Annotated in this window: 91 protein-coding genes and 6 tRNA genes (1 of these 97 running past the window's edge); 32 read left to right on the top strand and 65 right to left on the bottom strand. The window is 71.9% G+C overall.

Annotation, left to right across the window (positions count from 1 at the left end; translation table 11 throughout):
* Nucleotides 1-25 precede the first annotated feature (25 nt).
* Both U8525_RS22545 and U8525_RS22540 read left to right on the top strand, forming a co-directional pair.
* Nucleotides 26-5,092, top strand: coding sequence for a hypothetical protein (locus U8525_RS22545; RefSeq protein WP_374268345.1), 5,067 nt, complete (start codon nt 26-28; stop codon nt 5,090-5,092).
* Nucleotides 5,093-5,157: 65 nt separating this feature from the next.
* Nucleotides 5,158-6,255: an ADYC domain-containing protein gene (locus U8525_RS22540; protein ID WP_374268344.1), complete on the top strand. Its 1,098-nt coding sequence runs from the start codon at nt 5,158-5,160 to the stop codon at nt 6,253-6,255.
* A 1-nt stretch (nt 6,256) separates the two neighbouring features.
* On the opposite strand, the gene U8525_RS22535 is transcribed toward U8525_RS22540, so the two are convergent.
* Nucleotides 6,257-7,201 carry an RNA polymerase subunit sigma-70 gene (locus tag U8525_RS22535; RefSeq protein ID WP_374268343.1) on the bottom strand — a complete coding sequence of 315 codons (945 nt, stop codon included), beginning with the start codon at nt 7,199-7,201 and terminating at the stop codon, nt 6,257-6,259.
* Between the two features lie 120 nt (nt 7,202-7,321).
* Here U8525_RS22535 and U8525_RS22530 point away from each other — a divergent pair, with 120 nt between their 5' ends.
* On the top strand, nt 7,322-11,251 hold the full coding sequence (locus tag U8525_RS22530) for a protein kinase (protein ID WP_374268342.1): 3,930 nt from the start codon (nt 7,322-7,324) through the stop codon (nt 11,249-11,251).
* Nucleotides 11,252-11,257: 6 nt separating this feature from the next.
* On the opposite strand, the gene U8525_RS22525 is transcribed toward U8525_RS22530, so the two are convergent.
* Nucleotides 11,258-11,776, bottom strand: a complete 519-nt coding sequence (locus U8525_RS22525) for a GNAT family N-acetyltransferase (protein ID WP_374268341.1) — start codon at nt 11,774-11,776, stop codon at nt 11,258-11,260.
* A 227-nt stretch (nt 11,777-12,003) separates the two neighbouring features.
* Here U8525_RS22525 and U8525_RS22520 point away from each other — a divergent pair, with 227 nt between their 5' ends.
* Nucleotides 12,004-12,300 carry a hypothetical protein gene (locus U8525_RS22520; RefSeq protein WP_374268340.1) on the top strand — a complete coding sequence of 99 codons (297 nt, stop codon included), beginning with the start codon at nt 12,004-12,006 and terminating at the stop codon, nt 12,298-12,300.
* Nucleotides 12,301-12,499: 199 nt separating this feature from the next.
* Here the strand turns inward: U8525_RS22520 and U8525_RS22515 are convergent, their stop codons facing one another.
* Nucleotides 12,500-13,429 (bottom strand): RluA family pseudouridine synthase, encoded by a 930-nt coding sequence (locus U8525_RS22515; RefSeq protein ID WP_374268339.1) that lies wholly within the window; start codon nt 13,427-13,429, stop codon nt 12,500-12,502.
* A gap of 100 nt (nt 13,430-13,529) precedes the next feature.
* On the opposite strand from U8525_RS22515, the gene U8525_RS22510 reads away from it, so the two are divergent.
* Nucleotides 13,530-14,765, top strand: coding sequence for an MFS transporter (locus U8525_RS22510; RefSeq protein ID WP_374268338.1), 1,236 nt, complete (start codon nt 13,530-13,532; stop codon nt 14,763-14,765).
* 3 nt (nt 14,766-14,768) lie between these two features.
* On the opposite strand, the gene U8525_RS22505 is transcribed toward U8525_RS22510, so the two are convergent.
* The 10 genes from U8525_RS22505 to U8525_RS22460 form a co-directional block, all read right to left on the bottom strand.
* Nucleotides 14,769-15,851 carry a M20/M25/M40 family metallo-hydrolase gene (locus U8525_RS22505; protein ID WP_374268337.1) on the bottom strand — a complete coding sequence of 361 codons (1,083 nt, stop codon included), beginning with the start codon at nt 15,849-15,851 and terminating at the stop codon, nt 14,769-14,771.
* On the bottom strand, nt 15,838-16,707 hold the full coding sequence (locus U8525_RS22500; RefSeq protein WP_374268336.1) for a [LysW]-aminoadipate kinase: 870 nt from the start codon (nt 16,705-16,707) through the stop codon (nt 15,838-15,840). The genes U8525_RS22505 and U8525_RS22500 overlap by 14 nt, the downstream gene beginning before the upstream one ends.
* Nucleotides 16,704-17,480 carry an SDR family NAD(P)-dependent oxidoreductase gene (locus U8525_RS22495; protein WP_374268335.1) on the bottom strand — a complete coding sequence of 259 codons (777 nt, stop codon included), beginning with the start codon at nt 17,478-17,480 and terminating at the stop codon, nt 16,704-16,706. The genes U8525_RS22500 and U8525_RS22495 overlap by 4 nt, the downstream gene beginning before the upstream one ends.
* 546 nt (nt 17,481-18,026) lie before the next feature.
* A complete protein-coding gene (locus U8525_RS22490; protein WP_374268334.1) occupies nt 18,027-19,022 on the bottom strand; it encodes a sulfotransferase in 996 nt (331 codons plus the stop codon).
* Nucleotides 19,022-19,891 carry a family 3 encapsulin nanocompartment shell protein gene (locus tag U8525_RS22485; RefSeq protein ID WP_374268333.1) on the bottom strand — a complete coding sequence of 290 codons (870 nt, stop codon included), beginning with the start codon at nt 19,889-19,891 and terminating at the stop codon, nt 19,022-19,024. Before U8525_RS22485 ends, U8525_RS22490 begins: the two co-directional genes overlap by 1 nt.
* Nucleotides 19,892-19,937: 46 nt before the next feature.
* Nucleotides 19,938-20,981, bottom strand: a complete 1,044-nt coding sequence (argC, locus tag U8525_RS22480) for an N-acetyl-gamma-glutamyl-phosphate reductase (protein WP_374268332.1) — start codon at nt 20,979-20,981, stop codon at nt 19,938-19,940.
* Entirely contained in the window at nt 20,978-21,841 is an 864-nt protein-coding gene (locus tag U8525_RS22475; RefSeq protein ID WP_374268331.1) for a RimK family alpha-L-glutamate ligase, read from the bottom strand. The genes argC and U8525_RS22475 overlap by 4 nt, the downstream gene beginning before the upstream one ends.
* 9 nt (nt 21,842-21,850) lie before the next feature.
* Entirely contained in the window at nt 21,851-22,054 is a 204-nt protein-coding gene (gene lysW, locus U8525_RS22470) for a lysine biosynthesis protein LysW (RefSeq protein WP_374268330.1), read from the bottom strand.
* Between the two features lies 1 nt (nt 22,055).
* Nucleotides 22,056-23,093 (bottom strand): transketolase family protein, encoded by a 1,038-nt coding sequence (locus U8525_RS22465; protein ID WP_374268329.1) that lies wholly within the window; start codon nt 23,091-23,093, stop codon nt 22,056-22,058.
* The gene (locus tag U8525_RS22460; RefSeq protein ID WP_374268328.1) at nt 23,090-23,941 is read right to left on the bottom strand and encodes a thiamine pyrophosphate-dependent enzyme; all 852 of its coding nucleotides are present in this window, start codon (nt 23,939-23,941) and stop codon (nt 23,090-23,092) included. The genes U8525_RS22465 and U8525_RS22460 overlap by 4 nt, the downstream gene beginning before the upstream one ends.
* 363 nt (nt 23,942-24,304) lie before the next feature.
* On the opposite strand from U8525_RS22460, the gene U8525_RS22455 reads away from it, so the two are divergent.
* The 4 genes from U8525_RS22455 (at nt 24,305) to U8525_RS22440 (ending at nt 27,881) form a co-directional block, all read left to right on the top strand.
* Entirely contained in the window at nt 24,305-25,891 is a 1,587-nt protein-coding gene (locus U8525_RS22455) for an AMP-binding protein (RefSeq protein WP_374268327.1), read from the top strand.
* Between the two features lie 201 nt (nt 25,892-26,092).
* Nucleotides 26,093-26,353 carry a phosphopantetheine-binding protein gene (locus U8525_RS22450; RefSeq protein ID WP_374268326.1) on the top strand — a complete coding sequence of 87 codons (261 nt, stop codon included), beginning with the start codon at nt 26,093-26,095 and terminating at the stop codon, nt 26,351-26,353.
* 94 nt (nt 26,354-26,447) lie between these two features.
* Nucleotides 26,448-27,056: a 2,3-diphosphoglycerate-dependent phosphoglycerate mutase gene (locus U8525_RS22445; protein WP_374268325.1), complete on the top strand. Its 609-nt coding sequence runs from the start codon at nt 26,448-26,450 to the stop codon at nt 27,054-27,056.
* Nucleotides 27,057-27,176: 120 nt separating this feature from the next.
* Entirely contained in the window at nt 27,177-27,881 is a 705-nt protein-coding gene (locus U8525_RS22440; RefSeq protein ID WP_374268324.1) for a DUF4476 domain-containing protein, read from the top strand.
* Nucleotides 27,882-27,891: 10 nt separating this feature from the next.
* On the opposite strand, the gene U8525_RS22435 is transcribed toward U8525_RS22440, so the two are convergent.
* Entirely contained in the window at nt 27,892-28,434 is a 543-nt protein-coding gene (locus U8525_RS22435) for a hypothetical protein (RefSeq protein ID WP_374268323.1), read from the bottom strand.
* A 129-nt stretch (nt 28,435-28,563) separates the two neighbouring features.
* Here U8525_RS22435 and U8525_RS22430 point away from each other — a divergent pair, with 129 nt between their 5' ends.
* The gene (locus U8525_RS22430; protein ID WP_374268322.1) at nt 28,564-30,003 is read left to right on the top strand and encodes a chondroitinase-B domain-containing protein; all 1,440 of its coding nucleotides are present in this window, start codon (nt 28,564-28,566) and stop codon (nt 30,001-30,003) included.
* Nucleotides 30,004-30,057: 54 nt separating this feature from the next.
* Here the strand turns inward: U8525_RS22430 and U8525_RS22425 are convergent, their stop codons facing one another.
* From U8525_RS22425 to U8525_RS22415, 3 genes are all read right to left on the bottom strand, one after another.
* Nucleotides 30,058-30,453 (bottom strand): hypothetical protein, encoded by a 396-nt coding sequence (locus tag U8525_RS22425; RefSeq protein WP_374268321.1) that lies wholly within the window; start codon nt 30,451-30,453, stop codon nt 30,058-30,060.
* A 49-nt stretch (nt 30,454-30,502) separates the two neighbouring features.
* On the bottom strand, nt 30,503-31,624 hold the full coding sequence (locus U8525_RS22420; RefSeq protein WP_374268320.1) for a cytochrome-c peroxidase: 1,122 nt from the start codon (nt 31,622-31,624) through the stop codon (nt 30,503-30,505).
* Between the two features lie 192 nt (nt 31,625-31,816).
* Nucleotides 31,817-32,581, bottom strand: coding sequence for a hypothetical protein (locus U8525_RS22415; RefSeq protein ID WP_374268319.1), 765 nt, complete (start codon nt 32,579-32,581; stop codon nt 31,817-31,819).
* Between the two features lie 88 nt (nt 32,582-32,669).
* Between U8525_RS22415 and U8525_RS22410 the strand changes: the two genes are divergently transcribed.
* Complete coding sequence (locus U8525_RS22410) at nt 32,670-33,812, top strand: acyltransferase family protein (RefSeq protein ID WP_374268318.1); 1,143 nt, start codon at nt 32,670-32,672, stop codon at nt 33,810-33,812.
* 137 nt (nt 33,813-33,949) lie between these two features.
* Here U8525_RS22410 and U8525_RS22405 read toward each other — a convergent pair whose 3' ends face one another.
* Entirely contained in the window at nt 33,950-35,134 is a 1,185-nt protein-coding gene (locus tag U8525_RS22405) for a tRNA-uridine aminocarboxypropyltransferase (protein ID WP_374268317.1), read from the bottom strand.
* Between the two features lie 104 nt (nt 35,135-35,238).
* On the opposite strand from U8525_RS22405, the gene U8525_RS22400 reads away from it, so the two are divergent.
* Nucleotides 35,239-35,979, top strand: coding sequence for a 16S rRNA (uracil(1498)-N(3))-methyltransferase (locus U8525_RS22400; RefSeq protein WP_374268316.1), 741 nt, complete (start codon nt 35,239-35,241; stop codon nt 35,977-35,979).
* Here U8525_RS22400 and U8525_RS22395 read toward each other — a convergent pair.
* The 15 genes from U8525_RS22395 to U8525_RS22325 all read right to left on the bottom strand — a co-directional run bounded on the left by U8525_RS22395 (nt 35,960) and on the right by U8525_RS22325 (nt 51,562).
* Nucleotides 35,960-37,342: a DUF2914 domain-containing protein gene (locus U8525_RS22395; protein ID WP_374268315.1), complete on the bottom strand. Its 1,383-nt coding sequence runs from the start codon at nt 37,340-37,342 to the stop codon at nt 35,960-35,962. The genes U8525_RS22400 and U8525_RS22395 overlap by 20 nt on opposite strands.
* 100 nt (nt 37,343-37,442) lie before the next feature.
* A complete protein-coding gene (gene grxD / locus U8525_RS22390) occupies nt 37,443-37,760 on the bottom strand; it encodes a Grx4 family monothiol glutaredoxin (protein WP_374268314.1) in 318 nt (105 codons plus the stop codon).
* 17 nt (nt 37,761-37,777) lie between these two features.
* Entirely contained in the window at nt 37,778-38,035 is a 258-nt protein-coding gene (locus U8525_RS22385; RefSeq protein ID WP_374268313.1) for a BolA family protein, read from the bottom strand.
* Nucleotides 38,035-38,580: a YqgE/AlgH family protein gene (locus U8525_RS22380; protein WP_374268312.1), complete on the bottom strand. Its 546-nt coding sequence runs from the start codon at nt 38,578-38,580 to the stop codon at nt 38,035-38,037. The genes U8525_RS22385 and U8525_RS22380 overlap by 1 nt, the downstream gene beginning before the upstream one ends.
* A 60-nt stretch (nt 38,581-38,640) precedes the next feature.
* Nucleotides 38,641-39,090, bottom strand: coding sequence for a response regulator (locus tag U8525_RS22375; protein WP_374268311.1), 450 nt, complete (start codon nt 39,088-39,090; stop codon nt 38,641-38,643).
* 65 nt (nt 39,091-39,155) lie between these two features.
* Entirely contained in the window at nt 39,156-39,968 is an 813-nt protein-coding gene (locus U8525_RS22370; protein WP_374268310.1) for an ABC transporter permease subunit, read from the bottom strand.
* Complete coding sequence (locus tag U8525_RS22365; protein WP_374268309.1) at nt 39,965-40,849, bottom strand: ABC transporter permease subunit; 885 nt, start codon at nt 40,847-40,849, stop codon at nt 39,965-39,967. The genes U8525_RS22370 and U8525_RS22365 overlap by 4 nt, the downstream gene beginning before the upstream one ends.
* Before the next feature lie 3 nt (nt 40,850-40,852).
* Complete coding sequence (locus tag U8525_RS22360) at nt 40,853-42,514, bottom strand: peptide ABC transporter substrate-binding protein (protein WP_374268349.1); 1,662 nt, start codon at nt 42,512-42,514, stop codon at nt 40,853-40,855.
* 172 nt (nt 42,515-42,686) lie between these two features.
* Nucleotides 42,687-45,140, bottom strand: coding sequence for an endopeptidase La (gene lon / locus U8525_RS22355; RefSeq protein ID WP_374268308.1), 2,454 nt, complete (start codon nt 45,138-45,140; stop codon nt 42,687-42,689).
* Between the two features lie 194 nt (nt 45,141-45,334).
* A complete protein-coding gene (locus U8525_RS22350; protein WP_374268307.1) occupies nt 45,335-47,521 on the bottom strand; it encodes a prolyl oligopeptidase family protein in 2,187 nt (728 codons plus the stop codon).
* 190 nt (nt 47,522-47,711) lie between these two features.
* The gene (gene clpX, locus U8525_RS22345; RefSeq protein WP_374268306.1) at nt 47,712-48,995 is read right to left on the bottom strand and encodes an ATP-dependent Clp protease ATP-binding subunit ClpX; all 1,284 of its coding nucleotides are present in this window, start codon (nt 48,993-48,995) and stop codon (nt 47,712-47,714) included.
* 233 nt (nt 48,996-49,228) lie between these two features.
* Nucleotides 49,229-49,849, bottom strand: a complete 621-nt coding sequence (clpP, locus tag U8525_RS22340; protein WP_374268305.1) for an ATP-dependent Clp endopeptidase proteolytic subunit ClpP — start codon at nt 49,847-49,849, stop codon at nt 49,229-49,231.
* Between the two features lie 47 nt (nt 49,850-49,896).
* Nucleotides 49,897-51,174 (bottom strand): trigger factor, encoded by a 1,278-nt coding sequence (gene tig / locus U8525_RS22335; protein ID WP_374268304.1) that lies wholly within the window; start codon nt 51,172-51,174, stop codon nt 49,897-49,899.
* 104 nt (nt 51,175-51,278) lie between these two features.
* A tRNA-Leu gene (locus U8525_RS22330) sits at nt 51,279-51,360 on the bottom strand.
* Nucleotides 51,361-51,489: 129 nt separating this feature from the next.
* A tRNA-Lys gene (locus tag U8525_RS22325) sits at nt 51,490-51,562 on the bottom strand.
* A 334-nt stretch (nt 51,563-51,896) separates the two neighbouring features.
* Between U8525_RS22325 and bet the strand changes: the two genes are divergently transcribed.
* Entirely contained in the window at nt 51,897-53,018 is a 1,122-nt protein-coding gene (gene bet, locus U8525_RS22320; RefSeq protein ID WP_374268303.1) for a phage recombination protein Bet, read from the top strand.
* Between the two features lie 508 nt (nt 53,019-53,526).
* Here bet and U8525_RS22315 read toward each other — a convergent pair.
* From U8525_RS22315 to U8525_RS22255, 13 genes are all read right to left on the bottom strand, one after another.
* A tRNA-Arg gene (locus tag U8525_RS22315) sits at nt 53,527-53,600 on the bottom strand.
* A gap of 21 nt (nt 53,601-53,621) precedes the next feature.
* A tRNA-His gene (locus U8525_RS22310) sits at nt 53,622-53,695 on the bottom strand.
* A gap of 87 nt (nt 53,696-53,782) precedes the next feature.
* Nucleotides 53,783-53,856 (bottom strand) — tRNA-Arg (locus U8525_RS22305).
* 39 nt (nt 53,857-53,895) lie between these two features.
* Nucleotides 53,896-53,969, bottom strand: a tRNA-Pro gene (locus tag U8525_RS22300).
* Between the two features lie 71 nt (nt 53,970-54,040).
* On the bottom strand, nt 54,041-54,631 hold the full coding sequence (gene rdgB / locus U8525_RS22295; RefSeq protein WP_374268302.1) for an RdgB/HAM1 family non-canonical purine NTP pyrophosphatase: 591 nt from the start codon (nt 54,629-54,631) through the stop codon (nt 54,041-54,043).
* The gene (rph, locus tag U8525_RS22290) at nt 54,628-55,332 is read right to left on the bottom strand and encodes a ribonuclease PH (protein WP_374268301.1); all 705 of its coding nucleotides are present in this window, start codon (nt 55,330-55,332) and stop codon (nt 54,628-54,630) included. Before rph ends, rdgB begins: the two co-directional genes overlap by 4 nt.
* Nucleotides 55,333-55,379: 47 nt before the next feature.
* Entirely contained in the window at nt 55,380-56,186 is an 807-nt protein-coding gene (locus tag U8525_RS22285; protein WP_374268300.1) for an N-acetylmuramoyl-L-alanine amidase, read from the bottom strand.
* A gap of 71 nt (nt 56,187-56,257) precedes the next feature.
* Nucleotides 56,258-57,316 carry a selenide, water dikinase SelD gene (selD, locus tag U8525_RS22280; protein WP_374268299.1) on the bottom strand — a complete coding sequence of 353 codons (1,059 nt, stop codon included), beginning with the start codon at nt 57,314-57,316 and terminating at the stop codon, nt 56,258-56,260.
* A gap of 8 nt (nt 57,317-57,324) precedes the next feature.
* A complete protein-coding gene (locus tag U8525_RS22275) occupies nt 57,325-58,269 on the bottom strand; it encodes a DUF4388 domain-containing protein (protein ID WP_374268298.1) in 945 nt (314 codons plus the stop codon).
* A gap of 37 nt (nt 58,270-58,306) precedes the next feature.
* Nucleotides 58,307-59,029: a tetratricopeptide repeat protein gene (locus tag U8525_RS22270; protein WP_374268297.1), complete on the bottom strand. Its 723-nt coding sequence runs from the start codon at nt 59,027-59,029 to the stop codon at nt 58,307-58,309.
* 36 nt (nt 59,030-59,065) lie between these two features.
* Nucleotides 59,066-59,770, bottom strand: a complete 705-nt coding sequence (locus U8525_RS22265; RefSeq protein ID WP_374268296.1) for a hypothetical protein — start codon at nt 59,768-59,770, stop codon at nt 59,066-59,068.
* The gene (locus tag U8525_RS22260; protein WP_374268295.1) at nt 59,767-60,537 is read right to left on the bottom strand and encodes an outer membrane protein assembly factor BamD; all 771 of its coding nucleotides are present in this window, start codon (nt 60,535-60,537) and stop codon (nt 59,767-59,769) included. The genes U8525_RS22265 and U8525_RS22260 overlap by 4 nt, the downstream gene beginning before the upstream one ends.
* A gap of 12 nt (nt 60,538-60,549) precedes the next feature.
* Nucleotides 60,550-61,056 (bottom strand): regulatory protein RecX, encoded by a 507-nt coding sequence (locus tag U8525_RS22255; RefSeq protein ID WP_374268294.1) that lies wholly within the window; start codon nt 61,054-61,056, stop codon nt 60,550-60,552.
* A gap of 35 nt (nt 61,057-61,091) precedes the next feature.
* Between U8525_RS22255 and U8525_RS22250 the strand changes: the two genes are divergently transcribed.
* The gene (locus U8525_RS22250) at nt 61,092-61,829 is read left to right on the top strand and encodes a hypothetical protein (protein WP_374268293.1); all 738 of its coding nucleotides are present in this window, start codon (nt 61,092-61,094) and stop codon (nt 61,827-61,829) included.
* Nucleotides 61,830-61,859: 30 nt separating this feature from the next.
* Here U8525_RS22250 and U8525_RS22245 read toward each other — a convergent pair whose 3' ends face one another.
* From U8525_RS22245 to U8525_RS22230, 4 genes are all read right to left on the bottom strand, one after another.
* A complete protein-coding gene (locus U8525_RS22245) occupies nt 61,860-63,275 on the bottom strand; it encodes a type IV pilus twitching motility protein PilT (RefSeq protein WP_374268292.1) in 1,416 nt (471 codons plus the stop codon).
* 143 nt (nt 63,276-63,418) lie between these two features.
* The gene (rpsI, locus tag U8525_RS22240; protein ID WP_120526842.1) at nt 63,419-63,820 is read right to left on the bottom strand and encodes a 30S ribosomal protein S9; all 402 of its coding nucleotides are present in this window, start codon (nt 63,818-63,820) and stop codon (nt 63,419-63,421) included.
* A 9-nt stretch (nt 63,821-63,829) separates the two neighbouring features.
* Nucleotides 63,830-64,276, bottom strand: coding sequence for a 50S ribosomal protein L13 (rplM, locus tag U8525_RS22235; RefSeq protein ID WP_374268291.1), 447 nt, complete (start codon nt 64,274-64,276; stop codon nt 63,830-63,832).
* 193 nt (nt 64,277-64,469) lie between these two features.
* Nucleotides 64,470-66,536 carry an ATP-dependent helicase gene (locus U8525_RS22230; protein ID WP_374268290.1) on the bottom strand — a complete coding sequence of 689 codons (2,067 nt, stop codon included), beginning with the start codon at nt 66,534-66,536 and terminating at the stop codon, nt 64,470-64,472.
* 34 nt (nt 66,537-66,570) lie between these two features.
* Between U8525_RS22230 and U8525_RS22225 the strand changes: the two genes are divergently transcribed.
* Nucleotides 66,571-67,131: a hypothetical protein gene (locus U8525_RS22225; protein WP_374268289.1), complete on the top strand. Its 561-nt coding sequence runs from the start codon at nt 66,571-66,573 to the stop codon at nt 67,129-67,131.
* A 28-nt stretch (nt 67,132-67,159) separates the two neighbouring features.
* Nucleotides 67,160-67,657, top strand: coding sequence for a caib/baif family protein (locus tag U8525_RS22220; RefSeq protein WP_374268288.1), 498 nt, complete (start codon nt 67,160-67,162; stop codon nt 67,655-67,657).
* A 22-nt stretch (nt 67,658-67,679) separates the two neighbouring features.
* On the opposite strand, the gene U8525_RS22215 is transcribed toward U8525_RS22220, so the two are convergent.
* Both U8525_RS22215 and U8525_RS22210 read right to left on the bottom strand, forming a co-directional pair.
* Nucleotides 67,680-68,858, bottom strand: coding sequence for a class I SAM-dependent rRNA methyltransferase (locus tag U8525_RS22215; RefSeq protein ID WP_374268287.1), 1,179 nt, complete (start codon nt 68,856-68,858; stop codon nt 67,680-67,682).
* 9 nt (nt 68,859-68,867) lie between these two features.
* Nucleotides 68,868-70,121: a metallopeptidase family protein gene (locus U8525_RS22210; RefSeq protein ID WP_374268286.1), complete on the bottom strand. Its 1,254-nt coding sequence runs from the start codon at nt 70,119-70,121 to the stop codon at nt 68,868-68,870.
* A gap of 104 nt (nt 70,122-70,225) precedes the next feature.
* On the opposite strand from U8525_RS22210, the gene U8525_RS22205 reads away from it, so the two are divergent.
* Nucleotides 70,226-70,807 carry a nucleoside triphosphate pyrophosphatase gene (locus U8525_RS22205; protein ID WP_374268285.1) on the top strand — a complete coding sequence of 194 codons (582 nt, stop codon included), beginning with the start codon at nt 70,226-70,228 and terminating at the stop codon, nt 70,805-70,807.
* Nucleotides 70,808-70,820: 13 nt separating this feature from the next.
* Here the strand turns inward: U8525_RS22205 and U8525_RS22200 are convergent, their stop codons facing one another.
* The gene (locus U8525_RS22200; protein WP_374268284.1) at nt 70,821-71,783 is read right to left on the bottom strand and encodes a hypothetical protein; all 963 of its coding nucleotides are present in this window, start codon (nt 71,781-71,783) and stop codon (nt 70,821-70,823) included.
* 368 nt (nt 71,784-72,151) lie between these two features.
* On the opposite strand from U8525_RS22200, the gene U8525_RS22195 reads away from it, so the two are divergent.
* Nucleotides 72,152-72,403 carry a hypothetical protein gene (locus tag U8525_RS22195; protein WP_374268283.1) on the top strand — a complete coding sequence of 84 codons (252 nt, stop codon included), beginning with the start codon at nt 72,152-72,154 and terminating at the stop codon, nt 72,401-72,403.
* Nucleotides 72,404-72,750: 347 nt separating this feature from the next.
* On the opposite strand, the gene U8525_RS22190 is transcribed toward U8525_RS22195, so the two are convergent.
* Nucleotides 72,751-74,232 carry a hypothetical protein gene (locus U8525_RS22190; RefSeq protein WP_374268282.1) on the bottom strand — a complete coding sequence of 494 codons (1,482 nt, stop codon included), beginning with the start codon at nt 74,230-74,232 and terminating at the stop codon, nt 72,751-72,753.
* A 139-nt stretch (nt 74,233-74,371) separates the two neighbouring features.
* On the opposite strand from U8525_RS22190, the gene U8525_RS22185 reads away from it, so the two are divergent.
* Together U8525_RS22185 and U8525_RS22180 are read left to right on the top strand one after the other, a co-directional pair.
* The gene (locus U8525_RS22185; protein WP_374268281.1) at nt 74,372-75,169 is read left to right on the top strand and encodes a TatD family hydrolase; all 798 of its coding nucleotides are present in this window, start codon (nt 74,372-74,374) and stop codon (nt 75,167-75,169) included.
* Between the two features lie 29 nt (nt 75,170-75,198).
* Nucleotides 75,199-76,098 carry a ThiF family adenylyltransferase gene (locus tag U8525_RS22180; RefSeq protein WP_374268280.1) on the top strand — a complete coding sequence of 300 codons (900 nt, stop codon included), beginning with the start codon at nt 75,199-75,201 and terminating at the stop codon, nt 76,096-76,098.
* A gap of 9 nt (nt 76,099-76,107) precedes the next feature.
* On the opposite strand, the gene U8525_RS22175 is transcribed toward U8525_RS22180, so the two are convergent.
* Entirely contained in the window at nt 76,108-77,073 is a 966-nt protein-coding gene (locus tag U8525_RS22175; RefSeq protein ID WP_374268279.1) for a PD-(D/E)XK nuclease family protein, read from the bottom strand.
* 142 nt (nt 77,074-77,215) lie between these two features.
* Between U8525_RS22175 and mutY the strand changes: the two genes are divergently transcribed.
* Both mutY and U8525_RS22165 read left to right on the top strand, forming a co-directional pair.
* Entirely contained in the window at nt 77,216-78,403 is a 1,188-nt protein-coding gene (mutY, locus tag U8525_RS22170; protein ID WP_374268278.1) for an A/G-specific adenine glycosylase, read from the top strand.
* A 200-nt stretch (nt 78,404-78,603) separates the two neighbouring features.
* Nucleotides 78,604-78,846 (top strand): DUF2934 domain-containing protein, encoded by a 243-nt coding sequence (locus U8525_RS22165; protein WP_374268277.1) that lies wholly within the window; start codon nt 78,604-78,606, stop codon nt 78,844-78,846.
* A 20-nt stretch (nt 78,847-78,866) separates the two neighbouring features.
* On the opposite strand, the gene U8525_RS22160 is transcribed toward U8525_RS22165, so the two are convergent.
* The 3 genes from U8525_RS22160 to U8525_RS22150 are packed head-to-tail and all read right to left on the bottom strand — an operon-like array spanning nt 78,867 to nt 84,427.
* Nucleotides 78,867-79,961: a hypothetical protein gene (locus U8525_RS22160; RefSeq protein WP_374268276.1), complete on the bottom strand. Its 1,095-nt coding sequence runs from the start codon at nt 79,959-79,961 to the stop codon at nt 78,867-78,869.
* Between the two features lie 57 nt (nt 79,962-80,018).
* Nucleotides 80,019-83,534 (bottom strand): methionine synthase, encoded by a 3,516-nt coding sequence (metH, locus tag U8525_RS22155; protein ID WP_374268275.1) that lies wholly within the window; start codon nt 83,532-83,534, stop codon nt 80,019-80,021.
* Entirely contained in the window at nt 83,531-84,427 is an 897-nt protein-coding gene (locus U8525_RS22150; RefSeq protein ID WP_374268274.1) for an ArsR/SmtB family transcription factor, read from the bottom strand. Before U8525_RS22150 ends, metH begins: the two co-directional genes overlap by 4 nt.
* A 99-nt stretch (nt 84,428-84,526) precedes the next feature.
* Between U8525_RS22150 and U8525_RS22145 the strand changes: the two genes are divergently transcribed.
* Together U8525_RS22145 and U8525_RS22140 are read left to right on the top strand one after the other, a co-directional pair.
* A complete protein-coding gene (locus tag U8525_RS22145) occupies nt 84,527-85,405 on the top strand; it encodes a patatin-like phospholipase family protein (RefSeq protein WP_374268273.1) in 879 nt (292 codons plus the stop codon).
* Nucleotides 85,406-85,535: 130 nt separating this feature from the next.
* Nucleotides 85,536-87,137 (top strand): S8 family serine peptidase, encoded by a 1,602-nt coding sequence (locus U8525_RS22140; protein WP_374268272.1) that lies wholly within the window; start codon nt 85,536-85,538, stop codon nt 87,135-87,137.
* An 85-nt stretch (nt 87,138-87,222) separates the two neighbouring features.
* Here the strand turns inward: U8525_RS22140 and U8525_RS22135 are convergent, their stop codons facing one another.
* The 3 genes from U8525_RS22135 to U8525_RS22125 form a co-directional block, all read right to left on the bottom strand.
* Entirely contained in the window at nt 87,223-87,666 is a 444-nt protein-coding gene (locus U8525_RS22135; protein ID WP_374268271.1) for a CoA-binding protein, read from the bottom strand.
* Entirely contained in the window at nt 87,663-88,568 is a 906-nt protein-coding gene (locus tag U8525_RS22130) for a hypothetical protein (protein WP_374268270.1), read from the bottom strand. Before U8525_RS22130 ends, U8525_RS22135 begins: the two co-directional genes overlap by 4 nt.
* An 86-nt stretch (nt 88,569-88,654) precedes the next feature.
* Nucleotides 88,655-88,972 carry a DUF2795 domain-containing protein gene (locus U8525_RS22125; protein ID WP_374268269.1) on the bottom strand — a complete coding sequence of 106 codons (318 nt, stop codon included), beginning with the start codon at nt 88,970-88,972 and terminating at the stop codon, nt 88,655-88,657.
* 204 nt (nt 88,973-89,176) lie between these two features.
* Between U8525_RS22125 and U8525_RS22120 the strand changes: the two genes are divergently transcribed.
* The 4 genes from U8525_RS22120 to U8525_RS22105 all read left to right on the top strand — a co-directional run bounded on the left by U8525_RS22120 (nt 89,177) and on the right by U8525_RS22105 (nt 92,568).
* Entirely contained in the window at nt 89,177-90,778 is a 1,602-nt protein-coding gene (locus tag U8525_RS22120) for a YiiX/YebB-like N1pC/P60 family cysteine hydrolase (RefSeq protein WP_374268268.1), read from the top strand.
* A gap of 17 nt (nt 90,779-90,795) precedes the next feature.
* Nucleotides 90,796-91,071 (top strand): hypothetical protein, encoded by a 276-nt coding sequence (locus U8525_RS22115; RefSeq protein WP_374268267.1) that lies wholly within the window; start codon nt 90,796-90,798, stop codon nt 91,069-91,071.
* A gap of 85 nt (nt 91,072-91,156) precedes the next feature.
* Complete coding sequence (locus U8525_RS22110) at nt 91,157-91,981, top strand: SirB1 family protein (protein ID WP_374268348.1); 825 nt, start codon at nt 91,157-91,159, stop codon at nt 91,979-91,981.
* Between the two features lie 17 nt (nt 91,982-91,998).
* The gene (locus U8525_RS22105; protein WP_374268266.1) at nt 91,999-92,568 is read left to right on the top strand and encodes an NUDIX hydrolase; all 570 of its coding nucleotides are present in this window, start codon (nt 91,999-92,001) and stop codon (nt 92,566-92,568) included.
* Here U8525_RS22105 and moaC read toward each other — a convergent pair.
* From moaC to trxB, 3 genes are read right to left on the bottom strand one after another with little or no spacing between them, the layout of a single operon-like run.
* Nucleotides 92,565-93,005: a cyclic pyranopterin monophosphate synthase MoaC gene (gene moaC / locus U8525_RS22100; protein WP_374268265.1), complete on the bottom strand. Its 441-nt coding sequence runs from the start codon at nt 93,003-93,005 to the stop codon at nt 92,565-92,567. The two genes, U8525_RS22105 and moaC, sit on opposite strands and share 4 nt — an antisense overlap.
* On the bottom strand, nt 93,002-94,189 hold the full coding sequence (locus tag U8525_RS22095) for a PLP-dependent aspartate aminotransferase family protein (protein WP_374268264.1): 1,188 nt from the start codon (nt 94,187-94,189) through the stop codon (nt 93,002-93,004). The genes moaC and U8525_RS22095 overlap by 4 nt, the downstream gene beginning before the upstream one ends.
* A gap of 42 nt (nt 94,190-94,231) precedes the next feature.
* A complete protein-coding gene (gene trxB / locus U8525_RS22090; RefSeq protein ID WP_374268263.1) occupies nt 94,232-95,215 on the bottom strand; it encodes a thioredoxin-disulfide reductase in 984 nt (327 codons plus the stop codon).
* Nucleotides 95,216-95,278: 63 nt separating this feature from the next.
* Here trxB and U8525_RS22085 point away from each other — a divergent pair, with 63 nt between their 5' ends.
* The 4 genes from U8525_RS22085 to U8525_RS22070 all read left to right on the top strand — a co-directional run bounded on the left by U8525_RS22085 (nt 95,279) and on the right by U8525_RS22070 (nt 99,047).
* A complete protein-coding gene (locus U8525_RS22085; protein ID WP_374268262.1) occupies nt 95,279-95,737 on the top strand; it encodes a cyclic nucleotide-binding domain-containing protein in 459 nt (152 codons plus the stop codon).
* A gap of 178 nt (nt 95,738-95,915) precedes the next feature.
* Nucleotides 95,916-96,677 carry a RadC family protein gene (locus U8525_RS22080; protein WP_374268261.1) on the top strand — a complete coding sequence of 254 codons (762 nt, stop codon included), beginning with the start codon at nt 95,916-95,918 and terminating at the stop codon, nt 96,675-96,677.
* Nucleotides 96,677-96,937: a DUF3006 domain-containing protein gene (locus tag U8525_RS22075; protein ID WP_374268347.1), complete on the top strand. Its 261-nt coding sequence runs from the start codon at nt 96,677-96,679 to the stop codon at nt 96,935-96,937. The genes U8525_RS22080 and U8525_RS22075 overlap by 1 nt, the downstream gene beginning before the upstream one ends.
* 55 nt (nt 96,938-96,992) lie before the next feature.
* Nucleotides 96,993-99,047, top strand: a complete 2,055-nt coding sequence (locus U8525_RS22070) for a RecQ family ATP-dependent DNA helicase (RefSeq protein WP_374268260.1) — start codon at nt 96,993-96,995, stop codon at nt 99,045-99,047.
* Here the strand turns inward: U8525_RS22070 and U8525_RS22065 are convergent.
* Nucleotides 99,044-99,217, bottom strand: partial view of a hypothetical protein gene (locus U8525_RS22065; RefSeq protein WP_374268346.1) — the 3' portion only. The gene runs 171 nt beyond the window's last position; the window shows 174 of its 345 coding nt (coding positions 172-345); its start codon lies beyond the right edge, outside the window; the stop codon is at nt 99,044-99,046. The genes U8525_RS22070 and U8525_RS22065 overlap by 4 nt on opposite strands.

Below are 99,217 nucleotides of genomic sequence, written 5' to 3'. Positions count from 1 at the left end.
GCGCTCCGGGAGCGCGCGGCCCGGTATGCTGACGCACATGCTCTGTCCTGCCTGTACGGAACCGCGCGCGACGGACTCCGGGCCCCTGTGCCCGGAGTGCGGCGCCGCCCTCGTGCCCGCCGCCGGGCGGCACCTGGATGACTTCGTGCTGGCGAGGATGCGACGGCGCATCGAGCGCTGGCGCTCCGACGGGCTGCTGGACCCGGACACGGCGGAGCGCCTGGAGGCGTCGCTCGTCGCTCCTCCTGAAGGGGGCGCGAGCGTTCCAGGGGAGCCCGCGCCCCTGGCCCTGGCGGTCCGCGAGCCCGACCCCTCCCCCGAGCTCGACTCCGCGGCCCGCGTCGAGGCGTGGGCGGATGACGTCGCGAGCTCCTTGAGGCGCGCGGGCGGGTGGCGTCCGGGGTGGCTGGCCTCGCTCGCGCATTCGCTGGATGAGACGGCCCGGGCGGAGCGGGAACAGGCGGCGCGGCGGCGGGTGATGGAGGTGGACGACGGCGAGTCCTCCACCGAGGAGGACCTGGGGTCGGCGCTGGGCTCGGGGCAGGCGTTGTTCGGCCGCGGGCACCTGGACTCGCTGGGAGGCAGCGGCCTGGAGGCGGTCATCGCGCTGGACGAGGGCGACAACCCTCCCCGCCTCCATGAGTATCTCTGGTGGTTCCTCGGCGCGGTGCTGGTGCTGGGCGGCTCGCTCATGGGCGTGCGCGAGGCGTGGCGGGCGCTGGGGGGCGTGCCCCGGCAGCTCATCGTCACGGGCGCGCTGCTGGGCTACCACGCGGCCTTCATCGGGCTGGGCGCGTTCCTGTCGCGGCGCTCGCGGTCGGCGGGGCGCGTCCTGGCGGGCATCGGGCTCGGCTTGCTGCCCGTGGTGTTCGTCGCGCTGTCGGCCCTGGTGGCGCTGACGCCCGCGGTCGGTGTGCCCACGGCGCTCGGGGTCGCCGCCGTCGCGCTCCTGCCGCTGCGGGCCGCCGGGCGGCTGTGGCCCGGGACCTCCGCCGGGACCTTCGCGGTGGCGCTGTTCCCCTCGCTCTTCGCGGGGCTCCCGCTGATGGGCTGGGATGACGCGCCCTGGCCGCGGGCCCTGTGCGCGTTCGCGGGCGTGGGGGCGCTGGGGGCGGCGGTGTGGCGGGCGCGGACGGCGGAGGCGGGCCGGGCCTCGTTCGTCGGCGCGGGCGCCGCGCTCTACGGCGCGATCTGGCTGGCGGTCTTCTGCGTGGTGAGCGGGCCCTCCGGCTTCGATGCGCTGGACCCGGGGAGCCCGTTGTTCGCGGGGCTCGTGCTGTGGGCGGTGGCGCTGGGCGCGGTGGTGGCGGCGGGCGCGTCGTCGGAGGCCATCCGGGCGGCGGCGCCTCGCGCGGCCCCGGTGTTCGAGACGCTGGCGCACGCGGTGGTGGCCAGCGGCGCGGTCGCGGGGGCGCTGGGCGCCTTCTCGCGAGACCCGGGCGAGGACGTCTGGGTGGATGTGGCGTCCGCCTGCGCGCCGGTGCTGGCCACGCTCGTCTTCTTCCTGCTGGAGTTCCGTCGGCGGGCCCTGGTGCATCCGGCCGCCATGGCGGCGCTGCTCGCGGGGGCGCTGGTCGCGCGCGTGCAGGCGCCGGATGTGCCGGCGTGGTGGTGCTTCGGCGTCGCGGCGGTGGCGGCCGGGCTGCTGCTCCTGGCGCGCGGGACGCCCTCCGCGTTCCTTCGCAGCCGGTTGCTCGCCTGGGGCGTCGTCGTCTCGCTGGCGACGATGCCTGCCTTCTCCGTGCTGGCGTGGCTCCATGGAACGGACGCGCCCTGGCCCCGGGCGGCCGCGGGCGCGGTCATCGCGGGCGCGGCCCACCTCGCGGGGCGGTGGCGGTGGCGGGGCCTCCACTCCCTGGGCGGTGTCGCGCTGCTGTTCGGGGCGCTCGCGGCCGTGGGAGGGACGCCGTGGCTCGCGTCCAGCGCGGCGGGGCTGGGCGTCTTCGCGCTCGCGGCGGTGCTCTACGGCGTGGGCGGGCTGGCGCAGTCCGCGTGGGCGGAGCGCCAGGGGCTGCGCAACGCCCTCCGGCCCCTGGAGGACCTGTCGCTGGGCATCGCGGCGCTCGGGGTCGCGCGGGCCCTGGGGGTCGCGCCCGTGCTGCCGGGCGTGCTCGCGGGGGGCTCGGCCTTCCGGGCGACGGTCCTCGCCTGCGTGCCCATGGCGCTGCTGACGGGGGTGCTGCTGCTCCGCGTGCGGCGCGAGGGCAGCCGGTCCGTCAGCTTCCTCGCTGCCACGGCGCTCGCGCTCACGGTGTCCCAGGCAGCGGGCACGGTCTCCGACTTCGCCTCCGCGCGGGCGGCGCTCGTGGCGTCCGGGCTGGGCCTGGGGTTCGCGCTCGTCGCGATGCTTCGCGGCCCGGGCTTCGACAAGGCGAAGGGCCGGCGGTTGATGGACCTCGCTCCGCTGCCCTTCGGCGCGCGGGGACGTGCGCTCTTCACGGACGGCTTCGCGGGCGCGGCGCTCGTGCAGGCCGCGTTCACGGTCATCACGCTCCTCAACTGGGTCGCCTCGCCCGACGGCTCCGAGCGTCCGCTGGCCCTGCTCGCGGGGGGGCTGCTCACGGCCGGCGCGCTCCTGGCGTTCGCGTCGCGCGGCTTCGTGGCGTTCCAGCTGCGGGGCTCGGTGGTGACGCTCGCCCTGGGCGGCGGGTTCGTCGCGCTCACCGCGGTCGTCAACCGCGCGGGCCGGCCGCTCCCGCCCGAGGTGTCCGCCTGGAGGGTGCTGCTGGTCGGCGTCGCGCTCTGGGTGCTGGCGCTGGCCCTGCGGCGCGTGGGGCCCTGGGTGGGCCAGCGACTGGAGCGGCCACGGCACGGGCCGCTGTATCACCTGGTGCCGCACCTGGGCGTGGCCGTGCTGGCCGTGCTGCTCCTGCGCTCCGCGGTCGTCGTGGGCCTGCCGGATCCGTCTCGCGCGCTGGGACTGGTGCCGCCGCTGCTGGTGCTGGGACCGGCGCTGCTGGGGGTCCTGCTCGCGGCCTCGTTCCGTTCGCGGCTCCTGGCGCACGCGGGGCTCCTGCTGGGGCTTCCCGGCGCCGCGCTCTGGGCCACGCAGCAGTCGCTGCTCGGGGGGCCGCTGATGGCCCTGGCGCCGCCCGACGGGCAATGGATCCGCGCCTCGGCGGCGCACCTCATCAGCCCCGAGCGGGGGTGGCTCCACCCGGCGGCCTGGATGCCGCCGCACAGCACCGGGTTCCTCCTGTGGCTGCACGCGTTCGCGGGCGTTGCCGCCGCCGGGCTCGTGTACGCGGTGCTCGCGGTCGCGGTGTCCCAGCTGGACGCGGCCCGCGCGCTCTTCCGGCGGCTGCTGTCCCTGGGCACCGATGACAGGCCGGGCCCCTTCCTCCACGCCCTGCGCCGCGAAGCCCTCACGGCCGTGGCGCTCGTGGTGGCGGCGGCCTTCTTCCAGCCCGGCGTGCTCGCGGCGGTCCTCGTCCTCGCCACGGGTGCCGGGCTGTTCGTGGGCGGCACACGCGGGCACGGGCGCGGCGTGGTGGGCGTGGGGCTCTTGTTGCTGGTCCATGCCCTGGCCCATCGGGTGCCGCACCTGGAGCCATGGCCGGGGCCCACGCTGGCGCTGCTGGGGCTCGGGGTGGTGGTCGTCGCGCCCTGGCTCGCGAAGCGGCGCGGCCACGACGAGGGCCGGACGCGGCTGCGCGCCCACCTCGCCGTGCTCCCCTCCTTCATCGCGGCGACGGTGTATGCGCTGGGCGTCGGAGGGCGCACGTCATCGACCCTGGCCGTCCCCACCCTGGTGCTGGCGATGCTCGACGGGCTCGCGGGGGAATGGATGAGGTCCCTCGCGCTCCCCCTGACGCTGGGGCTGCTCGCGGCGGCGCTGCTCGTCGCGGCGTTCCAGTGGCGCGGGGCGCTCGCCGGGTTCATCGCGGGGCTCGGGACCATGGTCGCCGGAGGCGCCGTCGTGACCACGGGGCTGGCGGTCCTCGCGCAGGGCATGCACCCCAGAGCGCCCGGGTACCTGCACCTCCTCACCCGGTCCGGAGCCGCGTTGGCGCTGGCCGCCGCGGGGAGCGCGCTGGCCCTCCACGTCGCCCGCCGCGTGACGGCCCGCCGCCGGGACGAGGTCGCGGGAGGCATGGGCTGGGGCCGCGACCTGTGGCTGGTGGCGAGCGCGCTGCTGCTCGCGGCCGTCGCCTTGGGAGGCCGGGCCCCGGAGGACGTGCTGCCGGTGGCGCTGGCGGCCATCGGGCTGGCCGTGGGCGTGGCGCTGCACGCCGCGTGGCGCGAGCACACGGGCCGCCATGTCTACTTCGTGCAGGTGGCGGTGGTGGGCGTCTACGCGCTGGTGCGCGGGCTGTACGCGCAGGGCCTCCGCCCGGAGCATGACGCCCTCTTCGCGCTGTCGCTGGGCTTCGTCCTCGTCGGCGTGACGGTGCTGGCGCGCAGGGCGGGCGTGCGGCCCGTGGAGCAGGCGACGCGGCGGTTCGCGGCGCTGCTGCCCATCGCGGTGGCGGTTGTCCTCCCCGGCGACGCGACGGGCGACGCCGCCCTGTTCGCGGGAGGCTCCGGCCTGCTGTACGCGGCGCTGGGCGCGGTGGAGCGAAGCCGCATGTTCGGTGCGTTCGCCGCGGCCGCCTGCAACCTGGCGCTGCTGCTCGCCGCGCTCGCGTTCGGCCTGGAGGGCCTGGAGGTGTACCTGGCCCCGCTCGGGCTGCTCCTCCTGATGATGGGGCAGCTCTTCACGTCCAGCCTCCCGCACGCGGCGCGCAACGCGGTGCGCGTCCTGGGCGGACTCCTGCTGTACGTGCCCGCGGCGGCGAAGCTGGCGGCCCGGATGGGCGAGTCCGCGGACGGGACGTATGCGATTGTCTTTGGCGCCGTCTGTCTTCTGGGCGTGGCGGTGGGCATGGCGCTGCGGATCCGCGCCTACCTCGCGCTGGGGACGCTGTTCCTCCTCCTGGACGTGGTGGCCAACCTGCTCGACGCGGGCCTGCGGGACCACCGCGTCGGCTTCGCGGTGATGACGCTCACCGGCCTCACCATCGTCACCGGGCGCGTGCTGGCGACCCTCAAGCGCCAGGAGTGGGACCTGCTGCTGCGGCGCGTGCGCGTCCAGCTGAGGGGCTGGGATTGAGCGCCCGGGGTCCAGGGCGGGAGGATTCCGTGCATCGATTTCCATCCCGGGGGCTCATCGGAGGCGTGAACACGTCCCTCCGAACCCTGCCGGCGTGCCTGTTCCTGCTCCTGTCCGTGCGCGTGCAGGCCGCGCCGCCCGCCGCCCCGAAGCCCGGGCCCGCCCGGTCCGTGAGCGCCCCCTCCGACGCCGAGCGCTACGCGCGCCGCTGCCAGTCCCAGACGGCCCAGCGCATCGCCCGGCCCCAGGGGACGATGCTGTGGGGCACCAAGCGCAGCTGGGATCCGGAGAAGCCGACGGACGAGCGCACCAGCGTGCTCGTGTCCGCTTCGCTGGACGCGCCCCGGCAGGCGGAGGAAGGGGTGAGGGGCCTGCGCTTCGACCATGGCCGCCTGTGGCCGGTGCCGGCGCCAGAGGCCGGAGCGACGGCCAGCGACGTGGTGGGCACCGTGCTCCAGGGCACCGCCAGCGACGGCAAGCCCGTGGAGGTGGCCATCTGCGGCGCGGAGCCCGCGGCGGACGACGCCAGCCGCGTCTTCTACCGCATCGAGGCCTGGAACCCGGTGGCGCGCGAGTGGGAGAACCCCTGCGTCGCGCTGGACCGCTCCCCCGCCCCGCGAGCGCTCGCGGTGGGCGGCGTGTGGGACGCGAGCGGCGCCCACGCGGACGCGCCGGACCGGGTCACCTTCGCGTGTGAGAACGGCGCCATCGCCAAGTGCATCTCCTGGGGCTACGCGCCCTGGGCCTCGCGCGACGGGCAGTCGCTGGCGGGCCTCCACCAGGCGTGCACCCGGCTGGCGCGCGCGGACTACTGCGGCAACGGCCGCAGCCACACGCGCCAGGACACCACCATCGACATCTACGACCGGCTGGGCGTGCTGGAGCGCGCGACGGAGGTGACGCGGGAGTGGGACCCGGCGAAGGGCTCCTTCGAGGCCGCCTGGGCCCCCGACGGCGCCACCTGCCTCTCCCGCACCCGCGACGGCCGCGCGCTGGAGCTCATCCTCCAGGAGTGCCCCGGCCGGTTCCAGGCGGACACGGGCGACACGCGCGAGGACGGCGAGGTCTGCGCGGTGCGCCGCGGCGACGTGAAGCCCGGGGCCGCGCTGCTGCGCAACCTGTCCTATGGCCCCCCGAAGGCGGCCCCCGCGCGAGCGCGGTAGCTCAGCCCTCCGACGGGGGCTCGCGCCGCTCGCCGAGCAGCTGGCTCAAGGTCAGGTCGAGCTGGCTGTCCACGAAGGCGATGAAGCTCTGGAAGTCCTCCGTGGAGAGGCCCAGCTGCTCCTGGAGGCGGCGCCGGGTCTCCGTGTAGACCTGCTGCTGCACCCGCTTCAGCCAGCGGGAGATGGTGGACTGGTTGACGCGGAAGAGCGGCGCCATCTCATACGTGGAGAGCCGGTCGGCGAAGTGGAGGCGGAGCAGATGGCGATCCTCGGCCGACAGCGCGGCGGCGGCGGCCCCCACGGCCTGGCGGAAGGCCGCGTGGTGGCGGCGCTTCATCACGTCCAGCTCCGGGTCCAACCCCTGCGCGGGCAGCGCCTTGAACAGCTCCTCCGCGTCGTCCTCCGAGGAGGGCTGCTCCTGGCCCCGCAGCTTGTTCGCGATGCGGCTGGCGATGACCACCACCCAGCTCAAGAGGCCGCCGCGCCCCGTGTAGTCCGCGATGGCCGGCGCGTGGCCGGTGTTCGCGACCAGGAGCTTCACGCCCACCCGCTGGCGGACCTCGTCGATCATCGCGTCGGGCTGGCGGAGGCTCCGCAGCCGCTCCGGCAGCCGGGCCAGGTAGTGGCGCTCCAGGGCCTCGTGCGCGGCGGCGCTGCCGTGGAGACAGGCGCACGCCAGGTACAGCTCCGGCAGGGACAGGCCGGAGACGAGCGGCGCGAGGGGCGCGGTGGGGCTCGCTGGCGGGAGCCGCTCCGCGACGTGGGTCACGAAGCGCTCGGCGGAGAGCGTGACGCTGGGCCAGCGCGCCTGCGCGTCCTCCCAGGCGCGCGTCAGCAGGGCGTCGAGCGCGGCGAGCTCCTCCGGCGAGGGGGGCACGAAGCGCGTCTTCGCGTGCGCGAGGAAGGTCGCGGCCAGTGCGGGCACCTGGGACATGCGCAAGGCCATAGCATGACGCGCTCCGAGCCGCCCTCCAGGCGCGCCTCGCGCAGGGTGTGGGGCACCGCGTCCGCGCGTGTCATTGAACGCCGCGCGCCGCGTGGCCTAGCGTGAGGGGCGGAACCTTCCGTGAGCGCGCCTGCTTCCAGCTGCCTGACCGACGAGGTCCTGGTCGAGCTCCTCGAGGACCGGCTCACGGACGAGGCGCTGGCACAGGTGCACCGCCACGCCGCGGGGTGCAACGAGTGCCGCGGCCTGCTGGCCACGCTCACGCCCGGCATCCGGCGCTCGGAGGCGGAGGACCCGGAGCCTCCGGACGCGCGGGAGACGGACCGCCTGCCGCCGCCGGAGCCGGAGCCCTGGGCGCCGCCGCCGTCGTTCGACGCGTTCCGCCTGGAGCGCCCGCTGGGCCGGGGCGGGATGGGCATCGTGTACCTGGCGCACGACACGTCGCTGGACCGGCGCGTGGCGGTGAAGTTCATGGCGACGGCGCGGCCGGATGCGCGCTTCCGCGACCTGTTCACGACCGAGGCCCGGGCGCTCGCGAGGCTCCAGCACGCGAACATCGTCAGCGTGTTCAGCGTGGGCGCGGTGGACGGCCACCCGTACATCGTCTCCGAGTACGTCGTCGGAGAGACGCTCGCGGAGCTGCCCCTGCCGGTGCCGTGGCGCCGGGTGCTGTCCCTGGGCGTGGGCCTGGCGCGGGGGCTGGCGGCGGCGCACCGCCAGGGCGTCCTGCACCGCGACCTCAAGCCCTCCAACGCGCTCGTCACGCGCGAGGGCGAGGTGAAGCTGCTCGACTTCGGGCTCGCCGAGCGCTTCGAGGTGGGCGCGGAGCTGGCGTCCGGCGCACCGCTGCTCGTGGGCACCCTGCCCTACCTGGCGCCGGAGCTGCTCGCCGGAGGCCCCGCGACCGCCCGGAGCGACCTGTACGCGCTGGGCCTCATCCTCCACGAGCTGTGCACGGGCCAGGTGCCCCGCCGCGCGTCGCGGAGGCCCGAGGACACGCCGCCCCGCGCCCCGCTGGGCCCGGAGGTGGACCCCGACTTCGCCGCCCTCATCCTGCGCTGCCTCGCGGTGGAGCCGCAGGAGCGCTTCGCCTCGGCGGAGGCGCTGTGCGAGGCGCTGGAGCACCTGGAGCGCTCCATCGCGCCCGCGCCGCTGGCCGCCGGGAACCCCTACCGGGGCCTGGCGCCGTTCGCCGCCGAGCACCGGGCGCTCTTCTTCGGACGCGAGGGCGACGTCCGCGCGGTGCTGGAGCGCCTGCGCACGCGCCCGCAGGTCCTCGTCGCCGGGGACTCCGGGACGGGCAAGTCCTCGCTCTGCCGCGCGGGGGTGCTGCCTCGGGTGGCGGCCGGCGACCTGGGCGACGGGCGGCAGCCGCACATCGTCACGCTGTGGCCCGGCCATCGCCCGCTCGACGCGCTGGCCGCCGCGCTCGCGCCGGTGCTGGGGCGGAAGGAGGCCGAGCTCGTCACCGCCCTCACGGACACGCCCGCGTGGCTGGGGCAGGCGCTGCGCGAGGCGCATGGCCGGGGACGGGGGCTGCTGCTCTTCATCGATCAGTTGGAGGAGCTGCTCACCCTCTCCGACCCCGGCCAGGCCGCGCAAGTCGCCCGCGTGCTGGGGGAGCTGGCCCTGCCGTCGCCGGGGGTGCGCGTGCTGCTGGCCGTGCGCGGCGACTTCCTCACGCGCCTGTGCGCGCTGCCAGGGCTGGGAGAGGAGGCGGAGCGCGCGCTCTACATCCTCCGGCCGCTGTCGCCCGAGGGCGTGCGCGAGGCCATCATCGGCCCGGCCCGCGCGCGGGGCGTGGCCTTCGAGTCACCGGAGCTGGTGCAGACGCTGGTCGCCTCCACGGCGCATGGCGTGGGCAGCCTCCCGCTCCTCCAGTTCGCGCTCGCGGAGCTGTGGGAGCGCCGGGACGCGGCCCGGGGCCGTATCACGCGCGCGGCGCTGGACGCGATGGGGGGCGTGGCCGGCGCGCTGTCCCGGCATGCGGACGGCGTGCTCGCGCGCATGCGCCCGGCGGAGCACGCGGCGGCGCGGCGGCTGCTCATCCAGCTGGTGACCGCGGAGGGCACGCGCATCGAGCGTGGCGCGGAGGACCTCGCGGACGCGTCGGATGAGGTCTCGCGCGGGGCGCTGCGCATGCTCGTCGAGGGCCGGCTGCTGCACACGCGCACGGTGAACGGCCTGCCGCGCTGGGAGATCGCCCACGAGTCGCTCATCTCGAGCTGGGGCACGCTGCGCGACTGGCTGGACGACGACATCGGGCACCGCGTGCTGCGCAAGCGCGTGGAGGCGGCCAGCGCGGAGTGGGACCGGCTGCGCCGCGCCAGCGAAGCGCTCTGGGGGCAGCGCCAGCTGGACGAGGTGCGGCTCCTGGACCCCGCCACGCTGGGCACCCGGGAGCAGGCCTTCCTGAGCGCGTCCCACCGCGCCGTGCGCCGCGCGCGCTGGGGCCGGGGGCTCACCGCGCTCGTGCTCGCGCTCGCAGTGCTCGCGTCCTATGGCGGCCTGAAGCTCCAGGCGTACCTGGAGGACTCGCGCATCATCGCCGCGGAGCTGGGCACCGCGCGGGAGGCGCTGGCCTCCGGGCGCACGCTGACCGCGAGGGCGCTCACGAGCCGCGCGGAGTCCCTGGCGATGTTCGACGGGCGGGCGCCGTCCTCGCTGGGCCCGGAGACCGCGACGGACGCCACGGGCCTGCGCGGCGCCGCGGAGGAGCGCTGGACGGAGACGCTCGCCCTGCGCGACCAGGCGGAGGCGGCCTTCACCCGCGCCAGCCGGAGCCTGGAGCGCGGCCTGGACCGGGACCGCCACCACCCCGACACGCGCCGGCTCATCGCGGAGGTCCTGTCCGAGCGCGTCCTCCTCGCGGAGGCCTTCCACCAGCGCCACGAGCGCGACGCGTGGCTCCAGCGCCTGGAGCAGGAGGTGGACGCCGCGAAGGAGGGCGAGGCCTCCCTGCGGCGCCTCCGGGAGCCCGCGGAGCTGACGTTCGAGAGCACGCCCCCGGGGGCCCACGTGGCCATCGCGCGCGTCATCCGGAGCGACGGCCCGTTCCGGAGCGAAGCCCTCCCGGACACGGGGGCCTCTCGCTTCGTCCTCCCGGAGGGCTCCTACCTGCTCCACGTCACGCAGCCGGGGCGCGTGCCCGTGGATGTCCCGGTGTTCCTCACGCACGGCGCCCGTGAGGCCCTGCGGCTCACGCTGCCCACGCAGGTGCCCGACGGGTACGTCTACGTCCCGCCGGGCTGCTTCCTCCTGGGCAGCGCGGAGCCGGAGGTGGTGCGCCGCTTCACCTTCAGCCCGCCCATGCACCGCGCCTGCCTCACCGGCGGCTTCCTGGTGGGCCGCGACGAGGTGACGTTCGGCGACTGGCTGGCCTACCTGGAGGACCTGCCGCCGGACGCGCCCGCGAGGCGCATCCTCGAACAGCCGCACTTCGGCGACGGGGGCGCCCTCACGCTGCGGTGGCGGCAGGGCACGGGCTGGGTCTTCACCTTCCACCGCTCCCGCGAGGAGTTCCGCACCGCGAAGGAAGGTGAGCCCCTGCTCTACGCGGAGCGCACGCGGCACGCGAGCGTCGACTGGAGGCGGCTGCCGCTGTCCGGCGTCTCCGCCCAGGACCTGGAGGGCTACTTCTACTGGCTCCACCGGACGAAGCGGCTGCCGGGAGCGCGCCTGTGCGGCCAGCATGAATGGGAGTACGCGGCCCGGGGCGCGGATGGCCGCCGCTATCCGCACGGCGACCAGCTCCAGCCGGACGACGCCAACATCGACGCGACGTATGACCGGCGGCCGCTGGCCTTCGGGCCGGACGCGGTGGGGACGCACCCCGCGTCGGTGAGCCCCTTCGGCCTGCGGGACATGGCGGGCAACGCCTACGAGCTCACGCGCTCCGTGACGCCGGAGTTCGGCAGCGTCGTGCTGAGGGGCGGCTCCTGGTACTACGACTCCTTCGTCGCGGCGAGCGCCGACCTCTCCCCCGGCGACGCGACCGCGCGCGACGTCCGCAGCGGCGTGCGCGTCTGCGCGTCGTTTGAGCCGCGCTGAGCGCGCTCAGCCAACCACATACACGCGGTTCGGGATGCCGTCCTCGAGGATGTGGCGGTCCACGCGCATCCCGAGCCGCTCCGCGACGCGGATGGACGCGGTGTTCTCCGGGTGGATGATGGCCACCGGGGGCACCCGCGGCAGGTGCCGGGCCGCCAGCGCCAGCGCGACGCGGGACACCTCCGTCGCGTAGCCGGAGCCCCAGGTCTCGGGCGCGAAGCGGTAGGCCAAGTTGAGCACGCGCTGGCCCTCCAGCTCCTTGTGGCGCAGGCCGCCCAGGCCCACGACGACGCCGGGCGCCTCCAGCCGCTCCACCAGCCAGTAGCCCACGCCCTCGCGCGCCCAGTCCTCCAGCCAGAGGCCCATGATCCGCCGCGCATCCTCCAGCGTCTGCATGTAGCCACGGCGGCTGAACCGGTTCGTCGCCGGCTCCGAATGGAGGGCGAAGACCGCGTCCAGGTCGCTCTCGCGAACCGCGCGGAGCAGCAGCCGGTCGGTGGTCCGGCGTTCGAAGTGCTGGCGCATGCCGGGCAGCTTACGTGAGCCAGTCCCAGTCGGTGTCTTGCAGGTCGCGGGCTGACCCCATGCGCCGTGCTCCTCCAGGCGGCCCGGCCCACACGGGCTCCCCGAGCGTACCCCGTGGGGCGCCCGTGCCGCCGACCGCACGCCAGCCGTGCGGCCGTGCACGAACGCACGCCTCCCCCTGCCGTCCCGCGCGGCCGGCCCCACCTTGAGGCTGGAGGTGGTGCGAGATGGCGGATCGGATCCTGGAGCAGCAGCACGACCATGAGCGCGAGCAGGAGCGCAAGCGGCTGCGCGAGCAGGAGCAGAAGGACCTGGAGGTGGAGTCACGCCGCGGCGCCCGCCCCCTGGAGGGCTATGCGGGAGGCCACACCACCTGGACGGCGGACCAGGACGACGATGCCGCCGCCCGCGTCCACGCCGGTGACGCCCAGGCCTCCTGGGAGGCCAGTGAGCGGCAGGCCCGGCTGGAGCCGCCCGAACCTGAGGCCGAGGCTGAAGACGACTCGGGCTTCCGCCGCGATTAGCCACGCCCGGCGCGAGGCCACGTCCCCGAGGCGCCGCACCCGCTTCCGCGGCGGGGTCGGGGTCCGCCTCGGGGGACGAGGCCGCCGGGAGCCGCCGGGCTCGTCGAGGCGCCACAGCCCACGAGCCACAGCGCCGCCACCAGCGCCACACCGCCCCACCGCTTCATCCGCGATTGCATGTTCCCCTCTTCCCCAAACCCTAGCATGTGCCTCCACGCAGCACCGTGAGCGCCCGGAGGAAGTCCTCCGGCGGCGACGACTCCACCTGGACGACGCGCCCCGTCGCGGAGGACGACACCTCCAGCCGCCACGCGTGCAGGGCCTGGCGCCCCACCGCGAGCGCCGCCGGGTGCCCGCGCGCCTCCTCCGTGCCGTAGAGCGAGTCGCCCAGCACCGGAAACCCGGCCTCCGACAGCTGCACGCGGATCTGATGCGTGCGCCCCGTGTCCAGGTCGATGTCCAGCAGCGCGCCCTCGCGGAACCGCTCGCGCACCGTGAACGTCAACGCCGCGCGCCTGGCGGAGGGCACGCGGGTCGTGAAGCGGCGAGGGTCCTTCGGGTCCCTCGCGTAGGGCCCCTCCAGCCGCCCCGTGTCCGGCGGGCGGCCCAGCACCAGCGTCTGGTAGCGCTTGTCCACGCGCTTCTCCTGGAACGCCTTCAGGAGCGCCGCCGCCGCGTCATCCGTCCGGGCCAAGGCCAGACATCCGCTCGTCTCGCGGTCCAGCCGGTGCACCACGCCCGGCTGGGCCACGCCCTCCACGTCGAACGGAGGGCACCGCGCCGCGAGCAGCCCCACCACCGACGCCGCCCTTCCCTCCGGCTCCACCACCAGCCCCGGCGGCTTGGCCACGATGACGAGCGCCGCGTCGTCGTACAGCACTGGCAGCGCCGGGCCCTCCCCTGACGCATGCGGCGACGGCCGGGGCTCCGGCGTCTCCAGCGTGAGTTCCTCGCCGCCCCACAGCTTGCGCGTGGCCTGCGCCTTCTTGCCCCGGATGCGCACCCGGCCCGCGTCCAGCAGCGCCCGGGCGCGCTCCGGCGTGAGGCCCGGGACGTGCTTCGTCAGGAACCGGTCGAGCCGCTCGCCGGCAATCTCCCGGGGAACCACGAGAACCTTGGGCCGCGTCATGACCTTCCCCGTCTCTCAAAGGCAGGCAGGGAGTCAACCACCGTGTAGGCGTGCGCCCACCGAGCACGCATCAGGGACGCGCTGTAGAAAGAGCCCCTCCGTGGCCACCTCCCTGCTTTCACGTTCGGCCGCCGTCCGGGCCCTGTCTCACCGCGACTTCACCCTCCTCTGGCTGGGCACGCTCGTGTCCAACATCGGCACGTGGATGGAGTCCGTCGCCCTGGGCGTCTACGTCACGGAGGTGACAGGCCAGGCGGCGTGGACGGGCGGCGTCGCCGCGCTGACGTACCTGCCCTCGCTGGTGCTCGCGCCCCTGGGCGGCGCGCTCGCGGATCGCTTCGACCGGCGCATCTTCATGGCCGTGTGCGTCTGCATGCAGGCGCTGCTGGCCGCGCTGCTCACGGTGCTGGCCGGCACGGGGAACCTGTCGGTGCCGTGGGTGGCGGCCCTCTCGCTGCTCAACGGCGCCTTCAGCACGCTGGTCATCCCCTGCGCCACCGCGCTCACCGTGGCGGTGGTGCCCGCGGAGGACCTGCACAACGCGCTCAGCCTGGACTCGGCGCAGTTCAACCTGGGCCGCGTCATCGGTCCCATGCTGGCCGCCATCGTCCTGACGAAGGTGGGCATCTCCGGGGCGCTCCTCGTCAACACGCTGTCCTTCCTGGCCGTGCTGCTGGCGCTCGCGGGGATGCGCGGGGCGAAGCGCGCCCTGCCCCCGAGGACGGAGGCGCTGTGGGCCGGCATCCTGCGCGGCGTGCGGCTGGCGTGGACGGACCCGGGCATCGCGCTCGCGCTGGGCTCCGGGGCGCTGCTGGGGCTGCTCATCTCGCCCTTCGTGGGCCTGGTGCCGGTGTTCGCCCTGAAGGTGCTGGGCGGGGACGCGACCACCACGTCCCTGCTGCTCACCGCGCAGGGGACGGGCGCGGTCATCGCGGCGTTCGGCTCCGGCCCCCTCCTCGCCCGGATGGGGCGGCGGGCCTTCCTGGAGGCGGCGCTGCTGCTCGTGGGGCTGTGCTCCGCGGCCTACTGGCTGTCCCCCACGCTGCCGGTGGCGCTGGTGACGCTGTTCCTCCTGGGCGCCGTGTACCTCGTCGCCTTCACCGGCCTGAAGACGGTGTGCCAGGCGCGCACGCCGCCGGAATTGCAGGCGCGCGTGAGCAGCCTGTTCCTCCTGCTGGTGAACGCGGGCTACATCCTGGGCGTCTGGGGCCAGGGCGCGCTGTCGGACCACCTGGGCGTGCGCCCCATCACCGCCGGGAGCGCCCTGCTCTTCTTCGGCATCGTGGTGGGGATGCGGACCCTGCGCGCGCGGGGCCTGGCCGCGCTGGGCACCTGAGCGTCAGGCCGCGTCCCCGCGAGCCGCCTTCGCCGGCAGGAGCGCCAGCACGCGGGCGAGCACCGCGACGCCCTCCTCGTACTCCGGCAGGTCGATGTGCTCGTCCGGCGTGTGGTCCAGGGCCGCGTCGCCGGGGCCATAGGCCACGGTGGGCACGCGCCACGCGGAGGCCACGGTGTTCCAGTCGGACGTGCCCGTCTTCAGGCGCAGCGTGGGCTTCACGCCGCGCTCGCGGATGGCCTGCTTGAAGACGCGGGAGAGCGCGTCGTTGCCGTTCGTGGACACGGCGTCCTTCTTCGCCACGGTGCGCACCGTCACGGTGGGCACCGTGGCGAGCGCCGCGAGCAGGGCGTCGGTGTCCGTGGACGGGCCGGTGCGGATGCTCACCGCGGCCGTGGCCCACTCCTCCGTCTCCGTGGCGCCGGTGTGGAAGGCGTTGAGGGAGGGCAGGTTCTGCTCGAAGAGGGACGGCCGCTCCCGGTTCCAGTCGTCGCACAGGCGCCTGAGCGCGCTCCACGCGTCGACGACGTGCTCGGCGGCGGCGCGGTAGTCGCGGCTCGCGGTGTGGCGGCGGCTGGCGCGGTGCTCCAGGTCCAGGCGCAGCAGCCCCTTGTAGCCGAGCGTCACCGCGTGCGCGCCGCTGGGCTCGCCGTTGATGACGAAGTCCGGGGCGTACTGGTCGCGCACGTGCAGGGCGCCGCGCGTGATGGCGACCTCCTCCTCCACGCAGCCCAGCAGGAGGAACTGCTTGCCGGCGCGCTCGGCGTCGTCCAGCAGCTCCACGGCCTCGATGAACGCGCACAGGGGGCCCTTGGCGTCCACCGCGCCCCTGCCGTAGAGCCTCTGTCCCTCCAGCCGCACGGGCACCACGCCGGGCACGGTGTCGATGTGGCCGAGGAACGCGATGACGGTGTCCCCATCGCCATAGCGAGCGACGGCGTTGCCCACGGCGTCGGTGTGCGCCCGCCAGCCGCGAGCCCCCAGCCGCTCCACCAGCGCACGGGAGAAGGACGCCTCCTGGTGGCTGGGGCTGTACTGCTCCACCATCCAGCGCAACAAGCCGGCGCCGGGTTCACGCGTCCGCATTCGCTCCGCCTTGCTCGCGCAGGGTGAACTTCGTGCCGCCCGCCTCCTCCAGGGCGGAGAACACCGGCCGCGCGACGCGAGACGCGCTCACGTAGGCGGTCGGGACTCCGCGTTGCAACGCCCGGCGCACGGCCTCCAGCTTGTAGCGCATGCGTCCGCCCGCGAGCGGCATGCAGCCCTCCACGTCGTCGCTGGCGCGCACCAGCGTGGCGGGGTCCTTCGGATCCGCGAGCAGCCCCGGCACGTTGGAGAGGATGACCAGGGCCTTCGCGCCCAGCGCCGCCGCGATGGACGACGCCACGTGGTCCGCGTCCACGTTCACGAGCACCCCGTCCTCCGTCACCGCGGGAGGACACACGACGGGCACGTAGCCGCCCTCCAGCAGCGTGCCCAGGAGCGCCGCGTTCACCGAGGAGACCTCCCCGGCCAGGTGCTCGCGGTCGATGCGCATCCGGCCATCGGGGCCCTGCAACTTGAGGGGGGGCCGCCTGCGCGCGGTGAGCACGCGCCCGTCCGCGCCGCACAGGCCCAGGGCGGTGACGCCCTTCGCGAGCAGCGCGAGCACCACGGCCTTGTTGACCTCGCCCACCCACGCCATGGTGAGCGCGCGCAGCGTGGGGGCGTAGGTGAGGCGCACGACGTTGCCGCTCGCGGTGGTCGCCTCCGGGCGCTCCAGGCCCAGCGAGCCCAGGAGCCGCTCACCCGCCTCCGAGCCGCCGTTGACGACGACGACGCGCTCACCCTGGCGGACGAGCGCCACGACGTCCGAGCAGACATTCTCCAGGTCCACGCCCGCCGCGCCGCCAATCTTGACGACGACGGGGCAACGGGACGGCGGGGCGGCGTTCGCGCTCATCCGATGACGCTCGCGCCACCGTCCACGAGTTGCACGGTCCCGGTGATGAAGGACGCGCGCTCGCTGGCGAGGAACACCGCCGCGGCGGCGAGCTCCTCCGGGAGCCCCACGCGCTTGAGCGGGATGTGCGCGCCCATGGCACGAAGGCCCGCCTCCATGTCGCCCGAGCGACTGGCGCTGTGTTCCACGGGGGGCGTGCGCATGTAGCCCGGCGCGAGCACGTTGACGGTGATGCCAGCATCGCCCAGTTCCTGCACCAGCGCGGCGGCGAAGCCCACGATGCCCATGCGCGCGAAGCCGGACAGGGCGAAGCGGGCCACCGGACGGTTCACCGTCTCCGAGGTGATGAACAGCAGCCGTCCCCATCCCGCCGCCTTCAGGTGAGGGAGCGCCGCGAGCGCCAGCGAGATGGGAGGCAGGAGCACCGTGTCGGCCGCGCTCCGGTACGCATCCAGGCCGAAGGTGGAGGCCGGCCCGGCAGGTGGGCCGCCGCTGTTGGTGACGACGACGTGCAGCGCGCCCAGCTTCGCCACCACGGCCTCCACCCAGCGGCGCACATCGGCGTCGTCCATCACGTCCACGCGAGTCGTCAGCACGCGGCCACCCCGGGCCACGGACTTGAGCCGGGCCTCCGCCTGGGCCAGCCGGGTCGAGTCCCGAGCGCCGATGGCGACATGAGCCCCCTCCTTCGCCAGTTCCTCCGCGACGGCGAGTCCCAGCCCGCTGGAGCCACCAGCGACGAGCGCGACCTTGTTGGCGAGTCCCAGTTCCATCCGCATCCCTCCAGAAGTTGGAGCACGGCCGAGCCCGACCGAGCCCACCGCACGTCATCGCACCGCGCCTTCACGGGCCGAGGCAGGGGCTCCCGCCCGGGCCCGCCTGACCTCCGAACCGCGAACCGCAGCAGGCCCACCCGGCACGCCATTCCTGGCCAGCCCCACCGCCGACGGATGACGTGTCGCGGCACGCCCCAGGCATGTCCGACCGGCCCCGGCCATCCTTCATCATCCCAGCCACCCCGGAGCGCTCCTCTCCCGCGAATCGCTCATGGTGTCCCCGCCCCCGGTTCTCGAAAACCTGTCCAACCGTCCGACAGGTTTCCGCAGTTCGGACGAACTGGCACTCCACCCAGCCACGGTGCTTCAAGACCTGTCCAACTGTCCGACAGGCATCTGCGGACCTGGCGACACGGCGCCCCTCTGCCACGGAGTTTCTGAGCCTGTCCGACGGTCCGACAGGTTTCCTCGGCGCGCCTCCGGCAGGGGCCCTGCCGCGTTCTCGCATTCTCAGCCATCGGGACGGAGTTCATGTCCGCAGGCTCAGCGACGGGTCCCCGCGCCCGCTGTGCCCGGCGCGGTCTCTCCGACGGGCGCACGCCTCGCGCCATTGAAGTACCCGTACCTCGCCATCAGGGGCCACGCGAGCGCCACGGTGAGCGCCTTCGCTCCGGGTGCCAGCTCTCCCTTCCACGCGTCGTCCTCGCCACGCAGCAGCGTGGGCCCGCTGCGGAAGCGGTCCGGGTTGCCGGTGACGGTGTGGTTCTTGCCCAGCACCACCGTGCGGCCCTTCACCGGGTTCTGCGCGCGCGGCCCCCCCACCAGGTCCAGCACCGCGTCCACGGCGCGGTCCGGCGCGGCGATGAAGTCCTCGTAGCGCAGGAAGAGCGATTGAGCGGGGAACCTCCGCGTCACCTCCTCGGACGCCGCGTTGAACCCCAGCCAGTACGCCGTGCTGCGCGCGGCGGACATGGGGACGACGTACTGCTTCGTCTTCGTCCACGAGTGCGTCACCGCGCGAGGGTCACGCACCAGGTGCAGATACAGCGGCCGGATCCCCTCCACGCGCGGCAGCAGCGCCGCCTCGGAGGGGAACTTCCCGCTGTCCACCAGCACCGTGCTCCCCGTGGCCCGCGCGATGGCGCGGTACGTGCGAGCGAGGAAGTCCGCGTGCGCCTGGAGCGCCTGCGAGTCCCCCGCCTCGTCCAGCACCCGCAACGTGTGCCGCGTGCGCACGGCGGCCCGCTGACGGCGGACCACGGCGTCCGCGTGCGCTCGCGGCGTCAGGCCCGCCGGCACATCGCCGGTCAGCACCGTGTTCCAGATGCCGCACTCCAGCAACTGCTGCCCGCAGCCACACAGCGTGTTGGAGCCGTTCCCGTACGCGTTCCTCCACAGGAAGCTCAGCTCCCCCACGTGGAAGAAGCCCGGCACCTCGTTGAGGACGTTGCCCAGGATGGTGCTGCCGCTGCGGCACCAGCCGGTGATGTAGAGGACCGTGAGCGACGCGCCCTCGCCCTTCGCGCTCGCCGGGGCCATCAGGTCAGCGACGCCACGAAGAAGTGGGTGGGCAGGTGCACCGCGAGCGTCGTGTAGACCTCGCCGTAGGCCGCCAGGCCCTCGCGCGGGAAGATGCCCGGAGGCGGCTCCGCGAACCGGATGACCGAGCGCTGGCTGTCATACAGCGTCGCCGCCGCGGTGAAGTCCCCCACGATGATGGTGCCCGGGTTCACCATCCGCGTGCGGCACAGGCGGATGCCCATGGCCGCCAGGTCCGACAGCAGGGACTGCTGGCCTACCAGGTGCTCGTAGAAGTCCAGCGAGTTGATGACGATGCCGTCCGCGGACCCGCCCATCTGCTCCACCTGCGCGCAGGCGTTGAGCAGCGAGGCCACCGCGTTCTTCTTCGCCGGCAGCCGCACGATGCCCGGCGTGTGCAAGAGGCCCCGCACGCCGTCCCCGCCCTTGCCCATGCACAGCGCCTGGTTCTCCGCCGTGTTCAGCCGCACCAGCAGCCGGAAGTCGATGAACTGCGCCAGCGCCTGCGTGTCCTCCAGCAGGTTGCGCGGCACCTGGATCCACGCGCGCGTGGGCTTGAGCGCCTGCGTGTCCTGGTGGAACTCGAACCCCGCCTCCGGCCGCAGCTCCAGGTCCTGCACCGGCCCGGTGGGCTTCGTCTGGGGGTGCGTCTCGTACCAGAAGGGCACCGGGTCGCGCTCCGCCCTGGCCGTCTTGAACATGCCGCGCACCGCGATGCGCGGACGGCGCTTGAAGCCAGGGAACGCATCCACGATGGACGTGTCGTAGTCCACGTGCGCCTGCGTGCCGTGCTGCCGGACCGCGGCCGCGAACGCCGCGCCCGGGGACAGCGACGCGTCCGCCTTCGATTTCGTGCTCGGGCTGCTCATGGCGTGAGGCTCCTCGGGAGTCAAAAAGCGCGGGTCGGACCGCGGTCTAGAGCGGATGCAGGCCCCGGAAGCCCAGCCCCTCCGTCTCCGGGCGGCCCAGCATCAGGTTCAGCGCATGCACCGCCGTACCGGCGGCGCCCTTCACCAGGTTGTCGATGGCCGCGTTCACCACGATGCGGCCCCGCTCCGCGTCCACGTCCACCGACATGTCACAGTGGTTCGTGCCCAGGAGCGGCCCGGGCTCCGGGAACGGCGACAGGGACGCGCTGGGCCGCAAGAGCCGCACGAAGGGCCTCTCGCGGTAGCGCGTGGCGATGGCGCGCACCACCTCCGCCTCCTCCACCGGCCGCGCCGCGAAGGCGTGCACCGTCGCCAGGATGCCGCGCACGCCCGGCACCGCCGTGGCGCTGAAGTGGATGGTGGGCTGCTGTCCGGTGACGCGCGCCACCACGCCCTCCAGCTCCCCCGTGTGCCGGTGGCCCACCGGCTTGTAGCAGCGCAGCGCGTTCGCGCGCTCCGGGTGATGCGACGCGCGGTCCGGCGTGGAGCCTCCCCCGGACGAGCCCGTCTTCGCGTCCACCACCAGCACCTCCGGACGCGCGAGCCCCGCGTGCAGCAGCGGCAGCAGCGCCAGCAGGCCCGCGTGCGCCATGCAGCCGGGGATCGCCACGTGGCGCGCGTTCGTCAGCGCGTCGCCCATCCACTCCGGCAGCCCGTAGACGAAGGCGGGCACGTCGTCCGGACGCGGGTGCTTGCCGTACCAGCGCGCGTGCCCCGCGGCGTCCAGGCGGAAGTCCGCGCTCAGGTCCACCACCCGCTCCGCCAGCCGGGACACCTTCGGCCAGCGCTGGAGCAGCTCGCCCTGCGGCAGGCAGCTCACCAGCACGTCGCAGGGCTCCAGCGCGTCGTGCGGCGTGTAGCGCAGCGCCCCCACTCCGCGCAGGTGCGGGTGCGGGAAGTCCAGGCGCTTGCCGGCGAACTGGCCGGACGTGGCCTGCACCACCTCCACGGCCGGGTGCGCGAGGAGCAGGCGCAGCACCTCGCCACCGGTGTAGCCCGCGGCCCCCAGCACCGCCACGCGCACGCTCATCTCCGGGCCCCCGCGCCGCCGCCCGCGCCGGACACGACGTACTCCGCGATGAGGTCCGGCAGCGGGACGCCCGTCGCGTCGAGGCTGCGCGCGAACTCCACGCAGTGGTTGACCTCGTTGACGTAGATGTCGCCGCCGCGCGTCTCCAGCAGGTCCACCGCCACCATGTCCCCACCCACCGCCTCGGCCGCGGCCTCCGCCAGCTTCGCGTGCACCACCGGCACCTCGTAGCGCTCCGGCACGGCGCCGCGCGCGGTGTTGGTGACCCAGTGCTCGGAGCGCCGCCTCAAGCCGCCCACCGCCCGGCCGATGACGTAGACGCGCAAATCATAGCCCGGCTTGTCCACGTACTCCTGCACCAGCGCCACGTGGTCCTGCGCGCCGCCCGTGCCGAAGCGCGTGGACAGCACCCCTTCCGCCGCGGTGCGCGAGTCCAGCCGGGCCACCATCCGGCCCCAGCTGCCCAGGACGGGCTTGGTCACCACCGGGTAGCCCTTCTTCTCGATCGCCTCCAGGCACGCGTCCTCGTCGAAGGCCACGAGCGTCCACGGCATGGGCACGCCCTTCGCGGCCAGCGCGGCGCTGGTGAGCGCCTTGTCCCCGCACAGGGAGATGGTCCGCGCGCTGTTGAGCACGCGCAGCCCCTTCATCTCCAGGAACGTGGCCAGGTAGCGCGCGCGCGTGAAGGACATGCTGCGCATCAACACGGTGTCGGCCCCGGTGACGCGCTGCCGGTCCATGGACAGCACCATCCCGGAGTCCTGCACCAGGTTGACGGCGCAGTCGCGCCTGCGCAGCGCCTCGAGGAGGAGCTTCTCCTCGGTGCGCACGCGCGTATAGACGAGGTCGACCTTGCGCATGGCGCGGGGCTACTCCCCCCAGTCTTCCTCGACCTCGGGTGCCTCCTCGAGCCGCAGCGGGTTGAGGCCCACCACCTCCAGCTCGGCGGAACAGCCGTCACAGGAGAGGACCTCGCCCACCATCCGGTTGCCGCCCGGCACCGGCTGCGCGCACAGCGGGCACTGCTCCGCCGGCACGGACTGCGTCATCGGGTTCGGGTTCTGGACCTGCATGTCAGTCCCTCCTCGTTGTGGATTCCACGGCGAACACGGGGGGCCTTGGGAGCGCGCCCAGGACGCGCTCGGCCACCTGCCCGCCCTCCAGCCCATGTCCCCTGAGCAGCGCCTCGTGCGAGCCGGCGCGCGAGTCGTACCGGTCCTGCAGGCCCACGCGCAGCACGCGCCGCTGGAGGTCCAGCGTGCACACCGTCTCGCTCACCGCGCTGCCCAGCCCGCCCAATACGTTGTGCTCCTCCACCGTCACCAGGAGCCGCGTGCGCGAAGCCGTCTCGCGCACCGCCTCCTCGTCCAGCGGCTTGAGCGTGTGCACGTTGAGCACGCGCGCGGAGACGCCCCGTGCCTCCAGCAGCCTCGCGGCGTCCAGCGCCACGGACACGCCCACCTCGCCGTGCGCCAGCAAGCCCACGTCGTCGCCCTCGCGCAGGAGCGCGGCGCGGCCCAGCTCGAAGGGCGGGCGCGGCACGTCCAGCCGGGTGACGCGGTTGCGGCCCAGCCGCAGGTACACCGGCCCGTCGTGCTGGAGCATGGCGCGCGTGGCCTGCACCGTCTCCAGGCCGTCCGCGGGCGACACCACGGTGAGGTTGGGCATGGCGCGCAGCACGGCCAGGTCCTCGATGGCGTGGTGCGTGGGGCCGAAGAAGGCACCGGACACGCCGCCGTAGTCGCACACCAGCTTCACGTTGGCGCGCGCATAGGCCAGGTTCAGCCGCACCTGCTCGCACGCGCGCATCACGCCGAACGCCGCGAAGCTGTGCGCGATGACGGTGTGCCCGCCGTGCGCCAGGCCACACGCCACGTCCAGCATGGTGGCCTCGCAGATGCCCAGGTTGAAGTAGCGCTGGGGGTGGCGCGCCTCGAACGGATCGCCCCCGCCGCCCAGGTCCGCCTCCAGGAAGACGACGCGCGCGTCCTCCTCCGCGAACCGCGCCGCCGCGTGCCGGAACACCAGCCGGCTGGACAGCGCCGGGTGCGCGGCGAGCCACGCCTCCGGCGCCTGCGCCAGGTCCACCGCCATGGCGAGCGACGCGCTCACCAAGCGTCCTCCCCCAGCGACGCGAGCGCCCGGCGCAGGTGCTCCGGCGAGAACACCGCGTAGTGCGGCCCCCTGCCCTTGAGCATCGGCACGCCCGCGCCCTTGCGCGTCCGGGCGACGATGGCGCGGGGACGGCCACCCGCCACGGGCGCCTCCAGCGCGGCGACGAGCGCGGGCAGGTCGTGCCCGTCCACCTCCAGCGACTGGAAGCCGAACGCGTCCAGCCGCCGCACCAGCGCCTCCTGCGACAGGATGGCTTCGGTGGGCCCGTCGTTCTGCCCGCCGTTGCGGTCGATGATCAGCGTCAGGCCCGTGAGCTGGCGGTGCGACGCCACCTGGAGCGCCTCCCAGTTGGAGCCCTCGCCCATCTCCCCGTCGCCGCAGACGACGAAGGTGCGGTGGGGCTCGCCGCGCAGCGCGTGGGACAGCGTCAGCCCCACGCCCAGCCCCAGCCCGTGGCCCAGGCTGCCGGTGGCGAACTCCACGCCCGGCACCGCCGCGTTCACGTGTCCGGTGAAGATGCTGCCGTCCGCGTTGTACTCGCGCACCAGCGTCTCCACGTCCACGAAGCCGAACTCCGCCAGCGCCGCGTAGAGCCCCGCCGCCGCGTGCCCCTTGGACAGGATGAGGTGGTCGCGCTCGGGCGCCTTCGGCGCGCGCGGATCCACGCGCATCACCCGGCCCAGCAGCGCCACCAGGATCTCCACCATCGACAGCGAGCCGCCCAGGTGACAGCCGGACGGCGTCGCCGCCAGCCGCACGATGGTCCGGCGGATCCGCCTCGCCCGGCCCGGCAGGAGCGCCAGCCCCGCGTCCGCGGGCGCCTCCCCCACACGGGCAGGCGCCACCAGACCGCGGGAGCCCGTGGGTTCATCTGGCGCCCGCGCCTCGCGCGACAGCCCGGGGGTCGTTGAGTTCGCCGAGAAAGTCATGCCCGTAGCGTCGCTGTCACAGCCAAGGAATCCGGCTGTTGTGAGACACCCTAGGAAATCGCATCATGCGGCGTCAACGCGGATTTTCTTAAGATATAGACCTACGAGAAAAAACCGTCTTACCCGGCAATCTCGCGGTGTTACAGGCGCGGCGCGCCCGGCATTCCCTGGCATCGCCCGCTCGGAGGAGACCTTCGCATGGGGCAGCGTTTCCATCACGCAGCGGCAGTGGAGAAGGGGTCCGAGTACCGGCGAAGGGGTTGGTGGCGTGACACCACGGTGGTTGACGATCTGCGTCGCTGCGTCCAGGCGCACCCGGACAAGCCCGCGATCATCGCCGCGCGGTACTTCTCCAAGGACATCACGCGGCTGAGCTACGCGGAGCTGGCGCGCTACATGGAACGGTTCGCGCTGGGCCTGCGCGACCTGGGCGTGGGGCGCGAGGACATCGTCGCGGTGCAGCTGCCCAACGGGTGGCACTTCACGGCGCTGGCGCTGGCGTGCGCGCGGCTGGGGGCGGTCATCGCGCCCATTCCGCCGGACTACCGGCGGCGCGAGGTGGAGTTCATCCTGGGGCGCACGGAGGCGTCCGTGTACGTGGGGCCCACGTCGTGGACGGGGCACTCGCACCGGGACATGGCGCGCGACATCGCGGCGGTGCTGCCGTCGCTGCGCCACCGCGTGCTGCTGGGCGACAACAGCGACCTCCAGGCGGGCGAGCGGGACTTCGAGCGCCACTTCATCGAGCGCGAGTGGGAGCGGGAGGCGTCACTGGAGGGCGTGGCGCCCGCGGCCGCGGATGACGTGTGCAACATCCTCTACACGTCCGGCACCACGGGGGAGCCCAAGGGCGTGGTGCACTCCCACAACACGAACTACGGCATCACGCGCGCGCTCTGCGACACGCTGGGCATCGACGGGACGGACGTGGTGGCGCTGCCGTCGCTGCTGACGGCGTCCACGGGGTTCACGTATTCGTACCTGATGCCCATCCTGCTGGGGGCCACGGCCGTCTACATGGACGTGGGCGACCCGGAGCTGACGCTCAAGCTCTTCGAGGAGCACCGTGTCACGTTCACCTACGGCATCCCCACGTACCTGATGAACCTCATCGCGTTGCAGCGCAAGCGCCAGCGCGACACCTCCTCGCTCCGGCAGCTGGCCACGGGCTCCATCCCGGTGCCGCCGCACCTCATCGCGGCGGTGCGCGAGGTGTTCGGCGTGCGGCTGCACACGCTGTGGGGCATGACGGAGAACGGCGCGGTCACCATCACCCGGCACGAGGATCCGCCGGACTGGCCCAGCCAGAGTGACGGGCGGGCGGTGGCGTGGATGGAGACGAAGATCGTCCCCGCGCTCGCGGAGGACGGCACGCCGTATCCGGACGGGACGGGGCGGCTGCTGGTGCGCGGCGCCAGCCAGTGCCTCACCTACTTCAAGCGCGACGACGTGTACGCCGCGGCGGTGGACGCGGAGGGCTGGTTCGACACGGGCGACCTGGCGCGCGACGACGGGCGGGGCGGCATCCGCATCGTGGGGCGGCTGAAGGACGTCATCTTCCGGTACGGGTACAAGATCCCCGTGGTGGAGGTGGAGTCCACGCTCTACTCACACCCGAAGGTGAAGGAGGTCGCCGTCGTCGCGCACTCGGACGACAAGATCGGCGGCGAGCGGGTGTGCGCCGTCGTCGTGGTTCGCGAGGGCGAGGCCCCGCCCACGCTCAACGAGCTGCGCGACCACCTCAAGCAGCAGGGCATGTCCAACCAGTACTGGCCGGACCGGCTGGAGCTCATCGACGAGATGCCCAAGACGGCCACCGGCAAGGTGCGCAAGTACCTGCTGCGGGAGCGGTTGAAGCCCGCCTGAGCGGGCGGGAGGCGCCGAAGTCCCCGGCGGCCGCTCAGGCCCCGCTCGCGGGCTCCATGACTCCCGAGCCCGCCAGGGAAGCCCGGCCCCCGGGGCAGGGCGAGGCCCCCTTCCTGTCCTGGCGCGGTCCTTCTTGACGCGGTAGTTCTATTTTTTCTCAATTTACAGCCATTCCAGCGCCCCACCCGGAGGAACCGCACCATGAGCACACCGAGCGCAGGCCCCTCGCCCATGGAGGCGCGGCTGGCCGGGTACTGGCAGGAGCTGCTGGGCGTGGACTCGGTGCGGCCGGAGGACCACTTCCTGGAGGTGGGGGGCAACTCGCTCCTGGCCACCCTGCTGGCCAACCGCATCGAGGACGACCTGGGCCTGCAGGTGGGCATGGTGGACCTGTTCAACACGCTGAGCGCGGTGGCGGCCGTCTGCGAGCGCCTCCAGTCGGAGGCCCAGGCCGCCGGGTGACGCTCGCGGCGCGTGGCCGCAAGACGACGGGCCGGGCGGGTGGACGGGGCTTGCCTCTTTTCCCCCTGCCCCTGGTTGGGCTAGCAGGAGGGCCATGCCCATCCTCGCCCTCGTCCGTCATGGTCAGTCCCTGTGGAACCACGAGAACCGCTTCACCGGCTTCGTGGACGTGCCCCTCACCGAGCAGGGCCGCGCCGAAGCCCGCAAGGCCGCCGAGGCCCTCCAGGGCCTGAAGTTCGACGTCGCCTACACCTCCGCCCTCAGCCGCGCGCAAGAGACGCTCGCCATCCTGCTGGACACGCTGGGCCAGCGCCCGCCCGTCATCCGCGACGCGGCCCTCAACGAGCGCCACTACGGCGACCTGCAGGGCCTCAACAAGGCGGACGCCGCCAGGGAGTTCGGCGAGAAGCAGGTCCACATCTGGCGCCGCTCCTATGACGTGCCGCCCCCCAACGGCGAGTCCCTGGAGATGACCGCGAAGCGCGTGCTGCCCTTCTTCGACCGCGCCATCGCGGGCGACCTGCGCCAGGGCAAGAACGTGCTCGTCGTGGCGCACGGCAACTCCAACCGCTCGCTGGTGATGCGCCTGGACAAGCTGTCCGGCGAGACCGTGGTGGGCCTGGAGCTCGCCACGGGCGTGCCGCTCGTCTACGAGATCGGCGCCGACGGCCAGGTCGTCTCCAAGCGTGGCGCGACGCCCTGACGCCTCGCGGCGCATGGCCGCCCGGGGCCTTCTGGCGGCGTGCATCGCGGGGGGCTTGAATGGGCGGCGCCTCGTCCCGTCAGATGGGACGAAGCACGAACACCTCCAAGGATGCACACCATGAAGGCCCTGACCCTCGCCGTCGTCCTGCTCTCCTCCGCCGCCTCGCTGGCCCAGACGGCACCGCGCGCCGGGGAATCCGTCAATGTCAACAGCGCCGCGGAGTTCAGCCGCGCCCCGCCCCCGGGCCACGGCACGCCGCCCCGCCCGATGCCCCAGCCGCTCCCGCACCCGCCGCCGGGGCGCGACCAGGCCGTCATCGACCGCGACCAGGTGGAGCGCCGCATCGACCGGCTGGAGAGCGCGCTGCGCGACGCGATGTCCCGCACGAAGGACGCCAAGGGCCGCGAGAGCATCCGCGTCGCCATGGAGGAGCTGGACAAGCTGGGCAAGTACGTGGCCGACGCCGCGCCGTACGGCGCGGGCATCCCGGTCCCGCAGCCGATGCCGCCCCCGCCGCCGGTGGTGCGGCCCATCTCGGACACGCAGTTCCGCAACATCACCCAGGCGATGGTGCGCGAGTCCTTCCCGCGCGAGAAGCTGCGCATCCTGTCGCAGGTGGCGCCGAACGAGAACTTCCTCGTGGCTCACGTCCTGACGGTGCTGGGGCAGTTCTCCTTCTCCAATGACAAGCTGGAGGTGGTGCGCCTGATGCGGCCCACGCTGCTGGATCCGCAGAACGGCTACCAGCTGTACCAGGCCTTCCCCTTCTCCAACGACAAGGAGAAGCTCCAGGCCATCCTCGACAGCGGCGGGCGCTACTAGCCCTCCGGTGTCACCGGCGGAGCGCGGACCAGATGGTCCGCGCCTCCGGCGAGTCCACGTCCGCGTGGACGCTGGCCACCACCCGTCCTTCCGCGTCCAGCGCCAGGACGTAGGGGGTGTCGCTGGGGGCGAGGTCCAGCGCCTGGGCCATGCCGCCGTTCTTGTCCAGCCAGGTGTCCCGCCAGTAGGCCCGGGGCACCTGGTTCTTCGCCTTGCCCCGCACGGTGCCCTCGCTGACGAAGAACGGCAGCTTGAGGGTGATGAGCGACTGGCGGTGCACCGAGTCCGCGAGGTGCTGGTCCGCCGCGTCGAACCAGCCGCGCATGCGGTCGCCCGCGTCCTTGTCCGTGATGATGACCATCAGCGTGGGGCACCCCTTCAGCTCATGGCTCTGGTGAGGGCCTGACGTCAGGTCGCGCGCGGAGAAGGCCGGCAGGGGCTGTCCCCGCTCGGGCAGCGCGAACGCGCCCGGGGCCATGAGCAGCCCTCCGGCCAGCGCTGGCACCCCGAGCCTGGAGCGTCCCCACCACGAGTCCTGGGTCTGGCGAGCCATGCGACGACAGGTGCTCACGCGAACGCCCAGCCTCTAGTGCCCGGAATCCCTGCGCACGCCAGGCTGCCTGCACCGGGCGGGGATCCGCTAGCGTCGCGAGCCCCCACCTCCTCATCCGGGAGTCTCCCCTTGCGAACCGTTTCCCTCGCCCTGCTCCTCCTGCCCCTGACGGGCGGCGCGGCCGTGAAGAGCATCTCCACCGTGGCGGACCTCCAGAGCGCGCTCGCGTCCGCGAAGGCCGGGGACGAGCTCGTCCTGGAGGACGGCACGTACACCGTGAACGCGAACCTGAGCTGCGCGGCGGAGGGCACCCAGGCCCAGCCCATCACGGTGCGCGCGAAGAACCGCCACGCGGCCGTCGTGCGCTTCAACGCGCAGGAGGGCTTCAAGGTGTCCGGCCGATACTGGACCTTCGACGGGCTCACGGTGGAGGGCATCTGCTCCAGCGACGAGGCCTGCGAGCACGCCTTCCACGTCACCGGCCACGCGGAGAACTTCGTCCTGCGCAACAGCCGCGTGCGCGACTTCAACGCGCAGCTCAAGGTGAACGCGTCGAAGAACGCCAGCGGCGTCTGGGAGATGCCGCACCGGGGCCTCATCGAGGGCAACGAAATCTACGACACGCACGCGCGCGCGACCTCCACGCCCGTCACCAAGCTGAACATCGACACGGGCGACGACTGGGTGGTCCGCGACAACGCGCTGCACGACTTCGCCAAGCAGGGCGGCATCTCCTACGGCGCCTTCATGAAGAGCGGCGGCAAGCGGGGCCTCTTCGAGCGCAACCGCGTCCTGTGCGTGAAGGACCAGCCCGCGGGGGACACGCGCATCGGCCTGTCGTTTGGCGGAGGCGGGACCGGGAACGAGTACTGCGCGCCGGCCTTCGACCCCACCGTGCCGTGCTCGCCGGAGCACTCGGACGGCGTCATCCGCAACAACATCGTGGCCAACTGCTCGGACGTCGCGGTGTACCTGAACAAGGCCGCGAACACGCGCGTGCTGTTCAACACGTTCATCGGCACGGCGGGCGTGGACTACCGCTACGCCGCGTCCACCGGAGAGGCCACGGGCAACGTGCTGACCGGCGTCATCCACAACCGCGACAGCGCCACCGGCACGCAGGGCGCGAACCGCTCGAACGTGGACACCAGCACCTTCGCGTCCTGGTACGTGGCGCCGCTCAAGGGAGACCTGACGCTCAAGGGCGATGTGTCATCGCTCATCGGCGCGGCCCCGCGGAGCACGCTGGCGCCGGAGGACTTCTGCGCTCGCCCCCGCCCCGCCTCGGCCACGCTGGGCGCCCTGGAGCACTCGCTGGGAGACTGCCCCGCGAGCACGGGCGGCGGCACGGACGCGGGCACCGGAGGAGCCACGGACGCGGGCACCAGCGTGGACGCGGGCACCGGCGCGGACGCGGGCACGGGGCTGCCTCCGGACGCGGGCTCGGGCCCGGAGCCTGAGGCCCCGGACGACGACGAGGACAGCGGGTGCAGCGCGAGCCCGGGCCTGCTGCCCGCGCTCCTCGCGCTGCTCACGCCCCTGGCCCTGCGCCGCCGCGCCCGTCGCTAGCGAGCGGCCCTGGCGAGGCGGCTGGACCTCCCGGCCGCTTCGCCGCACACGCGCTCAGAACGCGGTGGAGACGAACAGGCCCGGGCGGATGGCCAGGACGCCGCCCACCACGAGCGCCAGCGACACCAGCGTGCCCACCAGCGGCAGCACGTAGCCGGGCGGCGTGCGCCGGCGGTTCGCGGACAGGGGGCCCTGGATGGCGCCCACCGCGAGGATCATCATCACGATGTGCCCGATGAGCGCCGGGTAGTACCCGCGCGTCACCAGCACGCCAATGCCCACCAGCACCTGGAGTTGCAGGAAGCCGGAGTAGGACGCGCCGAGGATGCGCCCCACCTTGTCGAACGGGCGCTTCGTGGCGACCGCGAACGCGAAGAACGCGAGCGCGATGACACCGGACAACAGCACCAGGTAGCGAAGACCCGAGTGGAGATGGAAGAAGAAGGTCATGGGCGCGAGGGTTTAGCACCCGCCGGGCGGGGCGCGATGTTTCCGAAGGCTACGACGGGTCCGGCTTGGGGGTGCGCCTCGTGCTCGGGGGCAGGGGCGGCGCGGCGATGCGCTCGGCGGGGGGCAGCTCGCCGGTGAGGCTCTTGAGGAAGGCCACCAAGTCGGCCACCTCGCCGTCCTTCAGCGTGCGCCCCAGCTGGTAGCGGCCCATCAGGCGCACCATGGTGGGCAGGTCCTTCACGCTGCCGTCGTGCAGGTAGGGCGCGGTCATCTCCACGTTGCGCAGGGTGGGCACGCGGAAGTAGCCCCGGTCGTCCTCGTTCTTCGTCGCGTCGAAGCGGCCCGCGTCGGTGAGGGCCGGGTACGCCTCCACCAGCCCCAGCTTCTGGAACGACGCGCCGCCCACCGCCGGGCCGTTGTGGCACGTGGTGCAGCCGGTGGTGACGAAGGCCTCCAGGCCGCGCTGCTCCTGCGCGCTCAGGGCCGCGTGCTCCCCCGCGAGGAAGCGGTCGAAGCGCGACGGCGTGGTGAGCGTGCGCTCGAAGGCGGCCAGCGCCCGGGCGGTGTTCGCCAGCGAGACGGGCTTGCCGCTCTTGGGGAAGGCGGCGCGGAAGAGGGCGGTGTACTCGGGCATGGAGGACAGCGTGGCCTCGACGCGCTTCGCGTCCGGCATGGCCATCTCCACCGGGTTCATCATCGGCCCCTCCGCCTGGGCCTCCAGCGTGGCCGCGCGGCCGTCCCAGAACTGCGCGACGTGGTGGGCCGCGTTGTAGACGGTGGGCGAGTTGCGGCTGCCCTTCTGCTTCTTGTGCCCCTCCGACAGCGCCTTGTTGTCCACGCCGAAGGTGTCCAGGCCGTGGCAGCTGTTGCAGGACACGTCGTGGTTCTTCGACAGCCGGGGCTCGTGGAAGAGCATGCGCCCCAGGGCCACCTGCGCCGCGGTGTCCTGGGGCAGCGGCGCCTGGTTGCGCGGGGCCTGGAAGAAGTGCGACGCCAGCTTCGCCACCGCCGCGGCGTCCGGCGCGGCGGGCTTCGGGGCCTGCTCCACCACCGGAGCGGGCGCGGGCGGCTTCGCCTCCGGAGGCGCGCTGGACGAGCGCTCACAACCAGAGAGCGCGCCCACGCCCAGCAACGACAGGGTGAACCCGAGCAGCAGTCGATTTCGCGGCATGTGCGGAGCCTCCCGTGAACGACAAGGCGCGGGGCGCACCGTACCAGCGCCCCGGCTGTTCGGCCCCGCGACGGAACGCCGCACCCCTCCCCCAGGCTTTCCCCTTCCATCAGTCGCGCACCGCCCGCCCGGACAGCGGCCCGGCGGACTCCGGGGGCCCTGCGGAACAAACCCCACACCGCTACCTCTTCTTCAAGGTCCCGGCGGCGTGCCGGGCTCAAGCAGCGGCGCATCCGCCTGGAAGCGGGGCGCCCCGGAGGACGACGGATGCGGGACGACGACACGGGCGACAAGGGGCGGGAGGTGGACGTCCTCGTCTGCCGCAAGTGCCTGGCGAAGAGCGCCCGGAGCGGAGGACAGGACCTGCCGCGCTGGCTCCAGGGAGCGCTGGCCGAGCGGGGCCTCGCCGGTCAGGTGCGCGTCACGCCCACCGGCTGCATGAACCAGTGCCCGCGCCGACAGGTCACCGTGCTCGTCTCCGACACCGGGGATCCCGAAGGCCGCCTGCTGCTGGTGGAGCCCCTGCTTCAGCGCGACCTGCTGCTGAAGTTCGTGGAGCGCCGCGCCCGTCCGGACGCGCCCGGTGGCGACGCTCCGGGGCGGGGGCAGGAGCACCTCGGTGATGAACCGGTCCACGAGGAACGCGGCCAGTAGCCCCGTGGCGGTGCCGGCGGTGTCCCACGCCAGGTCCTTCACGGAGAAGACGCTGCCACGGGCCCGGTCGTACACCTCCTTGCCCAGTCCCACGCCCAGTCCCAGTCCCACGCCGCTGAGCGCCCGCGCGCCCGGCGAATCGAAGAGGACGGCGCCCGCGCCGTAGCCCACGCCCGTCGTGGCCACGCACGCGGCGAAGTGTCGGGGCTTGTCCCTGCCGAACCAGTCGTCGCCCGACGCCGCGCGGGCGGAGACCGGGGCGGCGAGCAACAGCAGGGCGGCGAGCGGGGGACGGGCGGACATGCATCCATCCTGTAGCATCCGGTGCACGGGACGGAACCTGGGCTGGGAGTGAAATCCAGGTCATTCCCGTGCCTGCCGACCCCCACGGTTGGTACGTTTTGGAGACGAGGCCCGAAGGTGGGCTTATGCTCGGTTCGTTTTGAAAGGCTTCGGTCCCCCGCTCAACTTCCGGCAGACCCGTCACCCCGCGCTTGATGGAGCGCGCGGACTGGCCGTGCTCGCCATGGTGATGGGTCACACGCTGGACGCGCTGCTGGCGCCCGCGCTCAAGGACCACCCGTGGGTCCAGGAGTACTGGAAGGTCCGGGGCATCACCGCGCCGCTGTTCCTGCTGGTGAGCGGCTGGGCGGTGGTGATGGCGCTGGGCACGAAGCCCGGCGCCGCGAAGGACTCCTTTGGCCGCCGGTTCCGCCGGGCGCTGCTGCTGCTCTTCCTGGGCTACCTCCTGCACTGGCCCGGCTGGGGCACGGTGCGCGAGCTGGGCTTCTCCGACGCCATGCTGCGCAAGGTGTTCCAGTTCGACGCGCTCCAGTGCATCGGCGCGGCGCTGCTCGTGGGCGCGACGGCGCTGGTGCTCACGCCGCACCTGGGCGCGCGAGGGCTGCTCCTGGGTGCGCTGGCGGTCGGCATCCCCCTGGCGAGCGCCTGGATGTGGCAGGCGGGCGCGCACCTGCCGGTGCCGTTGCAGCAGCTCATCGGCAGCGGGGAGGGCAGCCGCTTCTCGTTCTTCCCCTGGGCGGGCTACTTCTTCGCGGGCGCGTTCGCCGCGCATGGGCTGCACCTCCTGAAGCCGGGCCCGCCGCAGGGCTTCGCGCTGCTCGCGCTGGGCGGAGCGCTGCTGGCGCTCACCCGCTGGGTGCCCGTGGAGTGGACGCCCACCAGCCCCACGGTGGTGCTGTACCGCGTGGCGGAGGGCCTGCTGGTGCTGGGCGGGGTGAACCTGCTGCCGCAGCGGCTGAGCGGCCTGCTGGCGCCGCTGGGCCGGCTGTCGCTGTGGATCTACGTGCTGCACCTGCCGGTGGTGTACGGCTGGGCGAACATCGGAGGCCTCGCGCAGCGCATCGGTCCCCGGCTGGGCATGGCGGCGGCGCTGGGCGTGTCCGTGGTGCTGCTGGTGGCCTGCTACATCGTCGCCCGGGTGGGCCGCTGGACGCGCGAGCAGGCCCGTCCGTGGCGCGCGGGCTCCACGACGCTGGAGGCCAGCGTCGGCACCGCCCGCCTGGGCCAGTAGCAGGGAGCCCGCCCGCCCCGGGTGCCGAGCCGCTCCTCCGCGCAAGAAGCCCGGTCCCCCCTTGAGCGCAGCGCCAGCGCGAGCGGCCCTCAGCCCTCGGAGCCGGTGCGCGCAGCGCCAGCGCGAGCGAGCGGCCCTCAGCCCTCGGAGCCGGTGCGCGGCAGCTTCGCGGGCGGCTGCGTGGCGCTTCCCCGGGCCACCAGCTCACGCGTCACGGACTCCAGCGCGCTGATGCGGCGGCCCGCTCGGCCCCGGGCCCACGTGGCCACCTCGGGCGCCTTGAGCAGGCCCACCGCCTGCTCCACGCCCCCCGCCTTGCCCTTGAGCGCCCGCGCCGTGGCCAGCCGCACATTGCGCGCGGCCCTGCGCCGAAGGCCCCCGCTCCACAGCAGGTCCAGGGCGAACGTGGTCCACACCGTCAGCGCGTCGTCCGGGCGCAGGAACGCCTCGAAGCGGGCCAGCGCCTGCGCGCGCGGCTCACCGGCGCGCAGCGCCTCCTCCGACAGCTCCACGTGCAGCGGCGTGCTGTGCGCGAGCGGCTGCTCCGGCGCGATGACCGCCTCGAAGCGCTCGCCCGTGGCGAAGCGGACCGCCACCAGGTGCACCAGCTCCGGCGGGATGCCCGTCTCCAGCGGGTGCGCGTTCGCCTCCGCGTAGAAGAGGACCAGCCGGTCCGCGGCCTCCGCCAGCGAGCGCAGCTCCAGCGGCGGGCGCCACTCGCCCTTGTAGATGCGGCGGCGGTTGGGCGTCGTGCGCGTCTCCTGCCGCTCCAGCTGCGTGTCCACCATGAACTCGAACGCGCCCAGCATCTTGTCGAAGTAGTCCGGCCTGCCCTCCAACTGGCCCAGGATCTCCGCCACCGCCTCGATGGTGGAGACGCAGTGGTCCGCCGGCTCCGCGCGGATGCGGTAGTTGCTCGGGCGGCGCGGCACGAAGCCGATGCGCGGCAGCGCCGCGAGCACCGGGTTGCGCATCACCACCTTCTTCGCCTGCGGCCAGGTGCCGTCCACGACGATGAGCGTCTCCGGCGGGTTCGCCTGGGCCTCCTCCACCGTGATGGCGTCCTCGCCCGGGAAGAGCACCGCGACGCGCTCCGGGTGCTTCGCCAGCTCCTCCAGCCGCGCGTGGCCGGTGAAGTCCACGCCCCGGTGCAGCTCCGAGTTGGGCAGCGACAGGTGCGCCATGCGCGCCGTGCCGATGGCCACGCGCCGCTCCCGCGGATGCTGGAGGAACACCACGCGCGTGCGCGTCTGGAGCTGGGGGACGTGCGCGCAGTAGCACGCGCTTTCGGGACGCAGACACCGGATGCAGAAGGTACGCACGCTGTGGCCCTTTATCACGGCCCGGCGCCGGCGGCCGGGGCGGCCCACCTCGGGAGGCTCGCCCCCTCCCCTGCCCGGCCGGGAACGGCTACATGAGGGGGACCGTGAACCTGCTCCTGCTCTTCGACGAGGACTTCCAGCCGGACGGCACCGCCCGGCTCACCGGCCGCCGCGCCCAGCACGCCCGCGAGGTCCTCAAGGCCGAACCCGGCGAGTCCCTCCGGGTGGGCCGCCTGAACGGCCTCACCGGCACGGGCGAGGTGCTGGAGAACACCCCCGGCGTGCTCCACCTGCGCGTGGACCTCACGGAGGAGCCCCCGCCCCGGGCCGGCGTGGACCTGCTCCTGGCCATCCCCCGCCCCAAGGCGCTCAAGAAGGTCCTGCCCGCCGTGGCGTCCCTGGGCGTGGACCGCATCGTGCTGGTGAACGCGGCCCGCGTGGAGAAGAGCTACTTCGACTCCAAGGTGCTCAACGAGGCCTTCGTCCGCGAGCTGCTCCTACAGGGCCTGGAGCAGGCCCGCGACACGCGCCTGCCGGAGGTCCTCATCCGCGAGCGCTTCCGCCCCTTCGTCGAGGACGAGCTGAACGACGTCTTCGGCCCGGAGCCCCTGCGCCTGCTCCCCCACCCGCCCTCCAGCCACTCCCTCCAGGCCCGGGACATCACGCACGCCACGCGGGTGGTGCTCGCCATCGGCCCGGACGGCGGCTGGGTGCCCTTCGAGGCCCAGTTGCTGGAGACGCACGCCTTCCAGCCCTTCTCCCTGGGTCCCCGTATCCTGCGCGTGGAGACGGCGGTGCCGGTGCTGCTGGGTCAGGTGACGCTGCTCAAGGCGCCGGCGCCGTAGGCGCGGGAGCGGGCGTGGGCACCGGAGCGGGGGGCTGGAGCCGCTGCCAGTCCTCCAGCGAGATGGGCTTGATGACCTTGAGCACGGACACGTCCACCCTCTCCGGACGCGGCTCGGTGCGCGTGTCCTCGGTGACGGTGAAGTTCAGGCGGTTGATTTCGTGCCCGTCCTCCGTCTCCAGCACGACGCGCCAGTCGCCCGGCTTGGGCGTGGTGCCCGGGTTCGCGTAGTAGCGGTAGCCGCCCTCCGTGCCGTTGCTGCTCACCGTGGCGAGGAAGCCCTTGCCCAGCGCCGTCCAGCCCTTCTCCGGATGGTCGAAGTACCAGCGCACGCGCACGCGGTACTGCTGGAAGCCCTTGGGGGCGAAGATGCGGAAGAAGTACACGGGCTGCTCGCCGGCGCGCACCGCGAAGTCCTGGTCGCCGTGGTGGAACGCCGTCCACACCTTCCACCAGGGCTGCGCCTCCGACGTCAGGTGGTACACGCCCGGGGAGACGCGCTTCACCGCGTGGTAGATGCCGCTGTACTGCACCGCCAGGGGCACCGGCGGAATCACGCCCAGGAAGTAGCACCCGAGCAGCAGCGCCTGCGCGCCGAAGCCGGGCACCGCCACCGAGCGGAGCAGCGCCTTCGCGTCGTCCGGGCGCCACCGCTGCACCGCGCGGAGCAGCCCGTACACGCTGCCGCAGCCCAGCGCGACGGACAGCGTGAAGATCCACCACCCCACCCGCCCCAGCAGCACCGGCAGCAGCGACGCGAAGTACAGCGTCACGCACAGGCTGAAGATGGCCACGCGGATGACGGGGCCCAGCTGCCGGAAGCGCGGCAGCTCGTTGGCCACCAGCAGGCCGAACATGCCCGCCATGAACAGGAGCGGCGTGAAGCCCGACGAGCTCTTGAAGAGGAACAGCGTGAACGCGCTCAGCAGGCTGCCCAGGAAGAAGTGCAGCGCGTCCTCGCGGAAGCGCCACACCTTGGCCAGCAGCCTCGGCGGCTCCACGCCCTCGGGGTAGCGCTGCTCCAGCACCAGCAGGACCGCGAGGATGGCCAGGTACGCGAAGTTCTGCACCTCCGTGAGCGCATCGTCCACGGGGCTCAGCGTGAGGACGTCGTAGAGGAAGCCCGCGAAGAAGAAGAGGGCCATCTCCTGCTTCTCGTACTTCGCGCGGAACGCCTGCACGCGGTCCACCAGCGTGGGCGTCTTCTCCGTGCTGACGAGGTCGTCCGGATCCGCGACGGCGGCGCCGGGCGCGGCGACCGCGACGTTCGCGCCAGGAGGGAGGGGACCACCCTCGACCGGCACTCCGGGCACTTCGGTGGACGCGTCCTGCGGCTTCGACTCGGGCGGTGTGACGGTGGGCACGGCGGCTCTCAACCCCTCTTGGCGACCGCCGCCCAGTCTACGCGGGGGACGGGGCCCGGGTCTCCCCCCGGGCCACCTGGCCCCCGCGCGGGACGCCCGGCTACTTGGGGCCGGCGGCGACCAGCGCCTGGAGCTCGCCGCTCTGGTCCAGCTCCATCAGGATGTCCGAGCCGCCCACGAACTTCCCGTGGATGTAGACCTGCGGAATCGTGGGCCAGTTGGAGTAGTCCTTGATGCCCTGGCGCACGGCGGGGTCCGCCAGCACGTCCACCGTGTGCACCTGGCCCAGCGGCTGGAGCAGCTGGAGGGCGCGCGCGGAGAAGCCGCACTGGGGGAACAGGGCGTTGCCCTTCATGAAGAGGACGATGGGGTGCGACTTCACCGTCTCGTCGAACTGGGCCTTGAGGGTCGGATCCATGAGTCGTTGCTCCTTCTTCAGCGGGGCCCGAGCTTCTTCCACTGCTCGGGCGAATAGGTCTTGAGCGCCAGCGCGTGCAGCTCGCCGGACTTCAGCCACGGCTGCAGCGGCGCGTACACCAACTGGTGCTGCTCCACCATCGTCTTGCCGGTGAAGGCGGGGGAGATGACGCGCGCCTCGAAGTGGTCTCCCGTCCCCGTGGTGTCGTTCAGCTCCACCTCCGAGCCCGGCAGGGCGTCCAGGAGGTAACGGCGCAGCGTCTCGGCGTCGAGCATCAGTTCATCCCCTTTCCCATCACCAGCATGGCCGGGTCCACGCCCAGGCCGCGCAGGGTGGCATCCCACAGCTTCACCGGATCCTGCCCCAGCACCGCGTCCGCGGTGGCGTCCGCGAACAGCCACGAGCCGGCGGCGATCTCATTCTCCAGCTGCCTGGGGCCCCAGCCCGCGTACCCCAGGCAGAAGCGCACGCGCGGGTGCGCCCGCTGTAGCAAGGGGCCCAGCGCGTCCAGGGTGACGCTCAGGTAGAGGCCGGGCAGGACGGGGTGCTTCTCCGCCACGGTGTCGTCGTCGTGCAGGACGAAGCCGCGCTGGGGCTCCACCGGGCCCCCCACGAACACCGGCTGCGACACGCGGTCCGTCGCGATCTCCATCGACTGGCCGCGCGCCAGCTCACCGAGCGTCAGGGACGCCCCCCGGTTCACGACGAGCCCCATGGAGCCCGTCTCCCCGTGCTCGATCATCAGGATGACCGAGCGGTAGAAGTTCGGGTCTCCAAGCTGGGGCATGGCCAGCAGGAAGCCGGAGGCGAGGTTCTTCACGCCAGGGAGCATCGGCCGTCCGGCGGGGGTGTGCAACCGGAACCCGCTCCCCCGCCGTCCTCAGTGCCAGCTGTGATGCTGGGTCTTCAGCGCCTTGGCCAGCTTCTCCGGATCCAACGGCTTGCCGATGAAGAGGTCCGCGCCCAGGCCCTTGCACTTGCGCGCGGTGGCCGCGTCGCTCATCGCGCTCACGCCGATGAGCACGGCCTGCGGGAAGCGCTCGCGCAGCCGGGACATCAGGGTGGTGCCGCTGCGGCCGGGCAGGAACACATCCACGATGGCGGCGTCCATGCGCTTGTTGCGCACGGCGAACTCCGCCTCCTCCGCGCTGCCCACCTGGATGGCGTCGTAGCCCCAGCCGCTCACCAGCTCCACCAGGAGCTCGCGGTGGGCGGGGTCGTCCTCCACCACCAGCACGGCGCCCCGGACGGCTTCCTTGCGCAGGCCGTCGTCACGCGGACGCTCATCACGGGCAGGCGAGAGGGGGATTTCTTCCGTCGGGAGCGACATGGTGTTCACCTGAGGGCAAAGGGTTTCCGTTCGGGTGAAACCGACGCCCCCATGTGGGGCATTCCTCACACTTCGCGACGGGTACCTCCCCCCAATGCCTGGGAAGCGAGCGAGGCGCCAAGCACCAGCAGGACGAGCAGCCCCCAGGCGGGAAGCACCACGCGCCCGCCGCCCTCGTAGATGAGCGCGGCGTAGGACGTGCCCAGGTAGCGGCCCAGGGACATGGGCTCCATGCGGGCGATGCCGAAGAAGCTCACCGTGGACTCGGTGAGGATGGCGCTCGGCAGGCGGCTCAGGAACACGGCCAGCACGAAGGGCCGCAGGAGCGGCCACAGGTGCACGCGAAGGATGTGCGCGCCTCCGCCGCCCAGGGCGCGCGCGGCGGCGACGTACTCCTGGCCCTCCAGCGTGGCCAGGCGGTCGCGGAACATGCGCGCGGGGCCGGCCCAGCCCACCAGGGCCAGCGACGTCACCATCAAGCCGAAGGGCCCCAGGCCCTCGCCCATGCCCGCGTCCATGAGGGACTGGCCGGCGAGCTGGAGCACCATCACCACCAGCACGTCCGGCAGGGCGAACACGGCGTCGACGGCACGCAGGAGCACCTGCTCCGCGGCGCCGCCGGACAGCCGCGCGAGCGCCGCGACGGCCAGCCCCAGCGCGGTGGACAGCGCACCGGCCGCGAGCCCCACGGCCAGGGACACCCACAGGCCGCCGAAGGCCAGCTCGCATACGCTGCGGTCGGGGCGGTTCAGGTCCCAGCCGAGCGGACACGTGTGCGTGAGCGCCTCGGGGAACAGGCGGCCGGCGACGAGGCTCAGCACGCCCAGGCCCACGAGGAGCACGAGCCCCACCCAGGCGCGCACGGGAACGCGGCTCAAGCGCGGGCCTCCCGGGCGCGGGGATCCACGAGCATGCGCAACAGCTCCACGGTGAGGCTCACGACGACGAGCACGGCGGCGAAGGTGGTGGTGGACACGACGACGACGGCGACCTGCTTGTTGAGGACGGCGAGCACGTAGAGCTGGCCGAAGTACGGCAGGCCGAAGACGCGCTCCGCGGCGAACGAGCCCGCGAGCAGCGCGGTGGCGACGGGCGTCACGGCGTCCAGGAGCGCGGGCCACACGTTGGGGAGGACATGGCGGCGCAGCACGGTGCCGGGGTCCAGGCCCTTGCCGAGCGCGGTGCGCACATAGTCGCGGGACAGCTCGGTCTCCAGGGCATCACCCACGAGCGTGCCCAGGAACGTCCCGGGCCAGATGGCGATGACGACGGCCGCGCACAGCTCCGGCAGCAGGTGCCCGCGCTCCACCACGGCCGGGGCCAGCAGCAGCGCGGGGATGAACACGGGCGTCCCGAACGCGATGGCGGGGAGCACGTCCCCCAGCGCGGCGAAGCGCCCGCGCCGCCAACGGGTGCGAAGGAGCGCGAAGCCCACCGCCCACGCGAGCGCCAGGGGCAGCGCGACGAGGCCCACGCCCACGCTGCCGGAGAGCTTCTGCAACAGCTCGTCGCCGGTGATGCCCTGCGCGCTGGTGCCCAGGCGCTCTCCGGCGAAGAGCTTCTCCCAGGGCCGCAGGAACCCGAGCGGCTCACCGATGCCCAGGTCGCGCTGGTACGAAGCCGCCAGCTCCGGGGACACCTGCCGCTTGTTGTCGCTCTCCGTGGTGAGCGGCAGCGCGGCCATGAGGAGGTACGAGGCCACCGCCACGACGGGGACGAGCACGAGCTGGCGCACGAGGCGCGTCGCAAGGAGGCACATGCGCTAGGGCCCCTGCCCTTCCGCGCGGGCCGAGGTCGCGTCCTCCGCCCCCAGCCGCAGCGCGCGCAGCGCGAGGAAGTTGAACGGATCCACGTCCAGGCCGTGCAGCCGCGCCCGCGCCCGGAAGTAGCGGTCCGGGTGGTACAGCGGCGCGATGACGGCCTCCTCCCCCACCAGCAGCTCCTGCGCCTTCGCGTACAGCGCCCGCGCGTGCACGGGGTCGGGGTCGCCGTCCGCCTCCTCTAGCAGCTGCTCGAAGCGGCGCATCGGCTCGCCGCCGCCCTGCGTCTCCCATCCCGTCTGGTGGTTGCCCTGCCGCTCGAAGAGCGTGAAGAACGTGTTCGGGTGCGCGTAGTCCGCGCCCAGCCGGCGCAGGTACAGGTCATACGCGCGCGGCCCCTGCGGCGTCCTGCGAGCCACCTCCGCGGAGAAGTCCGACCGCGAATCCACCACCACCCGCACGCCCACCCGAGCCAGCTGCGCCGCGATGCGCTCCGCCAGCGCCTCCTCCGGCACGAACGAATCCCCCGCCTTCACCACCAGCCGCAGCGGCCGGTCCAGGCCCTTCACCTCCGCCAGCTCCGCCTTCGCCCGCTCCGGCGCGTAGCGCGGCAGCCGGGCCGCCTGCTCCGGCGTCGCAGCATCCGGCAGCTCCGGCGGCAGCAGCACGTTCGTCGCGCGCGCGGCCGGCAGCAGCCCCGCGAGCAGCGCCTCCCGGTCCAACGCCCGGGCCAGCGCCCGGCGCACCTCCGGCCGGTCCAGCGGCGGGCGCTCCGTGTTGAAGCCCAGGAAGTACGTGGACAACAGCGGCTCGCGCTTCAGGTCCGCGGCGCGCATCCCCCGCAGCGCCGCCGCGCTGTCCACGAAGACGAAGTCCACCCGGCCCCGCTCATACAGCGCCGGGCCGATCTCCGACTTCATCAGCGTCAGCACCGGCGCCGGCGTCTCCCCGGGCCCCATCGGCGGCGGGAACGCGCTGCGAGGGTTGTAGACCAGCCGCACGCGCTCCCCCGCCCGGTCCCACCGCTCCACGCGATACGGCCCCACGGCCAGGGGGCGCCCGTCGCGAGGCCGGTCGAAGTAGTCGCGCACCGCCTCCTCGGACTTCCCCTCCAGGTCCGCCGAGGGCGCGGGAAAGAACAGGTACACGTTCGCGAGCCGCGCCAGGAAGTAGCTCCGGGGCCGCGCCAGCGTCACCCGCAGCGTCCGGGCCTCCACCGCCTCCACGCCCACGCGCGCAAGCGCGGCCTCCACCTCCGGCTCCGGGGCTCCGCGCTCCAGCAGCGCGAGCACCTCCTCCGCCCCCTCCAGGTCCGCCATCTCGCCGCGCTCGCGGCCCAGGAGCGCCCGGTGCCACCCGAACACGAAGTCGCGAGCCGTGACCGGCGAGCCGTCCGACCACGTCGCGTCCGCGCGCAGCTGGAACGTGTAGACCTCGCGCCCGGCCGCGTCCGTCTGGCGCGCCCACCGCTCCGCCAGGCCCGGCCGCACGGAGTGGTCCGCCCCCAGCGTGGTGAGCCCCTTCTGCGTGGCCAGCATCACCGGGTAGTTCACCCAGCTCATCGGATCCGAGTGGCTCCAGTCGAGCGTGGTGGGCATCGCCGGCATCACCACCTTCACGCCCGGCTCGGGCTGGAAGCCGCACGGCCCGCAGGCCGCGGCCATCACCAGCACCAGGGAGTAGGACAGGATTCGCGCGCGGGGAGCCACCGCCCGCGTTGTACCCCGACCGGCTCCAGAAAAGAGAGAAGCCAGGAGACCGGCGACCCCTGGTCGGCCGGCATCCTGGCTTCGTCACCGCCCGGCCCCTTCAAGGGGCCCGGGACTCACACCGGCCTCAGGCCTGCGACGGCGTGGACACGACCTCCGCCACGGTCAGCCCCGTCTTCAGGTTGTCCCCGGCGCCCTTGCGGCCGAACTCCTCCGGCTTCTCCAGGAGGAGCGCCTCGCGCAGCACGTCGTCCACGAACTCCACCGGGACGATGCGCAGCGCCTTGCGGATCTTCAGCGGGATGTCCTTCAGGTCCTTCTTGTTCGCCTTCGGAATCAGGACCGTCTTGATGCCCGCGCGGTGCGCCGCCAGCGTCTTCTCCTTCAGGCCGCCGATGGGCAGCACGCGGCCGCGCAGCGTGATCTCCCCCGTCATCGCCACGTCCTTGCGGACCGGCACGCGCGTCAGCGCGCTCACCAGCGCCGTGGCCATGGTGACGCCCGCGGACGGACCGTCCTTGGGGATGGCGCCCTCCGGCAGGTGGACGTGGATGTCGTAGTTCTCGAACACCTTGCGGTCGATGCCGAAGCGCTCCGCGCGGCTGCGCACGTAGGACATGGCCGCCTGGGCGGACTCCTGCATCACCTCGCCCAGCTTGCCGGTGATGATGAGCTTCCCCTTGCCCGGCATGGACGTGGCTTCCGTGGTGAGGATCTCACCGCCCAGCTCCGTCCACGCGAGGCCCGTGACGATGCCCACCTGGTCCTCGCGCTCCGCCACGCCGTAGCGGAAGCGGGGCGTGCCCAGGAACTTCATCGCCTGCCTGCGGTCCACCTCGATGAGGTCCCGCTTGCCGTTCTTCAGCACGTCGCGGGCGATCTTGCGGAACACGCCGCCAATCTCACGCTCCAGCGAGCGCACGCCCGACTCGCGCGTGTACCGGTGCACGATGGTCTTCAGCGCGTCGTTGGTGATCTCGATCTTGAGGTCCGAGAGGCCGTTGGCCTCCTGCTCCTTCGGGATCAGGTAGCGCCGGGCGATGGAGAGCTTCTCCGGCTCCGTGTAGCCCGCGATGCGAATCACCTCCATGCGGTCCTGCAGCGGACCGGGGATGTTGTGCATCGTGTTCGCGGTGCAGATGAACATCACCTTGGACAGGTCGTAGTCGAGGTCCAGGTAGTGGTCATTGAAGTTGTGGTTCTGCTCCGGGTCCAGCACCTCCAGCAGCGCCGCGCTCGGGTCGCCGCGGAAGTCCGTGGACATCTTGTCGATCTCGTCCAGGAGGAACACGGGGTTGTTGCTGCCCGCCTTCTTCAGGGACTGGATGAGCTTGCCCGGCATCGCGCCGATGTACGTGCGGCGGTGGCCGCGGATCTCCGCCTCGTCGCGCACGCCGCCCAGCGACAGGCGCACGAACTTGCGGCCCGTGGCCCGCGCAATGGAGCGCGCCAGCGACGTCTTGCCCACGCCCGGCGGCCCCACGAAGCACAGCACGGGGCCCTTCAGCTTCTTCACCAGCTGCTGCACGGCCAGGTACTCGAGGATGCGCTCCTTCGGCTTCTTCAGGCCGTAGTGGTCCTCGTTGAGCACCCGCTCCGCCTCGGTGACGTCCAGCCGGTCCTGCGTCTCGTCGTACCAGGGCAGGCTGATGATCCAGTCGATGTAGTTGCGGACGACCGTGGCCTCGGCGCTCATCGGGCTCATCATCCGGAGCTTCTTCAGCTCCTTCTTGACCTTGAGCGTGGCCTCCTTGCTCATCCGCTTGTTCTTCAGCTTCTCTTCAATCTCCTGGATCTCGTTCTTGAACTCGTCGCGCTCACCCAGCTCCTTCTGAATGGCCTGCATCTGCTCATTCAGGTAGTACTCCTTCTGGGTCTTCTCCATCTGCTTCTTGACGCGCGTGCGGATCTTCTTCTCCACCTGGAGGATCTCGATCTCGCCCTGCATCAGCTCGTAGAGCTTCTCCAGCCGCTTGGCCGGGGACTCCGTCTCGAGCAGCGCCTGCTTGTCGTTCAGCTTCAACGACAGGTGCGCGACGATGGTGTCCGCCAGGCGCGCGGGGTCGTCGATGCTGGCGACCTGCATCAGCATCTCCGGCGGGATGCGCTTGTTGAGCTTCACGAAGGCTTCGAAGACGGAGTGGACGGAGCGCACCAGCGCCTCCAGCTCCACGCTCTTCTCCAGTTGCTCCTCGACCTCGTCCACCTCGACCATGAAGAAGGCGTCGTTCGGGTGGAACTTCTTCACCTTGGCGCGGCGCACGCCCTCCACCAGCACCTTCATCGTGCCGTCAGGCAGCGGCAGGAGCTGGATGAGGTGGCCGATGGTGCCGAAGTGGAAGATGTCGTCGGGCGAGGGGTCGTTCGTCTTGGCCTTCTTCTGGGCGGCCAGCAGGATGACCGCCTTGTCATCCGGCCCCTTGTGGGCCATCGCGTCCTTCAAGGCCGCGATGGACTTCTCCCGGCCGACGAACAGCGGAACCACCATGTGCGGGAACACGATGATGTCCCGAAGGGGCAAGAGCGGGATGGTGAGTCCCCGCTTCTGGGCTTCCTTCTTGTCGTCACGTCCGAAGAACATGTATCCGCCACCCGCTGGCCTGCCGTACGGGCAGGCCCTTCAAGAGTTGCCCACATGGCGCCCAAGCGCGCATGCAGGGTGAAACACCGCTCTATAACACGCCGGTCGCAGGACCCGTTCCCCGCACAGATTGGGGGTTCCGCACCCTGCCTTCAAGGGAACACCGGGCGGCAGGACGGTGTCCTGCCCCGATTCTAGCGGCTCTCGGCCGCCCCCCCGGCGTCCGACCGGGCGACGTCCAGCGCCTGGAAGAGGAAGGCATACATGTCCACGCTGGACTCGATGGCCTTGGCCACCTGGTCCGCCCCGCCGTGGCCGGCGTTCGCCTCGATGCGTAGCAGCGTGGGCGCGGAATTGCCCTTCGCGTTCTGCACCGCCGCCACGAACTTGCGCGCATGCATGGGGTCCACGCGGTCGTCGTGGTCCGAGCTCATCATCAAGAGCGCCGGATACCGCACGTCCTCCCGCACGTGGTGGTAGGGCGAGTAGGCGTACAGGGTCTTGAACTGCGCGGCGTCCTCCGCCGACCCGTACTCCGGCACCCAGGTCCGCCCGCTGCCGAACAGGTGGAAGCGCACCATGTCCAGGAGCGGCACCCCGCACACCACCGCGCCGTACAGCTCCGGGTGCTGCGTCATCGCCGCGCCCACCAGCAGGCCGCCGTTGCTGCCGCCGTAGATGGCCAGCTTCCTCGGCTGCGTGTACCGCTCCTTCGCCAGGTACTCGGCCGCGCCGGCGAAGTCGTCGAACACGTTCTGCTTGTTCGCGCCCCGGCCCGCCTCGTGCCACGCGGTGCCGTACTCACCGCCGCCGCGCAGGTTGGCCACCGCGTAGATGCCGCCCGCGTCCAGCCACGGGAGGATGCTGGCGCGGAAGGTGGGCTGCATGCTGACGAAGAAGCCGCCGTACCCGTACAGCAGCGTGGGCGCGGTGCCGTCCTTCTCCAGGCCCTTCTTGTAGACGAGGAACATGGGCACCCGGGTGCCGTCCTTCGACGTGTAGAAGACCTGCTCCGTCGTGTACGCGTCCGGGTCCATGGGCACCTCCACCTTCGCCCACAGGTCCACCTTCCCGCTCTTCACGGACGTCCGGTACACCTGCCGCGGCGTGGTGAAGGAGCTGTAGGAGAAGTAGGCGTCGTCCTGGTCCTCCAGGCCCAGCAGGTTGCTGGCGGCGCCCACGCCCGGCAGTTGCACGGTGCGCACCGGCTTGCCCTCCAGCGTGGTGATGCGCAGCTCCGTGGTCGCGTCCTTGAGGTACTCCAGCGCCAGGTGGCCGCCCACCAGCGACACGCTCTCCAGCGCCGCCTTCGGGTCCTCCGGCACCAGCTCCTTCCAGTTGGCGCGCTCGGACTTCTTCGGGTCCACGGCGAAGACGCGCTGGCGCGGGGCGCCCTCGTCGGTGACGACGTAGAAGCGGTCCTTCCACGGGATGACGCTGTACTTGGCGCCCTGGCCCTTCACGAGCAGCCGCCAGCCCTTCTCCCCCGGGTGCTTCCAGTAGACGTCGTTCTCGCTCCAGCCGCGGAGGATGGACGCGAAGAGGTACTTGCCGTCGCGCGACAGGTCGCCCTGGAGGAAGGTGGTGGGGTCGCCCGTGCGCTCGTGCACCACCACGTCCTTCTTCGGGTCCTCGCCCAGCTTGTGGAACCGGAGCTCGGTGTAGCCGGGGCGCGCGTCCACGGGGATGGAGGGGTCCGTGGGCAGCCACTCGTAGTAGAAGCCCTTGCCGTCCGGGGTCCAGTTCGTGTTGGCGTACTTCGCGCCCTCGATCACGTCCACCTTGGACCACTCACCCGTGTCCACGTCGATGACGTGCAGGGTGGCCTCGTCCGCGGCGTTGGGGCGCACCGGGAAGGCCACGCGCTTGCCGTCCCACGACGGCACCCAGCGCCCCAGGGACACCGGGCCGTCCTTGCTCATGACGTTCGGGTCCAGCAGCACCTTCTCCTGTCCGGACTCGCCGTCCTTCCAGTAGACGATGGCCTTCTCCTTGTCCTTGTGGGTGCGCATGTAGAAGTAGCGCTGCCCGCGGCGGAAGGGCGCCGTCACGGAGTCCACGTAGAAGAGCTCCGTGAAGCGCCTGGCCAGCGCGTCGCGGCCCGGCAGCTTCGCCAGCGCGTCGCGGGCGAAGCCGTCCTGTGCCTTCATCCAGGCCTGCACCTCCGGCGCCTTCTCGTCCTCCAGCCAGCGGTACGGGTCCGCCACCTGCTGGCCATGCAGCGTGTCCACCACCGCCTCGGAACGGGTCGCCGGGTAGGCCATGCGGGAGGGCCCCTCCTGGGCCGGAGCGCTCGGCGCCGCGGAGGACGCGGCGGGAGCTTCTTCACGCGTGGCTTCCTTCGCGGAAGTGCAGGCCACGAGCGACAGCAGGGCAGGCATGAGCAGCTTTCTCATGGGGGACAGCAGATACAAGAAGCCCCCGCCCCCGGCCCGGAAAAAAGCGCGGCCCGCCCCCACGCCCGGATGCCCGCTGGATGAAGAAGAAGGGCGCGCCCCGGTCCGTGACCGTGACGCGCCCCGCCATCCCCTTCAGGCCCTTGTAGGCCCCGGGAGGTGGTTCCCGCTCAACTCAGGCGGATTCCTTCTTCGGCTCCGGCGTCTCCTTGTTGTCCTGCGAGTGCAGGACGACGGGCTCGCTCTTCTTGAGGATGACCTCCTCGGAGATGAGCACCTCGCGGGCCGTCTTGCGGGACGGGATCTCGTACATCACGTCCAGCATGGCCGTCTCCAGGATGGAGCGCAGGCCGCGCGCGCCCGCCTTGCGGCGGATGGCCTCCGACGCGATGGCCTTCAGGGCCCCGTCGGTGAACTTCAGCGACACGCCGTCCAGCTCGAAGAGCTTGCGGTACTGCTTGGTGAGCGCGTTCTTGGGCTCGGCCAGGATGTTCACGAGCGCCGCCTCGTCCAGCTCCTCCAGCGCGGTGATGATGGGCAGGCGGCCGATGAACTCCGGGATCATGCCGAACTTGAGCAGGTCCTCCGGCTCCACGTGCTTGAGCAGCTCGCTGAGGTTGCGCTGCTTGCGCGACTGGATCTCCGCGCCGAAGCCCAGGCTGCGCCCGCCCAGGCGCCGCTCGATCACCTGCTCCAGGCCGCCGAACGCGCCGCCGCAGATGAAGAGGATGTTGGTGGTGTCCACCTGCAGGAACTCCTGCTGCGGGTGCTTGCGGCCCCCCTTGGGCGGGACATTGGCCACCGTGCCTTCGATGATCTTGAGCAGCGCCTGCTGCACGCCCTCGCCGCTCACGTCGCGGGTGATGGAGGGGTTCTCCGACTTGCGGGCGATCTTGTCGATCTCGTCGATGTAGACGATGCCCCGCTGCGCGCGCTCGATGTCGTGGTCCGCGGCCTGGAGCAGGTTGACGATGATGTTCTCCACGTCCTCACCGACGTAGCCGGCCTCCGTGAGGCACGTGGCGTCCGCGATGGTGAAGGGGACGTTGAGGATGCGCGCCAGGGTCTGCGCGAGCAGCGTCTTGCCGGAGCCCGTGGGGCCGAGCAGCAGGATGTTGCTCTTCTGCAGCTCCACGTCGTCCATGGCGACCTTGGACTCGATGCGCTTGTAGTGGTTGTGCACCGCCACGGAGAGCGTCTTCTTCGCGCGCTCCTGGCCCACCACGTACTCATCCAGCACGGCCTTGATTTCGGAGGGCCGGGGGATGCGCAGCTTGGTGTCCTTGGTCTCCTCGCGGTCGATCTCCTCCGCGATGATGTCGTTGCACAGCCCGATGCACTCGTCGCAGATGTAGACCGTCGGTCCCGCGATGAGCTTCTTCACCTCCTTCTGCGACTTGCCGCAGAAGGAGCAGCAGAGGGTCTGGTTGTCTCGCTTCTCCACGTTCTTACCCGCCATGAAATCCCTCGCTGCGCCTGAAAGGCCCCAACCCGCTTCGCGTCCGGTCCCCTGCCCTGCCCAATCTAGTCAGCCCTCATCCGGAACGTCCACGCACCTTCCGGGTACTTAACAAGGGGAAAATCCCGGCGAGGGGAGAAACGAGAAGGCCGGAGGCGCGGGAGAAGATTCCCAGCACCCCCGGCCGCCGACCGGGTGCCTGGCGCCCCGGCCTGTCGCGCATGTCGGTGTGTCTACTTCTTCTCGTCCGGCTTCACCCCCGCGACCTTCCGGGGATCCTGGATGGCGTCGATGATGCCGTACGCCTTCGCCTCCGCGGCGCCCATGAAGTAGTCGCGGTCCGTGTCCTTCTCCACGCGCTCGATCGTCTGGCCGGTGTGCTTGACGATGAGCTCGTTGAGCTTGGCCTTCATGCGAAGGATTTCACGGGCCTGGATTTCGATGTCCGTCGCTTGGCCGCGCGCGCCGCCCAGCGGCTGGTGGATCATGATGCGGCTGGAGGGCAGCGAGTAGCGCTTGCCCTTCGCGCCGGCGAGCAGCAGCACGGCGCCCATGGAGGCCGCCTGCCCCACGCAGATGGTGGAGACGGGCGCCTTGACGTACTGCATCGTGTCGTAGATGGCGAGCCCCGCCGTCACCGAGCCACCGGGCGAGTTGATGTAGAGGTTGATGTCCTTGTCCGGGTCCTCGGACTCCAGGAACAAGAGCTGGGCGACGATGGCGTTGGCCACGTCATCGTCGATCTCCGTTCCCAGCATGACGATGCGGTCCTTCAGGAGCCGGCTGTAGATGTCGTACGAGCGCTCACCCCGGTGGGTCTGCTCGATGACGTAGGGGACGGGCATGAAGGGCATGTCGGATGAACCTCGAGGAGGAGCTCAGGAGCCTTGAAGGAAAAGCCTCAAGAATACTTCGCCCGGCCCTTGAGGAATTCAATCGTCTTTTCCTCGCGAAGTCGCAGAGACAACCCAAGGCGCTCGTCCGGGCCCTTGAAGTACTTCTTCACCTGGGCGACCGGCTGGTTGGCCTCGATGGCCAGGTCCTCGATGCGCTTCTCCACGTCCTCGTCGGACGCCTGGATGTTCTGCTGCTGGGCGATGGCCTCGAACAGCAGCGTGCCCTTCACCTCCAGGGTGGCCTTCTCCCGCATCTCGTCGCGCAGGCGGTTGAAGTCCAGGCCCAGCTGGCGCGGGTCGATGCCCTGGCGCTGCATCTGGCGGAAGGCGCCCTCCATCATGGAGTCGATGGCGCGCTCCACCATGGCGCGGGGCACGTCGAACGGGTTCTTCTCCAGGAGCGCCTTGATGAGGGCGTCACGCTCATCCACGGTGGCCTGGTTCTTCTTGGCCTTCTCCAGGTCCGCGCGGACCTTGGCGCGCAGCTCGTCCACCGTCTGCGCGATGCCCGTCTGCTTGGCGAGGTCGTCGTTGAGCTCCGGCACCACCGGCTTCTTCAGCTCCTTGACGGTGATGTGGAAGACGGCCGTCTTCCCGCGGACCTCTTCAGCCTGGTAGTCCTGAGCGAAGGTGTACTCGACGTCCTTGGACTCGCCGACCTTCACGCCCGCCAGCTGCGGGATGTTGCCCTGGATGAGGTCGCCGTCCTGCACGCGCACGCCGATGCCGTCCGCCTTGCTGCCCGGGAAGGCGTTGCCATCCACCTTCGCCTCGAAGTCGATGGTGACCTGATCGCCCTGGGCGGCGACGTCGCGGTCGGTGACGGGCTCGATGCGGCCCAGGTTCTGGCGCATCTGCTCGATCTGCTGGTTCACCGCGTCGTCGGTGACGGTGGTGTCCACCTTGGTGAGGGACAGGCCCTCGAAGTCCTTGGCCTCCACGCGCGGCTTCACCTCCACGCGCGCCTCGAAGCTGAAGGGGGCGCCGGGCTTGAGGCCGGAGTTGGTGACCTGCGGGGAGGCGACGGCCTCCACCTTGTGCTCGCGCACGGCGTCCAGGTAGGCGCGCTGCACGACGCGCTGGATGACGTCGTCCTCCACCTGCTCGCGGTACTTCTGCTCGAGGATGCGGCGGGGGACCTTGCCCTGGCGGAAGCCGGGCAGGCGAACCTGGCCGCTCAGCGCGGCGTACGCGCGGTTGAGCTCCTCAGCAACGCGGGCGTTGTCGACCTCGATGGAGAGCTTCTTCTCGATGGGAGAGAGCTCCTCGACCTGGACCTTCATGCGGGCCTCGCTCGCCGCCTCCACGGGCCTTCGCGTCCCGGGGCGGCAACCGGAAAGTGGGACGTGCGGCTTTAGGGGATAGGCACGAACGGGTCAACGCGAAATGGGCGAGGAGGGACTCGAACCCTCACACCTTGCGGTACCAGATCCTAAGTCTGGCGCGTCTACCAGTTTCGCCACCCGCCCGACGCGTCGTGCGACCGTCCTACCGCGAAACGTCCGTGGGGGACAGGGGCTTTCCAGCGCAGGGGGACAGGCCAGGGCCCGCCGGAAAAAGCACAGGGCCCCTTCCGTTTCCAGAAGGGGCCCTGCGAGTGAGAGCGGAGGGAATCGAACCCACAACCTATGGATTAAGAGTCCATTGCTCTGCCAATTGAGCTACGCTCCCGGCTTGGTTCGTCTGCCGCGTTGGCTGCGCGACGTCCGAGGTGGCGCGGTGAATACCGGGCGCCGCCTGTCCTGTCAAAACGTTTTTGCACGCTCGCTTCATTCTCAGCGCTGGAACCGGATGGCCGGCGTGCGGCCGGCCATCCCCGGCGCCGGGAAGCGATGCGAAGGCGCTGCCCGGCTCGCATGTTGATCCACGCCTCGGTTCGCGCTGCAGGCCTGTAGCAGGTGCCCTTCCGGGCCCCTGGCTCGCGGGTCATGTGCCGTGTGCCCGGGCAGCCATGTGGGCGGGCGAGGGTCGTCCGTCCTTTTCGAGCGGTGCTGGAGACACAGTGATGGATGCGAATGTGAAGGCGGATGGAGCGACGTCGCCGCAGGGGGCGGCCTGGAACCGGGAGCGGGTGGACCTGGTGAAGCGGACCATCTGCCCGCGGGGAATCAGCGAGGACGAGTTCGCCCTCTTCATCGAGCAGTGCAAGCGCAGCGGGTTGGATCCGCTCCTCAAGGAGGCCTTCTGCGTGGCGCGCCGCCAGAACGTGGGCAACCGCGAGCGGCCCAACTGGGTGACGAAGTACGAGTTCCAGCCGTCGGAGGCGGGCATGCTCGCCCGGGCGGAGCGCTTCCCGGACTTCAAGGGCATCCAGGCGAGCGCGGTGTTCGCCGAGGACGAGATCGTGGTGGACCAGGGCAAGGGCGAGGTGGTGCACCGCTTCAACCCGGCCAAGCGCAAGGGCGCCCTGGTAGGTGCCTGGTCGCGCGTGGTGCGCGAGGGGAAGCTGCCGGTCGTCGTGTGGCTGGACTTCTCCGGCTACGTCCAGCAGACGCCGCTGTGGGCCAAGATTCCCACGACGATGATCGAGAAGTGCGCGCGAGTGGCGGCGCTGCGCAAGGCGTACCCGGAGGCCTTCGGCGGACTGTACGTGCGCGAGGAGATGCCGGCCGAGGAGTACGACGCGCACGACGAGCCGGCCCCCGCGTCAGGCTCCTACGAGGTGCTGGGCTCGAAGCCGGCCCCCGCGTCAGGCTCCTACGAGGTGCTGGGCTCGAAGCCGGGCCCGGTGAAGGCGTCCTTCCCCACCCTGGGCTCCGCGGAGGCGCCCAAGGCGGCGGAGACGGCGAGGGCTCCGGAGAAGGAGGAGGCACGGCTCGACGTGGACGTGCCGCTGGCGCCGGCCACGGCGGTGGCGGCGGTGCCCGTGTCCCAGGCGCCCGAGCGCCCGAAGGCGAGCGCGGTGGTGGTGGCGTTCGGCCCGTACAAGGGCAAGACGACGTCCGAGCTGTCCGACGACGAGCTGAGCGAGACCATCGACCTGGCGCACGAGAAGCTGATGGAGCAGCCCCGGGCGCGGTGGGCCAAGGCCATGAGGGAGAACCTCACCGCGCTGGAGGCGGAGACGGAGCTGCGCTGCCAGGTGCCGTCCGCCAAGGATCGCGCCGCGACGAACCCGGACGCCTGAGCCCGCGTCGTTCGCTGAGATGAAGGACGCCCGCGTTCCCGGTGAAGGGGACGCGGGCGTTTCGCTTTCCTGCGCTCAACCTCTGCTCGACAGACTCCGGAGCATGTTGGAGCGGCCCCGGCAGGCAGCTACGAGCTCATGCCCCTGCCGATGGAGGGCCCCCTCCTGCGGCTTCCGGGGGCAAGGGCGACTTCCGACCTTCGGCCACTGACACGGGCAACTGGGCTTGCGAGCCACAGGCGGAGCGCATCTCGCCGATGGGCTCCTCGTGCGGCACGCTCCCACTCCTGTCCTCACACAGAGGGGACTTCTCCCCTGCGAGCACTTGACGCCAGGCACCGATGGGACGGTCGTCGAACCCGTGGGAGCGGACACCTACGACCACCAGGTGTATTGCTTTGTCCGGTACTGGCCGAGGCTGCTCCAGTAACGGGCTTTTTCGGTGGAGAGTCCCGGTCGCGAGAGCGCCGGGGCGTTCCCCGCGTGCGCTTCTGACGGTTGGAAGGGTTGCGCCCAGAGGGACTTGAACCCCCAACCCTCGGCTTCGAAGGCCGATGCTCTATCCAGTTGAGCTATAGGCGCGGGGCGAAGCGGGAGAAGAAGGGCGAATGACCGGGATCGAACCGGCAACCTCCGGAGTCACAGTCCGGCGCTCTAACCAGTTGAGCTACATTCGCCGTCACATCGCACGGCTTTACTGCGGCGGTCTCCTACCGTGGAAACCGGGGCCATTCAAGGCCCAAAACCATCTGCCAGCAGATTTGCGCCCCAGGCAGGGCTCGAACCTGCGACCCCCGACTTAGAAGGTCGGTGCTCTATCCAGCTGAGCTACTGGAGCTGGCCGGTCCTCACTGCTGAAACATCACGGCACTTCAAGTCGGGGCGAGAGGATTTGAACCTCCGACCCCCTGCGCCCAAGGCAGGTGCGCTACCAGGCTGCGCTACGCCCCGAGAAGTGTCGCCACCTTCGCCTAACGCGGACAGACGCGCAAGCCTGCTCTTCCTGACGCCCGTCCGCCCGGTCAGAGCGCCAACAGATGGCGCCGCATCAGTTGGAAGGCCCGGGCCCGGTGCGACACCCGCGCCTTCTCCTCGGGCGCCAGCTCCGCCATCGAGCGCCCGCCCTCCCCCTCCACCTGGAACACCGGATCGTACCCGAAGCCGTTCGTCCCCCTCGGCGCGCGGAGGATGACGCCCTCGCAGCGCCCCTCCTCCACCCGGGGTGCGTCCCCCTTCCCCGTCACCAGCGCCAGCGCGCAGCGGAAGGACGCGGTGCGCTTCGCGTCCGGCACGTCCGCCAGCTCCATGAGGAGCTTCTCGTACCGGGCCCTGTCGTCGCCCGGCGCGTACCGCGCCGACAGCACGCCGGGCCGTCCGTCCAGCGCGTCCACGCACAGCCCGGAGTCGTCCGCGAGCGCGGGCAGCCCCGTGGCCTCCGAGTACGCGCGGGCCTTCTTCACCGCGTTCTCCTCGAAGGTGTCGCCGTCCTCCACGGGCTCGGGCACGGGGGGCAGGTCCTTGAGGGACACGACCTCCACGGCGTCGCCCACGAGCAGGCGCAGCTCGCGCACCTTGCCGGCGTTGCCGGTGGCGAAGAGCAGCTTCGGCTTCATCCCAGCACCTTCGCCTGCGCGGCGGTGAGCTGCTGGATGGCCGCGAGGCCTCCGTCCAGCATCGCGTCCATCGACTTGCGGTCGAAGAGCTTGTGCTCGGCGGTGCCCTGCACCTCCACGATGCGACCGTCGCCCGTGGCCACGAGGTTCAGGTCCACCTCCGCGGTGGAGTCCTCGTCGTAGTCCAGGTCCACGCGCACCTCGCCGTTCACCACGCCCACGGACACCGCGGCCAGCGGGGTGAGCCCCTTCAACAGGCCCGGCTTGTTGAGCGAGCGGAGGGCCAGCACCAGCGCCACGTACGCGCCGGTGATGGACGCGGTGCGCGTGCCGCCGTCCGCCTGGATGACGTCACAGTCCAGCGTGAAGGTGCGCACGCCCAGCGCCTGCAGGTCCACCGACGCGCGCAGGGCGCGGCCGATGAGGCGCTGGATCTCCATGGTGCGGCCGGACTGCTTGCCCTTGGCGGCCTCGCGCGAGCCGCGGGTGTGCGTGGCGCGCGGGAGCATCCCGTACTCGGCCGTGACCCAGCCCGACCCCTTGCCCATCAGGTGCGGCGGGACGCGGTCCTCCACCGAGCAGGTGACGAGCACCTTCGTGTGGCCGAACTCCACCTGGACGGAGCCCTCCGCGTAGCGGTTGACGTTGGGCGTGAGGGTGACGGGCCGGAGGTCCAGCGCACCACGGTTGAAGGAACGCACGAGGGAAGGCTCCTGACAGGGAGGGACGGCGAAGCCCCCACGCTTTATCAGGGCGCGGTGGATCCAGCCACCGGTTGCGAGGGCGAGCCGTCCCGTCGACGCGTCTCCCGGAGGAAGGCCTGCACCCCCTCCGCGATGGCCTCCGCCAGCGTCTCCTGGTACGCCGCCTTCCCCAGCTTCGCCCCCTCCTGCGGGTGGGAGATGAAGCCCACTTCAATCAGCACCGCCGGCGCCTCCACGCCCGTGAGGACGAAGAAGGGCGCCTGCTGCACGCCCCGGTCCGTGGCGCCGCTCTTCGCCACCAGGCGCGGGTGGATGGCGTAGGCCAGCCGGGACGCGTCCGAGTGCGCCTCCGTGCGCGCCAGGTCCTCCAGGATGAAGGCCAGCGTGGAGTGCCCGCGCGCGGCGCGGGCCGTGGGCGCCTCCGCGTTCTCGCGGTCCGCCACCGCCCGCGCCGCCTCACCGGAGGCGTTGGCGGAGAGGAAGTACGTCTCGATGCCCTCGGTGCGCGCACGCAGCCGCTTCGTGGGCATGGAGTTGGCGTGGATGGAGAGGAAGAGGTCCGGCCGCTGGATGTTGGAGAACTCCACCCGCTCCGACAGCGCCATCAGCGTGTCGCGGTCGCGCGTGAGGAACACCTCGCTGCCCGCGGCCTCCAGCTTCTCACGCAGGCGCTGCGCGATCTGGAGCGCGACCTCCTTCTCCCAGAGGTCCCCGGGCCCCTTCGCGCCCTCCTTCGCCCCGCCGTGCCCCGGGTCGATGACGATGCGCGCGCCGCGCTCCCCCGCCCCGGAGAGGGCCGGCAGGAGGCACGCGAGCAGGAGCAGACCGAGGGGGAGGGGGCGCGGCGACATTCGCGCCGGGATGTTAGCCGGGCCCCGGCCCGGAGGCGAAATCCGCTCCCGGGAGGAACGCGCCCTGCCGCTCAGCCGATGACGTCGATGCCGGGACGGCCCGCCTGCACTTCGCCGAGGAGGGCCGCGTCCACGCCGGCCTTCTCCAGCGCCTGCACCGCCTTGAGCGCGTGGCGCGCGGGCACGCTGGCCAACAGGCCGCCGTTGGTCTGCGCGTCCGCGAGCAGCCACTGGATGTGCTCCGGCAGCCCCTCCGGGAACGTCACGTGCTTCTTCACGTGGGCGAGGTTCGTCTTCGTGCCGCCCGGAATCACGCCGGCCTCCGCCAGCGCGGGCACCTCCGCGATGAGCGGGATGCGCTCCAGGTCCAGCGCCGCGCGCGTCTTCGCGCCGTTCATCATCTCCAGCAGGTGGCCCAGCAGGCCGAAGCCCGTCACGTCCGTGAGCGCGTTCACCTTGAAGGCGCCCGACGCGAACACCTCACCGGCCGCCTTGTTGAGCGTGGCCATCTGCGCCGTCACGCGCTTCGTGAGCTGCTTGGATGCAAGGCCCCGCTTGATGGCGGTGGTGGCGATGCCCGTGCCCACGGGCTTGGTGAGCAGCAGCACGTCCCCCGGCTTCGCGCCCACGTTGGTGAGCACCTTCTTCGGGTGCACCACGCCGGTGACGGCCATGCCGAACTTGGGCTCCGGGTCCCGGATGCTGTGGCCGCCGAGGATGGGGATGCCCGCCTCGTCCGCCTTGGACTGGCCGCCCGCGAGGATCTTCTGCAGCGTCTTGAGCGGCAGCTCGTCCGGGAAGCACACCAGGTTGAGCGCGAACAGCGGCTTCGCGCCCATGGCCCAGATGTCCGACAGCGCGTTGGCCGCGGCGATGGCGCCGAACTGGAACGGGTCGTCCACGAGCGGCGGGAAGAAGTCCACCGTCTCCACCACGGCCATGCCCGGCGCCACCTGGTACACGGCGGCGTCGTCATTCGTGTGGAAGCCCACCAGGGCCCGGGGGTGAGACGCCCCCTTGAGCCCGCCCAGGACCTTCGCCAGGTCCCCCGCCTTGAGCTTCGCCGCGCAGCCCGCGCAGTGGCTCATCTCGGTGAGGCGCCTGGCCTTCACCGGCTTCCCGCCCGCCATGCCGCCCCCTACTCCGCGCGCACGTAGTCGCGCTTGATGAGCTGCATCACCGTTTCAGCGGTGAGCACGTCGTCACCGTCCGAGTGGTCCAGCACGCCGCCCAGCGAGCCGTGGTTGTGCACCAGTTGCAGCACGTCCAGCAGCTCCGGCGTCAGCTCCTTGAGCGGCGCCGTCAGCGGCTGCGCGATGCGCAGCGCCGTGGCCATGGGCGGCAGGTTCGGCTGCAGCCGCTTGAACTCGTCCAACTGCCGGAGCGCGTCCATCAGGAGCGCTTCCGTGGAGGAGTCCAGCTCCACCATGAACTCCTGGGTGTCCGCGGGGCGCAGCTCGAAGTCCCCCTCCTCCCAGGTGACGATGCGGTTGAAGCTCTTCTGCGGGCCCAGGTTGTGGTTGTCGTCGATGACCGCGTAGTACACGCGGCCCTGGCGCAGGTAGATCTTCCCCTCGTGGGCGTTGTTGACCACGAGCACGCCGTTCTTCTTGGACGTGTGGAAGAGCTGGAGCAGGTCCGGGAGGGGAATCTCCTCGATCTTCCCCGTCATGGAGCTGGCCTTGGTGGTGCGCGCGGCCTGGGCGGCGGCGGCCTCCTCCAGCTTCTGCTTCACGACGCTCTCGTCCACCGGGCCGCTCTCCGCGCCCTGGTGCACGAGCTTGAGGATGGAGGTCCCGATGAGGATGCGGTCTCCCTCCTTCAGCTTGGCCTGCTTGACCTTCTCGCCGTTGACGAAGGTGCCGTTGGTGGAGCCCAGGTCCTCGATGGTGATGGCGCCGTCGGAGAACAGGATCTTCGCGTGCTTGCGCGAGACCATGTCCTCCACCAGCACCATGTCCAACTCGCTCGACCGTCCGACGACGATCTGCTTGTTGGCCTTCAGCGGGAACTCACCGCCCTGGTACTTCCCGGAGATGAACTTGAGGGCAAAGGACTTCGCCGTACCGCCAGGAGTGCTCACGGTGCCGCGACCTCGATGATGGAAGTTGCCATGGTGCTCAACCCGTCCCTTCCGCCTTCCCCGGGTCCTTCACCAGGTTGAGGTACATCTGCGCGCTCTTGTTGCCGGGGCTGCGCACGAGCACGTCTTCCCAGACCTTCACCGCCTCGTCACGGCGTCCCGCCGAGTACAGGGCGATTCCATAGTTGATCCGTCCGGGAATGTACGACGGATTCTGCGCGATGACCTGCTCGTACTCCGCCAGGGCCGCCGCGTTGTCGCCCGCGTCCCGCAGGGCGTTGCCCAGCTTCAGGCGGATGTCCACGAACTCCGGGAAGTGGGCCAGCGCGCGGCGGTACTCCTCAATGGCCTTGCCCCACACGCCGCTGGAGGCGAACACGTCGCCGATGTCGGCGTACATGTTGGCCACCTTCTTCATGACGTAGGGGTCCAGTTCGCCGGGGGCGCCCTTCTGGCGGGACAAGGCGGCCTGGTAGACCTCCTTCGCCTCCGCGTACTTCCCCATGTCGTTGTAGATGACCGCCAGGTTGAGCGCGGCCTCGGTGTACGCGGGGTTGAGCCGCAGCGCGGACTCAAAGGCCCGCTGCGCCCGGGCGAACTGGCCCTGGTCGTGGTAGATGATGCCGAGCATGTTGTAGACGTCGGCGAAGGTCGGATTCTGCTCGACCACCTTCGTCAAGAACTGCTCGGCCTGCGCGTACTGCTTCTTCTCGAAGGAGCCGCGCCCGAGGGTCAGTAGCTGCTTGAGGGCTTCGTCCATGACTCGGCCCGCGCGGGCCCTGCCTCCTCGGGTAGCCTACATGAGCCCGGGCGAAAACAAGAATTGATCGCCCTCGCGCACGAGCAATAACGGACGCTCCCCCCGCGTGTCGACAGGCCTCGCCGGAAGGTCCCCCTCCACCCGGTAGTATTCCGTCACCGTCACCTCGTCGCGCTCCAGCCGGGCGTACCAGGCCTGGACCGTCAGGCGCCGCTTGCTCAAGGGGGCCACCTCCTCCCACGTGCGCCCCGCCCCGCCGTCTCCTCCCGGGCCGGCCAGCCGGGACAGCGCGTCCGGCAGCCCCTCCGCCAGGGCCCGGCGCCGCGCCTCCAGGGCCGCCACCGCCGCCACCAGCCGCGGCGCCAGCGAGGACACGGGCCGCCACCGGCCGGACTCGCGGGTGAAGGGCACCACCTCCACACCGGCGGTGCTGACCGTGGTGGCGCCCAGTGCGCCCTCGAAGTCCAGCGTGGCGAAGGCCTCCGCGCTCCGGCCGTCCGGCGCCACCGACACGGTGATGCGGGCGTACTGGAGCTTCCGGGAGACGAGCGGGCCCGGGGCACCGGGCACGGGCAGGGACACGCCGTCGTGCTCGGCCTCCTTCAGCGTGGTGACGATCTCGGCTTCCGGCCCGGCCGCGAGGCCCAGGAGGCGCGGGCCCAGGAACGCGAGGACTCCGGCGACCGCGAGCACGGCGATGCCGATGCCCCCGAGCCGCCCCCAGTCCTCCAGGCGCCTCACGAGCCCAGCATCTTCTGGGCGCGCTGGGCGGCGGGCGTGCCCGGCAGGCGCTTGAGGACCTCGCGCAGCGTGTTCTGCGCGCGCTCCTTGTCGTTGAGCTTCACGTACGCGTCATGGAGGTCGAAGAGGGCCTCCTCCTCCAGCGACGTGCCCGGGTAGTCCTTGAGCAGCCCCTCCAGCCGCTGGGCCACGGCGGTCCAGCGCTCGCGCTTGGCGTAGAAGGACGCGACGTAGAGCTCGTGGCGCGCCAGGCGCTGGCGGGCGTCGTCCCGGTGCGCGGTGGCGTCCTTCACGTACTGCGAATCCGGGTACTGGCGCAGGAAGGCGTTCATGGCCCGGAGCGCGTCGTACATGGGCTTCTGCTCCTTCTCGTAGGAAGGCGGCAGGGCGAAGAACTCCGAGGGGAACTCCTCCACGTAGGAGAGGGCCGCCCGGTAGGCGGCGTAATCCACCTTGGGGTGGGTGGGGTGCAGCTTGATGAAGGAGTCGAACTTGTCGCGCGCCTCCGGGAACAGCTCCCGGGCGAAGTCCAGGTCCGCCAGCTTGAGCTCCGCCTCGCGGGCGGCCTCCAGGTACGGGAACTTGGTGCGGACGTGGTCGAAGTACTTCTCCGCCTTGAGGAAGTCCTTGTCCTCCATCGCGGCCTCGCCCAGCGCGAGGTTCTCCGCGGCCTGCGTGGCGTAATCGGGCTCGCCCGCGGGCCCCGCGGAGAGGGCGGCACAGGCGGACAGCATCAGGGCGGACAAGGCGAGGACGACAGAGCGCATCACGCCTCCAAACTATTCGTCCTGCCCGGAGGGGTCCAGCGAAGGTTCTCCCACCAGTTGGGTCACGATGTCCGGCGCGAAACCCCGGCTGAGCAGGAGCCGCCCCGCGCGCGCCTGCGCCTTCGCGTCGAGCGGGCGGCCAGCCAGGCCCCGGCGCTCCAGCACCTGCCGGGCGGCCCCCAGCGCGTCGAAGCCCACCGCCTCCTTCGCCTCCGACAGCGCGCGCCGGGCCGCCGCGCCCTCCAGCCCGTGGGCCTGCAGCCGCTGGAGCACGGCCCGGGGGCCCAGCTTTCCCTTGCCCAGCAGGGCCGCGGCGCGCTCGCGCGCGAACTTCGCGTCGTCCAGGTAGCCCCACTCCGACAGGCGGGCGAGCACCGCGGCGCGCACGGACTCCGGATAGCCCTTGCGCTCCAGGGCGACGTTCAGCTCATGCCGGCTGCGGCCCCGCGCCTTGAGCAGGCGCAGGCAGGCGTCGGTGGCGCGCTGGACAGCGTCGGGGCCTTGGGGCTCGTCAACCATCGCGGAGTCCCTACCATGTGGTAACAGGCCCCGCCATGCACCCCATCCTCGCCCGCTTCCTCACCGCCGACGCCGCCAGGGAAACGCTCCGCAAGGAGCAGGCGGGTGAACCACTGACTCCGGAGGAGCAGCACTTCGTGGCCGCCGCGGACGCCAACCCCAAGCAGAAGGCCCTGCTCCTGGGCGTGAGCGGCCGCGCGCTGTCCTCCGACGCGCAGGCCGCGCTGGTGCTGCTGGCCGCGCACGCCGCCGCCCGCGCGCTCGCGGGGGACGCGTCCCTGGCCGCCGCGACGCAGAAGGCGCGCGAGGCGCTGAAGGAGGAGGGCGCGAGCGACGAGGAGACGGACGCCTTCCTCGCGTCCATCCTGCTGGAGGAGGCCTTCGGCTACGAGCAGGAGGTGGACAGCTTCGACGCGGACTACGTGAAGGAGTCCCTGGGGGAGGTGCCCGCCCTGGCCGGGCTGTCCAAGCCGTCCGTGGACGCGCTGTTCCTCGCGTTCGCCAAGGCCGCGACCAACGACGCGGACCGCAAGGCGCGCGAGCACATGGCGCGGGCGCTGTTCGACATCGCGTGGTCGGAGGGGCCCACCTCCATCAACCCGGAGCACCTGGAGACGTTGCTCGACAACGAGGTCGTCCAGGAGTCCGAGGAGGTCCAGGACGCGCGCGTGCGCGCCACCGTGTCGCTGCTCCAGACGCTGGCGCACCAGGGCCTCATCGGCCCCATGCGCCTCACCCGGCTGCGCGCGCAGCTGGGGGATGACGACGCCTGAGGCGGCCGCCCTCCCCCTCCCGCGCGGAGGTCAGAAGCGTTCAATCTGAAAGTCGTCGTCGCCGCCGGCCGCCGGAGCGGGCGCGGCCACCGGGGCGGGCGTGGCCGGGCGGGCCGCCTGCGGAGGCAGGGGCCGGCCCTGGACCACGCCGGGCGGCGGGGTGGCGGGGCGCGGCGCCGCGACGCCCGGCGGAGGCGCCATGGGGCGGCCGGCCATGGGCGCTCCCGGGCGCGGGGCATAGGGAACCGGCGCGGGCGTGGGCGCCACGGGCGCCGCCTGGGTGGGCGCGCCCTTCTGCGCGAAGGACTGCGAGCCCGGGATGGGCCGCTCCTCGCCGGCGCGGGCGTCGAAGGCGTCCCACTTCGAGTCGGACGTCCCGCTGATGCCGGAGAAGCGCAGCGCGAAGTCGTCCGGGTTGCTGGCCTGACGGTGGGCCTCGTCGTAGGTGACCAGGCCGTTGCGCACCAGGCTCATCAGCGACTGGTCGAAGGTCTGCATCCCGTAGGAGTCCGTGCCCTGCGAGATGGCGTCGTGGATCTCCTTCGTGCGGTCCTTGTCCTCGATCAGCTCGCGCACGCGCGCGGTGACGCGCAGCACCTCCACCGCCGCCACGCGGCCCTTGCCGTCCGCGCGCGGCACCAGGCGCTGGCTGACCACCCCGCGCAGCACGCTGGAGAGCTGGAGGCGCACCTGCTTCTGCTGGTGCGGGGGGAACGCGGACACGATGCGGTTGATGGTCTCCGTGGCGTCCAGCGTGTGCAGCGTGGACATCACCAGGTGGCCCGTCTCCGCGGCGTGGAGCGCCGTCTCGATGGTCTCGTGGTCGCGCATTTCGCCCACCAGGATGACGTCCGGGTCCTGGCGCAGCGCGGACTTCAGGGCCTGCGAGAAGCTCATCGTGTCCACACCCACTTCGCGCTGGTTCACGATGGAGCGCTTGTCGCGGATGAGGAACTCGATGGGGTCCTCGATGGTCATGATGTGGTTGGTTTCGTTGGAGTTGATGTAGTCGATCATCGCCGCCAACGTGGTGGACTTGCCGGAGCCCGTGGTGCCCGTCACCAGCACCAGGCCGCGCTCCTCGCCGCACACCTTCTCCAGCACCGTGGGCAGCAGCAGGTCCTTCATCGTCATCACCTTGAAGGGGATGACGCGGAGCACGGCGCCCACCGTGCCGCGCTGCTGGAAGACGTTCACGCGGAAGCGGCCCAGGCCCGGCACGCCGTAGGCCAGGTCCACCTCGTTGCTGACCTTGAACTTCTCCTTCTGGAACTCGTTCATGATGCCGAACGCCATGCGCGCCACCTCTTCCGGCGGCAGGCGGCGGCCGTCCTTGAGGGGCACGAGCGAACCGTCCACGCGGAACATGGGCGGCAGCCCCGCCTTCAGGTGGATGTCGGAGGCTCCGCCGCGCAGGGCGATCTGCAGGATTTCGTTGAGTTCCATGAGGGTGCCCGGATGGTAGCAGAACGCCCGCGCCCATCGCGACGGGGCGGCGCCCACCCGCTTGCCCGCAAAGCACGACGGCGGAGGCTTCCCGAAGGAAACCCCCGCCGACGAACGGCCGGACAGCTGGCCGGCAAGCGTGATTAGCGCTTGGAGAACTGGAACCGACGACGGGCGCCGGGCTGGCCGTACTTCTTGCGCTCGACCGCGCGGGCGTCGCGGGTGAGGAAGCCGGCCTTCTTCAGCGCCGGACGGAACTCCGGGTTGAAGGCGCACAGGGCGCGCGCGATGCCGTGGCGGATGGCGCCGGCCTGGCCGGAGAGACCGCCGCCGCGCACGTTGACCGTGACGTCCAGCTTGCCCTTCTGCTCCAGGATCTCCAGGGGCTGGTTGAGCACCATCTTCGACGTCTCACGGCCGAAGTACTCGTTGATGTCGCGGCCGTTGATGACGACGGCGCCGTTGCCGGGACGCACCCACACGCGTGCGGTGGCCTCCTTGCGGCGGCCCGTGGCGTAGAAACCGAGTTCAGGATTGATCGCCATGGCTGTTCCTTACGCCTCGACCTTGTAGGCCACCGGCTTCTGGGCGGTGTGCGGATGGGTGTCGCCCGCGTAGACCTTGAGCTTGGTCATCATCTGACGGCCCAGGGCGTTGCGGGGAAGCATGCGGCGCACCGCGTTGAGGATGATGTCCTCCGGGTGGCGCTGACGCAGCTTCGCGAGGTTGGTGATCTTCAGGGCGCCCGGGAAGCCGGCGTAGGGGTGACGGTAGTACTGCTTGTCCGTCTCCTTCGTGCCCGTCACCTTCACCTTCTCGGCGTTGATGACGATGACGTGGTCACCCGTGTCGATGGACGGGGTGTACGTCGGCTTGTGCTTGCCCTTCAGGAGGGTGGCGATCTGACTGGCGGCGCGGCCAAGCACCTTGTCGGACACGTCGATGACGTGCCACTGGCGCTTGATGTCCCCAGCCTTGGCGCTGTAGGTCTTCTGCGACATTTCGTGCACTCCAGACTTCGGCGCGACACCCAGGTGCATGCCAGGGGTCGCGTGCTCGTGCGAACCAACCGCGGGTCCTCCGTCAAAAACTCCGACAGAAGCCCGGAAAGGCCGACCCTCCTAGTCGGACGGCGGGATCAAGTCAAGGTTGGGCGTACATCGCCGGGGAATCCAGGCCTTGGAGCGCCCGCCGTCAGGGCGCCCGGCCCGGCGTGCCCGGCCCCGGCCCTCCGGCGGGGGGCTTCTTGAAGCGCTCCTTCAGGTTGGCGAAGAAGTTCTTCTCCTTCTCGTCCGGGGGCCCCTGACGCGGCGCGTCCATGTCCACGACCTCGATGGCCTCCGGGGGGAGGTCCTCCAGGAAGCGCGAGGGCGTGCGGGGCACCTCCTTGCCGCGCTTCACGCGGGTGGTGGCGCGGGTGAGGTAGAGCTGCTCCTTGGCGCGGGTGATGCCCACGTAGCAGAGGCGGCGCTCCTCCTCGAGGTTCTGCGCCTCGCCCTGCATGCCGCCGTGGGGCATCAGGTCCTCCTCCATGCCGATGAAGAAGACGAGCCGGTACTCCAGGCCCTTGGAGGCGTGCAGGGACATCAGCGTCACGCGCTTGTTCTGCCCCGGGATCTCCTCCTCCTCCTGGCGCGTGTCCAGGCTGAGGCGGTTGAGGTACGTGAGGAGGCTGGCCTTGGGGCCCTCGCGCTTCTCGAAGTTCTCCAGGGAGGTGAGGACCTGATCCACGCCCTTGAGCTTCTTGTCCGCGGCGGTGCCGGAGGGGGCCTTGGCGCGGGTGGCCTCGCGAAAGCCAATCTCCTCCAGCAGCATCTTCGTGGCTTCCGACAGCCGGGGCGTCTGGGCGAAGGCCTCGCGGTAGCGCTCCACCAGCTCCACGAACTCCAGCACCTTGCCGCCCGCGCCGGGGGGCAGGTCCTCGTAGGTGTCCGCGCGGCGCATCACCGTCCAGAGCGTCACCCCCTCGGCCTGCGCGTGCGCGTGCAGCCGCTCCATGGTGACGTCGCCGATGCCGCGCGAGGGCACGTTGACGATGCGCATGAGGGAGATCTCGTCCAGCTTGTTCGCCAGCACCTTGAAGTAGGCGATGACGTCCTTCACCTCGCTGCGGTCGAAGAACTCGCTGCCGCCGACGACCTCGTAGCCGATGTTCTTCTCCCGCAGCATCTCCTCCACGGGGCGGGACTGGCCGTTGGTGCGGTAGAGCACCGCGATGTCGTCCGCGGGCATGCCCAGGGCCAGGTGCTTCTGGATTTCATGCGCGACGAAGCGGGCCTCCTCCTCGTCGTTGGGGCACGCCACCACCTTCACCCGCGCACCGCCCTGACGGTCGGTCCACATGCGCTTGTCCTTGCGCTCCGGGTTCTTGGCGATGACCGCGTTGGCCGCGTCCAGGATGCGCGCGGACGAGCGGTAGTTCTGCTCCAGCCGCACCTCCTTGCCGCCCGGGAAGTGCCGCTCGAAGTCCAGGATGTTGCGCACCTCCGCGCCGCGCCAGGAGTAGATGCACTGGTCGTCGTCGCCCACCGCGCACACGTTCCTGGACTCGCCCGCGAGCAGCTTGAGCAGGTCCAGCTGGGCGTGATTCGTGTCCTGGAACTCGTCCACCAGGAGGTAGCGGAAGCGCTGCGTGTACTTGCGGCGCAGGTCCGCGTGCTCGCGCAACAGGCGCGCGGGCAGCACCAGCAGGTCGTCGAAGTCCACCGAGCCCTGCGCCTTCAGCGCGAGCTGGTAGTCCGCGAAGACCATCGACGTGATGAGGTCGTAGTCGTCCCCCAGGCCCTCGGGCTTGGGCTGGGGCGCCTCGCCGGAGTTCTTCGCCTTGGAGATGAGGGTGAGGACCTTGCGCGCGTCGAAGGCGCGGTCGTCGATGCGCTTGTCGCGCATGGCGCGGCGGATGATGGAGAGCTGGTCTCCCATGTCCGCGATGGCGAACTTCCTCGGCCAGCCCAGCCGGTGGATGTCCTCGCGGAGCATCTCCGCGCCGAACGCGTGGAACGTGCAGACGAGCACGCCCTGGGCGCGCGGGCCGGCCATGTGGACCAGCCGCTCCTTCATCTCCGAGGCGGCCTTGTTGGTGAAGGTCACCGCGAGGATGTTGCGGGCCATGATGAGGCCCGGTCGCTCGTTGAGCAGGTGGACGATGCGGTGGGTGATGACCCGCGTCTTGCCGCTGCCAGCGCCCGCCAGCACGAGCAGGGGGCCCTGGAGCGTCACCACGGCCTCGCGCTGAGGAGGATTGAGCTTCGAAAGGTCCATTGCGCGCGGGCCAGGGATACCCTTTGATTCGTCCGTGCGCGACTATTTCCTCCGGCTGGCCATCGCATCGTTCGCGCTCGGCGCGGGCGGCGGATGCCTTGACGACGAACGCACGACCTCTCCCACCCCGCGCGACGTGGTGACGACCGCCGCACCGTGCGTGTACTTCAAGGAATTGACGCCGTTCCTGCCGGAGTCGCTGGAGGGCTTCACGGTGGGCGCCACCGCGGGCTCCACGGGGAAGTACGGCGAGGTGTCCGTGTCGGAGGCGGAGCGCACCTACACCCGGGACGAGGGCCGCGAGGTGAAGGTGCGCATCGTGGACACCACCATGGGGGTGAAGCTGGGGCAGGCCATCCGCGAGGCGGCGCAGAAGGCGAAGGGCCGCGCGGCGAGCGACCCGACGGCGCCCATCCAGTGGAAGGAGGCCGTGGGCTTCGTGCGCTATGACGCGGACGAGGCCGTCGCCGAGGCGAACCTCCTGGTGGGTGACCGGTTCGTGGTGGCCGTCACCAGCCGCGGCTTCCCCAGCACCGTGGAGGTGCGGCGGGTGGCGCGCGGCATCGACCTGGCCGGGCTGGCCCAACTGCAGTGATTCGAGAGTCCAAGGAGCGTTTGTGGCGGTGAAGGAGAAGGGGGCCCGGCCCCAGACGACCCAGGAGTTGCTGGAGCAGGAGAAGGCGGCGCGGCTGGGCGTGGCGGCCCTGGGCAAGCGCGAGTTCCTGGATCAACTCCAGAAGCTGTCCAAGAACTACGCGGTGGATCCAGGCAACCCCGGCTCCTACGCGTGCGAGGGCTGTCAGCGCTGCGCCAACTGCATGTTCTGCAAGGACTGCGACAGCTGCCACCAGTGCACGCACTGCACCCGGTGCGAGCTGTGCACCAACTGCTCGCACTGCGTGGAGTGCAGGAACTGCCACGCGTGCGCCTACTGCGTGCAGAGCGAGAACTGCTCCAGCAGCGCGTACGTGGTGATGAGCAAGAACCTGCAGGACTGCAACTACTGCTTCGGGTGCGTGGGGCTGTCCAAGAAGGACTTCCACATCCTCAACGTGGGCTTCCCCCGCACGGAGTACTTCAAGGTCGTGGGCCGGCTGCGCAAGGAGCTGGGCCTGCCGTGACGCCCTCCCCGCGCGCCCGGGGCTACAGGGCGCGCACGTAGAGGGCCTTGAGGTACTCCGTCTCCGCGAGGCCCGCGAGCACCGGGTGGTCCAGGCCGGCGCCCCGCCGCTCCAGGATCTGCACCGGGCGCTTCGCGTCCGCGGCGGCGTCCAGCACCATGGACTCGAAGCCCTGCCGGTCCAGCTTCCCCGAGCACGAGCAGGTCACCAGCAGGCCGTCCGGCTTGAGGCAGCGCAGGGCGCGCAGGTTGAGCTCGTGGTAGGCGCGCAGCGCGGTGGCCAGGCCCTCGCGGCGCTTGGCGAGCCCGGGAGGGTCCAGGACGATGGTGTCGAAGCGGCGGCCCTCCTGGTCGAAGCGGCGCAGCACGTCGAAGGCGTTGGCGTTCTCCACCTTCACGTTGGCGCGGCCGTTGGCCTCCGCGTTCGACTGGATGCGGGCAGCGGCCTTCGCGTCCTGCTCCACCGCGAGCACCGCCGCGCAGTGCTTCGCGAGCGCGAGCGCGAAGCCGCCGTGGTAGCTGAAGCAGTCCAGCGCCTCGCCGCGGCCCAGCTCGCCCGCGCGCAGGTGGTTGTCCACCTGATCCAGGAACGCGCCCGTCTTCATGTCGCCCAGGAGGTCCACGTCGAAGCGGTTGTCGCCCTCGTGGTAGGTGAAGCGCGCGCTGCCCTCGCCGTGCAGCAGGCGCACCTCGCGGGGGAGGCTCTCGAAGTCGCGGCCGGAGGCGTCGTCGCGGCACACCACGTGGCTTGCGCCCGTCTTCTCCACCAGGGCGCGCGCGAGCATCTCCTTGCGCGCGTCCATGCCCTCCGACAGCGTCTGCACCGTGAGGCCCTGGCCGTAGCGGTCCACGAAGAAGCCGGGGAGCAGGTCCGCCTCGCCGTGCACCAGGCGCAGGCCGTCCCGCCCCGGCAGCACCGAGCGGCGGGCCAGCGCGGCCTCCAGGCGGCGGACGAAGAAGGCGTCATCCACCTTCTCCTCGTTGGGCCCCCTGCGCGTGAGCAGCCGCAGGGCGAGCGGGGAGCGGCGGGCGTAGAGCGCCTGGCCGATGGGGTTCCCCTGCGGATCCACCACCGCCACCACCGCGCCCGGCGTGTCGGTGGCGGGGGCTTCGGTGAGCTCCGTGCGGTACACCCAGGGGGTGCCGCGACGCAGCGTCTTGGCGCCCTTGAGGCTGACCCGGGCGGTGGGAAGGGAAGGCATGGCTTGGGCTCACTCCAGGCCGCGCGCGGCCAGTTCCTCGTCGTCTTCCCCGCGCAGATGCCCGATTTCATGCAGCAGTGTCACGCGAATCTGTTCGCGCAGCTCTTCCGGGGTGCGCACCGCGCGGGCCAGGTTGCGCCGGTAGAGGGCCACCGAGCGGCACGGCGTCTCCGAGCCGTCGCACGGCTCCTGGAGGGACGGGCCGCGGAAGAGGCCGAGGATGGTGGGCGACAGGGGCGGCTGGTTGGCGAGCAGGTCGTCCTCGGAGGGGATCTCCTCCGTGGCCACCGGCACGCCCTCCAGGTCGCGGCGCATGTCCGCGGGCAGGTCCGCCAGCGCGCGCGTCACCTGGGCCTTGAACTCGTCCGCCGACGGCAGGGGCGGCGGGGGGAAGTCCTCCGGCTCCAGCGCGCGGGCCTTCTGGAAGTGCTCCTCCGCCTTGGCCCACTGGCCCTCGCGCTCCAGGAGGAGGCCCAGGTGCTGGTGCGCGTGCGCCGCGCGGTCCTTGTCCTTCAGGAGCGAGGCGAAGGCCACCTTCGCCTCGCGGAAGCGGCACAGCTCGAAGAGGGCCAGGGCCTTCTCGTACTTCGCCTCGGCGTTGCCCGGCTCGCGGGCGAGCACGATGGTGGCGCGGTCCAGCGCCTGGTCCGCCTGCCCCAGGTCGTTGAAGGCCATGGCGGCCACCAGCGCCAGCGACGGCACGAGCTCCGGGGGCGTGGAGGGCTGGGACAGGCCGCGCTCGGCGTAGAGGGCGCCCAGCTCATCCCGCTCGCGCGTGGAGGGCAGCTGCACCGCGTACAGGTGCGCGGCGCCCAGGAGCGCGTCCGCGTCCCCCGGGTCGATGGCCAGCGCGCGGGCGTAGGCGAGCTGCGCCTCCGGCTCGCGGTTGAGCGCGGCCAGGGCGGCGCCCCGTTCCGCGTGGGCGGCGGCCAGGTCCGGCTCCAGCGCGGCGGCCTGCGCGGCGCAGGAGAGCGCCTCCTCGTAGTGGCCGGTGTCGTAGTAGTCGCGGGCCGCGTCCAGGGGCGCGCCCCCCTTCGCGTCGCAGACCGCCAGCGGGTGCACCTCCGCCACCGCGTCGTCCGGGCGGGTGACGGAGGCATGCGCGCCCGCGTCCAGGGGGCGCTCCGCGAGCGCGCCGGCGTCAGCCCCCACGGCGGCGGTGGCCACGCCCGCGTCCGTGCCCGCGTCGGCGTCCGCCGGAGGGTTCCGTTTGCAGGAGGCGAGCAGGAGGAGACAGACAGCGAGCAGACCGCGCCGCGACATGGGTGGGGAGGCTATGGCATCCGGCCCGTGCACAGGAAGCGGGACGTGCCTGCCCGCTCGAGGGGTCCCCTCCCCTCCCCAGGTGCATTACCCTCCGGCCTCCCATGAGAGAGCTCATCCTGGCATCCACCTCCAGCGCGCGCCGGGTCCTGATGGACGGGCTGGGCGTTCCCTACCGCACCGAAGCCCCCGACGTGGACGAGCGCGTCCCCGAGGACCTGCCCGCCGACGAGGCCGTCCGCATGCTCGCGGTGCGCAAGGCCCTCGCGGTGCAGGCGCGCCACCCGGAGGCCTGGGTGCTGGCCGCGGATCAGCTGGTGGAGGTGGGCCAGGAGGTGCTGGGCAAGCCCCAGGACCGGGACGCGGCGCGGGCGCAGCTCCAGCGCCTGCTGGGCCACACCCACGTCATCCACACCGCCGTGTGCCTGCTGGGCCCGGGCGGCCACCACTCGGAGACGCTGGAGGACGCGCGCCTGACGTTCTTCGCCGTCCCCCCGGAGGAGCTGGAGCGCTACCTGGACACCGGGGAGTGGGAGGGCTGCGCGGGCAGCTACCGCGTGGAGGGCCGAGGGCAGGCGCTGCTGCAGAAGCTGGAGGGCGACCGCACCAACGTGCAGGGACTGCCCATGATGTCGGTGGTGCGGCTGCTCAGGCAGGCGGGCTTCGACCTCTTCGCCCGCCCCTGAGGGCCGGGGCGCCTCAGCGCGCGTCGGACAGCTCCGCCAGGATCTCCTGGTACGCGGCGCGGGCCCTGTCGGCCTGATCCGCCTTGAAGCTCACCGCGGCCACCACGGGGTGGCCGCCTCCGCCGTAGCGGCCGGCGATGGCGGACAGGTCGTGCTTGCGCGTCTGGGGCTTCCACGGGTTGGAGCCCAGCGACACCTTGGCGCGCGACGCGCCCCGGCCCACCCACAGCGTGTAGCGCGCGTCCGGGTAGAGCGCGTACGCGATGAACTTGTTGAGGCTGTCCACGCCCTCGTCCACCAGGTCGAAGTGGACGACGCCGTTCTCGTACCGGGCCTTCTCGCGCACCAGGTCGATGTTGCGCTGGTGCTTGAAGAGCAGCGGCGACAGCGGCGCGGAGATGAGCGGCGACGCGGCGATGTCCGCCAGCGACTCGCGCTGCATGCGCCGGATGACCTCCGGGATGAGCGTGTCGTCCTTCGTCGCCTCCAGCACCGTCATGATGCGCAGCGCGGGCTCCTCCAGCGCCACCGCCATCTGGGGGTTGGGGAACTGCGCGCCGTCGATGATCTCCGCCCAGTGCAGCAGCTCCTGCAGCGGAGACGCGTCCCAGCCGAAGCGCTCGCGCGCCACGTCCGCCAGGTACAGCGTGCAGCTCTTGCGATGCGGGTCGTGGAACTTCCGGCCGCTGGTGTCGCGCTGGAAGTGGGGCTCGTCACCGGGCTGCTGGAACGCGGAGGCGTGGTGGTCGAACCACCAGGTGAGGCGCGCGTCCTGGCTGTAGCGGAAGTCGACGATGACGTTCTCGTCGCCGGTGAACACGGCCGGGTCGATGCCCTCCGCGCCCGGCTTGTGGGTGAGGCCCCGGTAGCTGAACGTCGCGTCCGCGCGCACGCGCTCCCGGTAGAAGCGGGTGAAGACCGCGGCGCTCGCCGCGCCGTCGAAACAGTTGTCGTGGAAGAGGACCTGGACTCGCATGGGCGCCCGCCCTCTACCCCAAAGCCCCGCCGCGGCCCAACCGCACCGTGGTCGCTCGGCCGCAGGGACTGCGGCCAGGGGGTGACACCCGACCCAGCCCCGTCGGGCGATGCCCACGGAGCGGATGCGCGCCATTGAACGATGCGTGGAAATCCGCGCGCGGGGTGAACGAAAAACTCGACAGAACGAGGAACGCCCCTGAAGGGCTGAAAAAAGGAAGGCCCGCCTGCCCCTCGGAAACCCGCTACCGCCGAGGAAAACCCCTGGATTCAGGAACCTGGCGGGGAGGCTCGGCCCTGGCACCTCGCCTGCATGGTGTCAGACCGATGAGGTACTCACCCGCGCGGCATGAAGTGGCGGGAGGAACCATGGCGAAGCGGACCGCAGGCAAGGCGAAGGGCGACACGGCGGTGCGGCGGCAGGGGCGGCGGGTGATGCCCGCGTTGCGGCGCACGGCGAAGCGCGCGCGGGTGGCGGCCCAGAAGGCCCAGCTCACGGTGGGCGAGGTCATCGCGGCGGCGTTCGACACGGCGGGCGGAGAGATGAGCGGCGTCCTGGAGCTCGTCACGTCCCCGCAGATGACCCGCGCGCTGGGCCGCCGCATCGTCGTCGTGGGCTGAAGGCCGCGCCCCACGTCCCGGCCCGTGAAGCCCAGGCCGCGCTCCCCGGAGCGCGCGGGCGCGGCGCCGTCGCGACACGGCTGTCAGTCACCCTCCACCAGGTGCCGCGTTTCGCGTGAGCGCGGGTGGAGTGTCTTCCCTCCCCTTTCGTCCTGAACCTGGACCCGCTGGACGGGGTGATGGATCCGCGCACGGGTTCATCCAGACCCTGCACTGCCCGCGTTCGTCACTTCGCGCGGGGGTGGGTCGCGCGCTTCGCACCCAAGACACGACGGCCCGTGCTCCCTCGTGAAACAGGGAACACGGGCCGGAAATCCCCGCTGCGCGGGGCTTGAGGCGGCTGGAGCCTAGCGGGGCTGCCAGCGCGGGCGGTGGTCGTCACCCTCGCTCGTCAGCACCGTGTACGTGTCCTTCGGGTGGGTGATGGCCGCGCCGGAGGGCTGGCCCGTGGCCGGGTCGATGGCCTGCACGGCGAGTGCGCCTCCCAGGACGTAGGCCACGAAGCGGCCGTCCGGGGAGAACGACGGCAGGGTGGCGTTGTCCACGAGCCGCACCGGGTCGCCGACAGGCGCGCCCGTGGTGGTGTCCACGCGCTGCAGGAAGATGGCGTTGCCCGGCGTGCTGCCGCACAGGTCCGCGCCGAGGTTGCCGCACAGGGTGGCCGCGTTGCCGACGAGCTGGTAGTACGCGCGCACGTACGCCACCCAGCTGCCGTCCGGCGACCAGTTCGGGTTCGCGATGTACGAGTCCACGGAGCCGCCCGTGGCGGGCTCGGAGGTGGTGCCCGCGAGCAGCGAGGGCGTGCCGCCGCCCGTCACCGGCAGCGAGTACAGCTTGAGCACCGGGGTGACGTCCGAACCGAAGGTCACGTTCTGGTCCTCGGGATTGGCCAGGAAGAGCAGCTGCGAGGTGGCGCGGTTGTAGTGCGGCTGCTCGCCCGAGGTGGGCGTGCCCGCCAGCGGGGTCGGCGCGCCGCCGCCCGCGGAGATGAGGACGCCCGTGCCCGAGGCGCTGTACGCGAAGTCCGTACCGTTGGGCGCCCAGTCCGGGAAGGTGCCGTTGCTGGTGACCTGCGTGGGCGTGCCGCCCGTGGCCGCGATGGTGGAGATGCCCGTGCTGCCGCGCACCCAGGCGATGAGGCTGCCCGGCTCCCACTCCATGTAGCGGATGCGCGCGTTGCCGGCGGCCGTGCCCGTCGTCAGCACCGTCGGCGCGGTGGCCGTGAGCGGCACGGGGCGCACCACGAGCTCCCCCGCGGGGTCGATGACGTCCCCCTGCACGAAGGCCACCTGGGTGCCATCCGGGCCGAAGCGCGGGTAGGCGCTGGCGACGCCGTCCGCGCTGAGCGACGTCATCCCCGGCACGTCGTAGGCGGTCACCACCGCGCTCGTGCCGCCGTCGCTGCCCGTCACGGCGATGAGGAGCGACTGGCAGGTGGCGGCCTCACAGCGCAGGCCCGGCATGCAGTCCGCGGACGCGGTGCACGCGCCACCCTTGGCCACGTTCATCCCCGCGTCCACCTCCGTGCCGGCGTCCTCCTCCGTGCCGGCGTCCACCTCCGTGCCCGCGTCCTCCTCCGTGCCGGCATCCACCTCCGTGCCCGCGTCCTCCTCCGTGCCGGCATCCACCTCCGTGCCCGCGTCCTCCACCGGCACGACGGGGAGGTCGTGCAGCTCGCACTTGTTGTCCGCGTTGCACATCCACTCCTGGCCCTGCGGGGGCGTGCCCTTGTCACGGCAGTCGAACCGGTCGACGCATTCGTCGCCACAGCCCGTGGCCAGGACCGTCAGTGCCCCGAACAACGCCCCCAACACCACTCGCTTGGTCATTCCCGTGCCTCCAATGTCGCGATGGCTCCAAAGTCCGAGGGCGCGTCATAGCTTCACGTCCACGGAGGACGGGATACCTTGAAGTGCCTCGCATCCGGGCCTGTCCGTGATTGAACGCGTCTGTGACGAAGGGTGCTCAATGATCGACACGCACTGCCATCTGGACGCCTCGCGCTTCGACGCGGACCGCGACAGCGTTGTCACACGTGCCTGGGCCGCGGGGCTGCACGGCCTCCTCATCCCCGCGGTGGGCCCGGAAACGTGGGAGCCGCTGCTCGCGCTGCCGCGCGAGGACGCGCGCATCCAGGTGGGGCTGGGCATCCATCCCCAGTTCCTGCCGGACCTGCCGCCGGAGGACGACGGCGCGCACCTGGAGCGGCTGGACGCCCTGCTCGCGCAGGGAGGCGCGGTGGCGGTGGGCGAGTGCGGCCTGGATGGCCCGTCCCTCCCGGGTGCCCCGCTGGAGCGGCAGCTGGCGGTGCTGCGTGGACACCTGGCCCTGGCGCGCAAGCACGGGCTGCCGGTGCTGATGCACTGCCACCGGCTGCACCCGGCGCTGATGGAGCTCTTGAAGACGGAGGCGTGGCCGGAGGCGGGCGTGCTGATGCACAGCTACAGCGGCGGCGCGGAGCTGGCGCGCTTCTATCTCCAGAAGGGCTGTCACTTCTCCTTCGCGGGGCCGGTGACGTGGGCGGAGGCGCGCAAGCCGCTGGACGCCCTGCGCGTGATTCCCGCGGACCGGCTGATGGCGGAGACGGACTCGCCGGACCAGGCGCCCACGCCCTTCCGGGGACAGCGCTCCGAGCCGGGCTACCTGCCCCACATCCTCGCGGGCATGGCACGGGCGCGGGGGGAGCCGGTGGAGGTGCTCGCCCAGCGGACGACCGAGAATGCCCGGCGCCTGTTCCGGGAAGCTTTCCCCGCCCCTTCGCGGTAGGCGAGCGTCGCGTGATAGAGGAGCCCTTCATGAACCCGCAGCCCGCCCCCACCCCCACCGTCGAGCCCGAGGCGCCCCCCGCCTCCCTGGCCACCTCGAACGCCGCCGAGCCGGCGGCCTCGCTGGCGAAGCCCTTCAAGCTGTCGCGTCGCTTCGACCGCACGGCGCGCCTCCTGGGCGACACCGCCATGGAGCGGCTGGCCAACGCGCACGTGGTGGTGTTCGGCCTGGGCGGCGTGGGCAGCTTCACCGCGGAGGGCCTGGTGCGCAGCGGCGTGGGCCGGCTGACGCTGGTGGACCACGACGACGTGTGCGTCACCAACACCAACCGCCAGTTGCACGCGACGGTGAAGTCGGTGGGCAGGTCCAAGGCGGAGCTGATGGCCCAGCGCTGCCAGGACATCAACCCGCAGGCGAAGGTGGAGGCCGTGCGCGAGTTCTACCGCGAGGAGCTGGCGGAGGCGCTGCTGCCCGCGGGGAAGTACGACTTCGTGGTGGACGCCATCGACAACGTGAAGGCGAAGCTGCACCTGCTGCACCGGTGCGTGACGCTGGGCCTGCCGGTGGTCAGCTCCATGGGCGCGGCGGGACGCCTGGACCCCACGGCCATCCGCGTGGAGGACCTGAGCGAGACGCACATGGACCCCTTCGCCAAGGACATCCGCAAGCTGCTCAAGCGCAAGTACGGCGTGGAGACGGAGCGCCACACGGGCATCACCGCCGTGTACTCCATCGAGACGCGCCGGCAGCCGGTGCCGCTCAACTACGACGACGCGTCCGACGGCTTCCTGTGCGTCTGCCCGCAGGACAACGAGTTCCACACCTGCGACCACCGCACGCAGATTGACGGCAGCGTGGCCTTCGTCACCTCCGCCTTCGGCATGAACGCCGCGGGCGTGGTGGTGCGCCGGCTGGCGGCCACGCGCTAGCGCGCCTCCTCAGGCCACCTGGGGCCGGGCCTGCGTCACCGCGGGCTCCCGGCCGCACGGGCGGCGGAAGACGCAGCGGGCGCAGGCGTCCAGGTTGTCCGTCTGGGGGAAGGCCGCCGCATCCTTCGGCGTGTTGGTGGCGGGGTCCTGGAGCAGCGCGCGCATCCCCTCCACGCTCCGGGCGAAGTGCTGGCGGAAGGAGTCCATGGCGGACGGGTCCACCGTCACGTCGTGCTCCAGGCCCTCGTTGAGGTACACGAGCGACGCGCGCACCTTCTCCAGCGGGTAGCGGTAGCGCTGCGCGATGTAGAGCGCGTAGCCCAGCACCTGCTCGTCGTAGCCGTCGCGCGAGCGGCCCGTCTTCCAGTCCACCACCACGACGGAGCCCTCGGTGTCCACGTAGGCGAAGTCCGGGATGGCGAAGGTCTTCACCCCGTCCATGACGAAGTGGGCGAAGTCGAAGCCCGCGTCCACCTCCAGCCACTGCGCGGGCTTGAGCCCCCTGGCCACCGCGGGCCAGCGCGACTGGAAGAACCACGCGAGCGCGGAGCGCACCGTCTCGAAGTTCTGCTTCCAGGCCTCGTTGGGGACCTCATCCCCATACTCGTGCTCCGCCAGGCCGGTGAAGGGCTTGCGGTACTTCGTCGTCCAGTAGGCCTTGGCGCGCGAGTGCCGGAAGTCGTCCTGCATCAGCTTGTGCGTGCGCGCCTCCACCTTCGCCGGGTCCACGTCGCGGCCCGCGCGCCAGTCCAGCAGCACGTCCTTGAGGGCCTCGTGCACGATGCTGCCCGCCCAGGTGAAGCGGTTGTGCAGCTTCTTGAGGACGTAGAGCTCGCGCACGTCCTTCGCGGCGTCCGCCTCCCACCCGCCCCAGGAGCGGTAGTAGTAGAGGTAGTAGGCCCGGAGGCACTCGGAGAACTTCTCGTGGCGGCTCTTGGACCAGGAGAAGTCGTTGGTGATGGGAGGGCGGGCCATGGACTCGGGGCATCCTATAGACGATCGCCCGGCCCGCCAGAAGAGGGACGGCCGGCCGGACAACCGCCCCCTGTCGTGGGCGAAAACGGTGGGCGGCCCCGACCGCTTGGGTTAGGTGCCGCGCTCCCCCGCGAAGAATCACATGAGCCCACGCAAGCGCACCGACACCGGGGCCCTCCCCGCGCCCGTCTCCCCTGAACGCCACGCCGCCCTGCACGGGCCGCTGCTCGCCTGGTACGACCGGAGCAAGCGCGACCTGCCCTGGCGCCGCACGCGCGACCCGTACGCCATCTGGCTCAGCGAGGTCATGCTCCAGCAGACGCAGGTGTCCACGGTCATCCCGTACTGGGAGCGCTTCCTCGCGCGCTTTCCCACGGTGAAGGCCCTGGCCTCCGCGCCCCTGGACGACGTGCTCTCCGGGTGGAAGGGGCTGGGCTACTACTCGCGAGCGCGCAACCTGCACCGCGCGGCGCAGGAGGTGGTGGAGCGCTTCGGCGGAAGGCTCCCGGCCACGGCGGAGGAGCTGCTCACCCTGCCCGGCTTCGGCCGCTACACCTCCGGAGCCGTGGCCTCCATCGCCTTTGGGGAGGAAGCGCCCATCGTGGACGGCAACGTGGCGCGCGTGCTGTCGCGCCTCTTCGAGGTGGAGGGGCTGCCCGGAGACCGCGACCGCGAGGCCACGCTCTGGGCGCTGGCCGCCGCGCTGGTGAAGGGGGAGCGCCCCGGCGACTTCAACCAGGCGCTGATGGAGCACGGCGCCACCGTGTGCCGGCCGGAGTCCCCGCTGTGCCTCCTGTGCCCCGTGCGCGACGGCTGCATCGCGTTCAAGAGGGGCCGCGTGGACGAGCTGCCTCCAGCCAAGGTGCGCGCCGCGCCCCGCAAGCTGTTCCTGGCGCTGGCCGTGTGGCCGCACGCGGGCACGCTCCTCTTCGCGCGCCGCGCGGACAAGGGCCTCTTCGGCGGCCTGTGGGAGCTGCCCGCCGTGGAGGTGGAGGAGGACACGCCCGAAGCGGAGGCCACGGAGCGGCTGGCCACGGCGCTGGGCGCACCGCTCACGCGGGTGGGCACGCTGGACAGCGTCCGCCGACAGCTCACCCACCGCGACCTCACGCTGCGGCTGCTGCGCGTGGCGGGCGACACGCGCCCCACGAAGTCCGCCGCGTTTCAGGAGCTGCGCTGGTGCACGCCACAAGAGGCGGAGGCGCTGGGCATGAGCACCGCGATGCAGCGCGCGCTCGACGCGGCCCTGGGGCACGGCGTACTGGAGGCGGAGGCCCCGCCGGCGAAGAAGGCGCCGGGCCGCGCCGCCAGGAAGGCGACCGGGCGCTGAGGCGGCGGGCGTCCCTCTGCTCGCGGCCCCCGCGTGCGAGGCCCTTCCCACAGGTGGATTTTCCCAGCGGGATGGCCCGTTGCACCCTCAACACTTCGCGACCTGGGATGTCGCTCCGGCAACCCCCCATGCCTTGGGTCTCTTCCGCGATGCAGGAGCGCGTCCGAAGCTTCAGGCCGCCTTTTCCAGGAGGAAGCCCCATGGCCCGTCAGAACGCGCAGAAGTCCCAACCGAACCCGGCCCCCAAGGCCGCGCCCGAGCGGACCGGGGACAAGCAGCCGGTGGCCCCGGCGAGCGCGCCCATGAGCCGGAGCGCCGCGCCCACGCAGGAGCAGATCGCCCGCCGCGCCTACGAGATCTTCCAGGCCCGGGGCGGCACGCACGGCAACCCCGAGCAGGACTGGCACCAGGCCGAACGCGAGCTGCGGCTCGGCCGGCAGTAGCGCCCCGCGCCGTCCGCGCGTCAGTGCGCGGGCGGCATCCCCTGGAGGGAGGGGCGCTCGAACTCCAGCGCCCGCTTCAGCCGGCGCTGGGCCTGCTTCAGCTCCTCCAGGATGCGCTCCGCGTCCACCACCGAGCGCATCGCCAGGCCGCACGCGGGCGTCAGCAGCACCGTGGACAGCGCGCGCGCGAAGCCGATATCCCCGGGCAGCGCCGCCTTCAACGACGCCTCCACCGAGTCCGCCAGCTCCTCCACCGAGTACGTGGACGCCAGGTCCGTGGGGATGATGCCCAGGCTGAGCGTGGCGCCGGAGTCGAGGAAGCGCTTGAGCGCGTCCGTCTCCTCCAGCAGCGCGTCCAGCGACAGCCGCACGTCCAGCGACACCAGGTCCGCCTGCGCGTCCAGCAGCACGCCCCAGTCCGTGTTGCCGCAGCAGTGGATGCCCACGAGCGCGCCCTCGCGCTGGAGCGCCACCACCAGCAGCCGCAGCTCCTGCTGCGCCAGCAGGTGCTGCGGGTTCATCCGCACGTAGGCGTAGAGGCCCGGCTCGTCCAGGTAGAACAGGGGCGTGGTGCCCGTGCGCTTGAGCGCGCGCACCATGGCCAGCGCGCGCACCATCACCAGCCGGTACAGCGCCGCGTCCAGGCCCGGCACCGCCAGCACCGGCTCGCCGGTCGCGGTGCGCACCACGGAGCGCACCGTGAAGGGGCCGGACAGCTGCGCCTTCGCGAACGCGAGCTTGCGGTGCTCCACCTCCCAGAGGAACGGCTTCCACGCGCGGCACGCGTCCGCCGTGGGCTCGAAGGCCTCCAGGTCCCCGGAGCCGAGCGCCGCCTCCAGCCGCTTCTCGAAGGCCTCGCGCCCCGCCGTCCACGCGCCCACGTCCACCGTGCAGACGCCGTCCTCGTCGAAGCGCAGGCCCGGCAGGCCCTCCAGCGCGGCGGGGATCATCAGCTCCGAGGGGTGCCCCACCGGCAGCTGCGGCAGGAACGGGAGGTCCAGGGCGAGCGCGGCTTGCAGCCCCAGCTCCACCTGGGTGTGCGGCAGGCTGCCGATGCCCGTCGTGGCACACGCGGGCAGGAGCTGGACGGCGCGACGGATGGTGGGCGAGGACATGGGCGACAATCTAACCCTTCCGCCGCGCGGGGGCCCGGCCTTCGGGCCCGCGACGCATCAGGTCACGGAGAAGTACGTCGCGTTCGGGTGGTGGAAGACGATGGCGGACACGCTCGCCTCGGGCTCCATCATGCAGCCGTCGGTGAGCTGCACGCCGATCTCCTCCGGCTTGAGCGCGGCGAACAGCTTCGTCTGGTCCTCCAGGCGCGGGCACGCCGGGTAGCCGAACGAGTAGCGCTTGCCGGTGTACTCCGCGCGGAAGCGCTCCAGCATGGTCATGTCCGCGCGGTCCGGGAAGCCCCACATGCTGCGCAGCTGCGTGTGCAGGAGCTCCGCGTAGCCCTCGGCGGTCTCCAGCGCCAGGGCCTGCACCGCGTGCATCTTGAGGAACTCGCCCTTCGCCTTGAAGCCCTCGGACAGCTCGCGGATGCCCGCGCCCGCCGTGGTGACGAACAGCGCGAGCGCGTCCACCGGCTTGCCGTTCGCCAGCGGCTTCACGTAGTCCGCCAGGCACAGGCCGTTGTCCTTCTCCTGCCGGGGGAAGTCGAAGGACGTCACCTGCTCGCCCGTCGCGCCGCCGAAGAGGAGCACGCGGTCGCCGTCGCTGGCCGCCTTGAAGAACTGGAACACCGAGCGCGCCTGCATCACGCCGCCGCGGAGCAGCGCCTTCAGCTCCTCCACCGCCTCCTTCAGTGCCAGCGCCTTGCGCCCCTCCTCCGTCTTCGCGAGGTCGGCCTCCGCCGGGGTACCCAGCGCGCGCGACGACGTGCGCAGGCCCAGGTGGCGGCCGTAGAGCATCACCGGGTTGATGAACTTCCAGATGTGGTCCAGCGGCGTGTTGGTGAGGACATGCCGCGCGAAGTCCGGCGCGGGCGGCACCACGTCCAGCACCGGCACCTCCGCGCTGCGCGTGCGGCGCACCGGGGCGGCGGGCGCGGGGCGGTCCTTCACCTCCTGCGCCAGCTTCAGCCGGCGCGCGGCCAGGTCGTCCCGCAGCTTCGCGTGCGCGCCCGGCTCCACGATCTGCTTCGCCAGCTCCAGGCCGTTCATCGCGTCCTGCGCGTAGGCCACCGTGCCGCCGCCGTAGGCCGGGGCGATGTTGCGGTCCACGAAGTTGCGGCTGAGCGCGGCGCCGCCCACCAGGATGGGCGTCTCCACGCCCGCGCGCTTCAGGTCCTCCGCGGTGGCCACCATCTGGTGCGCGCTCTTCACCAGCAGGCCAGACAGGCCCAGGATGTCCGGGCGGTGCTCCTTCACCGCCAGCACCAGTTGCTCGGGCGGGACCTTGATGCCCAGGTTCACCACCTGGAAGCCGTTGTTGGCGAGGATGATCTCCACCAGGTTCTTGCCGATGTCGTGCACGTCCCCCTTCACCGTCGCGAGGACGATCTTCCCGCGCGACGCCGCCTGGGTCTTGCTCATGTGCGGCTCCAGGTGGCTCACGGCGGCCTTCATGGACTCCGCGCTCTGGAGCACCTCCGCGACGATGAGCTCGTTGGCGCCGAAGAGGCGGCCCACCTCGTCCATGCCCTTCATCAGCGGCCCGTTGATGATGTCCAGCGGCGCCATCTCCTTCATCGCCAGGTCCAGGTCCGCGGTCAGGCCGTCGCGCGTGCCCTCGATGATGTAGCGCTGGAGCCGCTCGTTCAGCGGCAGGCTGCTCACCTGCGCCTTGGCCGCCTTGCGCTCGCGGAAGTGCGCTGCGAAGGGCGTGATGGGGTCCGCGCCCCGGTTGTAGAGGAGGTCCTCCGACAGCCGGCGGTCCTCCTCCGGCAGGGACGGGTAGCGCTCCAGCTTCTCCGAGTTGACGAGCGCCATGTCCAGGCCCGCCTGCACGCAGTGGTACAGGAACACGGAGTTCAGCACCTCGCGGCCCGCGGTGGGCAGGCCGAAGGACACGTTGCTGATGCCCAGCACCGTGCGGCACTGGGGGAAGCGCTGCTTGATGAGGCGCACGCCCTCAATCGTCTCCACGCCGCTGCCGGTGTACTGCGCGTCACCCGAGGCGCAGGGGAACACCAGCGGGTCGAAGTAGAGGTCCTCCGGGCGCATGCCGTACTTCTTCGTGAGCAGCTCGTAGCTGCGCTCGGCCACGGCGAGCTTGCGGTCGCGCGTGACGGCCATGCCCACCTCGTCGATGCAGCCCACCACCAGCGCGGCGCCGAAGGCCTTCGCCAGCGGGACGACCTTCTCGAAGCGCTCCTCGCCGTCCTCCAGGTTGACGGAGTTGACGATGGCCTTGCCCTGGCAGTACGTGAGCGCCATGGCGATGACCTTCTCGTCCGTCGAGTCGATCATCAGCGGCACGCGCACCTTCTTGACCACCACCTCCAGGAAGTGGCGCATGTCCTCCAGCTCGTCCCGGTCCGGGTTGGCCAGGCAGACGTCGATGACCTGCGCCCCCCGCCGCACCTGGGCGCGGGCGATCTCCGACGCGTCGTCCACCTGGCCCGCGACGATGAGCTCCTTGAACTTCTTGCTGCCGATGACGTTGGTGCGCTCGCCCACGATGATGGGGCGCTGCTCGTCCGTCACCTCCAGGTAGTCCACCCCGGACAGCGACGAGCGCGGCTTCGGCGTCTCCGTGCGCGGCTTCAAGCCCTTCACCGCGGCGGCGAGCGCCTCGATGTGGCCCGCGTGCGTGCCGCAACAGCCGCCCACCACGTTGATCCAGCCGTTGTCACAGAAGCGCCGGAGCGACCGGGCAATCATCTCCGGCGACTCCAGGTACTGGCCGTTCTCGTCCGGCAGGCCCGCGTTGGGCACGCACGACACCGGGAACGGGCTCATGGACGACAGCGACCGGATGTGGTCCGTCATGAAATCCGGGCCCGTGGCGCAGTTGAGCCCCAGGTACAGCAACTCCGTGTGCTCCAGCGACGCGGCCAGGCTCTCCACGGACTGGCCCGCGAGCATCGTGCCCATGGGCTCGATGGTCCCGGACACCGCCACCGGCACCCGCCAGCCCAGCTTCTTGAACGCCCGGTCGATGCCCAGCAGCGCCGCCTTCACGTTGCGCGTGTCCTGCGCCGTCTCCACGAGCAGGTAGTCCGCTCCGCCCACCGCGAGCGCCTCCGCCTGCACGGCGAAGTTGTCCACCAGCTCCTCGAAGGTGATGCCGCCGGTGACGCTGATGGCCTTGGTGGTGGGGCCGATGGAGCCCGCCACCCAGCGCATCCGGCCGTCCTTCGCCTCCGCCGCCTTCGCGGCCTTCAGCGCCAGGCGGGACGCGGCGACGTTGATCTCATGCGCCTTGTGGCCCAGCTCGAACTCCGCCAGCACCACCGGCGTGCCGCCGAAGCTGTCCGTCTCCGTCACGTCCGCGCCCGCGGCGAAGTACTTCGCGTGGATGCCCTCGATGACGTCCGGGCGGGTGAGGACCAGGTGCTCGTTGCAGCCCTCGTACTCCGCGCCGCCGAAGTCCGCCGCCACCAGGTGGTGGCCCTGGAGGAGCGTGCCCATGGCGCCGTCCAGCACCAGGATGCGCTCGCGCATCGCGGCCAGGAGCGCCTCCACGCGCTGGCCGTGCTCCCCGGGGGGAAGCGGCAGGGGGTGGGCGAGGTGGCTCGTCATGACGGTTTGACTCCGGTCAGCAGGAAGACGCGGAAGGGACTGGCCCCGTCGCGCGCGTGCGTCTCGCGGGTGAACGACGTGAAGCCGGCCTCGCGAAGGGCCTCTTCAAGGACTTCGGGCGAAAACCCCAGGTGCCGGTGGCCCAACCGCTCCAGCACCCACTTCTCCTCGTGCGGCATCAGCTCCAGCACCACCAACCGGCCCCCCGGCTTGAGCAGCCGCGCGGCCTCCGCCACCACCGCCGCGGGAGCCTCCACGTGGTGCAGGCTCTGCGAAATCACCACCAGGTCCATGCACCCGCCCTGGAGCGACAGCCGGTGCAGGTCCTCGCGCAGGAAGGTGATGTTGGTGAGTTCGTCGCGGGAGGCCAGAGTTCGAGCCTGGGACAGCGCGTCCTCGCTCTGGTCGATGGCCCACACCTGCCTCGCCCACCGGGCCATGGCCCGGCTGAACACGCCCGTGCCGCAGCCGAAGTCCGCCACGTCCAGCGGCGGCAGCAGCGACGCCAGCGCCCCCGCCCAGAGGAACCACGACTGGCCCGGCTCCAACAGCCGCTCGTTGAGCGCCTGCCGGTCCTCCCGCGCGCGCAGCAGGTCGCTGAGCCGCGCGGAGTCCCCCGCCGCGTCCTCCGCCTCGCGCGCCAGCCGGATGAGCGGCCAGCGCGGGTCCTCCGACTCCAGGGCCAGCGAGTAATACGTGAACCCCGCCTGCCGCTCCTCCCGGATGAGCCCCAGCCCCTTCAGCTTCGACAGGTGATGCGACACCGACGACTGCGCCACCCCCACCAGCGACACGAGCTCCGTCACGTTCAGCGGCGCCTGGGCCACCAGGCGCAGGATGCGCAGCCGCGTCGTGTCCCCCAGGACACGGAAGGATTGGGAGAGGACATCCATATCGAGCCATCAACATATATCGATGCTCGGGCCCGGCCACAATGCCCCCACCAACGCATTGCGTTGCCTTGAGGCGCACCCATCCCGTAAAAATCCGAAATGGCTCCCTCCTCCACGTTGCACTCCCTGCTCGAAGGCAAGCGGTTCGGGCTGGTCCTGTCCGCGGGCTACTTCGGCTTCTACGGCCATGCGGGCTTCCTCAAGGGGCTGCATGCCTCCGGCCTGCGGCCGCACGCCTACGCGGGCACGTCCGCGGGCGGGATGGTGGCGGCGTACGCGGCGGCGGGGATGCCCATGACGGCGCTGGAGGAGCTGGTGCTGCGCCAGACGCGGGCCAACTTCTGGGACCCGGACCCCGTCGGGGCGGTGCTGAACGTGGCGTCGCAGGGGCACGGCTTCACGGGCCTGCTCAAGGGCGAGCGCTTCCGGCGCCTCCTGGAGGCCACGCTGCCGGTGTCCACCTTCGAGGACCTGCCGCACCCGCTGCTGCTCACGGCGGCCAACCTCACCCACGGCACGCACCAGGTGTTCACCACGGGGGAGCTGGCCCCGCGCGTCCACGCCACCTGCGCGTACCCGGGCCTGTTCCGGGCGGTGCCCCTGGACGGCCAGCTGTTCTGGGACGGCGGCCTGGTGGACAAGGCGCCCGCGCTGTCGCTCCAGGAGAGCGCCATCGGCAAGGACCTGGACGCCATCCTCGTGCACTTCCTGCCCAGCCGGACGCGCAAGGTGGTGGGCGGCCCCATGGCCTATCCGCAGGGCCTGGCCGCCGGGTCCGCCGCGCTCCGGCGCGACCACTTCCGCCTCCAGCTCACCGTGCTCCAGACGCGCGACGTGCCCGTCTACGTCGTCGTCTCCAACCTGCCCCCGGTGACGCCCGCCACGCTGGAGCGGGGCTTCGACGCCCTGGACCAGGCCCGGCTGTCCGCCGAGCGCGCCCTGGCCCGGCCGCCCGTGCCCTTCGAGCAGAGCACCTGAGCGGCTCCGCACGCCTGCCTGCTTCAACGCGGGCCGAATAGAACAACAGCACAGAAATAACAGAATAGTCAGATTTAAATGACAGACCGGCGTGGCATGGTGGGGATGCTGTCCATCCCGGAGGAAGTCCATGCTGAAGTCGACGCTGTCCCCGCGCCCCCTGCGTGGCGCGGTCATGGCTGTGTCCCTGCTGGCGTTGGCCCCCGCTGCTGGCGCCGCGCCCGCGCTGACGCCGCGCGCGCTCCTGGCGAAGCCCACGGGCCGGGAGCTGCCCGCGGGGACGTTCGTGGAGCGGCTGGTGGTGAAGTTCCACGAGGGCAGCCACGTCCGCCTGCGCGGCGGCGCGCTGCGCGCCCTGTCCTCGGAGCGCAGCGCCAGCGAGCAAGCGCTCCTGGCCGGCCTGCGCCTGGACGCGGCGCGCGTGGAGGCGGACCTGGCGGAGGTGGTGGCGCTCCTGGAGCGCGCGCCGCGCATCGGGGCGCTGGGCCGGGTGTTCCAGGCGGAGGAGGCCGCGCTGGACGCGAGCAAGCAGTCCGGTGAGCAGGCGAGCGGCGAGCAGCTGGCGGACCTGAACCTGTACTTCGAGGTCCCGCTGTTGCCCGGCACCACCGCGGACACCGTGGCGGACCTGGTGGCGGCGCTCAACCGCGTCGAGAGCGTGGAGACGGCCTACGCGGCGCCGCCCCCGGAGCCGGCGATGGTGAACTTCGGCATGGAGGCGGGGCTTCGCGCGCTGCTGGCCGCGGCGGACCTGCCGCCCACCACGCCGCTGTACCAGACCAACCAGGGCTACCTCAACGCGGCGCCCTCCGGCGTCAACGCCACGTACGCGTGGACGGTGGCGGGCGGCCGGGGCACCAACGTGAGGTTCGTGGACATCGAGGGCGCCTGGCGCACCACGCACGAGGACTTCCCCACGTTCTTCCGCGTGGGCGGCACGCAGTACAACGACCTGGCCTGGCGCAACCACGGCACCGCGGTGCTGGGGGAGATCGTGGGCGCGTCCAATGGCTACGGCGTGACGGGCATCGCCAACGCGGCGACGCCGGGCGTGGAGGCCATTGGCGCGCAGAACACCGCGAGCGCCATCACCAACGCGGCGGCCGCGGTGGGCGCGGGCGGCGTCATCCTCATCGAGCTGCACGCGGGCGGGCCCTCGGACGGCACGGCCTGCACGTGCAACACGTCCCAGTGCAACTTCATCGCGATGGAGTACTGGCAGGACAACTACGACGCCATCCGCAACGCCACCGCCAACGGCGTCATCGTGGTGGAGGCGGCGGGCAACGGCAGCGCGAACCTGGACGCGGCCGCGTACGGCGGCCGGTTCAACCCGGCCACGCGCGACTCGGGGGCCATCCTCGTGGGCGCCAGCACCGCCACCACGCGCGTGCCCATGTGCTGGACCAACTTCGGCCAGCGCGTGAACGTGCACGGCTGGGGTGAGTCCGTCGTCTCCACCGGCTACGGCGACCGCTTCGGCAGCGCCTACGGCGAGGACCAGTACTACACGTCCACCTTCAGCGGCACCTCCAGCGCGTCGCCCATCATCGTGGGCACCGCCGTCAGCGCCCAGGGCGTGGCGAAGGCCAACGGCCGGCTGCTGACGTCCGTGCAGATGCGCGGCCTGCTGCGCAACAACGGCACGGCGCAGGCTGCGGACTCGCGGCAGATCGGCCCGCTGCCGGACCTGCAGAAGGCCCTGCCCAAGGTCATCTCCGGCAACTACTGACGCCTGACGAGGGCCGCCGACCTCCACGCGCGGCCACGCGGCCCTCCGGACCCTCGGGTGCGGAGGGCCGCGGTCGTTCCTGGCGTCAGCGCCCGCTGTAGCGGCGGTGGTCCACCATCAGGCAGCGGTCCTGCACCACGCGGATGCCGGCGGCCGCCAGCCTCCTCGCCGCGGCGTCGTTGCGGATGCCGGACTGGAACCACACCGCCTTGGGCTTCTTCGCGATGATGTCGTCCACGTGCTGGTCGATGTCGCCCGGCCGGCGGAACACGTCCACCACGTCGATGTCGCCCGGGATGTCCACCAGCCGCCGGTACACCGGCTTGCCCAGGATGACCTTCGCGTCCGGGTAGTAGACAGGCACCGGCACCACGTCCACGCCCGTCTTCGCCAGGTACTCCGGCACGTAGTACGCGGGCTGGGCGGAGTGGTCCTCCGTCTTGATGCCCAGCACCGCCACCCGCTTCGCCTCCTGCACCACGCGCTTCACACCCGCGTCGTCCTCGATGAGGTACTCGTCGTGGCTCATGGCCCTTCCTCCTGGAGCGCTTCCGCCTGGGACTCGGTGGTGAGCAGGAGCGTCGCGCCCGCCCCCACCGCCTTCACCTCCAGCAGGCGGCGCACCGGGATGAAGCGGCCCGTCGCCACCACCTGCTCGCCTTCACACGTCACACCCTTCGAAAGCGCGGGCGAGCCCGCCTCCGCCCACGCGGCCAGCAGCTCCGCCGGCGCCTTGGGCGGCAGCGCGTCCAGGCAGTGCAGCGACAGCACCACCGCGTCGCCGAACGTCGTGGGCCGCGTGCCCAGCACCACGCGCTCCAGCAGGAAGGCGCGCTCCTCGCCGTCCACCTCCACGGAGTCCACCGCCCAGGTGCGCTGCCCCTCCACCAGGTTGCGCTGGAGCAGCCCCGCGTACTTCGCCTCCCACTCGCGGCGCGTGCGGAGCTCCAGCGCCTCCGGGCTGAAGAAGCGCTCCACCTCCGGCACGCCGGGGCCCTCGGGCGCCACCTGCCGCAGCGCCTCCTGCGCGGCCTCCGGGCCCACCAGCTTCACGAAGGTGCCGTCCGCGGCCAGCTGCATGCGCAGCGTGAAGCGCTCCAGCACGGCCCCGGACAGGGAGGGCACGTCCTGGCCGTCATGCACCTGGCGCGGGGTGCGCACGGCCTGGGCCACGCGCCAGCCGCCGTCGGACGGGGTGAAGCGCGTCTCGGTGGTGAAGGCCGCCTCGTCGCGCACCTCCGGCCGGCCCTCGCGCTGGAGGGTGCGGGTGGCGCGCACGGATTCGGTGAGCAGGCGGTCCACGGGGGGCTTGAAGTCCAGGCGCACCGGCGGCGGCAGCCCCGGCGCGGGGTTGAGCGGCGGATACCGGGACTTGCACCCGGCGGCGGCCAGCGACAGCACGAGACAGCTCCACAGGAGGCCCTTACGCATGCGCTCGCGAACGCTGGCAGAAAGCCAGGGCGCCCGCGAGCGTCTTGCGCCATCCTTGGCTGAGGAGTGTCAGCGCGAGGGCGACCCTACGGGTGGCGCGTCTCGCCCTCGGAGGCGCCCTCGACGCGGTCGCGCCCGATGTTGCGCCGGTCGCGGTCCACGCCGTCGTCGTCCCGCAGCCCGTTCATCGCGAAGCGGCGCTCGGCCTCCGCCAGGTCGCGCAGCACGTGCTCGCGCAGCATGTACTCGTCCTGGGGCAGGGACTTGAGGATGTTGATGATGTCGACCGGGGCCTCGTTGTCCGCGGCGGTCTCGACCAGCTCCTCGCGCGTCGCCGGGTACTCCACCCCATCCAGGTGCGGGGTGATGGAGCGCGAGAGGTCCTCCGCCTTTCCGTAAGCCATCGTGACTTCCACCTTTCTTACGCCCGGAGCTCCCATGCCCGGACGGCCATCCACGCCTCAACGTGGGGATGGCGCCCGCTTCGGGCCACCCTGGCCGCCTGCACCTCCTGCGCCGCCGGGCGGCCGGGGGACCGTCCGGCTCGTCCACGCCCGCTTCGGAGTAGAGTCCCCCCGCGCCCACGCCCGCCGGAGTCCTCCCTCCCGATGTCCGCCGCCTCCCTGCTCGCCGCCTGGCTCACGCTCGCCAGCCCTCCCGCCGACCCCCGGTCCACCGACGCGAGCACCGCCTCCGCGCCGGCGCCACGCGACGTCTACGCGCTGGACGACGCCGCCTTCGTCGCCCAGGCCCGGCGCGACCTGGCGGCGCTGCGCCAGGGGACGGAAGGGCTGCGCCGGCTGCGCGCGGAGGCCTTCCGCGCCAAGGCGCTGTACCAGCGCGACCAGGACGTGCCCTACACCCCGGACGAGAAGCAGCTCCTGGTGTCCACCTGGGCCGCCTTCTTCGACTGCTTCATCTCCACGGAGGTGGTGCGCCAGCGCTACTGGGACTTCCTCAAGGTGCCCTCCCTCCTCCAGCCGAAGAAGCACGCCTGGGGCTTCCTCCTCACCCACGCCGCGCTCGCGGCGGAGCTGGCGCAGGGCATGGCCTTCGCGGACCTCGCCGGCGGCAAGGCGCAGCTGGAGGTGCTCCTGGACGAGCCCGGCCCCGAGTACGGCCTGCCCGCGCGCGCCTTCAGCCGCTTCAAGGAGAAGGTCGTCCACGTGGGCACCAGCACGCAGCTGTTCACGGGCGACGGCTACCGCGCGACGCTGAGCCCGGTGCTCGCGAAGGCCGGCGTGCTGAGCGAGCCCGGCGTCCCCGCGCTCCTCCAGGCCATGCGGCGGGACAGCCAGGCGGCCCGCGCGCGCCTCTTGAAGCGGGGCCCGGTGCTCTTCGCCAAGGCCGCCGCGGACCTCACCCAGGACACCACCGCCCGCGCGGTCTTCCCGGTGCAGAAGACGGTGGCGGAGTGGATGGGCGACACGCGCGTGCACCGCTCGGGCCGGCCGCTCATCTCGCGGGAGCAGGCGCTGGCGCTCCTGCCGCGCATGGAGCCCGGGGACGTGATGGTCGCGCGCCAGAACTGGTTCCTGTCCAACATCGGGCTGCCGGGCTTCTGGCCGCACGCGGAGCTGTACGTGGGCAGCGCGCGGGAGCTGTCCCAGGCCTTCGACGCGGAGCCGGCCGTGAAGGCGTGGGTGGCCACCCTGCCGGGCCACCCGGAGACGTTCACCGCCCACCTGGCGAGGGCCTTCCCCGCCAAGTGGGCCGAGTACACCCGGCCGGACGCGCACGGCGACCCGGTGCGCATCATCGAGTCCATCAGCGAGGGCGTGAGCTTCACCGGCGTGGAGCACGGCATGCACGTGGACTACCTGGGCGTCCTGCGGCCCCGGCTGTCCCCCCTGGACAAGGCCCGCGCCATCCTGCGCGCCTTCACCTTCCAGGGCCGGCCGTATGACTTCAACTTCGACTTCTTCTCCGATCAGTCGCTGGTGTGCACGGAGCTGGTGTGGAAGTCCTACGCCCCGTCGAAGGACATGAAGGGCCTGGACATCCCCCTGGTGAGCGTGGCGGGGCGCAGGACGCTGCCGGCCAATGAAATCGTGCGCGTCTTCGACGCGGAGTACGGCCAGCCCGGGCGGCAGTTCGACTTCGTCGCCTTCCTGGACGGGCGGGAGGCCCAGGGAGACGCCGTCGAAGCAAACGCCGACGCCTTCCGTTACACCTACCGACGCCTGAAGTGGGACATCGCTCAAGAGTGAGGCGAGGCACACACACCATGACGGAAGAGACGGCGAACGAGTTCCTGGCCCTGGCCACCCCCCTCTACGAGCGGATGATCGCCCAGCAGCAGGCGAAGGTGCTGCGGCTGGCGCGCGAGGCGGTGCCCAACATCGGGCCGGAGGAGCTGCGCAACCCGCACGACTTCCCGGAGCTGAAGGAGCACCCGACCTTCGAGTTCGAGGACGGCATCCTGGCGGGGCTGATCTCCGCGCAGATGGCCCTCCGGGCGGAAATCAAGGGGCGGCTGCCGGCAGCGCCGCCGGGGACCTGACGCTCGGCTGCCTGCCTTTGCCGTGAGGAGCCTCCGTGGGTTACTGGTGCGCACCGTGAGCTTTCCCTCTGGATTCGGCCCGCCGCTGGCGCGTGAGCGGCTGGTGTCTTCCCTGGCCGCGGAGCCTCCGCGGCTGGACCTGGCGGCCCTGGCCATCGCGACGCTGGGCCGTGAAGACCTGGATGCTCCGGCGTGCCTGAGGACGCTGGACGCGCTCGCCGCGCGGGTGCAGGTGGAGGCGGACCGGCTGCGCGAGAAGGGCGAGGCCCTGGCGCCCCTGCGCGCGCTTCGCCACGTGCTGGCGGACATCGAGGGCTTCCGGGGGAACGAGGACGACTACCACTCCCCGGACAACAGCTTCCTGGACCAGGTGCTGGAGCGGAAGGTGGGGCTGCCCATCACCCTGTCCGTGCTGTACCTGGAGGTGGCGCGCCGCGCGGGCATCGCGCTGTACGGCGTCCCCTTCCCCGGCCACTTCCTGGTGGCGTGCGACGCGGGCGACCACAAGCTGGTGATGGACCCCTTCCACCACGGCGACATCCTCACCGAGCACGGCTGCGAGGAGCTGCTCAAGCGCGTGGCGCCGCAGCTCAAGTTCGACCGCTCCATGCTCGCGCCCGCGCCAGTGGAGCTCATCGCGTACCGCATGCTGTCCAACCTGCGCCGCGTGTACCTGGGGCGCGACGACAGCCAGCGCGGGCTGGCGGTGGTGGACCTGTTGCTCCTGCTGGCCCCGGACCACCCGGGGGAGCTGCGCACCCGCGCGTCGCTGCTCACGACGATGGGCGCCTTCCGCGCCGCGCTGAAGGACGTGGAGCGCTGCCTGGAGCTGTCCCCGGACGCGCCGGACCGCGAGCGCCTGGAGCTGTCCGCGCGGGAGCTGCGGGAGCGGGCGGAGCTGCTCAACTGAGGGAGGGGGTCTGCCGCATGACGTCCGCGCCCGAGACGAAGCTGAAGCCCTGGCCGCGCCTGCGCCGGGGGCTGGTGCACGACTTCACGGTGGTGCGGATCCGCGAGGACAGGGTCGCGGACCCGCGCACGCACCGAGAGCACCCGCGCGTGCACATGGACTGCGCGGACTGGGTGAACGTCATCGCGGTGACGAAGCAGGACGCGCTGGTGATGGTGCGCCAGTTCCGCTTCGGCATCGACGCGGCGACGCTGGAGGTGCCGGGCGGCGTCATCGACCCGGGCGAGGACCCGGCCACGGCCGCCGCGCGCGAGCTGGAGGAGGAGACGGGCTACCGCGCCGCGAGGCTGGAGCCGCTGGGCGTCGTGCACCCCAACCCGGCCTTCCAGTCCAACCGCTGCCACACGTACCTGGCGCTGGACTGCGAGCGCGTGAGCGACGGCGACCCGGACGACGGCGAGGACATCGCCGTGGAGCTGCACCCGCGCGCGGACCTGCCCCGGCTCATCCTGGAAGGCCACATCACGCACTCGCTGGTGGTGACGGCCTTCTTCCTGGAGCGGCTGCGCGCGGAGGCGAAGCGCTAGGCCGGGTCGCGGTCCCAGGTGCCGGAGCGGCCGCCGGACTTGTGGTCCAGCTGCACCGCCTCGATGACCATGCCCCGGTCCGCGCCCTTGCACATGTCATAGATGGTGAGCGCCGCCGCGCACGCGGCCGTGAGCGCCTCCATCTCCACGCCCGTGCGGTCCACCGTCTTCACGCGCGCGCGGATCTCCAGCCCCTCGTCCACGGGCGTGAGCGTCACGTCCACGCCCGCGAGCGCGATGGGGTGGCACAGGGGCACGAAGTCCGGGGTGCGCTTGGCCGCCATGATGCCGGCGAGCCGCGCCGCCGCGAGCACGTCCCCCTTCTCCACCTTCCCCGCGAGGATGCGCTCGCGGGTCTCCGGCAGCATGCGCAGGCGCGCGGTGGCCACCGCCACGCGGTCCGTCTTCGGCTTGTCGCCGACGTCCACCATCTTCACCGGCCGGCCCCCTTCGCCACCGCGGCGAGCAGGTCATCCGCCACGTCGTCCGGATCCTCCAGCCCCACGGACACGCGGATGAGGCTGTCGCGGATGCCCGCCTGGGCGCGCTCCTCGGGCGTCATCCGGCGGGCGCTCGCGCTGGCCGCGTGCATCACCAGCGTGCCCACGTCTCCCAGCGACGGCCCGGGCTTCGCCACCCGCAGGGCCTCCAGGAACCGGTCCCCTTCCCTCTGCCCCGCGCCCTTGATCTCGAACGCCACCATGGGCCCGAAGCCGCCCTCCAGCACCCGCGCCGCCACGGCGTGGTCCGGATGGGACGCGAGGCCCGGGTAGATGACCCGCTCCAGCAGCGGCGAGTCCGACAGCCGCTTCGCCACGTGGGCGGCGTGCTCGTTGTGGGCCTTCATGCGGACGGGCAGCGTGCGCAGGCCGCGCAGCGTGAGCCACGCCTCGAAGGGGCCCAGCACGTCGCCGGACAGCACGCGCGCGGCCCTCAAGGGGTCGATGCGCGCCCTGGCGCCGCTCACCGTGCCGCCCAGCGCGTCGCTGTGGCCGTTGAGCCACTTGCTGGTGGACTGCACCGCGTAGTCCGCGCCCAGCGCCAGCGCGCGCTGGCCGAAGGGGGACGGGAACGTCGCGTCCACCGCGAGCACCGCGCCCGCGTCCTGACAGGCCCGCGCGAGCGCGCGGATGTCCGGCACGCGCAGCAGCGGGTTGGAGAGGCTCTCCGCCAGCACCAGGCGCGGGCGCCACTCCCGGATGCGCGCGGGCGCGTCCGGGGACGTCACGTCCAGGGGCCTCAACTCCACGCCCCAGCGGGCGCACAGGTTCCGGTAGAGCGCCCGGGTGACGCCGTAGCCGTCCGTGGGCATCACCAGCACGTCCCCGGCCTTCCACGGCTGCGCGTCGAACAGCGAGCGCAGCGCGGCCATGCCGCTGGCGTAGGCGACGCAGGCCTCCGCGCCCTCCAGCGCCGCCACGGCCTCCTCCAGCAGCGCGGCGTTGGGCGCGCTGATGCGGGCGTAGGCGTAGTCCTTTCCGTCCAGCGCGTCGGACAGGTCGTCGCTGCTGTCGAACCAGTTCACCGCCGCCGGGAAGATGGGCGGCATGACGGGCACGGCCTTGCTCCCGGTGAGCCGGGAGCCCGCGTGCACCGCCACCGTCTTCTGCTTCGTGCTCATGCGCGTGTCGTCTCGCTCGAGGACGGAAAAAGGGAGGGCGGGCTACTCGCCGTGCTCGATGAGCCAGCGCTCCGCGTCGATGGCGGCCATGCAGCCGGTGCCCGCCGCGGTGATGGCCTGGCGGTAGTAGCTGTCCTGCACGTCGCCGCAGGCGAAGACGCCCTCGATGTTGGTGCGCGTGCTGCCCGGAATCGTCTTCAGGTAGCCGCCCTGGTGCGTCTCCAGGATGCCCTGGAACAGCTCCGTGTTCGGCGTGTGGCCGATGGCCACGAACAGGCCGTGCGCGTTGACCAGTTGGCTGTCGCCCGTCTTGAGGTTGCGCACGACAGCGCCCGTCATCCCCTTGCCGTCCCCCACCACCTCCTCCACCGCGGAGTCCCACATGAAGGAGATCTTCGGGTTGTTGCGCGCGCGCTCCTGCATCACCTTGGACGCGCGCAGCGTGTCGCGGCGGTGGATGAGCGTGACGTGGTTGACGATCTTCGCCAGGTACGTGGCCTCCTCCATGGCCGTGTCACCGCCGCCCACCACCAGCACGTCCTGCTTCTTGAAGAAGGCGCCGTCACAGGTGGCGCACGCGGACACGCCGCGGTTCTTGTAGGTGTCCTCGCCCTTGACGTTCAGCCACTTGGCCGTGGCGCCCGTGGAGATGATGACCGTCTCCGAGCGCACCTGCATGCCGCTCTCGCTCTCCAGCAGGAAGGGCCGCTTGGAGAAGTCCACCTTGGTGATGTTCTCCATGTGGATGACGGTGCCGAAGCGCTCCGCCTGCTTCTGGAACCGCTCCATCAGCTCCGGGCCGGTGATGGCCTCCGGGAAGCCGGGGTAGTTCTCCACGTCCGTGGTGACCATGAGCTGGCCGCCCGGGACGCGCTGCGGGTGCTCCAGGGTGGGGCCGCCGGCGAACACCACGGGCTCCAGGTTGGCGCGCGCGGCGTAGATGGCGGCGGTGTAACCCGCCGGGCCCGAGCCGATGATGGTGACCTTCTGGATCTTGTCCTGCGACACGGCGCCTCCTGCGCTCATACGTTTGCGGGCCAGGACGGTACCAGACACCGCCTTCCTGGCCATGATACGAACCTGGACCCCATGGATGCCGCTGTCCTCAAGAAGGTTGCGCTCTTCGAGGGATTGACCCAGGGCCAGCTCGCCAAGGTCGCTCGAATCGCCCGCTCCCGGAGCCACGCGGCCGGGGACTTCCTATTCCGCGAAGGCGACACCGGCCAGGAGATGTTCATCCTGACCAATGGCAAGGTGCGCATTTCCAAATCCGTGCCGGGCATCGGGGAGGAGGCGCTCGCCATCCTCGAACCCGGCCAGTATTTCGGAGAGATGGCGGTCATCGAGGATTCTCCCCGCTCGGCGGACGCCATCGCCCACAGCGACTGCACGGTGTGGGTCATCGAGCGCGCGAAGCTGGACCAGCTGATGTTCACGGACAAGGACCTGGCCTACGTCCTCCTGTGGACGTTCGTCCGCACGCTGAGCGAGCGGCTTCGCGAGACGAACGACAAGATCAAGGCCTTCTTCGCCATCTCCCGCTTCTAGCGGGCGGCCTCCACGCTTCTTGGCTCCTCGCACGCCAGGAGTGCGAGTGGAGCACCGCTGTCCGTCCCGCCACGGGGCCTCTTCTCGCGCCGCTGGACGGCCCGACACGCGCGTCCAGGAGTGCGCCCTGAAGGGCACATGCCTTGCTCAAGCCCGCCGTCGCGTGGACGGAGGCGGGATGGAACGAGGTGGAGAGGCGTGGGCGGAGCCGGGCGAAGGGGAAGCCACGGGTGGCAGGTCGGTGAGGGCGCGCGGCGCGGGCCTGGGGGATGCGCGCGAGCGCCTCTTCCGGCTGGGCGCGGAGGCCCTCACCGACCTGGAGCTGCTGGGCCTCCTGTGGACGGAGGGGTTGGGGGACGCGGCGGACGGCGTGTCGAGGGACGGCCTCAAGGCGCTGGTGCAGGAGGATCCGCGCGTCCTGTGCGCGCGGCGGGGCGTGGGGCCCTCCCGCACGTCCCGGCTGCTGGCGGCGCTGGAGCTGGGAAGGCGGGCGCAGCGCTCCCCGGAGAAGCGGCCCCGGCTGCGCACGCCGAAGGAGGTGCACGCGTACCTGGCGCCCACGTTGAGCGCGCTCCGGCGCGAGGTGTTCCACGTGCTGTGCTTCAACCCGCGCAACGTGCTGGTGCGCGACGCCCGGGTGGCGGAAGGGACCCTGAGCGCGTGTCCGGTGGACCCTCGGGAGGTGTTCGCCGCGGTGCTCGCGGCGAGGGCCACGGCCATCGTGCTCGCGCACAACCATCCTTCCGGGGACCCGGAGCCCAGCGTCCAGGACGTGGGGCTCACGGAGCACTTGGCGCGGATGGCGGGGCTGCTGGGCGTGAAGCTCCTGGACCACGTCGTCGTGGGGGACCACGCGTTCGTGTCGATGCTGGAGCGGGGCATCCTCCCGGACAGCGAGCGGGAGGGGCGGCGCAAGTGCGTCACGGGAGGGGGCTGGTGATGGGGGCGGGCGTGCTGCTGACGCTGGGGGCGAGCCCCGTCCGTGTGGAGGTGCTGGAGGACTCGCGGGCGCTGGTGGTGCGGACCGACGGCGGGCAGGCGTGCACGGTGGAGCGCTGGCGGCTGCCGCCGGGCGCGCGCGAGGGGGACATCGTGGTGGACGGCCGCCTGGCCCCGGAGCGGACGGAGGCGCTGCGACGCGAGGTGGCGCGGAAACGGGCCGCGCTGGCGGTTCCCCTTCCTCCGGGGCTCCAGCTGTGACGCGGGGGCGCGCCGGTGCCCCCCCGGGGGGATTGGCGTTGACGGCCCAGCCAGGATGGTGAACATGCGCGCGATGACGGAGTCCCTGCCCCATTTCGAGGATGCCCAGCAGGGACTGGTGCGGCACTTCGGCCTGTCGGAGTTCCGCCCCGGCCAGGCGCCCGTCATCAGCTCCGTCCTCAGCGGCCGCAACACGGTGGTGGTGATGCCCACGGGCGCGGGCAAGAGCCTGTGCTACCAGCTGCCGGCGCTGCTGTTGCCGGGCATCACGCTGGTGGTGTCGCCGCTCATCGCGCTGATGAAGGACCAGGTGGAGCAGCTCACCGCGAAGGGCATCCCGGCCACGTACATCAACTCGTCGCTGTCGGACGTGGAGCGGGCGGAGCGCCTGCGCAAGCTGCGCGCCCGCGAGTACAAGCTGCTCTACGTGGCGCCGGAGCGCTTCCGCAGCGGCAGCTTCCTGGAGCTGGTGGCCGGGCTGGGCGTGGAGCTGTTCGCCGTGGACGAGGCGCACTGCATCTCCCAGTGGGGCCACGACTTCCGGCCGGACTACGCGCTGCTGGGACAGGTGCGCAAGCGGCTGCGGCCCCCGCGCACGGTGGCCCTCACCGCCACGGCGACGCCGGAGGTGCGCGAGGACATCGTCCGGGTGCTCCTGATGAAGGACCCGGCGGTGTTCGCGCAGGGGTTCGACCGGCCCAACCTCTTCCTGGACGTGGTGAACGTCAGCGGGGACGAGGAGCGCCGGGACGCGTGCGCCGGCCTGGCGGCGAAGGGCGGCAGCGGCATCATCTACTGCTCCACGCGCAAGGCGGCGGAGGGGATGCACTCCGCGCTCGTCACGCGCAAGGTGAACGCGGTGCTGTACCACGCGGGCATGGAGGACGACGCCCGCCGCCGCGCGCAGGAGGACTTCATGTCCGCGAAGGAGGCGGTGGCGGTGGCCACCAACGCCTTCGGCATGGGCATCGACAAGCCGGACATCCGCTTCGTCGCGCACGCCAACATCCCCCGGGCGGTGGAGGCGTACTACCAGGAGATCGGCCGCGCGGGCCGCGACGGCAACCCCGCCACGGCGGTGCTCCTGTTCAACCACGCGGACGTGTACACGCAGGAGCGCCTCATCGAGAGCAGCCACCCGTCCGAGTCCGTGCTGTCGGACGTGTGGGCGCAGCTCCAGGCCGTGGAGGCGTTCGACCGGGGCGTGCACGCGCTCGCGGGCATGGTGGGCGCCAGCGAGTTCGAGGTCTCCGCCGCCCTGAAGATCTTCGAGCGCGAGGGCAAGCTGGAGCGCGGCGGCCGGGGCGAGGGCGAATACGGCATCACGCTGACGGACAGGGCCGCCAGCGCGCAGCCGCACGCGGCGGAGTCCCAGCGGCTGCTGCGCTCGCTGTTGGAGACCTTCCCGGTGGGGCGGCAGGCCACCACGGAGCTGCCCATCCTCGCGCGGCGCACGGGGCTGACGGAGGACGACGTCCGGCACGCGCTGGGCCTGCTGGAGAAGTCGGGCGCGGTGCGGGTGCGCCGTCCGTTCGCCGGGCGCGCCATCCGCGCGCTGGTGCGCGTCCCGTTCCGCGAGCTGACGGTGGACCTGTCCCGCGTGCGTGAGCAGGAGCGGCTCAACCGGCTGATGCTCAAGCGGATGGCGGACTACGCGTACACGCCGAAGTGCCGGCGCGCGTTCATCCTGCGCTACTTCGGGCAGGAGGACGCGGCGGCGGTGTGCGGCAAGTGCGACCGGTGCGCGGGCAGCATGATGCCCAAGCCTTCCGGCGCATCTTCGCGCTCCGCGCCGGCCGCGTCCGGGGCGCCGGTGATGGCGTACAGCGAGCTGGCGTCCACGGAGCTGCGCCGCTGGCGCAGGGACCTGGCCAAGGACCTGGGCATCGCGCCCTTCATCATCTTCAACGACGCGACGCTGCTGGGGCTGGCCGCCGCGCTGCCGGTGGACCGCGAGTCCTTCCTCGCGGTGAAGGGCACCGGCGAGAGCCGCTGGGAGCGCTTCGGCCCCAAGGTGGTGGACATCTGCCTGATGGCGCGCGCGGCGGGCCACGAGCCCCAGGCGGCGCCCGTGGCCCCGCGCATCCGCAAGGTGAAGTCGCGCCGCTAGCCGTTGCCGGGCGGCGGGCCTTTGCCCTCGCGGCTGGCGCGCAGGAGCGCCCACCGCAGCGCGCCCATGATGGCGCCCACCACCAGGGCCAGGAGGAAGATGACGGCCACGGTGACGACACCGAAGACGACGCGCACGCCCAGGTCCGTGATGCGGCCGCTGAAGTACGC

This window comes from Corallococcus sp. RDP092CA, assembly GCF_041903675.1.
Taxonomy (GTDB): Bacteria; Myxococcota; Myxococcia; order Myxococcales; family Myxococcaceae; genus Corallococcus.
Note: the sequence above shows the minus strand (reverse complement) of the source record. Positions and strands in the feature narration are given on the sequence as shown.

Coding starts and splice junctions, on each gene's coding strand:
- U8525_RS22545 (WP_374268345.1), top strand. CDS start 26: ATGCTGACGCACATGCTCTGTCCTGCCTGTACGGAACCGCGCGCGACG.
- U8525_RS22535 (WP_374268343.1), bottom strand. CDS start 7,201: ATGGCCTTGCGCATGTCCCAGGTGCCCGCACTGGCCGCGACCTTCCTC.
- U8525_RS22525 (WP_374268341.1), bottom strand. CDS start 11,776: ATGCGCCAGCACTTCGAACGCCGGACCACCGACCGGCTGCTGCTCCGC.
- U8525_RS22520 (WP_374268340.1), top strand. CDS start 12,004: ATGGCGGATCGGATCCTGGAGCAGCAGCACGACCATGAGCGCGAGCAG.
- U8525_RS22515 (WP_374268339.1), bottom strand. CDS start 13,429: ATGACGCGGCCCAAGGTTCTCGTGGTTCCCCGGGAGATTGCCGGCGAG.
- U8525_RS22505 (WP_374268337.1), bottom strand. CDS start 15,851: ATGCGGACGCGTGAACCCGGCGCCGGCTTGTTGCGCTGGATGGTGGAG.
- U8525_RS22500 (WP_374268336.1), bottom strand. CDS start 16,707: ATGAGCGCGAACGCCGCCCCGCCGTCCCGTTGCCCCGTCGTCGTCAAG.
- U8525_RS22495 (WP_374268335.1), bottom strand. CDS start 17,480: ATGGAACTGGGACTCGCCAACAAGGTCGCGCTCGTCGCTGGTGGCTCC.
- U8525_RS22490 (WP_374268334.1), bottom strand. CDS start 19,022: ATGGCCCCGGCGAGCGCGAAGGGCGAGGGCGCGTCGCTCACGGTCCTC.
- U8525_RS22485 (WP_374268333.1), bottom strand. CDS start 19,891: ATGAGCAGCCCGAGCACGAAATCGAAGGCGGACGCGTCGCTGTCCCCG.
- argC (WP_374268332.1), bottom strand. CDS start 20,981: ATGAGCGTGCGCGTGGCGGTGCTGGGGGCCGCGGGCTACACCGGTGGC.
- U8525_RS22475 (WP_374268331.1), bottom strand. CDS start 21,841: ATGCGCAAGGTCGACCTCGTCTATACGCGCGTGCGCACCGAGGAGAAG.
- lysW (WP_374268330.1), bottom strand. CDS start 22,054: ATGCAGGTCCAGAACCCGAACCCGATGACGCAGTCCGTGCCGGCGGAG.
- U8525_RS22450 (WP_374268326.1), top strand. CDS start 26,093: ATGAGCACACCGAGCGCAGGCCCCTCGCCCATGGAGGCGCGGCTGGCC.
- U8525_RS22445 (WP_374268325.1), top strand. CDS start 26,448: ATGCCCATCCTCGCCCTCGTCCGTCATGGTCAGTCCCTGTGGAACCAC.
- U8525_RS22440 (WP_374268324.1), top strand. CDS start 27,177: ATGAAGGCCCTGACCCTCGCCGTCGTCCTGCTCTCCTCCGCCGCCTCG.
- U8525_RS22435 (WP_374268323.1), bottom strand. CDS start 28,434: ATGGCTCGCCAGACCCAGGACTCGTGGTGGGGACGCTCCAGGCTCGGG.
- U8525_RS22425 (WP_374268321.1), bottom strand. CDS start 30,453: ATGACCTTCTTCTTCCATCTCCACTCGGGTCTTCGCTACCTGGTGCTG.
- U8525_RS22420 (WP_374268320.1), bottom strand. CDS start 31,624: ATGCCGCGAAATCGACTGCTGCTCGGGTTCACCCTGTCGTTGCTGGGC.
- U8525_RS22415 (WP_374268319.1), bottom strand. CDS start 32,581: ATGTCCGCCCGTCCCCCGCTCGCCGCCCTGCTGTTGCTCGCCGCCCCG.
- grxD (WP_374268314.1), bottom strand. CDS start 37,760: ATGGATCCGACCCTCAAGGCCCAGTTCGACGAGACGGTGAAGTCGCAC.
- U8525_RS22385 (WP_374268313.1), bottom strand. CDS start 38,035: ATGCTCGACGCCGAGACGCTGCGCCGTTACCTCCTGGACGCCCTGCCG.
- U8525_RS22375 (WP_374268311.1), bottom strand. CDS start 39,090: ATGTCGCTCCCGACGGAAGAAATCCCCCTCTCGCCTGCCCGTGATGAG.
- U8525_RS22365 (WP_374268309.1), bottom strand. CDS start 40,849: ATGTGCCTCCTTGCGACGCGCCTCGTGCGCCAGCTCGTGCTCGTCCCC.
- U8525_RS22360 (WP_374268349.1), bottom strand. CDS start 42,514: ATGGCCGCGGCCTGCGGGCCGTGCGGCTTCCAGCCCGAGCCGGGCGTG.
- lon (WP_374268308.1), bottom strand. CDS start 45,140: ATGTTCTTCGGACGTGACGACAAGAAGGAAGCCCAGAAGCGGGGACTC.
- U8525_RS22350 (WP_374268307.1), bottom strand. CDS start 47,521: ATGCCTGCCCTGCTGTCGCTCGTGGCCTGCACTTCCGCGAAGGAAGCC.
- clpX (WP_374268306.1), bottom strand. CDS start 48,995: ATGGCGGGTAAGAACGTGGAGAAGCGAGACAACCAGACCCTCTGCTGC.
- clpP (WP_374268305.1), bottom strand. CDS start 49,849: ATGCCCTTCATGCCCGTCCCCTACGTCATCGAGCAGACCCACCGGGGT.
- tig (WP_374268304.1), bottom strand. CDS start 51,174: ATGAAGGTCCAGGTCGAGGAGCTCTCTCCCATCGAGAAGAAGCTCTCC.
- bet (WP_374268303.1), top strand. CDS start 51,897: ATGGATGCGAATGTGAAGGCGGATGGAGCGACGTCGCCGCAGGGGGCG.
- rdgB (WP_374268302.1), bottom strand. CDS start 54,631: ATGAAGCCGAAGCTGCTCTTCGCCACCGGCAACGCCGGCAAGGTGCGC.
- U8525_RS22285 (WP_374268300.1), bottom strand. CDS start 56,186: ATGTCGCCGCGCCCCCTCCCCCTCGGTCTGCTCCTGCTCGCGTGCCTC.
- selD (WP_374268299.1), bottom strand. CDS start 57,316: ATGGCGGGCGGGAAGCCGGTGAAGGCCAGGCGCCTCACCGAGATGAGC.
- U8525_RS22270 (WP_374268297.1), bottom strand. CDS start 59,029: ATGGACGAAGCCCTCAAGCAGCTACTGACCCTCGGGCGCGGCTCCTTC.
- U8525_RS22260 (WP_374268295.1), bottom strand. CDS start 60,537: ATGCGCTCTGTCGTCCTCGCCTTGTCCGCCCTGATGCTGTCCGCCTGT.
- U8525_RS22255 (WP_374268294.1), bottom strand. CDS start 61,056: ATGGTTGACGAGCCCCAAGGCCCCGACGCTGTCCAGCGCGCCACCGAC.
- U8525_RS22250 (WP_374268293.1), top strand. CDS start 61,092: ATGCACCCCATCCTCGCCCGCTTCCTCACCGCCGACGCCGCCAGGGAA.
- U8525_RS22245 (WP_374268292.1), bottom strand. CDS start 63,275: ATGGAACTCAACGAAATCCTGCAGATCGCCCTGCGCGGCGGAGCCTCC.
- rpsI (WP_120526842.1), bottom strand. CDS start 63,820: ATGGCGATCAATCCTGAACTCGGTTTCTACGCCACGGGCCGCCGCAAG.
- rplM (WP_374268291.1), bottom strand. CDS start 64,276: ATGTCGCAGAAGACCTACAGCGCCAAGGCTGGGGACATCAAGCGCCAG.
- U8525_RS22230 (WP_374268290.1), bottom strand. CDS start 66,536: ATGGACCTTTCGAAGCTCAATCCTCCTCAGCGCGAGGCCGTGGTGACG.
- U8525_RS22215 (WP_374268287.1), bottom strand. CDS start 68,858: ATGCCTTCCCTTCCCACCGCCCGGGTCAGCCTCAAGGGCGCCAAGACG.
- U8525_RS22210 (WP_374268286.1), bottom strand. CDS start 70,121: ATGTCGCGGCGCGGTCTGCTCGCTGTCTGTCTCCTCCTGCTCGCCTCC.
- U8525_RS22205 (WP_374268285.1), top strand. CDS start 70,226: ATGAGAGAGCTCATCCTGGCATCCACCTCCAGCGCGCGCCGGGTCCTG.
- U8525_RS22200 (WP_374268284.1), bottom strand. CDS start 71,783: ATGCGAGTCCAGGTCCTCTTCCACGACAACTGTTTCGACGGCGCGGCG.
- U8525_RS22195 (WP_374268283.1), top strand. CDS start 72,152: ATGGCGAAGCGGACCGCAGGCAAGGCGAAGGGCGACACGGCGGTGCGG.
- U8525_RS22190 (WP_374268282.1), bottom strand. CDS start 74,232: ATGACCAAGCGAGTGGTGTTGGGGGCGTTGTTCGGGGCACTGACGGTC.
- U8525_RS22185 (WP_374268281.1), top strand. CDS start 74,372: ATGATCGACACGCACTGCCATCTGGACGCCTCGCGCTTCGACGCGGAC.
- U8525_RS22180 (WP_374268280.1), top strand. CDS start 75,199: ATGAACCCGCAGCCCGCCCCCACCCCCACCGTCGAGCCCGAGGCGCCC.
- U8525_RS22175 (WP_374268279.1), bottom strand. CDS start 77,073: ATGGCCCGCCCTCCCATCACCAACGACTTCTCCTGGTCCAAGAGCCGC.
- mutY (WP_374268278.1), top strand. CDS start 77,216: ATGAGCCCACGCAAGCGCACCGACACCGGGGCCCTCCCCGCGCCCGTC.
- U8525_RS22165 (WP_374268277.1), top strand. CDS start 78,604: ATGGCCCGTCAGAACGCGCAGAAGTCCCAACCGAACCCGGCCCCCAAG.
- U8525_RS22160 (WP_374268276.1), bottom strand. CDS start 79,961: ATGTCCTCGCCCACCATCCGTCGCGCCGTCCAGCTCCTGCCCGCGTGT.
- metH (WP_374268275.1), bottom strand. CDS start 83,534: ATGACGAGCCACCTCGCCCACCCCCTGCCGCTTCCCCCCGGGGAGCAC.
- U8525_RS22150 (WP_374268274.1), bottom strand. CDS start 84,427: ATGGATGTCCTCTCCCAATCCTTCCGTGTCCTGGGGGACACGACGCGG.
- U8525_RS22145 (WP_374268273.1), top strand. CDS start 84,527: ATGGCTCCCTCCTCCACGTTGCACTCCCTGCTCGAAGGCAAGCGGTTC.
- U8525_RS22140 (WP_374268272.1), top strand. CDS start 85,536: ATGCTGAAGTCGACGCTGTCCCCGCGCCCCCTGCGTGGCGCGGTCATG.
- U8525_RS22135 (WP_374268271.1), bottom strand. CDS start 87,666: ATGAGCCACGACGAGTACCTCATCGAGGACGACGCGGGTGTGAAGCGC.
- U8525_RS22130 (WP_374268270.1), bottom strand. CDS start 88,568: ATGCGTAAGGGCCTCCTGTGGAGCTGTCTCGTGCTGTCGCTGGCCGCC.
- U8525_RS22125 (WP_374268269.1), bottom strand. CDS start 88,972: ATGGCTTACGGAAAGGCGGAGGACCTCTCGCGCTCCATCACCCCGCAC.
- U8525_RS22120 (WP_374268268.1), top strand. CDS start 89,177: ATGTCCGCCGCCTCCCTGCTCGCCGCCTGGCTCACGCTCGCCAGCCCT.
- U8525_RS22115 (WP_374268267.1), top strand. CDS start 90,796: ATGACGGAAGAGACGGCGAACGAGTTCCTGGCCCTGGCCACCCCCCTC.
- U8525_RS22105 (WP_374268266.1), top strand. CDS start 91,999: ATGACGTCCGCGCCCGAGACGAAGCTGAAGCCCTGGCCGCGCCTGCGC.
- U8525_RS22095 (WP_374268264.1), bottom strand. CDS start 94,189: ATGAGCACGAAGCAGAAGACGGTGGCGGTGCACGCGGGCTCCCGGCTC.
- trxB (WP_374268263.1), bottom strand. CDS start 95,215: ATGAGCGCAGGAGGCGCCGTGTCGCAGGACAAGATCCAGAAGGTCACC.
- U8525_RS22085 (WP_374268262.1), top strand. CDS start 95,279: ATGGATGCCGCTGTCCTCAAGAAGGTTGCGCTCTTCGAGGGATTGACC.
- U8525_RS22080 (WP_374268261.1), top strand. CDS start 95,916: ATGGAACGAGGTGGAGAGGCGTGGGCGGAGCCGGGCGAAGGGGAAGCC.
- U8525_RS22075 (WP_374268347.1), top strand. CDS start 96,677: ATGGGGGCGGGCGTGCTGCTGACGCTGGGGGCGAGCCCCGTCCGTGTG.
- U8525_RS22070 (WP_374268260.1), top strand. CDS start 96,993: ATGGTGAACATGCGCGCGATGACGGAGTCCCTGCCCCATTTCGAGGAT.